General features: G+C 61.4%; 111 protein-coding genes, 2 pseudogenes and 2 riboswitches (1 of these 115 running past the window's edge). Of the genes and pseudogenes, 48 read left to right on the forward strand and 65 right to left on the reverse strand.

The features are described from left to right. The first annotated feature begins 125 nt into the window (after positions 1 to 125). The 7 genes from AC1DNK_RS21155 (at position 126) to AC1DNK_RS21185 (ending at position 5,755) form a co-directional block, all read left to right on the forward strand. Complete coding sequence (locus AC1DNK_RS21155; RefSeq protein ID WP_112389814.1) at positions 126 to 728, forward strand: superoxide dismutase; 603 nt, start codon at positions 126 to 128, stop codon at positions 726 to 728. Positions 729 to 927: 199 nt separating this feature from the next. Further along, positions 928 to 1,056: a hypothetical protein gene (locus AC1DNK_RS21160; RefSeq protein WP_310291523.1), complete on the forward strand. Its 129-nt coding sequence runs from the start codon at positions 928 to 930 to the stop codon at positions 1,054 to 1,056. A gap of 13 nt (positions 1,057 to 1,069) precedes the next feature. Continuing rightward, positions 1,070 to 1,327, forward strand: a complete 258-nt coding sequence (locus AC1DNK_RS21165) for a hypothetical protein (protein ID WP_477943189.1) — start codon at positions 1,070 to 1,072, stop codon at positions 1,325 to 1,327. 268 nt (positions 1,328 to 1,595) lie between these two features. Then, the gene (locus AC1DNK_RS21170) at positions 1,596 to 2,825 is read left to right on the forward strand and encodes a hypothetical protein (protein ID WP_477943190.1); all 1,230 of its coding nucleotides are present in this window, start codon (positions 1,596 to 1,598) and stop codon (positions 2,823 to 2,825) included. Continuing rightward, positions 2,749 to 3,732 carry an autotransporter domain-containing protein gene (locus AC1DNK_RS21175; protein WP_477943191.1) on the forward strand — a complete coding sequence of 328 codons (984 nt, stop codon included), beginning with the start codon at positions 2,749 to 2,751 and terminating at the stop codon, positions 3,730 to 3,732. Before AC1DNK_RS21170 ends, AC1DNK_RS21175 begins: the two co-directional genes overlap by 77 nt. Before the next feature lie 210 nt (positions 3,733 to 3,942). Further along, entirely contained in the window at positions 3,943 to 5,115 is a 1,173-nt protein-coding gene (locus AC1DNK_RS21180) for a GAF domain-containing sensor histidine kinase (RefSeq protein ID WP_477943192.1), read from the forward strand. A 148-nt stretch (positions 5,116 to 5,263) separates the two neighbouring features. Beyond that, positions 5,264 to 5,755, forward strand: a complete 492-nt coding sequence (locus AC1DNK_RS21185) for a histidine kinase (protein ID WP_112389816.1) — start codon at positions 5,264 to 5,266, stop codon at positions 5,753 to 5,755. Between the two features lie 50 nt (positions 5,756 to 5,805). Here the strand turns inward: AC1DNK_RS21185 and AC1DNK_RS21190 are convergent, their stop codons facing one another. Beyond that, entirely contained in the window at positions 5,806 to 6,714 is a 909-nt protein-coding gene (locus AC1DNK_RS21190) for an AraC family transcriptional regulator (protein WP_477943193.1), read from the reverse strand. A gap of 153 nt (positions 6,715 to 6,867) precedes the next feature. On the opposite strand from AC1DNK_RS21190, the gene AC1DNK_RS21195 reads away from it, so the two are divergent. Continuing rightward, complete coding sequence (locus tag AC1DNK_RS21195; RefSeq protein ID WP_477943194.1) at positions 6,868 to 7,647, forward strand: SDR family NAD(P)-dependent oxidoreductase; 780 nt, start codon at positions 6,868 to 6,870, stop codon at positions 7,645 to 7,647. A gap of 31 nt (positions 7,648 to 7,678) precedes the next feature. On the opposite strand, the gene AC1DNK_RS21200 is transcribed toward AC1DNK_RS21195, so the two are convergent. Then, positions 7,679 to 8,323: a ThuA domain-containing protein gene (locus AC1DNK_RS21200; RefSeq protein WP_477943195.1), complete on the reverse strand. Its 645-nt coding sequence runs from the start codon at positions 8,321 to 8,323 to the stop codon at positions 7,679 to 7,681. A 62-nt stretch (positions 8,324 to 8,385) separates the two neighbouring features. After that, positions 8,386 to 9,075, reverse strand: a complete 690-nt coding sequence (locus tag AC1DNK_RS21205; RefSeq protein WP_477943196.1) for a helix-turn-helix transcriptional regulator — start codon at positions 9,073 to 9,075, stop codon at positions 8,386 to 8,388. 130 nt (positions 9,076 to 9,205) lie between these two features. On the opposite strand from AC1DNK_RS21205, the gene AC1DNK_RS21210 reads away from it, so the two are divergent. Together AC1DNK_RS21210 and AC1DNK_RS21215 are read left to right on the forward strand one after the other, a co-directional pair. After that, the gene (locus AC1DNK_RS21210; RefSeq protein ID WP_112389821.1) at positions 9,206 to 9,865 is read left to right on the forward strand and encodes a LysE family translocator; all 660 of its coding nucleotides are present in this window, start codon (positions 9,206 to 9,208) and stop codon (positions 9,863 to 9,865) included. Positions 9,866 to 10,011: 146 nt separating this feature from the next. Then, positions 10,012 to 10,721: pseudogene (locus AC1DNK_RS21215) on the forward strand (DNA helicase). A gap of 193 nt (positions 10,722 to 10,914) precedes the next feature. Here the strand turns inward: AC1DNK_RS21215 and derI are convergent. From derI to AC1DNK_RS21250, 7 genes are all read right to left on the reverse strand, one after another. Then, the gene (gene derI / locus AC1DNK_RS21220; RefSeq protein ID WP_112388472.1) at positions 10,915 to 11,370 is read right to left on the reverse strand and encodes a D-erythrulose-4-phosphate isomerase; all 456 of its coding nucleotides are present in this window, start codon (positions 11,368 to 11,370) and stop codon (positions 10,915 to 10,917) included. A gap of 11 nt (positions 11,371 to 11,381) precedes the next feature. Beyond that, positions 11,382 to 12,152, reverse strand: coding sequence for a triose-phosphate isomerase (locus AC1DNK_RS21225; protein ID WP_477943197.1), 771 nt, complete (start codon positions 12,150 to 12,152; stop codon positions 11,382 to 11,384). Continuing rightward, positions 12,149 to 12,925, reverse strand: a complete 777-nt coding sequence (locus AC1DNK_RS21230) for a DeoR/GlpR family DNA-binding transcription regulator (protein ID WP_477943198.1) — start codon at positions 12,923 to 12,925, stop codon at positions 12,149 to 12,151. Before AC1DNK_RS21230 ends, AC1DNK_RS21225 begins: the two co-directional genes overlap by 4 nt. A 100-nt stretch (positions 12,926 to 13,025) precedes the next feature. Then, a complete protein-coding gene (locus AC1DNK_RS21235) occupies positions 13,026 to 13,961 on the reverse strand; it encodes a sugar-binding transcriptional regulator (RefSeq protein ID WP_477943199.1) in 936 nt (311 codons plus the stop codon). 72 nt (positions 13,962 to 14,033) lie between these two features. Continuing rightward, positions 14,034 to 14,966 carry a sugar phosphate isomerase/epimerase family protein gene (locus AC1DNK_RS21240; RefSeq protein ID WP_477943200.1) on the reverse strand — a complete coding sequence of 311 codons (933 nt, stop codon included), beginning with the start codon at positions 14,964 to 14,966 and terminating at the stop codon, positions 14,034 to 14,036. A gap of 11 nt (positions 14,967 to 14,977) precedes the next feature. Then, positions 14,978 to 16,489: a glycerol-3-phosphate dehydrogenase gene (locus AC1DNK_RS21245; protein WP_477943201.1), complete on the reverse strand. Its 1,512-nt coding sequence runs from the start codon at positions 16,487 to 16,489 to the stop codon at positions 14,978 to 14,980. Positions 16,490 to 16,526: 37 nt separating this feature from the next. Beyond that, entirely contained in the window at positions 16,527 to 18,098 is a 1,572-nt protein-coding gene (locus tag AC1DNK_RS21250) for an FGGY family carbohydrate kinase (RefSeq protein WP_477943202.1), read from the reverse strand. A 791-nt stretch (positions 18,099 to 18,889) separates the two neighbouring features. Here AC1DNK_RS21250 and AC1DNK_RS21255 point away from each other — a divergent pair. The 7 genes from AC1DNK_RS21255 (at position 18,890) to AC1DNK_RS21285 (ending at position 27,596) form a co-directional block, all read left to right on the forward strand. Further along, entirely contained in the window at positions 18,890 to 19,546 is a 657-nt protein-coding gene (locus AC1DNK_RS21255; protein WP_477943203.1) for a DUF2291 domain-containing protein, read from the forward strand. Then, entirely contained in the window at positions 19,543 to 21,087 is a 1,545-nt protein-coding gene (locus tag AC1DNK_RS21260; protein ID WP_477943204.1) for a sugar ABC transporter ATP-binding protein, read from the forward strand. Before AC1DNK_RS21255 ends, AC1DNK_RS21260 begins: the two co-directional genes overlap by 4 nt. A gap of 23 nt (positions 21,088 to 21,110) precedes the next feature. Next, positions 21,111 to 22,163 (forward strand): ABC transporter permease, encoded by a 1,053-nt coding sequence (locus AC1DNK_RS21265; RefSeq protein WP_112514762.1) that lies wholly within the window; start codon positions 21,111 to 21,113, stop codon positions 22,161 to 22,163. Positions 22,164 to 22,274: 111 nt separating this feature from the next. Beyond that, the gene (locus AC1DNK_RS21270; RefSeq protein ID WP_112388461.1) at positions 22,275 to 23,222 is read left to right on the forward strand and encodes a D-ribose ABC transporter substrate-binding protein; all 948 of its coding nucleotides are present in this window, start codon (positions 22,275 to 22,277) and stop codon (positions 23,220 to 23,222) included. A gap of 176 nt (positions 23,223 to 23,398) precedes the next feature. After that, entirely contained in the window at positions 23,399 to 24,241 is an 843-nt protein-coding gene (locus AC1DNK_RS21275; RefSeq protein WP_477943205.1) for a DeoR/GlpR family DNA-binding transcription regulator, read from the forward strand. Positions 24,242 to 24,275: 34 nt separating this feature from the next. Beyond that, positions 24,276 to 25,805, forward strand: a complete 1,530-nt coding sequence (locus tag AC1DNK_RS21280; RefSeq protein WP_477943206.1) for an FGGY-family carbohydrate kinase — start codon at positions 24,276 to 24,278, stop codon at positions 25,803 to 25,805. Positions 25,806 to 25,850: 45 nt separating this feature from the next. Beyond that, positions 25,851 to 27,596 carry a glycerol-3-phosphate dehydrogenase/oxidase gene (locus tag AC1DNK_RS21285; RefSeq protein WP_477943207.1) on the forward strand — a complete coding sequence of 582 codons (1,746 nt, stop codon included), beginning with the start codon at positions 25,851 to 25,853 and terminating at the stop codon, positions 27,594 to 27,596. A gap of 45 nt (positions 27,597 to 27,641) precedes the next feature. Here AC1DNK_RS21285 and AC1DNK_RS21290 read toward each other — a convergent pair whose 3' ends face one another. From AC1DNK_RS21290 to AC1DNK_RS21310, 5 genes are all read right to left on the reverse strand, one after another. Then, positions 27,642 to 28,118 carry a 6,7-dimethyl-8-ribityllumazine synthase gene (locus tag AC1DNK_RS21290; RefSeq protein ID WP_477943208.1) on the reverse strand — a complete coding sequence of 159 codons (477 nt, stop codon included), beginning with the start codon at positions 28,116 to 28,118 and terminating at the stop codon, positions 27,642 to 27,644. Positions 28,119 to 28,230: 112 nt separating this feature from the next. Further along, positions 28,231 to 28,374: riboswitch (FMN riboswitch) on the reverse strand. 62 nt (positions 28,375 to 28,436) lie between these two features. Beyond that, the gene (locus AC1DNK_RS21295) at positions 28,437 to 29,801 is read right to left on the reverse strand and encodes an FAD-containing oxidoreductase (protein ID WP_477943209.1); all 1,365 of its coding nucleotides are present in this window, start codon (positions 29,799 to 29,801) and stop codon (positions 28,437 to 28,439) included. Beyond that, on the reverse strand, positions 29,798 to 30,259 hold the full coding sequence (locus AC1DNK_RS21300) for a DUF4126 domain-containing protein (RefSeq protein WP_477943210.1): 462 nt from the start codon (positions 30,257 to 30,259) through the stop codon (positions 29,798 to 29,800). The genes AC1DNK_RS21295 and AC1DNK_RS21300 overlap by 4 nt, the downstream gene beginning before the upstream one ends. Positions 30,260 to 30,346: 87 nt before the next feature. After that, entirely contained in the window at positions 30,347 to 31,579 is a 1,233-nt protein-coding gene (locus AC1DNK_RS21305) for a flavin monoamine oxidase family protein (RefSeq protein WP_477943211.1), read from the reverse strand. Positions 31,580 to 31,690: 111 nt separating this feature from the next. After that, entirely contained in the window at positions 31,691 to 32,629 is a 939-nt protein-coding gene (locus AC1DNK_RS21310; RefSeq protein WP_477943212.1) for a LysR family transcriptional regulator, read from the reverse strand. Positions 32,630 to 32,880: 251 nt separating this feature from the next. Here AC1DNK_RS21310 and AC1DNK_RS21315 point away from each other — a divergent pair, with 251 nt between their 5' ends. The 7 genes from AC1DNK_RS21315 (at position 32,881) to mmsB (ending at position 40,179) form a co-directional block, all read left to right on the forward strand. After that, positions 32,881 to 34,092: an ABC transporter substrate-binding protein gene (locus AC1DNK_RS21315; protein WP_112388453.1), complete on the forward strand. Its 1,212-nt coding sequence runs from the start codon at positions 32,881 to 32,883 to the stop codon at positions 34,090 to 34,092. 3 nt (positions 34,093 to 34,095) lie between these two features. Next, positions 34,096 to 34,878 (forward strand): ABC transporter ATP-binding protein, encoded by a 783-nt coding sequence (locus AC1DNK_RS21320; protein WP_477943213.1) that lies wholly within the window; start codon positions 34,096 to 34,098, stop codon positions 34,876 to 34,878. Beyond that, on the forward strand, positions 34,878 to 35,579 hold the full coding sequence (locus AC1DNK_RS21325; protein WP_477943214.1) for an ABC transporter ATP-binding protein: 702 nt from the start codon (positions 34,878 to 34,880) through the stop codon (positions 35,577 to 35,579). Before AC1DNK_RS21320 ends, AC1DNK_RS21325 begins: the two co-directional genes overlap by 1 nt. Positions 35,580 to 35,797: 218 nt before the next feature. After that, positions 35,798 to 36,685 carry a branched-chain amino acid ABC transporter permease gene (locus tag AC1DNK_RS21330; RefSeq protein ID WP_477943215.1) on the forward strand — a complete coding sequence of 296 codons (888 nt, stop codon included), beginning with the start codon at positions 35,798 to 35,800 and terminating at the stop codon, positions 36,683 to 36,685. 1 nt (position 36,686) lies between these two features. Beyond that, the gene (locus AC1DNK_RS21335) at positions 36,687 to 37,676 is read left to right on the forward strand and encodes a branched-chain amino acid ABC transporter permease (protein WP_477943216.1); all 990 of its coding nucleotides are present in this window, start codon (positions 36,687 to 36,689) and stop codon (positions 37,674 to 37,676) included. Between the two features lie 16 nt (positions 37,677 to 37,692). Further along, on the forward strand, positions 37,693 to 39,288 hold the full coding sequence (locus AC1DNK_RS21340) for a GMC family oxidoreductase (RefSeq protein WP_477943356.1): 1,596 nt from the start codon (positions 37,693 to 37,695) through the stop codon (positions 39,286 to 39,288). A 9-nt stretch (positions 39,289 to 39,297) separates the two neighbouring features. Beyond that, a complete protein-coding gene (mmsB, locus tag AC1DNK_RS21345) occupies positions 39,298 to 40,179 on the forward strand; it encodes a 3-hydroxyisobutyrate dehydrogenase (RefSeq protein WP_477943217.1) in 882 nt (293 codons plus the stop codon). Here the strand turns inward: mmsB and AC1DNK_RS21350 are convergent, their stop codons facing one another. The 8 genes from AC1DNK_RS21350 to AC1DNK_RS21385 form a co-directional block, all read right to left on the reverse strand. Then, a complete protein-coding gene (locus AC1DNK_RS21350) occupies positions 40,180 to 40,938 on the reverse strand; it encodes a fumarylacetoacetate hydrolase family protein (RefSeq protein WP_477943218.1) in 759 nt (252 codons plus the stop codon). 79 nt (positions 40,939 to 41,017) lie between these two features. After that, positions 41,018 to 42,385 carry an FGGY-family carbohydrate kinase gene (locus tag AC1DNK_RS21355; RefSeq protein WP_477943219.1) on the reverse strand — a complete coding sequence of 456 codons (1,368 nt, stop codon included), beginning with the start codon at positions 42,383 to 42,385 and terminating at the stop codon, positions 41,018 to 41,020. Further along, complete coding sequence (gene rhaM, locus AC1DNK_RS21360; protein ID WP_477943220.1) at positions 42,382 to 42,702, reverse strand: L-rhamnose mutarotase; 321 nt, start codon at positions 42,700 to 42,702, stop codon at positions 42,382 to 42,384. Before rhaM ends, AC1DNK_RS21355 begins: the two co-directional genes overlap by 4 nt. Beyond that, complete coding sequence (locus tag AC1DNK_RS21365) at positions 42,699 to 43,709, reverse strand: ABC transporter permease (RefSeq protein WP_477943221.1); 1,011 nt, start codon at positions 43,707 to 43,709, stop codon at positions 42,699 to 42,701. Before AC1DNK_RS21365 ends, rhaM begins: the two co-directional genes overlap by 4 nt. Beyond that, the gene (locus AC1DNK_RS21370) at positions 43,706 to 44,707 is read right to left on the reverse strand and encodes an ABC transporter permease (protein WP_112388442.1); all 1,002 of its coding nucleotides are present in this window, start codon (positions 44,705 to 44,707) and stop codon (positions 43,706 to 43,708) included. The genes AC1DNK_RS21365 and AC1DNK_RS21370 overlap by 4 nt, the downstream gene beginning before the upstream one ends. Positions 44,708 to 44,716: 9 nt before the next feature. After that, positions 44,717 to 46,252, reverse strand: coding sequence for a sugar ABC transporter ATP-binding protein (locus tag AC1DNK_RS21375; protein ID WP_477943222.1), 1,536 nt, complete (start codon positions 46,250 to 46,252; stop codon positions 44,717 to 44,719). 69 nt (positions 46,253 to 46,321) lie between these two features. Continuing rightward, positions 46,322 to 47,317: a rhamnose ABC transporter substrate-binding protein gene (rhaS, locus tag AC1DNK_RS21380; RefSeq protein WP_112388441.1), complete on the reverse strand. Its 996-nt coding sequence runs from the start codon at positions 47,315 to 47,317 to the stop codon at positions 46,322 to 46,324. Between the two features lie 51 nt (positions 47,318 to 47,368). Beyond that, complete coding sequence (locus tag AC1DNK_RS21385) at positions 47,369 to 48,181, reverse strand: DeoR/GlpR family DNA-binding transcription regulator (protein WP_112388440.1); 813 nt, start codon at positions 48,179 to 48,181, stop codon at positions 47,369 to 47,371. Positions 48,182 to 48,375: 194 nt separating this feature from the next. On the opposite strand from AC1DNK_RS21385, the gene AC1DNK_RS21390 reads away from it, so the two are divergent. Further along, positions 48,376 to 50,472, forward strand: a complete 2,097-nt coding sequence (locus AC1DNK_RS21390; RefSeq protein WP_477943223.1) for a bifunctional rhamnulose-1-phosphate aldolase/short-chain dehydrogenase — start codon at positions 48,376 to 48,378, stop codon at positions 50,470 to 50,472. A gap of 195 nt (positions 50,473 to 50,667) precedes the next feature. Next, the gene (gene rhaI / locus AC1DNK_RS21395; RefSeq protein ID WP_477943224.1) at positions 50,668 to 51,960 is read left to right on the forward strand and encodes an L-rhamnose catabolism isomerase; all 1,293 of its coding nucleotides are present in this window, start codon (positions 50,668 to 50,670) and stop codon (positions 51,958 to 51,960) included. A gap of 50 nt (positions 51,961 to 52,010) precedes the next feature. Here the strand turns inward: rhaI and AC1DNK_RS21400 are convergent, their stop codons facing one another. Continuing rightward, on the reverse strand, positions 52,011 to 52,469 hold the full coding sequence (locus AC1DNK_RS21400) for a carboxymuconolactone decarboxylase family protein (protein ID WP_112596765.1): 459 nt from the start codon (positions 52,467 to 52,469) through the stop codon (positions 52,011 to 52,013). Positions 52,470 to 52,583: 114 nt separating this feature from the next. Here AC1DNK_RS21400 and AC1DNK_RS21405 point away from each other — a divergent pair, with 114 nt between their 5' ends. The 6 genes from AC1DNK_RS21405 to AC1DNK_RS21430 all read left to right on the forward strand — a co-directional run bounded on the left by AC1DNK_RS21405 (position 52,584) and on the right by AC1DNK_RS21430 (position 58,918). After that, positions 52,584 to 53,459 (forward strand): sigma-70 family RNA polymerase sigma factor, encoded by an 876-nt coding sequence (locus AC1DNK_RS21405; RefSeq protein ID WP_477943225.1) that lies wholly within the window; start codon positions 52,584 to 52,586, stop codon positions 53,457 to 53,459. 162 nt (positions 53,460 to 53,621) lie between these two features. Continuing rightward, positions 53,622 to 55,148 (forward strand): ABC transporter substrate-binding protein, encoded by a 1,527-nt coding sequence (locus AC1DNK_RS21410; protein ID WP_477943226.1) that lies wholly within the window; start codon positions 53,622 to 53,624, stop codon positions 55,146 to 55,148. A 218-nt stretch (positions 55,149 to 55,366) separates the two neighbouring features. Beyond that, positions 55,367 to 56,308 carry an ABC transporter permease gene (locus tag AC1DNK_RS21415; protein WP_162698694.1) on the forward strand — a complete coding sequence of 314 codons (942 nt, stop codon included), beginning with the start codon at positions 55,367 to 55,369 and terminating at the stop codon, positions 56,306 to 56,308. Then, positions 56,308 to 57,177: an ABC transporter permease gene (locus AC1DNK_RS21420; RefSeq protein ID WP_477943227.1), complete on the forward strand. Its 870-nt coding sequence runs from the start codon at positions 56,308 to 56,310 to the stop codon at positions 57,175 to 57,177. The genes AC1DNK_RS21415 and AC1DNK_RS21420 overlap by 1 nt, the downstream gene beginning before the upstream one ends. Continuing rightward, entirely contained in the window at positions 57,178 to 58,386 is a 1,209-nt protein-coding gene (locus AC1DNK_RS21425) for an amidohydrolase/deacetylase family metallohydrolase (RefSeq protein ID WP_477943228.1), read from the forward strand. A 19-nt stretch (positions 58,387 to 58,405) separates the two neighbouring features. Then, complete coding sequence (locus AC1DNK_RS21430) at positions 58,406 to 58,918, forward strand: RidA family protein (RefSeq protein WP_477943229.1); 513 nt, start codon at positions 58,406 to 58,408, stop codon at positions 58,916 to 58,918. A 9-nt stretch (positions 58,919 to 58,927) separates the two neighbouring features. Here AC1DNK_RS21430 and AC1DNK_RS21435 read toward each other — a convergent pair whose 3' ends face one another. After that, complete coding sequence (locus tag AC1DNK_RS21435; protein ID WP_112444098.1) at positions 58,928 to 59,770, reverse strand: IclR family transcriptional regulator; 843 nt, start codon at positions 59,768 to 59,770, stop codon at positions 58,928 to 58,930. A gap of 105 nt (positions 59,771 to 59,875) precedes the next feature. Here AC1DNK_RS21435 and AC1DNK_RS21440 point away from each other — a divergent pair, with 105 nt between their 5' ends. Continuing rightward, complete coding sequence (locus AC1DNK_RS21440; RefSeq protein ID WP_112388429.1) at positions 59,876 to 61,072, forward strand: aminotransferase class V-fold PLP-dependent enzyme; 1,197 nt, start codon at positions 59,876 to 59,878, stop codon at positions 61,070 to 61,072. Between the two features lie 36 nt (positions 61,073 to 61,108). Then, entirely contained in the window at positions 61,109 to 62,944 is a 1,836-nt protein-coding gene (locus tag AC1DNK_RS21445) for an ABC transporter ATP-binding protein (protein WP_477943230.1), read from the forward strand. On the opposite strand, the gene AC1DNK_RS21450 is transcribed toward AC1DNK_RS21445, so the two are convergent. The 3 genes from AC1DNK_RS21450 to AC1DNK_RS21460 form a co-directional block, all read right to left on the reverse strand. Continuing rightward, complete coding sequence (locus AC1DNK_RS21450; RefSeq protein ID WP_477943231.1) at positions 62,941 to 63,366, reverse strand: type II toxin-antitoxin system VapC family toxin; 426 nt, start codon at positions 63,364 to 63,366, stop codon at positions 62,941 to 62,943. The genes AC1DNK_RS21445 and AC1DNK_RS21450 overlap by 4 nt on opposite strands. After that, the gene (locus AC1DNK_RS21455; protein ID WP_477943232.1) at positions 63,367 to 63,609 is read right to left on the reverse strand and encodes a type II toxin-antitoxin system Phd/YefM family antitoxin; all 243 of its coding nucleotides are present in this window, start codon (positions 63,607 to 63,609) and stop codon (positions 63,367 to 63,369) included. Between the two features lie 133 nt (positions 63,610 to 63,742). Then, the gene (locus AC1DNK_RS21460) at positions 63,743 to 63,961 is read right to left on the reverse strand and encodes a hypothetical protein (RefSeq protein WP_477943233.1); all 219 of its coding nucleotides are present in this window, start codon (positions 63,959 to 63,961) and stop codon (positions 63,743 to 63,745) included. A 127-nt stretch (positions 63,962 to 64,088) separates the two neighbouring features. On the opposite strand from AC1DNK_RS21460, the gene AC1DNK_RS21465 reads away from it, so the two are divergent. Further along, positions 64,089 to 64,712: a TetR/AcrR family transcriptional regulator gene (locus tag AC1DNK_RS21465; RefSeq protein WP_112596743.1), complete on the forward strand. Its 624-nt coding sequence runs from the start codon at positions 64,089 to 64,091 to the stop codon at positions 64,710 to 64,712. A gap of 72 nt (positions 64,713 to 64,784) precedes the next feature. Continuing rightward, a pseudogene (locus AC1DNK_RS21470) lies at positions 64,785 to 64,974 on the forward strand (hypothetical protein). Here AC1DNK_RS21470 and AC1DNK_RS21475 read toward each other — a convergent pair. After that, on the reverse strand, positions 64,971 to 65,408 hold the full coding sequence (locus tag AC1DNK_RS21475; protein ID WP_477943234.1) for a DUF1810 domain-containing protein: 438 nt from the start codon (positions 65,406 to 65,408) through the stop codon (positions 64,971 to 64,973). The pseudogene AC1DNK_RS21470 and the gene AC1DNK_RS21475 sit on opposite strands and share 4 nt — an antisense overlap. Positions 65,409 to 65,468: 60 nt before the next feature. Continuing rightward, complete coding sequence (locus tag AC1DNK_RS21480) at positions 65,469 to 65,732, reverse strand: hypothetical protein (RefSeq protein WP_477943235.1); 264 nt, start codon at positions 65,730 to 65,732, stop codon at positions 65,469 to 65,471. Positions 65,733 to 65,966: 234 nt separating this feature from the next. Between AC1DNK_RS21480 and AC1DNK_RS21485 the strand changes: the two genes are divergently transcribed. The 3 genes from AC1DNK_RS21485 to AC1DNK_RS21495 are packed head-to-tail and all read left to right on the forward strand — an operon-like array spanning position 65,967 to position 69,046. Next, entirely contained in the window at positions 65,967 to 67,334 is a 1,368-nt protein-coding gene (locus AC1DNK_RS21485; protein ID WP_477943236.1) for an amidase, read from the forward strand. Positions 67,335 to 67,372: 38 nt separating this feature from the next. Continuing rightward, on the forward strand, positions 67,373 to 68,230 hold the full coding sequence (locus AC1DNK_RS21490) for a sugar phosphate isomerase/epimerase family protein (protein ID WP_477943237.1): 858 nt from the start codon (positions 67,373 to 67,375) through the stop codon (positions 68,228 to 68,230). 18 nt (positions 68,231 to 68,248) lie between these two features. Next, positions 68,249 to 69,046, forward strand: coding sequence for an HpcH/HpaI aldolase family protein (locus AC1DNK_RS21495; protein ID WP_477943238.1), 798 nt, complete (start codon positions 68,249 to 68,251; stop codon positions 69,044 to 69,046). Here the strand turns inward: AC1DNK_RS21495 and AC1DNK_RS21500 are convergent. From AC1DNK_RS21500 to AC1DNK_RS21550, 11 genes are all read right to left on the reverse strand, one after another. After that, positions 69,043 to 69,720 carry a spermidine synthase gene (locus tag AC1DNK_RS21500; protein WP_477943239.1) on the reverse strand — a complete coding sequence of 226 codons (678 nt, stop codon included), beginning with the start codon at positions 69,718 to 69,720 and terminating at the stop codon, positions 69,043 to 69,045. The two genes, AC1DNK_RS21495 and AC1DNK_RS21500, sit on opposite strands and share 4 nt — an antisense overlap. 51 nt (positions 69,721 to 69,771) lie before the next feature. Beyond that, positions 69,772 to 70,671 carry an ABC transporter ATP-binding protein gene (locus AC1DNK_RS21505; protein ID WP_477943240.1) on the reverse strand — a complete coding sequence of 300 codons (900 nt, stop codon included), beginning with the start codon at positions 70,669 to 70,671 and terminating at the stop codon, positions 69,772 to 69,774. Then, a complete protein-coding gene (locus AC1DNK_RS21510) occupies positions 70,668 to 71,471 on the reverse strand; it encodes an ABC transporter ATP-binding protein (RefSeq protein WP_477943241.1) in 804 nt (267 codons plus the stop codon). Before AC1DNK_RS21510 ends, AC1DNK_RS21505 begins: the two co-directional genes overlap by 4 nt. Continuing rightward, a complete protein-coding gene (locus tag AC1DNK_RS21515) occupies positions 71,468 to 72,346 on the reverse strand; it encodes an ABC transporter permease (protein ID WP_477943357.1) in 879 nt (292 codons plus the stop codon). Before AC1DNK_RS21515 ends, AC1DNK_RS21510 begins: the two co-directional genes overlap by 4 nt. Before the next feature lie 13 nt (positions 72,347 to 72,359). Continuing rightward, the gene (locus AC1DNK_RS21520; protein WP_477943242.1) at positions 72,360 to 73,337 is read right to left on the reverse strand and encodes an ABC transporter permease; all 978 of its coding nucleotides are present in this window, start codon (positions 73,335 to 73,337) and stop codon (positions 72,360 to 72,362) included. A gap of 55 nt (positions 73,338 to 73,392) precedes the next feature. Beyond that, positions 73,393 to 75,042 carry an ABC transporter substrate-binding protein gene (locus AC1DNK_RS21525; RefSeq protein WP_477943243.1) on the reverse strand — a complete coding sequence of 550 codons (1,650 nt, stop codon included), beginning with the start codon at positions 75,040 to 75,042 and terminating at the stop codon, positions 73,393 to 73,395. A gap of 39 nt (positions 75,043 to 75,081) precedes the next feature. Next, entirely contained in the window at positions 75,082 to 76,104 is a 1,023-nt protein-coding gene (locus tag AC1DNK_RS21530) for a glycoside hydrolase family 3 N-terminal domain-containing protein (protein WP_477943244.1), read from the reverse strand. A gap of 21 nt (positions 76,105 to 76,125) precedes the next feature. Continuing rightward, on the reverse strand, positions 76,126 to 76,608 hold the full coding sequence (locus tag AC1DNK_RS21535) for a GNAT family N-acetyltransferase (RefSeq protein ID WP_112514828.1): 483 nt from the start codon (positions 76,606 to 76,608) through the stop codon (positions 76,126 to 76,128). A gap of 184 nt (positions 76,609 to 76,792) precedes the next feature. Then, on the reverse strand, positions 76,793 to 77,434 hold the full coding sequence (locus AC1DNK_RS21540) for a ThuA domain-containing protein (RefSeq protein ID WP_477943245.1): 642 nt from the start codon (positions 77,432 to 77,434) through the stop codon (positions 76,793 to 76,795). 18 nt (positions 77,435 to 77,452) lie between these two features. Then, on the reverse strand, positions 77,453 to 78,553 hold the full coding sequence (locus tag AC1DNK_RS21545) for a Gfo/Idh/MocA family protein (RefSeq protein WP_477943246.1): 1,101 nt from the start codon (positions 78,551 to 78,553) through the stop codon (positions 77,453 to 77,455). A gap of 33 nt (positions 78,554 to 78,586) precedes the next feature. Next, positions 78,587 to 79,786, reverse strand: a complete 1,200-nt coding sequence (locus AC1DNK_RS21550; RefSeq protein WP_477943247.1) for an ROK family protein — start codon at positions 79,784 to 79,786, stop codon at positions 78,587 to 78,589. Positions 79,787 to 79,991: 205 nt separating this feature from the next. Between AC1DNK_RS21550 and AC1DNK_RS21555 the strand changes: the two genes are divergently transcribed. The 4 genes from AC1DNK_RS21555 (at position 79,992) to AC1DNK_RS21570 (ending at position 83,826) form a co-directional block, all read left to right on the forward strand. Beyond that, complete coding sequence (locus AC1DNK_RS21555) at positions 79,992 to 81,299, forward strand: ABC transporter substrate-binding protein (protein ID WP_477943248.1); 1,308 nt, start codon at positions 79,992 to 79,994, stop codon at positions 81,297 to 81,299. A gap of 72 nt (positions 81,300 to 81,371) precedes the next feature. After that, positions 81,372 to 82,310, forward strand: coding sequence for a carbohydrate ABC transporter permease (locus AC1DNK_RS21560; RefSeq protein WP_112388405.1), 939 nt, complete (start codon positions 81,372 to 81,374; stop codon positions 82,308 to 82,310). After that, complete coding sequence (locus AC1DNK_RS21565) at positions 82,303 to 83,151, forward strand: carbohydrate ABC transporter permease (protein ID WP_477943249.1); 849 nt, start codon at positions 82,303 to 82,305, stop codon at positions 83,149 to 83,151. The genes AC1DNK_RS21560 and AC1DNK_RS21565 overlap by 8 nt, the downstream gene beginning before the upstream one ends. A 66-nt stretch (positions 83,152 to 83,217) precedes the next feature. After that, positions 83,218 to 83,826, forward strand: a complete 609-nt coding sequence (locus AC1DNK_RS21570) for a YdeI/OmpD-associated family protein (RefSeq protein ID WP_477943250.1) — start codon at positions 83,218 to 83,220, stop codon at positions 83,824 to 83,826. A gap of 3 nt (positions 83,827 to 83,829) precedes the next feature. Here AC1DNK_RS21570 and thiD read toward each other — a convergent pair whose 3' ends face one another. The 9 genes from thiD to AC1DNK_RS21615 form a co-directional block, all read right to left on the reverse strand. After that, complete coding sequence (thiD, locus tag AC1DNK_RS21575; RefSeq protein WP_477943251.1) at positions 83,830 to 84,642, reverse strand: bifunctional hydroxymethylpyrimidine kinase/phosphomethylpyrimidine kinase; 813 nt, start codon at positions 84,640 to 84,642, stop codon at positions 83,830 to 83,832. Then, entirely contained in the window at positions 84,639 to 85,274 is a 636-nt protein-coding gene (gene thiE, locus AC1DNK_RS21580) for a thiamine phosphate synthase (protein ID WP_477943252.1), read from the reverse strand. Before thiE ends, thiD begins: the two co-directional genes overlap by 4 nt. Then, complete coding sequence (thiM, locus tag AC1DNK_RS21585) at positions 85,271 to 86,074, reverse strand: hydroxyethylthiazole kinase (protein WP_477943253.1); 804 nt, start codon at positions 86,072 to 86,074, stop codon at positions 85,271 to 85,273. Before thiM ends, thiE begins: the two co-directional genes overlap by 4 nt. A gap of 52 nt (positions 86,075 to 86,126) precedes the next feature. After that, positions 86,127 to 86,223: riboswitch (TPP riboswitch) on the reverse strand. A gap of 41 nt (positions 86,224 to 86,264) precedes the next feature. Beyond that, the gene (locus tag AC1DNK_RS21590; RefSeq protein ID WP_477943254.1) at positions 86,265 to 87,326 is read right to left on the reverse strand and encodes an ABC transporter ATP-binding protein; all 1,062 of its coding nucleotides are present in this window, start codon (positions 87,324 to 87,326) and stop codon (positions 86,265 to 86,267) included. 22 nt (positions 87,327 to 87,348) lie between these two features. Beyond that, positions 87,349 to 88,203 (reverse strand): sugar phosphate isomerase/epimerase family protein, encoded by an 855-nt coding sequence (locus tag AC1DNK_RS21595; protein WP_477943255.1) that lies wholly within the window; start codon positions 88,201 to 88,203, stop codon positions 87,349 to 87,351. 34 nt (positions 88,204 to 88,237) lie between these two features. Continuing rightward, on the reverse strand, positions 88,238 to 89,476 hold the full coding sequence (locus AC1DNK_RS21600; RefSeq protein ID WP_477943256.1) for an ROK family transcriptional regulator: 1,239 nt from the start codon (positions 89,474 to 89,476) through the stop codon (positions 88,238 to 88,240). A gap of 39 nt (positions 89,477 to 89,515) precedes the next feature. Next, entirely contained in the window at positions 89,516 to 90,358 is an 843-nt protein-coding gene (locus tag AC1DNK_RS21605; protein WP_112388397.1) for a carbohydrate ABC transporter permease, read from the reverse strand. Continuing rightward, the gene (locus AC1DNK_RS21610; protein ID WP_477943257.1) at positions 90,355 to 91,284 is read right to left on the reverse strand and encodes a carbohydrate ABC transporter permease; all 930 of its coding nucleotides are present in this window, start codon (positions 91,282 to 91,284) and stop codon (positions 90,355 to 90,357) included. Before AC1DNK_RS21610 ends, AC1DNK_RS21605 begins: the two co-directional genes overlap by 4 nt. A 69-nt stretch (positions 91,285 to 91,353) precedes the next feature. Further along, positions 91,354 to 92,652: an extracellular solute-binding protein gene (locus tag AC1DNK_RS21615; RefSeq protein WP_477943258.1), complete on the reverse strand. Its 1,299-nt coding sequence runs from the start codon at positions 92,650 to 92,652 to the stop codon at positions 91,354 to 91,356. Positions 92,653 to 92,928: 276 nt separating this feature from the next. On the opposite strand from AC1DNK_RS21615, the gene AC1DNK_RS21620 reads away from it, so the two are divergent. Continuing rightward, the gene (locus AC1DNK_RS21620; protein ID WP_477943259.1) at positions 92,929 to 93,975 is read left to right on the forward strand and encodes a Gfo/Idh/MocA family protein; all 1,047 of its coding nucleotides are present in this window, start codon (positions 92,929 to 92,931) and stop codon (positions 93,973 to 93,975) included. Between the two features lies 1 nt (position 93,976). Here the strand turns inward: AC1DNK_RS21620 and AC1DNK_RS21625 are convergent, their stop codons facing one another. The 13 genes from AC1DNK_RS21625 to AC1DNK_RS21685 all read right to left on the reverse strand — a co-directional run bounded on the left by AC1DNK_RS21625 (position 93,977) and on the right by AC1DNK_RS21685 (position 104,415). Further along, positions 93,977 to 95,110, reverse strand: coding sequence for an ROK family protein (locus AC1DNK_RS21625; RefSeq protein WP_477943260.1), 1,134 nt, complete (start codon positions 95,108 to 95,110; stop codon positions 93,977 to 93,979). Between the two features lie 209 nt (positions 95,111 to 95,319). Next, the gene (locus AC1DNK_RS21630; RefSeq protein WP_477943261.1) at positions 95,320 to 96,864 is read right to left on the reverse strand and encodes a TniQ family protein; all 1,545 of its coding nucleotides are present in this window, start codon (positions 96,862 to 96,864) and stop codon (positions 95,320 to 95,322) included. Further along, a complete protein-coding gene (locus AC1DNK_RS21635) occupies positions 96,861 to 98,036 on the reverse strand; it encodes an ATP-binding protein (protein ID WP_477943262.1) in 1,176 nt (391 codons plus the stop codon). The genes AC1DNK_RS21630 and AC1DNK_RS21635 overlap by 4 nt, the downstream gene beginning before the upstream one ends. 5 nt (positions 98,037 to 98,041) lie before the next feature. Further along, positions 98,042 to 100,363 carry a Mu transposase C-terminal domain-containing protein gene (locus AC1DNK_RS21640; RefSeq protein ID WP_477943263.1) on the reverse strand — a complete coding sequence of 774 codons (2,322 nt, stop codon included), beginning with the start codon at positions 100,361 to 100,363 and terminating at the stop codon, positions 98,042 to 98,044. An 11-nt stretch (positions 100,364 to 100,374) separates the two neighbouring features. Beyond that, the gene (locus tag AC1DNK_RS21645) at positions 100,375 to 101,226 is read right to left on the reverse strand and encodes a hypothetical protein (RefSeq protein ID WP_477943264.1); all 852 of its coding nucleotides are present in this window, start codon (positions 101,224 to 101,226) and stop codon (positions 100,375 to 100,377) included. Between the two features lie 91 nt (positions 101,227 to 101,317). Continuing rightward, a complete protein-coding gene (locus tag AC1DNK_RS21650) occupies positions 101,318 to 101,626 on the reverse strand; it encodes a hypothetical protein (protein WP_477943265.1) in 309 nt (102 codons plus the stop codon). Positions 101,627 to 101,681: 55 nt separating this feature from the next. Then, the gene (locus AC1DNK_RS21655; protein ID WP_477943266.1) at positions 101,682 to 101,885 is read right to left on the reverse strand and encodes a hypothetical protein; all 204 of its coding nucleotides are present in this window, start codon (positions 101,883 to 101,885) and stop codon (positions 101,682 to 101,684) included. Then, complete coding sequence (locus AC1DNK_RS21660; protein WP_477943267.1) at positions 101,878 to 102,183, reverse strand: hypothetical protein; 306 nt, start codon at positions 102,181 to 102,183, stop codon at positions 101,878 to 101,880. Before AC1DNK_RS21660 ends, AC1DNK_RS21655 begins: the two co-directional genes overlap by 8 nt. Before the next feature lie 678 nt (positions 102,184 to 102,861). Beyond that, entirely contained in the window at positions 102,862 to 103,173 is a 312-nt protein-coding gene (locus AC1DNK_RS21665) for a hypothetical protein (protein ID WP_477943268.1), read from the reverse strand. Positions 103,174 to 103,195: 22 nt separating this feature from the next. After that, positions 103,196 to 103,408 carry a hypothetical protein gene (locus AC1DNK_RS21670; RefSeq protein WP_477943269.1) on the reverse strand — a complete coding sequence of 71 codons (213 nt, stop codon included), beginning with the start codon at positions 103,406 to 103,408 and terminating at the stop codon, positions 103,196 to 103,198. Positions 103,409 to 103,439: 31 nt separating this feature from the next. Continuing rightward, complete coding sequence (locus tag AC1DNK_RS21675) at positions 103,440 to 103,760, reverse strand: hypothetical protein (RefSeq protein ID WP_477943270.1); 321 nt, start codon at positions 103,758 to 103,760, stop codon at positions 103,440 to 103,442. 25 nt (positions 103,761 to 103,785) lie between these two features. Further along, the gene (locus tag AC1DNK_RS21680) at positions 103,786 to 104,223 is read right to left on the reverse strand and encodes a hypothetical protein (RefSeq protein WP_477943271.1); all 438 of its coding nucleotides are present in this window, start codon (positions 104,221 to 104,223) and stop codon (positions 103,786 to 103,788) included. Between the two features lie 60 nt (positions 104,224 to 104,283). Next, positions 104,284 to 104,415: a hypothetical protein gene (locus AC1DNK_RS21685; RefSeq protein WP_477943272.1), complete on the reverse strand. Its 132-nt coding sequence runs from the start codon at positions 104,413 to 104,415 to the stop codon at positions 104,284 to 104,286. 461 nt (positions 104,416 to 104,876) lie between these two features. On the opposite strand from AC1DNK_RS21685, the gene AC1DNK_RS21690 reads away from it, so the two are divergent. Further along, positions 104,877 to 105,614 carry a hypothetical protein gene (locus AC1DNK_RS21690; protein ID WP_477943273.1) on the forward strand — a complete coding sequence of 246 codons (738 nt, stop codon included), beginning with the start codon at positions 104,877 to 104,879 and terminating at the stop codon, positions 105,612 to 105,614. A gap of 45 nt (positions 105,615 to 105,659) precedes the next feature. Here the strand turns inward: AC1DNK_RS21690 and AC1DNK_RS21695 are convergent, their stop codons facing one another. Both AC1DNK_RS21695 and AC1DNK_RS21700 read right to left on the reverse strand, forming a co-directional pair. Continuing rightward, complete coding sequence (locus AC1DNK_RS21695; protein ID WP_477943274.1) at positions 105,660 to 107,867, reverse strand: DNA cytosine methyltransferase; 2,208 nt, start codon at positions 107,865 to 107,867, stop codon at positions 105,660 to 105,662. A gap of 125 nt (positions 107,868 to 107,992) precedes the next feature. Next, positions 107,993 to 108,577 carry a type II toxin-antitoxin system VapC family toxin gene (locus tag AC1DNK_RS21700; RefSeq protein WP_477943275.1) on the reverse strand — a complete coding sequence of 195 codons (585 nt, stop codon included), beginning with the start codon at positions 108,575 to 108,577 and terminating at the stop codon, positions 107,993 to 107,995. Between the two features lie 127 nt (positions 108,578 to 108,704). Between AC1DNK_RS21700 and AC1DNK_RS21705 the strand changes: the two genes are divergently transcribed. The 3 genes from AC1DNK_RS21705 to AC1DNK_RS21715 form a co-directional block, all read left to right on the forward strand. Beyond that, positions 108,705 to 108,908, forward strand: a complete 204-nt coding sequence (locus tag AC1DNK_RS21705; protein WP_477943276.1) for a hypothetical protein — start codon at positions 108,705 to 108,707, stop codon at positions 108,906 to 108,908. 600 nt (positions 108,909 to 109,508) lie between these two features. Further along, the gene (locus AC1DNK_RS21710) at positions 109,509 to 109,889 is read left to right on the forward strand and encodes a hypothetical protein (RefSeq protein WP_477943277.1); all 381 of its coding nucleotides are present in this window, start codon (positions 109,509 to 109,511) and stop codon (positions 109,887 to 109,889) included. Positions 109,890 to 109,898: 9 nt separating this feature from the next. Then, positions 109,899 to 111,735, forward strand: the 5' portion of a protein-coding gene (locus AC1DNK_RS21715) for an AAA family ATPase (RefSeq protein WP_477943278.1). 92 nt of this gene lie beyond the right edge of the window; 1,837 of the gene's 1,929 nt are visible here — the first part of the coding sequence; its start codon is at positions 109,899 to 109,901; the stop codon falls past the right edge of the window.

The raw sequence follows: 111,735 nt of genomic DNA on the forward strand, positions 1-111,735 counted from the left end.
ATCAAGGCAATTTTTCCTCTGAGGCTGCCTTTTTTGATGTTTCCGCCGTTGCCACTGGCAGGTTCCGCTCCTATGTTCCGCCTCACCTGCCGATCACGCAACCCATTGCCAAGAGGAGACTTACCATGGCTTTTGAATTGCCCGCACTCCCGTACGACTACGAAGCGCTTTCGCCTTTCATGTCGAAGGAAACGCTGGAGTACCACCACGACAAGCACCACAAGGCTTATGTCGACAACGGCAACAAGCTCGCGGCTGAAGCAGGTCTGGCCGATCTCTCGCTCGAAGAAATCGTCAAGAAGTCGTTCGGCACCAATGCCGGCCTCTTCAACAATGCTGCCCAGCATTACAACCACGTCCATTTCTGGAAGTGGATGAAGAAGGGCGGCGGCGGCAACAAGCTGCCGGGCAAGCTCGAAGCGGCCTTCAACTCCGATCTCGGCGGCTACGACAAGTTCAAGGCTGATTTCGCCAATGCCGGCGCCACGCAGTTCGGCTCCGGCTGGGCCTGGGTTTCCGTCAAGAACGGCAAGCTCGAAATCTCCAAGACCCCGAACGGCGAAAACCCGCTCGTCCACGGCGCCACCCCGATCCTCGGCGTCGACGTCTGGGAACATTCCTATTACATCGACTACCGCAACGCCCGCCCGAAGTATCTCGAAGCCTTCGTCGACAGCCTGATCAACTGGGACTACGTCCTGGAGCGCTACGAAGAAGCCACGAAGTAATCGGTTCGCAGCGAACGGATTTGAAGACACCCGGTGCGAAAGCGCCGGGTGTTTTTGTTTGCGCAAGGTGCGCCCGCTGCGGAGCAATGTCAGCGCCCCGGACAGGATTTTCTGTTTCCGCGCCCGCGAACATGCTGGAGCCGCTTGCAATTTTCCGCGAATAGGCTGCTAGCTAGGGTTTCAACAGGAGGAGCAAATTATGGCCAAGGGTCAGGTTCGCAGCAACAAAGAGACACGCAAGCCGAAGAAGGACAAAGTGGCGGCCAAGGCCCCTCCCGCTCTCGGCTCGCAGGTGAAGTCGAGCGAAAGCGACGTCAAGAAGAAGTAATTGGCGCAGAGCGATGCCAATCATCATCGCTGCCGTCGCTGACGGCAGCGATGTTCGCGCGTGCAAAGCCCGCGCCCCGCAGAACATTGCGATCTCCACGGAAGACCCGGTATTTTCAACGGCACCAACGATGGAGCGGCGGGTGATTGTCACGCCCGGCCTGCGACTCACACGCAGCAATTCCTTTACATTTCGTCCTACCGGCATCACGGAGGGTCTCCCGGCGCTTTCCTGCTGCCCGGCATCCGGACCTTTTTTGGTATTTGGTTAAACGACCGCCCGGCGCGATGCGCCATTTCGAAGCTGATTAAAGTTTTTAATCATGTTCTGAATGAGGCTGCGCGGCCTCAGGTTGCAGGCGTTTCTAGCGCATAAATTGCGCTAAAAAAGCAACTTTTTGTAAAGTTCGCACTGAATTGCAACCATATTGACAGGTGCTTTCCGGCTTGCTCGAAAGCTGACCGGCCGCCCGTTTTGCGCGGCGGCATGCACAGTATTTCCTTTTTAAGCAATTGAAAAAGCAGGGTGAGCTTTTAACAATGATGACGAACATCACATGCCGGTCAAACGCCGGATCCACGGCGCGGCGCCTTCTGGAAACCTCGGCGCTGACGCTGGTCTTCTCTTCCGCATTGCTGGCAGCAGGAATGGGCGCGGCACGCGCGGATAGCGGCAATGACCCAATCCCGACCATCTATTTGAATGGTAGCATGTTTTCTAGCGCAGGCATCAGCGGCGATGGAAAAGTTGTCATCGGCACGCTGTCTATGACGACTCAATCCTATGCTTTTCGCTGGGACGGCGATGATGCGTTGAATATGCTAGACGCCCTTCCTGTTGCAGGGACAACGCCGGTGGTTCCCAACACAACGGCTCGTGCCGTCAATGACGACGGTTCGGTCATTGTTGGCAGTTCTACCGACAGTGTGGGGAACATGCATGCCGTGCGCTGGACCAACGGTGTCATTGAACCGCTTTATACCCCCGTTAGCAACCAATCCACCGCAACTGGTGTCAGTGGCAACGGCTCCATTGTCGTCGGCTATTTCAACTCTGGAGGCAACGGGCGCTGTATCCGTTGGGACGGGGGCGACAAGGTCTATCTTGAGGGGCAGGATCTCCTTGAAACGACCAGAGCCAATGGCATAAGCCGTGACGGAACGGTTATTGTCGGAGAAGCCGGCGACGGTTTCTCTTATAGATATGCCGTAAGATGGACGGACGGAGGCCGGGTAGCTAACGATCTTGGCGATTTCCCTGGGCTCGGGCTTTGGTCCACTGCATCCGCTGCCAGCAATGATGGCTCGGTCATCGTCGGCTCCTTCCAGCCCCTTCAGGACACCACCCACGCGTTCCGCTGGACTGAAGCCCAGGGCGTGGTGGATATCGACGGCTTTGACAGCCATTATTCCGTCGCCAATGCTGTCAGCGGCGACGGATCGGTGATCGTCGGTCAGGTCGACTTGGGGCAGGACGATTACCACGCATTCCGCTGGGCTGATGGCACATCGAAGACCGTTGTGCAGTGGCTGAGAGACAACGGTGTCAGTATCGGCAACGATCCCACGAGAACGGCGACCGGCGTTTCCGAAGATGGCAAGATCATCGTCGGCGATACGCAGAACGGCGGCACGTACATCGCCCGCGTGGTTACTCCGGACACTGGCGACGGCGACACCCCGAACACCGGCGATGGCGATACTCCGAACACAGGCGACACCGACACGCCCGGCCCCCACCTCCGGCATCATCGACGTGCAGCAGTATAGCACCACCCTGGTCGCCAAGCCCTCCGCACAGGTCGGTCTCGGTTATGCCAACACCGTTCTCCAGGGTGCACATGGCGAGCCGATGCGCGATCTGCTCGGTCTCGGCCAGCGTTCCGTCGCCTTCACCTCCGACATCGGCTATGACGACAGCCGCGTTTCGAACGGTGGCGTCGGCATCGGCGACGTGACCTTCGGTTATGGTCTTGCAGAAGGCGTCACCGCCCGCTTTGCCGGCGGTGGTCTCTACACCAAGCAGGATATCGAGACCGGCGGCGATTTCCATCAGGCAGCCTTCTACATGTCGCCCGAAGCCACCATCGCGCTCGGCAGCAGCAACGTCTATGCGACGATCGGCGGCTACTATTCGACCGGCCGCATGAACATCCACCGCGGCTATATGAATGGCGCGGCGATGGACTTCTCGCATGGCGAAACCGACGTCGATACCTACGGCGCCAAGATCCGCTTCGACTGGCTGAATGCGGCGACGATCGCCGGCACCAAGCTGACGCCCTATGCGAGCCTGACCTACGCTCACTCGCATATGGACGGCTATACGGAAGAGGGCGGCTCCTTCCCGTCGGCCTTCGATTCCGTCAACGACCACTCGACGGTTGCCCGCATCGGCGTCGATTTCATCCATGACGTGACGGACACAGTCCGCCTGACGGCCCGCGCTGAAGCCGACTACCGCTTCGAGAAGACCACGGCGGGCACCAGCGGCCAGATCGTCGGCCTTTCGGCCTTCGAATTCGACGGCGAAGACGTCAAGCAGCTCTGGCTGCGCGGCGCCATCGGCACCGAGTTCGACGTCGCAGGCGGCACCGCCTCCCTCGGCATCAACGTCACCACCGAAGGCGACGATCCGAACGTCTGGCTGCGCTCCGGCTGGAACGTCAAGTTCTGATTTGCGGCTCGATAGTCCTGAACAAGACACACCCGGCGTCATCGGCGCCGGGTGTTCTCGTTTGGACGCTGATGGGTGCGATATGCCGGGAAAGCCGTGAAATGCGCACTGCCGAAATGGCCGCGCCGCCGCTTTCTGTCGCATTCTGCGCGGGGATGACTTTTCGCGCAAAAGCTCTAGGTTTGCAGCTGATGTAAAACGAGAGCGGTCGTGTTCGATACTGTTGAATCCTCTGTAGAAGCCATCCAGTCCATTGACGCAGTTCCGAGCATTCTCGATGTCGTATGCATGACAACGGGGATGGGCTTTGCGGCGGTGGCCCGTGTCACCGAAGAGCGCTGGATAGCCTGCAGCGTGAAGGACAATGTTGCGTTCGGGCTGAAGCCCGGCGGCGAGCTCAAGCTCGAAACGACGATTTGCCACGAGATACGCCAGCACCGGCAAGCCGTCGTGATCGACAATGTCGCCGAAGACCCGCTCTATGCCAGCCACCACACGCCGGCGATGTATGGTCTGCAGAGCTATATCTCCATCCCCATCGTCTTGCCGGATGGCCGCTTTTTCGGGACACTCTGCGCGATCGATCCGAAGCCGAACAAGCTCAATACGCCTGCCGTCATCGGCATGTTCACATTGTTTGCACAGATGATTGCCTTTCACCTCGATGCGCTCGAGCGGCTTGAACGGTCTGCGTCGGAGCTCGCGGATCAGCAGCAGGATACGACGCTGAGGGAGCAGTTTATTGCGGTGCTCGGCCACGATCTGCGAAACCCGCTGGCATCGATCGATGCGGGCGTCAGAAGGCTCGGCAAGACCGCGACCGACGAGAGTTCCGCACATATCGTGGAGCTGGTGCAAGGCAGCATTCGCCGCATGTCGGCGCTGATCGACAATGTGCTCGATTTTGCCCGGGGCCGTCTGGGCGACGGCGTTCCTGTCCGGCCGATGGAAAAGGTAGCGTTGAAGCCCGTTCTGGCGCAGGTGCTCAACGAAATCGTCTCCACTTTTCCCGATCGCAAGATCGATGCGGTCCTCCCCGACGTCGTCACGAAATGCGATCCGGGCCGGATCGGGCAGCTTCTGTCCAATCTGCTCGCCAACGCCATCACTCACGGCGACGGCGATGGCTCCATCACCGTTCGTGGCGCGGTGACAGGCAATATGCTGGAACTCAGCGTGTACAATCCCGGCAACGAAATTCCCGAGGAGACGCGCGCGCATCTCTTCAAGCCCTTCGTCCGCGCTTCCGCGATGCCGAACCAGGAGGGGCTGGGCCTCGGCCTCTATATCGCATCCGAGATTGCCAAATCGCATGACGGCACGCTGACGGTCGATTCCTCGCCTGCCGAAACGCGCTTCACCTTCCGCATGCCACTGCGCTGAGCGTTGCCGCCGATCCGGATCGTTCCCGGCCGCCGGACCATTTTTGGGCACAAGCCTAAAAGCGGCGCCTTGGCGCTGGTCATTCCAAATTGCGTTAATGCTAAAGCGCTATGGCTTGTTGCCCCAATTTCCAAAGAGGACACTATCGATGAAAATCTTGCTTGCAGGCGTCGTTCTGGCCGCATTGCTGCCCGGCATCAGCCAGGCCAAGACGCTTGAATTTCCAAGCGACGCGCCGATCGCCGAAATTGCCATCCCCGACGCCTGGAACCCTGAAGAGACCGATACCGGCATCCAGGCGACCTCGGCAGACTCCGCAATCTATCTCTCGATCGACATTGCCGACGAGAAGACGACCGACAAGGTCATCGACGATGCCGTCGCCTTCCTTGAAAAGAACGGCGTCAAGATCGACGGTTCGACCCAGAAGAAGTCCGATGAGCAGATCAACGGCATGGACATGACCAATTTCGACTGGACCGGCAAGGACGACGACGGCGCCGTCAATGTCGGCCTGTCGCTGCTCTCGCCGAAAGCCGGAAAGCTCCTGGTCATCACCTATTGGGGCTCCCAGGGCACCCAGGAAGCGCATGCTTCCGAACTGCAGGGGATCATCAGCTCGCTGAAGGCGGCTGAATAAGTGCGACGGGCGGATGCTTCTTTCCCGGAGCATCCGCCCGTTAGATGAAATCAGGCAACCGCCTGGAACGGCATCGCCTTGATCTCTGTGACATCCCGCTTCGGCGGCGTGCCGAAGGTACGGGCATATTCGCGGCTGAACTGCGAGGCGCTTTCATAGCCCACTTCGTAGGCCGCCGTCGCGACGCTGGCGCCATCCGCCACCATCAGCCGGCGCGCTTCGAGCAGGCGCAGGTTCTTCTGGTATTGCAGCGGCGTCATTGCCGTCATCTCCTTGAAATGCTGGTGGAAGGAGGAGGGACTCATGCGGGCTGCCGCTGCCAGCTGCTCGATGCGCATGGGCGCTGTGAAATTGTCGCGCAAAAGGTTGATCGCATCGGTCATCCGCCTTGCGTGGCTGCCGGGCAGCGCCAGCTTGCAGACTTCGCGGCCGTTCGGCCCTGTCAGCAGCCAGTAGCAGATCTCGCGCATGATCGCCGGATAGAGCACCGGGATCGCCTTCGGCGTCTCCGTCAGCCGCACGAGGCGCAACACGCAATCGGCCAGCACACCGTCGAAATCCTGCACGAAGACACCGGCAGCGCCTTCGCCGGCCGGGCGCGGCGGCTCTTCCATCGCCTCCATCACCTCGCGCAGGATCGCCACATCGAAATCGATGTTGAGGCCGATATAGGGCGCCTCTTTGCTCGCCTCAGTGATCTGCCCCAGCGCCGGCACCTCGAAGGTCACCACCAGCGACTGCATCTCGTGGTAATCGAACACCCGGTCGCCGACCATGATCTGCTTGGCGCCCTGCACGACGACACAGATCGTCGGCCGGTAGATCATGTGGCGCGGCATGACAGGCTGGCTGACGCGCGAGACGGAAAGGGCAGGGACCGGCGTCTGGAAGCGCCCTTCGGCATCGCCCGCGAGCCGGTCGATATAATCGAGGATGGCATGTCTCAAGGGTGTCAGCATGGAAAGAAACTCCTTGCCTGAAGGTATGCGCCACAGAGGCGCCTCCCGCAACTAGCTTGGAGGAATAGGCAAGAAATTCGAGAGTTCCGGCATCAACAGGAAACCATTTCGAGCCTACCGTCAGAGCATCCCATCCAACAGAGGAATGCGAAGATGCCCAGCGAAACGCAAGTGAATTCAAAGCACAAGATCGCAATCGTCACCGGCGGCAGCCGCGGTCTCGGCCGCAATACCATCGTCAACCTGGCAAGGCGCGGCGTCGATGTGATCTTCACCTACCGTGCAAATCGGGCAGAAGCCGATGCTGCCGTTGCCGAGATCGAGGCGCTCGGCGCCAGGGCTTTCGCCTTCCAGCTCGATACCGGCCGCATAAGCGATTTCGATGCCTTCGTCGAACAGGTGAAGGAGGTGCTGCAGACGCTGGAAACCGATCGTTTCGACTATCTCGTCAACAATGCCGGCAACAGCTACCACGCGCCGATATTAGAGACGACGGAGGAGGCCTTCGACGAGCTCGTCAATATCCACTTCAAGGGCGTCTATTTCCTGACGCAGAAGCTGCTGCCACTGATGAATGACGGCGGCCGCATCATCAATATTTCCAGCGGCCTTGCCCGCTTCACGGTGCCCGGTATTTCCGCCTACGCTTCGGTGAAGGGCGCCATCGAGGTCTTCACCCGCTATCTCGCCAAGGAACTCGGCCCACGCCGCATCACCGCCAACACGGTTGCTCCCGGCGCCGTCCAGACCGATTTCAGCGGCGGCGTCGTCCGCGACAACCCGGCTTATAACAAGATGGTCTCTGACACGACGGCGCTCGGCCGCCCGGGCCTGCCCGACGATCTCGGGCCGATGATCGCCTCGCTGCTCTCTGACGACAACCGCTGGGTCAACGGCCAGCGCATCGAAGTCTCCGGCGGCGCCAATCTCTGAGGCATCAAGGCGCGTGGCTGCGGCCAACCACTCAGCCGCGCGCCGCCCACAGCAGCCCGCGCCGCAGTATCTCGCGCATATGAGCGTGCTCGTATTCGGCCGCGACATGGCCGAGGGCCGAATAGAAGACGCGGCCCTGTCCGAAATGCCGCTTGAAGACGACGGGCATCACCACATTGCGCGCCGCCTCGTCATATTCGCCGCTGAAGGTTGTCGTCGCCAGGACTTCGACGGTCGGGTCGTAGTGAAGGTAATATTGCTCAGAGCGATAGTCGAAGTCGGGAATGCCCTCTACGACGGGATCGTTCTGCCTGGTGATGTTGACGCGGAAGTCGATGATATTTCCGGGGTGCGAAACCCAGGTGACGCCGGAGACATAGCGGAAGGGCGCGCTTTCCTTGAAGGAGGTCGCCAGCGCGCCGTGCGGCCCGCCGAGCCCCAGCCCGCCGCGCACCGCCTCGACCAGCGCATCGGCATGCGCCTTTTCCAGCTTCTCGCCGGTGATGATGGGCACCAGCAAGTCGGCCTTGGCGATATCGGGTGAGCCGAAGATGCCGAGATCGCCGGTCACTTCAGTGGAAAAGCAGCTCTTCCGCAGGATGTCGCCGACGACGCTCGCGCATTCCTCCGGCTCGTGACCCTTCCATCCGCCCCAGACGACGATTGCCTTGCGCATTCCTCCACTCCCATGCTGATTCCTCAATCACGGGAGCAACATAGGGCGAAGATCGTCTGATGTCAGGCCGGAGGATTGGCCCAGCCGCGCATCCATTCCTCGCGCAGCCAGTCGCCATCGCCGCGGAAGAAGGCCGCAGCGCTCTCGCAATGCGCGACACGGTCGCTGCGGAAATTGCGGATTGCCTGTCGCAGTTCGCACCAGCCGACGATGTTTGCGTATTGAGAATAGTAGATCAGCGCGATCGGCTGGATGACGCGCTCGGTGGCGCGGCCCAGTTCGTCGCGATAGTCGAGCGACAGTTTCTCCTCGTCGCGGATCGCCCGCCTGACCATGCCGAGATCGAAACCGGCAGGCGGCTGCGCCACCGAGCCCCAGGCATAGAGCGCCTTGTTCTCCATCGCCTGCCGGAGCGGGCCGGGAACAGCGCCCGATATCTTCTGGTTCACCCGCCGCGCCGCCTGTTTCAGCTCGTTGTCGCCGGTGCGATCGAGCAGCGCGAGCGACAGCACGATCGCCTCCATCTCCTCGATCGAAAACATCAGCGGCGGCAGGTCGAAACCCGGCCGCATGATATAGCCGATGCCGCGCCCGCCCTCGATCGGCACGCGCATCGCCTGCAGTGCCGCGATGTCGCGGTAGATCGACCGGACCGTCACCTCCAGCTGGTCGGCCATCGCCTGCGCCGTCATCGGCTTCTTCGAAAGCCGGAGGATCTGGATGATCTCGAAAAGCCGCGATGCCTTGCGCATTTTACCCGCTCGTATGAAACGCTCCTGACAATACACTGTCAGTTGCCCTTGCGTATAGCCGTTGCTTATCGGGTTGAAATCAAAGGCGGAGAGCGAAATTCTGCCGCCAAACAGCAAACGGGCAACTGACATGACATACAGCGAAAACCTCTGGCTCTATTTCACGCTTCTCTTCGGCATCATCATCGTGCCCGGCATGGACATGCTCTTCGTGCTCGCCAACTCGCTGACCGGCGGCCGGGCACGGGGCATGGCGGCAACGGCGGGCATCATGGCGGGCGGCGCAGTGCATTCGCTCTACGGCGCAATCGGCGTCGGCATTCTTGCCAGCCTGCTGCCATCGCTCTTCGCGCCGCTGCTTTTCATCGGCGCCGCCTACATGGTCTGGATCGGTTTCACGCTGATCCGCAGCTCGATCACCGTCAACGAGGTCGGCGATGGCGCAGTGCGCACCGATTGGCGCGCCTTCCGCCAGGGCGCCATCACCTGCCTGATCAATCCCAAGGCCTATCTCTTCATGCTGGCCGTCTATCCGCAATTCCTGAAGCCGGTCTACGGGCCGATCTGGGTGCAGGGCGTGATCATGGGCCTGATGACGCTCGCCACCCAGTTCGCCATCTACGGCGCCGTCGCCTTCACCGCCGACCGCAGCCGCACCCTGCTGATCGCCAATCCCGGCGTCACCATCATGGTCGGCCGGGTGGCTGGTGCGCTGCTGATCATCGTCGCGGTCCTGACGGCGTGGCATGGCTGGGAGACGGAAGTCCAATTCTCCGGCGCCGGCAATTGAGCGATGATCTGATTCTGGCGCGGCCCGTGCCTCCCCCCTCCGAAGGGAAAGTATCGATAATGCAGGGCATCTGATCATCGAACCCACTGTCCGGGCACGACGCATAAGGAGGGAATGCAGCCATTGCCTGTATCAGGAGGTTTATGATGAAACTGTCTGCACCTGTCTATCGCCTGAAACGAAAGGCAAAGCTCCTCTCCCGCGAGGAGAACATCCCCTGCACGAAGCACTCGACCGGATCGCCGCTAGGGAAGGCTTTTCGGGCTGGAGCCTGTTATCCGCGCGATTGGCGGAGGCCATGCCGGCAAGCGAACTTTTCGCCCGCCTCAGCCCCGGTGATCTCGTTCTCCTCGGCGCGCGTCCCGGCCACGGCAAGACGCTGATAAGCCTGGAGCTTGCCGTCGAGGCGATGAAATCGGGCCACCGCAGTGCCTTCTTCACGCTGGAATATACGGAGAGGGACGTCCTCGACCGCTTCCGCATGATCGGCGCCGATTGGGAGCGCCACAAGGCGCTCTTCGAGTTCGATACGTCGGAGGCGATCAGCGCCGACTACATCGCCGGCCGCCTGTCATCCGCCGCGCGTGGCACGCTCGTGGTCATCGACTACCTGCAGATCCTCGACCAGCGGCGGGACAAGCCGGATCTGATGACGCAGGTGCGGACGCTGAAGGCTTTCGCGCAGGAACGAGGCGTCGTCATTGTCTTCATCTCGCAGATCGGCCGCTCCTACGATCCGGCGGCGAAGCCGTGCCCTGATATGACGGATATCCGGCTGCCGAACCCGCTGGATCTCGGCCTGTTCGATAAGGCGTGCTTCGTAAACAACGGGGCGATCGAGTTCCGGGCGGCTTAGCAGAAGCCTGCACCCGTAGCCCCCGCTGCGCTGGAGCTGCAATGTTGACTTCCCCTCTCCCATGGGGGAGAGGGCAGGGTGAGGGGGATCCGGGCACGGCAGAGCGTTTCAAATCCCGCATGGAACAGCCGCATCGATGATCGCGCGCCACTGACGCAACTGAGCGCGCTATAGAAGGCGTCTCACCCAAGAATCACCGAACGTTATACTTCGCGTCCAGCTCGTCCATCGCCTTTACATTCCCAGCCGAGCGGCCGTTCTCATCAAACGTCTGCGCCAGAAACGCATCGGCGATCGACTTCGCCAGTTCCGTGCCGATGACGCGGGCGCCCATGGTGATGATCTGGGCGTTGTTCGAAAGCGCTGCGCGTTCGGCCGAATAGGTGTCATGGGTCAGCGCGGCGCGGATGCCCGGGACCTTGTTGGCCGAAATGCAGACGCCGATGCCGGTCCCGCAGACGAGGATCGCCTTGTCGTAGGTGCCGTCGATGACGCCGGAGGCGACGCGGTCGGAGAGGTTGGCGTAGAACGGATCGGCGCCTTCGTTGGTGCGCGAGACTTCGTGCACCTCGAAACGATCCTTCAGATGATCGGCCAGAACCTTGGCGAGGCCTTCGCCGGCGCTGTCTCCTGCAATGGCAAGCTTCATTGTCGTTCTCCTCAGAGTTTGGCGGCACATTTGGTGAGAATGTCGAGATAGCCCTCGACGTTCCAGGCCGAACGGCCGATGAAGAGCCCGTCGATATGCGGGCTCGAGATCAGTTCTTCGCAGTTTCCAGGATTGACCGATCCGCCATAGAGGCAGGGGACCGTGCGGCCGAGCACGTCTTCGGCAACCGCAATGATTTCGGCCTGGCGGGCGTCCGCATAATCGGCGCTCGCCGGGATGCCGTTTTCGCCGATCGCCCAGACGGGCTCATAGGCGAGCAGGATCTCGGCCGATGACTGCGTTTGCGAGAGTTTCGAGAGAGCTCGGCGCACCTGCGTTGCCAGGATCTCGGCAGCCTTGCCGCTCTCGCGGTCGGCAAGTGTCTCGCCGATGCAGATAAGCGGGATCAGGTCGTGGCGGACGGCCGCTTCGGTCTTCAGACCCACGGTCTCGTCGGTCTCGCCGAAATGCTCGCGGCGCTCGGAATGGCCAAGTTCGACGATATCGAGATTGCAGTCCTTCAGCATCACCGGCGAGACCTCGCCGGTCCAAGCGCCCTGATCGGCCCAGTGCATGTTCTGCGCACCGACCTTGACGGATGTCTTGGCCAGCATCGCCTTGACTTCGCGCACGGCGGTGAAGGGCGGGATGACGAAGCGCTGGATACGCGGATCGCGCGCCGCATCGGCAGCTTCGAGGCCGCGGGCGAAAGCTTGCGCTTCGGCGAGCGTCTTGTTCATCTTCCAGCTGGTGCCGATCCAGAAGCGCGGCTTTTCGGTCATGTCGGATCCTGTTCTGATGCGATGGTGAGCATGATGCCCGCCTGTTCGAATTCGTCGAGGGCGGCCTTTTCGGGCGCCTTGTCGGTGATCACGGCGTCGAAGCCGGCAAGATCGGCCATCACGTGCAGGGCGGTGTGGCCGATGCGCTCGTGGTTGACCAGGAGGCAGCTCCGCGATGCCGAGGCAATCATCGCCCGCTTGGCGCGCACGGCGTTGTCGTCCATGTGATAGGCGAGCCTGCCGCTGACGGCAGGAGTCGAGATGAAGGCGATATCGGCCCTGAGCTTCGACAGCGCTTCCTCGGTGACGACGCCGAGATAGGCGTTGAACTTGGCAGAGTAGATGCCACCGAGCGCGATCAGCGTGATGCCGTTTTCGCTCTTCAGCCGCTCCATGATCGCCGCGTTGTTGGTGATCACGGTCAGTGGCCGCTTCTGCAGCAGCATTTCGCCGAGCACCGCCGCCATCGATCCGTCATTGACCATCACGGTCATCCCGGGCTCGACCAGCTCCAATGCCTTCTGCGCCATGGCGATCTTGGCTTCGCCGCCCTGGCGTTCGCGGATGCGGAAATCGCTTTCGAACTGCGTGCCGGCGTCGATCGTCGCGCCGCCGCGGACCTTGCGCAGCACGCCAGCCTGTTCGAGGTCGTCGAGATCGCGGTGAACAGTCATCTTCGACACGGTGAAGCGATCGGCAAGGTCGTCGAGATCGACGGTCTTGTTTTCGACGAGCAGATTGACAATCAGCTGCTGCCGTTCTTCCCGCTTCATTCCGGTCTCCACCCAAGTCTACGGTGTTAAGATAACGGATATTTCGTGATAAGCAACATTCATGATGTGATTTTGCGATCACATCATGTTGCTTTTGCCGCTATTTCAACAGCGTCTGTGCGGTCTTCTCATCGGTAATGAGACCGAAAAGGCGGCGGCTGTTGAGGATGGCGCGGATCGCCGCAACCTTCGACTGGCCGCCGGCGAGCGCCACGAGACGTTCGGTCTTCGACCTCGGGAAGGAGGCCGAAAGCGTGCGGGCGGTCAGCGCCGTGTCCAGCACCTGGCCATCGGCATCGAAGAAATGGCCGAGAATTTCGCCGACGCCACCGGCCGCGGCGATATCCTGTATTTCGCTGGGCTCGACCATGCCCGAGAGTACCAGCTGCGCTTCGGCATCGACGGTTCCGAGGCCGACGAGCTTGAGATCCGCATTGTTGGCGAGGTCGAAGACTTCCTTCACGGCGCGCTGCGCCTTCAGCACCTTACGGTCCTCACCGGTATTGGCGAAGAAGGGGACGGGCATCACATAGGCATGCGTCCCGGTCTTTTCGGCGATCCGGTGCATCACGTCGTAAGGATTGGCGCCGTAGTTCCGCGTCAAACCGCCAAGCAGCGAGACGAAACGCAGGTCCTTGGCATTGATGCGCGGCATGTACTGGACGGCCGCCGACAGTGTGCGCCCATGACCGAGGCCGATCACCTTGTTGTCGCCCCGCTCGATCTCGCGCTTCAGATATCCGGCGCCGGCATGGCCGAGCGCGCGCAGCGGCAGGCCTTCCTCGCCGAGATCGGGTGCCACTTCGCAATATTGCAGCCCGAAACGCTCCGAAAGGCGGGATTCGAGCTCGACGCATTCGACGATATCGCCGTCGATCGTGACTTTCACCACGCCATCGGCGACGGCGCGCGCGATCAGCCGGTGCGCCTTGACCGAGGGCACACCGAGGCGCCGGGCAACCTCCGACTGGGTCAATCCACCGGCGTAATGCAGCCATGCGGCACGTACGGCAAGCGTATYATCGGCATCCGTCACAGCCGCTTCCTTTCGAATGTCCCGCGTGGCGATTCCGCCGCGTCGTGGTGCTGCCTTTTAAAGTTCTCCATCTCAGATGTTCAAGTCGTCGATGCCGGTGTCGATATACGGCGACCAGAACGCGATGCTTTCGGCAATCTGCGGGATGACCTCGCGATCGTTCGGCTCACGCTCCTTGAAGGAGAGTTCGAGGCAGATCTCGTTGTTGACGGCACCGCCATCGGCAAAGGCCTTAAGCAGCGGCGCCGGCTGAATGCGGCCCCTGGCGTTGAAATCAGCTGTGAAGGGACGGTGGCCGCCCTTGTCCATCAGGCTCTGCTTGATGTGGATGATCGGCGAGACCGGCGGCACGGCGCGGGCCCAGGCATAGGGATCGAAATCGTCGGGGTTGGCGGAGGTGACGTCGCCATGGTCGATATCGGCCATCATCCACATCGGGATCGCCATTTTCGCCGATGTCAGCCGTTCCTGCAGCGACAGGCAGGCGGCGATCGTCTCGCCGAACTCGCGGCCGACGCTCATCGGCTCCCAGAAAACATAGGAAAGGCCGGCGGCGCGGCCATGTTCCGCGACTTCGGCCCAGCTGTCGATGGCGATCTTGATCAGCTCCTCGCGGCGAACGGGGTCGTCGAAATCCCTGTAGGTGAAGATCGCAAACTGTGTGCCGACGGAATCGCCGCCGAGATCGGCGGTGATATCGACAAAGGTCTTGAACCAGTCGATATAGTAACGCCTGACCTCGGCATCAGGGTGGCCGAAATGGTTGAGGCGGCCGTAGGGGCCGGTCATCCCGGAGGTGACGCGAACGCCGGTGCGCCGCAGCGCCGTGTTCATGCACCGCGTCAGGCGGCGGATCACCGGCGCCTGCCAGCTCGGATTGATGAATTCGTGGGTCAGCTGCAGGTCGCGGATCTTCAGGTCGCGCGCCACCGTGTCGATCAGATCGTCGGGCTCCGCGAAGCGGTTGACCAGCGGATTGGTATTCAACGAAAGCGTCAGCGTCATCGAAACCTCCTTCAGGCGGCGGCGAGGCGGGAGGAGGCGAACCAGTCGGCAAAGGCAGCGCGCTCGGCCTCGCTCATGTGCAGATAGTGCTTGGTGCGGCGGTATAGGATGTCCTCTGCCGTTTCCGCCCATTCGGTGGCGACTAGGTAGCGGGCCTCCGCCTCGTAGAACTGCCCGCCGAAATGGCGGCCGAGCGCCTCGATGCTGGTTGCTCCTGAAACGACGGTCTTGGTGCGGGCGCCATAGAGGCGGCCATAGTGATGCACGAGCTTGCGTGGCATCCAGGGATAGGTGTCGCGCAGACTGTTGGCGAAGGTCTCATAGTCGGCATTGGGGATTTCGCCGCCGGGCAGGGGTGCCGTCTGGGTCCAGTCACCGCCCATGCCGGGGAAGATGTGCTTGAGGCGGTGCAGGCCGCGCTCGGCGAGCTCGCGGAAGGTGGTGATCTTGCCGCCGAAGACATTGAGCAGCGGCGCGCCGCCGGTTTCGTCGAGATCGAAGACATAGTCGCGGGTCACGGCGGACGGATTGCCCTTGCCGTCGTCGAAGAGCGGACGCACGCCGGAGAAGCTGTGCAGCACGTCCTGGCGGCGGAGCTTTTCCTTGAAGTAGCGGTTCACCGCCTTCAGCAGGTAATCGATCTCGCTCTCGTCGGCAGAGACATCCTCGGCGCGGCCTTCATAGGCGATGTCGGTGGTGCCGATCAGCGCCTTGTCGCCCTCATAGGGGTTGATGAAGATGACGCGCTTGTCGTGGTTCTGGACGAGATAGGCATTCGAGCCCGCCCAGAATTTCGGGACGATGATGTGGCTGCCCTTGACCAGGCGCACATTGCGGGCCGAGTTCGATCCGGCGACGCGGTTGATGATGTCGGTCACCCAGGGGCCGGCGCAATTCACCAGACATTTGGCTTTGAAAGTGCGGGTCTCGCCTGTCGTGCTGTTCTTGGTGACGACGGTCCATGCGCCATTTTCGCGCCGGGCGGAGACGGCAGGCGAACGGGTCAGCACGATCGCACCTTTTTCGGCGGCGCTGACGGCGTTCAGCACGACGAGGCGGGCGTCATCGACCCAGCAATCGGAATATTCGAAGCCGCGCTTGTATTGATCGAGGATCGGCGTGCCCTCGGGATCGCGCAGCAGGTTGAGCGTGCGGGTGCCCGGCAGCTTCTTCCGGCCGCCGAGGTGGTCGTAGAGGAAGAGGCCGAGGCGAACCAGCCAGGCCGGGCGGTCCTCAGGGCTGTGCGGCAGCACGAAGCGCATCGGCCAGATAATGTGCGGGGCGGCATTGAGCAGCACTTCGCGTTCGATCAGCGCTTCGCGCACCAGGCGGAATTCGTAATATTCGAGATAACGCAGCCCGCCATGCACCAGTTTGCCCGACCGCGACGAGGTTCCCTGCGCCAGATCATCCTTTTCGCACAGCGCCACCTTGAGCCCACGGCCAGCGGCATCGCGTGCGATACCGGCGCCGTTGATGCCGCCGCCGATGACGAAGAGGTCCAGGGTTTCGGGTTCGGTCATGTCATGCTCCTTAGATGCCAGCGCATCAGAACTTGAGTTATGCGCCTGGTGTCGCCGTCGCGGTCGAGGCGAGCTTGTCCCAGGCGGGCGCCATTGCCTGGCGGATGTCGGTATAGGCTGCGAAAAGCGTTTCGAACCGCGCCGCCTCGGCGGCATCGGGAACCTCGGGTTCGCCAAGCAGCGGCGAGACCCAGTCGGCAATGCAATCATCCATCGTCGGATACACGCCGACCGCAACCGCGGCCATCATCGCGGCACCAGCAGCCCCGGTCTCGTCGCGTTGCGACTGGCGGATCGGTGCGTTGACGGCTGATGACAGCGAGCGGCGCAGGCTCTGCGAACGCGTGGCGCCGCCAGTGATGCGCAGTTCTTCCGGCATCGCCCCCATTGCCGCATAGCAATCGCGGGTCGCGAGCCCAAGACCCTCGACCACGCCTCTCACGAGATCGGGGAAACGGTGGCGGGTGGACAGCCCGGCAAAGCCGGCACGCGCGTTGGCGTTGACGAAGGGGCCGCGCTCGCCGGCTTCGGAAATATAGGGGTGATAGAGCACGGAGCCCGGCTTGCTATCGGCAAACCAGCCATCGATGCGCGCGATCAGCTCCGCATGCGAAACCGTCTTGCCGGCATCTGCCATCAGGGAGGCGGCGATATCGAGGATCCAGTCGATATTGATCGTCGATCCCATATTCGTCTGGACCTGGGTGACGATGCCGGGGATCGGCAGGGCGATCACATAGCCGGTGCCCTCACTGTTGAGGTGGACATCGCCGACGGCCTTGGCGCGAAGGTGGACGCCGGTCGAGCCGATCGTCGAGCATGCGGCGTTGCGCCCACCGCTGCGGACGCCGGCGCCGAGCGCGGTCATCACCATATCCACATAGCCGAGGCAGACGGGCGTTCCGGCCAGCAGCCCGCAGGCCTTGGCGGCATCCGTGGTCAGCGGATGGCTGATTTCGGTGCCGTCGATGATCTCAGGCAGCAGCTTGCGCCGGTGTTCGAGGCCAAGCGCATCGATGACGGCGTCGTCATATTGCCGGGTGCGGAAATTGCCGAAGGTGAAACTCGCCTCCGACGGATCGGTGGCGCGGATGCCGGTGAGATTGAGATAGAGCCAATCCTTGCAGTGCAGCGCCGTTTCGGCGCGATCAAGGAGATCGGTCGCGAAACGGTCCATATGCGCGAGCTGGGTGCCCTGCTGGCAGGTGTTGAGGCCGGTGCCGGTCGCCTCGAAGCGGGCGCGGTTGTTCGGCCCGGCCGCAAGCGAGACCACCGTCGATGCGGCGCGCGCATCGAGCCACAGCCAGGCATCGCCGACCGGTGCACTCTCGCGACCGACGAGCCACGTGCCGTCACCTTGTCCGGTGACGGAAACGGCGGCGGTGCGCGCCGCAAGACCGGGCACTTTTTCGCCAAGGCCGCGCAGCGCACTGGCGCAATCCGCCCATGTCTGCGCAAGCGGCTGCGTCGCCGAGCCGTCGTCGCCGGTTGCGTATCTGTTGCGTACGGATGCGGTGGCGATCTGGCGTCCAGAAAGATCGAAGGCAACCGCCTTGATCACGGATGTGCCGGCGTCGATGCCGATGATGATATTCTGTGTCGCTGTCATCGCAGGGTTATCCCGCCAATGCCGGGAACGCTGCGGCGGGCAATACGCGCGTCCAATTCATCATGCAGTCCTCCCGATCGGCCGAATTCCATCGCTCTGCTTCGGCCGCGTGATCGATTCCATGGTGACGGGCCGCAAGCGTGCGTCTGCCGCCGGTAATGAATCGAATATCTGCCGAAACCTCCCATAGGCCTCACCGATAAACATAACACAAAGATATCACAAGGCCAGCAAGATTTTTCTAGTCATGAAAATTTTTTCAGCTAAAATAATGGGCATCGGCTTGATGCGCGGCGGCCGCCTCCGTTTGCGCAAGACTGCAGCCGCCGCTTTTGCTGCGAATATCGCGCATCTGTAATTTATATTAAATATCAATGTTATGTATGAGTTTTCCAAATTTTTTGACAGGTATTTATTTGTGCATTTGCTGCCTTCTTATGTTGCGCCGCAACGCGATAAACAAGCCGTGAAGCGCCGCATTGAAACGCAGGCCCTGATAAAAGTGCCGTTGACAGCCTTATGATTTTATAACATTGTTTCCGGCATAAGTAACACAGTTCTATCACGGAAGCCTGCTTCCGGATGGGTGATTGCAGGATCAGGCGGTCGGAGGAGACTGGCGCCGCGTCCTGAAGAGGAGGCTTCCAATGCGGATTTTCGTCCAGACTTGCGCTTTCGCGGGCTGCCTGCCGGGTTCTGATCCGGCGCGATGCCATGCCGTGGCGCGTCTGCGATCGTAGTTGCAGCCAGCCCCTTCGCTTTATCGTCTCCAAGTCAAAGGCCGTCTCGACATGAGCACACAAACCGATTACGCAGCACCGAAGCCGAGCAGCAGCAATCTGAAGCTTATCGTGGGCGTGGCATTCGTTGTTGCCGTTGTCGGCGCGATCGCTGTCGACACGACGGTGGTCAAGATCGGTTCCGAAAACGACGTCAGGCAGCAGGTCTTCTCACCGGAAACCTTTGGCGCCGAGCAGTTCCCGAAGATATTGGCCAATGTGCAGGAGCGCGCCGTACCGGCTGCCGATCTTGCCGCCGCCATCGCCGCCGACAAGAAGGCCGCCGCCGAGAAATACGGCACCGCGACGAGCACCGGACCCGTCATCCCTGTCACGCTGACAGGCACGTTCGGCGCCCGCAAATCGAACACCAATGAACTGAAAGTCGATGGATTGCCTCCCGAGACGGTGGTCCGTGTCCAGACCGGCCCTGCGGTCAACGGCACGGACCTCCGCGATGCCACCGGCACCATCGAGTTCGGTCAGTTCACCAACCAGATCCAGTATCAGGATGCGGGATCGGCCATCAACAACGAGATGAAGAAGTCGGTCTTTACCGGCCTCGATCCGGAAACGCTGGATGGGAAATCCGCGACCGTGGTCGGCGTGTTCAAGCTGATCAATCCGAAAAACTGGCTGGTCACGCCCGTCAAGGTCGAAGTCAAATGAGCCAGCCGCTACGCAGTAACGGAGTGCAGGGCGAAGTCGTTCTCGCCGCCCGCAACATCGCCAAGTCCTACGGCAATGTGCATGCCCTGAAGGGCGTGAATTTCGACATCCATCGCGGTCAGGTGACCACGCTGTTCGGAGAGAATGGTGCCGGCAAATCGACCTTGATGAAGATCCTTTCCGGTGTCGTGCAGCCAAGCTCGGGTGAGATCATCCTCGATGGCTCGCCGATCAGCTTCACCTCGTCGACCCATGCGCGTGAACACGGCATCTCGATCATTCACCAGGAACTCAGCCTGGCGCCCAATCTCAGCGTCCGCGACAACATCTTCATGGGCCGCGAGATCATCACCGGCGGCATGGTCGATTTCGCCGAGGAAGAGCGCCAGACGCGTGCGCTGCTGGAAGAGCTCGAGGAAGACATCGATCCGCTGACGCGCGTCGAGGATCTCCGCCTCGGCCAGCAGCAGATCGTCGAGATCGCCCGCGCGCTCTCGGTCAATTCGCGCATTCTGATCATGGACGAACCGACCTCGGCGCTGAGCGCCACCGAGGTCGAAGTTCTCTTCAAGGTCATCCACGACCTGACGAGCCGCGGCGTTTCCATCGTCTATATCTCGCATCATCTCGAAGAGGCGCTGCAGATCACCAATCACGCCGTCGTCCTGCGCGACGGCACCATGACTGCCTATGCCGAGCGCAAGGACATCGATCTCGAATGGATCGTCCGCAACATGGTCGGCGACAATTTCGATCTCGGCAGTCCGCCCGAGGGTCATCAGTTCGGCCAGGTGGCGCTGTCGATCGAGAATCTCAGCGTGCCCGGTCCGTCGGGCGCTGCCTATAACGCCGTTGACCGGCTGTCGCTGAAGGTGCGCGCCGGGGAAGTGGTCTGCATCTACGGCCTGATGGGCGCCGGGCGTACCGAGCTTCTGGAATGCGTTGCCGGGCGTCTGCGCTCGAGCGGTGGCCAGGTCCTGCTTGAGGGCCGGGATGTCGGCGGCTTCAGCATTGCCGAGCGTATCGAGAGCGGTCTGGTTCTCGTTCCCGAAGATCGCCAGCGCGATGGCCTGGTGCAGACGATGACTGTTGGCACCAATCTGTCGCTCGCCAGCATCGGCGCCTTCACCAAGGGGCTCTTCACTTCAGGCCGGCGCGAACGGGAGTTAGTCAACGATGCGATCCGCCGCGTTCACGTGAAGACAGATGGCGGCGAGGCGTCGATCGGCTCGCTCTCCGGCGGCAACCAGCAGAAGGTCGTCATCGGCAAGATGCTGGCCACGCAGCCGAAGGTCATCCTGCTCGACGAACCGAGCCGCGGCATCGATATCGGCGCAAAGGCCGAGGTCTTCAAGCTGCTTGCCGAGCGCGCCAAGCAGGGGCTCGCGGTCGTCTATTCGACCTCCGAAGTCAACGAATGCCTGAGCATCGCGCATCGCATCATCGTCATGCATCGCGGCCGGATCTCGGCCGAGTTTAGCTCTGACGTCACCAAGGAAAAGATCATGGCCGCCTCCGGCGAAGCCGTGGTCGCGCACTAGCCCGGAATTATGGAGCACTGATTATGTCAGTCACAGATATCACCCAGAAGAAGACAGTTCCGAACGGGCAGAAGCGCAACACCAATATCGTGCGTCTCATCCTCGAGGGCAGGGCGTTCTTCGCGCTGATCGTCATCATCGCGGTCTTCTCGTTCCTGTCGCCCTATTATTTCAGCCTCAACAACTTCCTGATCATGGCCTCGCACGTCGCCATCTTTGGCATTCTGGCGATCGGCATGCTGCTGGTCATCCTGAATGGCGGCATCGACCTCTCGGTCGGCTCGACGCTCGGGCTCGCGGGCTGCATCGCCGGTTTCCTGATGCAGGGCGTGACGCTCAGCTATTTCGGCGTCATCCTCTATCCGCCGGTCTGGGCGGTCGTAGTGCTGACCTGTGCGCTCGGCGCCCTGGTCGGTGCGGTTAACGGCGTGCTGGTCGCCTATCTCAAGGTGCCTGCCTTCGTTGCCTCGCTCGGCGTGCTCTATGTAGCTCGCGGTATCGCGCTGCTGATGACCAACGGTCTGACCTACAACAATCTCGGTGGCCGCCCGGAGCTTGGGAATACCGGCTTCGACTGGCTCGGCTTCAACCGCCTCGGCGGCGTGCCGATCGGCGTCATCGTGCTTGCCGTTCTTGCCATCGTCTGCGGCATCGTTCTCAGCCGCACGGCCTTTGGCCGCTGGCTTTATGCATCGGGCGGCAACGAGCGCGCGGCCGATCTTTCGGGCGTTCCGGTCAAGCGCGTCAAGATCATCGTCTATGTGCTCTCAGGCGTTTGCGCCGCGATCGCCGGCCTGGTGCTCTCGTCGCAGCTGACGTCGGCGGGCCCGACCGCCGGTACGACCTACGAACTGACGGCGATTGCAGCCGTCGTCATCGGCGGCGCGGCGCTGACGGGTGGCCGCGGCACGGTGCGCGGCACCATGCTTGGCGCCTTCGTCATCGGCTTCCTGTCGGATGGTCTCGTGATCATCGGCGTCTCCGCCTATTGGCAGACCGTCTTTACCGGCGCTGTGATCGTTCTCGCCGTCCTGATGAACAGCATCCAATACGGCCGCCGGGTCAAATCGTCCTGACGGCTGCGACTGAAACTTATCCACGACGGCAGGCTGGGGTTCCAAGAAGGCCGATTGGGGAAAGCAACGCCGGTTTCCGGCACAACTGAGCTCACTAATGGGAGAGAGACTATGTTTAAAAAAGGCATGCGCATTCTTCTCGCCGCCGCGGCTGTCGCACCGCTCCTCGCAACCTCCGCCTGGGCAGCCGGTGCCATGACGATCATCGTCAACGATCCGTCGAACCCCTACTGGCTGACGGAAGGCAATGTTGCCAAGGCCACTGCCGAAAAGCTCGGCTACACGGCTTCGGTCAGCGCCCACAAGGGTGACACCAACACCGAGAGCAACCTGATCGACACGGCAATCACCAACAAGTCGGTCGCGATCATTCTCGACCCGGCCAATGCCGACGGTTCGGTCGGTGCGGTGAAGAAGGCTGTTGCCGCCGGTATCCCGGTCATCCTCGTCAACGCTGAAATCAACCAGGAAGGCCTGGCGAAGGCGCAGCTCGTTTCCAACAACGCCCAGGGTGCTGCGCTTGGTGCGCAGCAGTGGGTCGAAGCTGTCGGCGACAAGGGCAACTATGCCGAACTCTTCGGCGCTCCTTCCGATAACAACGCGGCAACCCGCTCCAACGGCTACGAAACCGTGCTGTCGCAGTACCCGGACCTGAAGAAGGTTGCCAAGGAAGTTGCCGATTGGGACCGCACCAAGGGTCACAACAAGATGCAGTCCATGCTGCAGGCAAATCCCGACATCGTCGGCGTGATCTCTGGCAACGATGAAATGGCTCTCGGCGCGATCGCAGCGCTCAAGGAAGCCGGCAAGCTCGCCAACATCAAGGTCGGCGGCTTCGACGGTTCTCCGGATGCTGTTGCGGCGATCAAGGCCGGCGAACTGCAGTACACCGTCCTCCAGCCGGTTGCCGTCTTCTCTGAAGAAGCCGTCAAGCAGGCCGACAATGTCATCAAGAATGGCAGCACCGGCGCCAAGAGCGAAAAGCAGCTCTTCGATTGCCTGCTGATCACCAAGGACAATGTCGACAAGTATACCGGGCCGTTCGTCCTGTCGCAGTAAACATCGAAGGCGCGCCCGGCAGGGCGCTCTTTCAGAGCCGGGCGGCATCCACCCGCCCGGCTTCCGCAATGCCTGAAATGGTGCCCGCAACCGCCCGTTCCGTTTCATCTTTTTGCCTTGGCGTGGCAATCACTGTACGAAGCTGGGATCCGGAATTCAGCGACAAGGGTGACCCCGTGACACAGAAGACGAGCCAGGGCGAAGATCTGTTGGAAGAGCTGACAAGCGACAGCCGGCAGACGCGCCAGATCGCGCGCCGCCGCATGATCGCGGAGGCCGTGATGAATGAAGGCTCGATGCGGATCGAAGACCTGACGGATCGCTTCGGGATCAGCCTGATGACGGCCCATCGCGATGTCGATGAACTCGTCAGCCGCGGGCTTTTCCGCAAGACGCGCGGCATCGTCACCGCCGCGGCGACGAACTTGATCGAATCAAGCGACGTCTATCGCTCGAACCGGCAGGCAACGGAGAAGAAGCTGATTGCCGAGGCAGCGATGCAATTCGTCGAGCCCGGGCAGGCGATCTTCTTCGACGATTCGACGACGGTTCTGCAGATGGCGGCGCACTTGCCGTCGAAGGTGCCTGTCACCGCGATCACCAATTCGCTGACGCTGATGAACGCGCTGACGGGCATGCATGACGTGACGCTGCTGGCACTCGGCGGCCAGTATTACAACTGGTGCAACGCCTTCATGGGCCGGATGACGATCAGCGAGATCAAGGGGCTGCGGGCGGATATCGCCTTCATCTCCATGTCGGCGATCAGCGACGGCACGGTGCTGCATCAGTCGCCGGAGACCGTCGATACCAAGCGCGCCATGTTTGACTGTTCCGTCAAACGCATCCTGCTTGCCGATCACACCAAGTTCGAACGGCGGGCACTCCATAGTTTCGCAGCACTGGACGAGTTCGACGTCGTCATCGTCGACGATAAGACCGACGCCGTGCACATCGACCGCATGCGGTCCAAGGATATCAACGTGGTGGTCGCCAAGAGCGCCGGAGGGCGCTCGTAACCCGGCCACCGGTTGCTGATAGTGAGGAAGGCGAATGCCGAGTCTGCTCGGGATCGATAGTGGCCTGACGGTCACCAAGGCCGTCATTTTCGACATTGACGGCACGCCGCTCGCAGTCAGCAGGCGCCGCGTCACCCAGTTCATTCCCAAGGCTCGCCATATCGAGCGCGACATGGGCGAACTCTGGACGGCAACGGCCGATGCGATCCGCGAGGCGATCGCGCTCAGCAAGCGCCCCGCAAGCGATATCCAGGGTATAGCCGCCACCGCGCATGGCGACGGCATCTATCTGCTCGACGAGGATCAGCAGCCGCTTGGCCGCGCCATCCTGTCGCTTGACAGCCGGGCAGGGCCGATCGTCAACGAATGGACGGACAGTGATGTCGCCGAGAGCGCCATCGAACTGACGGGCCAGATCCCGCACGTCTCCGCACCGTCGGCGCTGCTCGCCTGGATCCGCGAGATGGAGCCCGAGCGCTACAAGCGCATCGGCCATTTCATCAGCTGCAAGGACTGGCTGCGCTTCTGCCTGACGGGGATCATCGGCACGGATCGCACCGAGGCCAGCACCTCCTTCACCGACGTGAAGACACAGGATTACAGCCAGGATGCGCTGCGGCTCTTCGGCCTGCAGAAGCTCGTTCACGCCTTGCCGCCAGCTTCGCGCTCCGACCAGATCGTCGGCCGGGTGACGCGCGAGGCCGCAAATCTGACCGGCCTCGCCGAAGGCACGCCCGTCATGGCGGGTCTGCATGATGTCACCGCCTCGGCGCTCGGCGCCGGGGGATACGGCAAGGGCGTCGTCGCCATCATCGCCGGCACCTACTCGATCAACGAAACACTATCGTCGGAACCGCGCGTCGACAGGCGCTGGTTCTGCCGCAACGGCATTGCGCCCGGCATCTGGAACAGCATGTCGATCTCGCCGGCCTCGACGGCCAATTACGACTGGTTTCTCGACAAGCTCTGCGCCGCCGAGCGGGCCGAGGGCGAGACGAACGGCCGCTCCGTTCATGCCTTGCTTGGGCCGGAGATCGATGCGGCCTTCCAGCGGCCTTCGACGGCGCTGTTCCATCCCTATCTCTTCGGTTCGCCTTATGGCGCTGAGGCGAGCGCCGGGTTCTTCGGGCTCGGCGGCTGGCACGACCGTGGCGACATGCTGCGGGCCGTACTTGAGGGTATTGCCTTCAACCACCGCATCCATGTCGATGCTCTGCGCGACGGGTTCTCGTTCGACCGCGCTCGTCTGGCGGGCGGCATCTCGCGCAATCCTGCCGTCGTGCAGATGTTTGCCGATATCCTCGGCATGCCGGTCACCGTGACCGAAACCGACGAAGCAGCGGCCTGGGGCGCGGCGCTCTGCGCCGGATCGGGCGCTGGAATCTATGACGATCCGCAAAGCGATCCGCGCGATACCGCAAGCATCGAGAAAACCTGCCAGCCGGACCCGGCGCGCAGCGCCGACTACGAGAAGCGTTACCAGGTATTTCGCGAGATCGCCGATGCCATGACGCCGCTCTGGCCGAAGATTGCGGCGCTGGCGCCCGATCAGGCTGCAAACTGAAATGAATGATGCCTGCCGCGGCGGGCGATTTAGGACGATGACATCATGACAGCCGATCTGCAGCAGCGCTTCTCCGATCTCGGCGAGGGCGACATCGACGTCCTCATCATCGGCGCGGGCATCAACGGCGCCGGGCTGTTTCGCGATCTCTCTGTGCAGGGCGTCAATTGCCTGATCGTCGACAAGGCCGATTTCGGTTCAGGCACCAGCGCTGCGCCCTCGAGGCTCATCCACGGCGGGCTGAAATATCTCGAGACCGGCGAATTCGGCCTCGTCGCGCAATCGACGCTGGAGCGCAACCTCTTGCTCAAGAACGCGCCGCATTGCGTCGAGCCGCTGCCGACCTTTATCCCGGTCTTTTCCTGGACGCGTGGCATATGGGCGGCGATCCGCACACTCTTCGGCTCCAAGACGGCGCCGCGCAGCCGCGGTGCGGTGCTGATCAAGATTGGCCTGCGGCTCTACGACTTTTTCGGTTCGCGCGATCAGGTGATGCCGAAGCACCGGCTGATCCTGAGGAAGCAGGCCCGCAAGGAAATGCCGCATGTGACCCCAGCGATCGTCGCCGGCGGCATCTATTATGACGCAAAGATCAGCCGGCCTGAGCGGCTGGTCTATGAACTCGTGCGCGATGGCCTCGATGCCAATCCGAAAAGTCTGGCTGCCAATTTCACCACGATGGAAACGGTCTCAGGCGGGTCGCTGACATTCCGGCAGGCCGATGGCCGCGAGTTCGCGGTAAAGCCGAAGCTGGTCGTCAACGCTGCTGGTCCCTGGATCGATCATGTCAACGCGGCCCTCGGCGCGCCCTCGAAGATGATCGGCGGCACCAAGGGCTCACATATCCTGCTCGACCATGCCGAACTGGTGCGCAGCCTCAACGGCCATATGATCTATTTCGAGGCCGACGACGGCCGCATCTGCCTTGTTTATAGCTATCTCGGCCTGGCGCTGGTCGGCTCGACCGATATCCCGGCCGATAATCCCGATGACGTTCGCTGCGAGGAACCGGAGACCGACTATTTCCTCGAGAGCGTTCGTTCCCTGCTGCCGACGCTACGCTTCGACCGCGATCAGATCGTCTACAGCTATAGCGGCATCCGTCCGCTCCCGGCATCGGATGCGACGGCACCGGGCCTCATCAGCCGCGACCATTCCGCGCCGGTTAAGGAACCCGAAGGCAGCCGCCCGTTCGCGATCGTCTCGCTGATTGGCGGCAAGTGGACGACGTTCCGTGGCTTCGCCGAAGAGGTTGCCGATACCGTTCTCGCGCGTCTGCAGCGGAGCCGCAGCGAATCGACCCGCTATCTTGCGATCGGCGGCGGCAAGGGCTTTCCCGCCGATGGCGAGAAGCGAGGCCACTGGATCAAGGATCTGGCAGCGAAAGGGAGCGTGACGATCGAGCGCGCCGACGAATTGCTGGGCCGGTACGGTACGACGGCCACGGCGATCCTCACATTCGCTTCGGTTCATTCCGACGATACCAGGCTGACCGGCGCGTCACAGCACAGCTTCAAGGAAATCGACTGGATCACCCGCAACGAACTCGTCGTCCATCTGGCCGATATCGTGCTTCGCCGCACGACGCTGGCGATCGAGGGGCGCCTGACGATCGAGGGATTGCGGGAAATCGCCGGCATCGCAGCCGCAGCTTTGGGCTGGGACGAGGCGCGTGTCGAAAGCGAAATCGCCGACGTCACCGGTCAGCTGAGCCGTTTTCACGGCCAGGTGCTGACGAGCACTGCACCGGCCACGGAGCGCGGCAAGGCGCCCCGCTTTAGCGCGAATTGATCAATGCGCCGGATGATTTTCCGGCGCATTATTCTGCTCTACCGATCAGAGTGCGGCGACCGCGAGATTGCTGCGGGCCTCAAGGATCGCCCGGCAGGCATTGGCCGCTTCCTGGCCCTTGATGACGAAGTGGTTCATGAAGAACTCGATATGCGCTTCGCTTTCCTGGAAGTGGTGCGGCGTCAGCACCGCCGACAGTACCGGCACATTGGTATCGAGCTGGACGCGCATCAGGCCGTCGAGAACGGTTCCGGCAACGAAGTCGTGCCGATAGATGCCGCCGTCGACGACGAAGGCGCAGCCGAGGATCGCCGCATACTTGCCGGTCCGGGCCAGCGTCTGCGCATGGAGCGGGATTTCAAGCGCGCCAGGCACGTCGAAGATGTCGACCTCTGCCGCGTTGGTGCTCTGTGCCTTCCATGTCGAGATGAAGGAATTCACGCATTGATCGACGATACCGGCGTGCCAGCGGGCACGCACGATGGCGATCCGGTGACCCTGCGGTTTGGTTGCTATTGTCATGTCTCTGCCTTTCAAGGGTGCCATCTCTGGCTGTTGCTTCGAGCCGCCGCGGCGGCCCAATTCTCCCTTGGGCGAACAGCATCAGTCACCTCTCCCTGGAGAGGTTCTGCCTGCATGCTCTCTTCCATCCGGACTATACCGTCGGCTCCGGCATCTCACCGGATCTGCTGACCTTCCATTGCTGGAAGCGCTCGCGGGCTCCGGGGGTAAACCCGATACCGCCGGTGGGGAATTGCACCCCGCCCTGAGAACGGGGCGAGGTAAATCCAAAACCGCCAAGAATGCAAGCCCGAAAACGGCGTCAGATGGCCTGCCTGATCACACCGGCTTGAGATCGCCGATGATCGTTGGAATGAGCTCCGAGACCGTCGGATGGATCGGCACCGACCATTGCAGCACCGGATAGCGGGTTCCCGCATTCATCGCATCGATGATGCCATGGATCGCCTCGTCGCCCTCGATGCCCAGGAAGGCGGCGCCGAGGATTTCCTTGGTCTCCGCATCGGCGACGATCTTCATGAAACCCTTGGTCTCGCCGCGTTCGTTGGCGCGGCCGACTCGGCTCATCGGCCGTTTCGAGACCAGCACCTTGCGGCCTGAGGCGCGTGCCTGTTTCTCGGTAATTCCCGCGCGGCCGAGCGGCGGGTCGATATAGAGCGCATAGGCTGGAATGCGGCTGGAGACCCTGCGGTCGCCGCCATCCAGCAGGTTGGCGGCGGCGATCTCGAAATCGTTATAGGATGTATGCGTGAAGGCGCCATGGCCGTTGCAGTCGCCGAGCGCATAGATGCCGTCGACATTGGTCATTAGCCGGTCATCGACGGTGATGAAGCCGCGCTTGTTGGTCGCGACGCCAGCCGCTTCGAGGCCGAGATCGCCGGTATTCGGCGTGCGGCCGGTGGCGACGAGGACATGGCTTGCCTGGATGTCCGGCTTGCCAGCCAGTGACACTGTCACGTCATCTCCGTTCTTGGCGAAAGCGATGTTCTCCGCGCCGGTGTGAACCGTGATGCCGTCGGAAACGACGATCTCCTCGATCGCATCCGAAACATCCTCGTCCTCGCGGGAGGCGAGCTTCGGACCGCGTTCGATAACCGTCACCTCGGCGCCAAAGCGGCGGTACATCTGCGCGAATTCCAGGCCGATATAGCTGCCGCCGATCACCACGAGATGGCGGGGCAGGGTATCGAGCTGGATGATCGAGGTGCTGGTAAGATAGTCGATATCGGCAAGGCCTGGAAAATCCGGGATTGTCGGGCGGGCGCCGACATTCAGGAAGATCAGCGGCGCGGTCAGCGTCTCGCCGTTCACCTCGACGGTCTTGGCGCCAGTGAATGTCGCATGGCCGTAGATGACCTCCATGGTCTTCATGCCCGAGAACCAGCCGATCAGGCCGTTGCGGGCATTCATGGTCACCGTCTCGGCGCGCTTGCGCACCGTCTTCATGTCGATCTCAATGGCGCCGGAAATCCTGACGCCGTAGTCGCCGCCGGTCCGGGCCACATGCGCGGCGCGGGCACTGGCGACCAGCGTTTTTGTTGGCATGCAGCCGGCATTGACGCAGGTGCCGCCGAGATATTTGCGCTCGATCAGCGCCACCTTCATGCCCTTCTCGGCCATGCGGGCAGCGAGAAAGGGGCCGGCCTGACCGGCCCCGATGAAGATGGCGTCAAGGGTCTTCATGCGACGGCCGATACGATCAGGAGCGCGCCGACGATGGCGATCGCGTCCTCGATGAGGGCTGCCGGCGTATCCTTGCCGAAGGCGGCAGCAAGCTTGCCGCGGACGGCAGCCCCGCCGAGCGTCCCAACGATGGCGCCGATAACGCCGGCGATCAGGCCACCCACCAGCGAGCCGCCGGATGCGCCGATCGTGGCGCCGGTCAGCGCGCCCATGATGATGCGGGCGCCGAACTGCATCGGCACCTTGCGGCTGGGCGTGGTCGGCAGCTGGTCAGTGATCAGCTCAACGGCGGCCAGCACCGTGAATATCCACGGCGTCCATTTGTAACCCATGAAGGCAAGCGGCGTCTGCGAGACATCGAACCAGCCGAGGGCTGCGCCCCATGCGACGGCGGCCGGTGCGGTCATGGCCCGAAGGCCGGCAATGATCCCGATCAAAAATGCAAGCAATAGAAGCATGCGAGGGGTCCCCTTCCTCTGCGAATGCCGAAACGGCACGGTCAGCGTGGCATAAAGCTCTACCGGTTGCAATTGGGGGATACGGCTCTACCGGCCGAGCGCCTGCAGCGCTTCTTCGGCGACCCGAAGCCCGCTTTCATAGGCGCCGTGCGCGGTCGAGAAATCCGTGCGGTTGGTTGCTTCGCCGGCGAAGAAGATGCGGTTGTCGAACGGCCGTGCCAGGGCCTGCCGTGCCGCTGCATGGCCGGGCAGAGCATGGCTGTAGCCGCCGCGGATCGAGGAGGTGTTGGTCCACTCGGACGCGGCAAGCGGGCGAAGTTCCCTGTGAATGCCGGAGCCGAACAGCGCCGAAAGCTCCTCCATCGCCCGCGGAAAAGCCGCTTCCGGGTTTTCAGCCACGGCCCGGGCACCGCTTCCGCCGAGGAAGACCTCGATGACGGGCTTGCCGAAGGGGCGGATATAGTAGCTCGCCGTCCTGGGATCGCGCGGATTGCCGATCACATGGCTTTCGTCGTCGAAACTGTGACCGCCGGTGATTTCGAAATAGAGCTTTTCGTTGTTGCCGAGCGGCAGCTGCAATGCGGCCTCGCGCCATGGGTCGAGCGAGGAGGGCATGGCGATGGCATCGCTGGCGAGCACATTGGTGGAAACGGTGATGACCAGTGCTCGCGGCCTGATGGTCCCGCGCTCCGTCCGCAGCGTCAAACGGCTGCCGTCGAGGGAGATCGACTGGATCGGCGTTGCCAGATGAAGCTCGACCGAAACCGGCATCGTGGCGGCGACAAGCGCGCCATAGCCGGTCTCCAGACGCCAGTTGTTCTCCGTCGAGGCCTCGTCATAGGCGGCATAATCCTCTGCCGATATGCGCTCCAGCTCGTCGCCGCTGATATAGCCGCTCAGCGCCTGCATATAGGCAAGCCAGGGCTCGCCGGGCTCCACAGCGTCGATGGCACAGTCGCTTGGCGGAGGTGCCTCGGCAACTCGCTCGGCCCAGCGGCCAAAGGCAGCGCGGGCGGCATCCCGCTCGGCGCGCGGAAAACCGAAATCGCGATCCTGCCGGTGCCAGGCGCTTGGTCTGCTATCGACCTTAATGCCGGCCTCTTCGGCAATCCGCGTCCAGGGATTGCGGTCGGCCGAATGCAGCCAGCCGCAGCCGAGATCGATCGCGGCAACAGGCGTGTTCAATGTCCAGGCGCGGCCGCCGATCCGGGGCAGGGCTTCGAAGACCGAAACGGAAAGGCCGCTCTTTGCAAGCCTTCCTGCTGCGCCGACGCCTGCGGCGCCCGCTCCGATGATGGCAATATCCGGTTCTGAATTCATGGGGCAAATGGACTCGAAAAGATGGCGCATCATGGACCCTGCCTCAGGCCACACGCAAGCCGCTTCGCGCCCCCGCCGGTACGCCAGGTTTTCGCGGGACTGCCGGGATGATCAGCCGCCCCTGCGGGCGGCCGGTGTCGCGAAGGGCGGAATGAAGCGTGCATCCGGCCAGGTGACGGCCTCGCGCAGAAAGTCGATGACGGCGCGCACCCTCGGTGCCTGCTTCTGGTCCTGGTGGCAGGTGATCCAGTAGCTGCGGCTCAAATCCACTTCATCAGGCAGCACGCACTCGAGCTCGGGATAGCGACTGGCGAAGAAATAGGGGAGCACGCAGAGCCCAAGCCCGTTTCGCGTCGCGGTCAGCTGCGCGAAGATGCTGGAGCTCTGGAATTGCGGCTTGATGCGCGGATGAACGTCACCGAGGTAATCGAGCCCCGGCGCGAAGATCATCTCTTCGATATAACTGATGAAGGGATGCAACAGCAGATCCTCGCGGCTGACGACCGGGGCGTTGGCGGCCAGATAGTCTCGCGAGCCATAGACCTGCAGATGATAGTCGGTGAGTTTCTCGGCGTAATAGGGACCGCCCTTCGGCTCGTCGAGGACGACGGTGATGTCGGCTTCCTTGCGCGACAGCGACATGATCTGCTGGATCGTCACCAGCTCCAACGACAGATGGGGATGACGCTCGGCAAATTGCGGCAGCACCGTCGCAAAGAAGAAATTCGCAAACCCTTCCGGGGCACTCAGCCGCACCACGCCGCGCTGCGCCATCGCGCCGGTGGTAAGATCAGCCCGCAGCCGCTCTGTCTCCAGCTCCATCTTCTCGGCCGTCTCGACGAAGCGGTTGCCCATCGCCGTCAGCACATAGCCGCGCGGATTGCGCTCGAAGAGCTTGACCTTCAGCGCGAATTCCAGCCGGTCGATCCGCCGTGATACGGTGGCATGACTGCTCCGGAGCTGTCGCGCCGCAGTCGACAGCTGCCCGGTTCTGGCCACGGCTAGAAAAAACTGCAGATCGTCCCAAGTAAACTGCGAGGAGTTGGTCATCGAAGGTCCGTGCTGGCCTTAGTCTTTGGTCTAATGCGGCTTCGCCTGATGCTCTGCAGAGAGGCCGGTTTCAGCACTTTCGGTACGGTTCTGTGCAAAAATGAACAGATACTGTTTGGAATTATTTGTAAACGCTTGGTTGCCTCATCGCGGAAATTCCGTGATCGTGGGCGTTGAGTGGCTGCCTTGAGGAGGGTGGCTCATCAAATTTGAACAGATCGCGATCTGCCAATCTCTGGGAGGAGAGACTTATGCGAAAGAGCTTCATTGCGTCACTTGCATTTCTTCTGGCAAGCAGCACGGCCGTTTTCGCCCAAAGCGGGGCGGTGTCCGACGGCAAGGTCAAGATCGGCATTCTGAACGATCAGTCCGGCGTCTATGCCGATTTCGGCGGCAAGTCTTCGGTCGAGGCCGCCAAGATGGCGGTCGAGGATTTCGGTGGCAAGGTGCTCGATATGCCCATCGAGATTGTCGATGCCGACCACCAGAACAAGCCCGATGTCGCCTCCAACATTGCTCGCCAGTGGTATGACACCGAGCAGGTAGACGCGATCATGGAGCTGACGACCTCCTCGGTGGCGCTCGCCGTCCAGGCGGTTGCCAAGGAAAAGAAGAAGATCGATATCGTCACCGGTGCGGCGACCACCGATCTGACCGGCAAGGCCTGCAGCCCCTACGGCTTCCATTGGGCCTATGACACCCATGCACTGGCGGTCGGCACGGGCGGCGCCCTCGTCAAGCAGGGCGGCGACAGCTGGTTCTTCCTGACGGCCGATTATGCCTTCGGCTATTCGCTTGAGCAGCAGACCGGCGACTTCGTCAAGGCCAATGGCGGCACGATCGTCGGCTCCGTGCGTCATCCGCTGTCCAGTCAGGACTTCTCGTCCTTCCTGCTGCAGGCGCAGTCCTCAGGCGCCAAGGTCATCGGCCTGGCGAACGCCGGCCTCGACACAGCGAATGCCATCAAGCAGGCGGCCGAATTCGGCATCGTCCAGGGCGGCCAGCGGCTTGCCGCATTGCTCTTCACGCTCGCCGAAGTGCACGGCCTCGGCCTCGAAGCGGCCCAGGGCCTGACGCTGACAGAAGGCTTCTATTGGAACCGCGACGATGAAAGCCGTGCGTTCGGCAAGAAGTTTTTCGACCGCACCGGCAAGATGCCGAACATGATTCACACAGGCACCTATTCCGCCGTTCTCCAGTATCTGAAAGCCGTCCAGAAGGCCGGCACGGATGAGACGGAAGCGGTGGCCAAGCAACTGCATGAAATGCCGGTCGACGACGTCTTCGGCCGCGGCGGCACTGTTGGCGCCAACGGCCGGATGATCCATGACATGTACCTGCTGCAGGTGAAGAAGCCCGATGAAAGCAAGGAGCCGTGGGACTACTTCAACGTGCTCGCCACCATCCCGGGCAAAGAAGCCTATATCGACCCCGCCAAGAGCGGCTGCGATCTGGTGAAGTGATCGATGGCGGTTTCCGCACCAGTCAATAATGCGAAGCCGCGGGTGGTGCTTTCCGCCCGCGGCCTTCGCCGGGATTTCGGCGGCTTCACGGCCGTGAAAAATGTCGATCTCGATGTCCATGATGCCAGCGTCCATGCGCTGATCGGCCCGAACGGGGCGGGCAAGACCACGGTCTTCAACCTGCTCACGAAGTTCCTGCAGCCGACGGCGGGCACCATCATGCTGATGGGCACCGACATCACCAGGACGCCGCCCGACCGGGTGGCGCGCATGGGCCTCGTCCGCTCCTTCCAGATTTCGGCGGTCTTTCCGCATCTGACCGTGCTCGACAACGTCCGTGTCGCCTTGCAGCGGCCGAACAATCTGTCGACACAGTTCTGGCGGCCGCTTTCGGCGCTCGACCAGCTGACGGGCAGAGCCGAGCAGCTGCTGGCCAGTGTCGGCCTATCCAAGGAGCGCGATGCGCTGGCCGCCGATCTTTCCTACGGCCGCAAGCGCGTGCTGGAGATCGCCACCACGCTGGCGCTCGATCCCAAGGTATTGCTGCTCGACGAGCCGATGGCCGGCATGGGGCAGGAGGATGTCAGCGTCGTCTCCGCCATCATCCGCGACGTCGCCCGCGATCGCGCGGTGCTGATGGTTGAACACAATCTCTCCGTCGTCGCCAATATCTGCCAGCAGGTGACCGTGCTCCAGCGCGGCGAAATCCTGGCCGAGGGCGATTACGCCACCGTCAGCCAGGACCCGCGCGTGCGCCAGGCCTATATGGGCTCGGAGGAGGGCTGATGGCGGCGCTGCTCGAAATCCAGGGCCTCAATGCCTGGTACGGCGAAAGCCATATCCTGCACGGCATCGACATGACCGTCGGCGAGGGCGAGACGATCACCATCCTCGGCCGCAACGGCGTCGGCAAGACGACGACACTGCGCACCATCACCGGCATCGTGCGGGCGCGGAAGGGCAGGATCAGCTTTGCCGGAACCGACATGATGCAGGTGCCGCTGCACAAGACGGCGCATAAGGGCATCGGCTTCGTGCCCGAAGAGCGCGGCATCTTCTCGACGCTGACAGTTTCGGAAAACCTGCTGCTGCCGCCAGTCGTGGCGCCGGGCGGCATGACCGTCGATGAAATCTACGAGCTCTTTCCGAACCTTTACGAGCGGCGCGCCAGCTCCGGCACAAAGCTTTCCGGCGGCGAGCAGCAGATGCTGGCGATCGCCCGGGTGCTGCGCACCGGCGTGAAGATGCTGCTGCTCGATGAGCCGACGGAAGGGCTTGCTCCCGTCATCGTCCAGCGCATCGGCGAAGTGCTGAAGACGCTGAAGCAGCGTGGCATGACGATCCTGCTCGTGGAGCAGAACTTCCGCTTCGCCAGCCGCATTGCCGATCGGTTTTACCTGATGGATCACGGGCAAATCGTGTCGGAATTCCCGGTTGGGGAACTGCCGCAGCGGATGGATACGCTGCACAAGGTTTTGGGGGTTTAGGGTATGGTTGTGAACCTGAATGAGACCTCCATATCCGCCACCAATACCTCCCTGATCCCTGTGCTTGTCACAGGGATCCAGCAGCGCTGCGTCTGCGGCGCGGAGGACTCTTTTCACGCGAAAGACTTCGCGTGGCTGGATTCCTGTGACAAGCACAGGAATGAGGGATGCGGAGAGGGTGCCGTGACGCCTTTCGCCTACCTCGAGGGGGCGAGCCCATGACCATGATCTTCGGCATCCCCGTCCAGGCGCTTCTCGGCCAGCTCTTGATCGGCCTGATCAACGGCTCCTTCTACGCGCTGCTGAGCCTTGGCCTCGCCATCATCTTCGGCCTGCTGCGCGTCATCAACTTCGCCCACGGCGCGCAATACATGCTCGGCGCCTTCGTCGCCTATCTGATGCTCGCCTATGGCGGCATCGGCTATTGGCCGGCGCTAATCCTGGCGCCTGTGGTCGTCGGTCTGTTCGGCGCGGTGGTTGAGCGGCTGTTTCTCCGGCGGCTCTATGATCTCGATCCGCTCTATGGCCTGCTCTTCACCTTCGGCATGGCGCTGGCGATCGAGGGGACGTTTCGCTATCTTTACGGCTCCTCCGGCCAGCCCTATGCGACGCCCGCAGCACTTGCCGGCGGCACCAATCTGGGCTTCATGTTCCTGCCGATCTATCGCGGCTGGGTGGTTATCGTCTCGCTGATCGTCTGCATCGGCACATGGCTGCTGATCGAGAAGACCAAGCTCGGCGCCTATCTGCGCGCCGCGACCGAGAACACCACGCTGGTGCAGGTTTTCGGCGTCAACGTTCCGCTGCTGCTGACGCTGACTTATGCATTGGGAGCCGGTCTTGCCGCTTTCGCCGGGGTGCTGGCCGCGCCGATCTATCAGGTCTCGCCACTGATGGGCTCGAACATTATCATCGTCGTCTTCGCCGTCGTGGTCGTCGGCGGCATGGGCTCGATCATGGGTGCCATCATCACCGGCTATGTGCTCGGTATCGCCGAAGGCCTGACGAAGGTTTTCTATCCTGAGGCGTCGAACATCGTGATTTTCGTGATCATGGCGATCGTGCTTCTCATCAGGCCCGCGGGCCTCTTCGGCCGGGATGCGTGACATGACAGACATCACCGAAACCATCCGCACGGAAAAAAGCCGCACTGCCCTTTCGGTGCAGGCAGCCTTTCTCGTCATCGGCCTGCTGCTGCTCGTGGTCGCGCCGTTCTTCTTCTACCCGATCTTCCTGATGAAGCTGCTCTGCTTCGCGCTCTTTGCCTGCGCCTTCAACCTGCTGCTCGGCTATACCGGACTGCTCTCCTTCGGCCATGCGACCTTCTTCGGTGGCGCGGCCTATTTCACGGCCTATACCGTGAAATCCTGGGGTTTCCCGCCCGAACTCGGCATCCTGACCGGCGTCGCCGGCGCGGCGCTTCTCGGGCTGGTGATGGGCTATCTGGCGATCCGGCGGCAGGGGATCTATTTCGCGATGGTGACGCTGGCGCTATCGCAGATGTTCTTCTTCTTCTGCCTGCAGGCGAAGTTCACCGAGGGGGAGGACGGCATCCAGTCCGTTCCGCGCGGCCATCTCTTCGGCCTCATCGATCTGAACGATTCCACCAACATGTATTTTTTCGTGCTGGCGGTGTTCCTGATCGGCATGCTGCTGATATGGCGCTTCATCAACTCCCCCTTCGGCATGATCCTGAAGTCGATCCGCGAAAACGAGCAGCGGGCGATCTCGCTCGGCTATTCCGTCGCCCGCTACAAGCTTGGCGCCTTCGTCATGTCGGCAGCGCTTGCCGGGCTCGCGGGCGCCGTCAAATCGCTGGTCTTCCAGTTCGCGACGCTGACCGATGTCGCCTGGCAGATGTCGGGCGAGGTGATCCTGATGACGCTGCTCGGCGGTATCGGTACGCTGATCGGGCCAATCTTCGGCGCCGGGCTTGTCGTCACCCTGCAGAACTATCTGGCGACCTCGGAATTTCCGGTGACAATCATCACCGGCATCGTTTTCATGGTCTGCGTCCTGATCTTCCGCCGTGGTATCGTCGGCGAGTTCTATGCGTCGCGGATCGGCCGCATGCTGGGCTTTGTCTATCGCCGCTGAGCGGCCGGTGCTGAAGATGGATCGCTACGACTATATCATCATCGGCGCAGGCAGCGCGGGCTGCGTGCTGGCCAACAGGCTGTCCGAAGACCGCAACAACCGGGTGCTTCTGCTGGAAGCCGGTGGCAGTGACAACTACCACTGGATCCACATTCCTGTCGGTTATCTCTATTGCATCAACAACCCGCGCACCGACTGGTGCTTCACCACGGCGCCGGAGGATGGCCTGAACGGCCGCGCGTTGAATTACCCCCGCGGAAAAGTGCTCGGCGGCTGCTCGTCGATCAACGGCATGATCTATATGCGCGGCCAGGCCCGCGACTACGATCTCTGGCGGCAGATGGGCTGCACCGGCTGGAGCTGGGACGATATTCTACCGTTCTTCCGCAAGTCCGAGGATCACTATCGCGGCAAGGACCAGATGCACGGCGCCGGTGGCGAATGGCGGGTGGAGAAGGCGCGCGTCAAATGGGCAGTGCTCGATGCCTTCCAGCAGGCGGCCAAGGAAGCCGGTATCCCCGTGACCGACGACTTCAACCGCGGCACCAACGAGGGCTCCGGGTATTTTGACGTAAACCAGCGCTCCGGTATTCGCTGGAACGCCACCAAGGCTTTTCTCCGCCCGGCGATGAAGCGCGGCAATCTCAAGGTTCTGACCAAGGCGCAGGTGCGGCGGCTGCTGATCGAGGAGGGCGCTGTTACAGGCGTCGAGTTCCAGCATGGCGGCGTTGCCAAGCGTGCCTATGCGTCGAAGGAAACAGTCCTTTCGGCGGGGGCGATCGGCTCGCCGCATATTCTGGAGCTCTCGGGCATCGGCCGCGGGGACGTGCTGCAAGATGCCGGGATCGATGTCGTCAGCGAGGTTAGGGGCGTCGGCGAGAACCTGCAGGATCATCTGCAGCTGCGCCTCGCCTACAAGGTGACGGGCGTTCCGACGCTGAACGAGAAGGCGACGAAGCTGATGGGCAAGGCGGCGATCGGGCTCGAATATCTGCTGCGCCGGTCGGGGCCGATGGCGATGGCGCCGAGCCAGCTTGGCATCTTCACCCGCTCGGGGCCGGACAAGGAAACGCCCGATCTGCAATATCACGTCCAGCCGGTATCGCTCGACAAGTTCGGCGACCCCGTGCATGCCTTTCCGGCGATCACGGCCAGCGTCTGCAATCTGAGGCCCGAGAGCCGTGGCTCGGTGCATGTCTCGAGCCCGGATTTTGCCGCGCAGCCCATCATCGCGCCGCGATACCTCTCGACGGAACGCGATCGCGACATAGCTGTCAGATCGATAAAGCTGACACGGCGGATCGTCGCCCAGCGGTCCTTCGCCCGTTTCAATCCCGAGGAGTTCAAGCCCGGTCCTGCCTATCGAAATGATGAGGAGCTCGCGCAGGCCGCAGGCGATATCGGCACGACGATCTTCCATCCCGTCGGCACCTGCCGGATGGGCGGTGACCGCGACAGTGTCGTCGATCCGCGGCTGCGATTCAGGGCGCTCGCCAGGCTCCGGATCGCCGATGCCTCGGTCATGCCGTCGATCACCTCGGGCAACACCAATTCGCCTGTCATCATGATTGCCGAGAAGGCAGCCAGCATGATCCTCGAAGACAACAGATAGGAGACGTCAATGGCACGGATCGCGTTTATCGGCCTCGGCAACATGGGTGGTCCGATGGCCGCCAATCTGGTGAAGGCGGGTCATGAGGTGAGCGGCTTCGATCTCGCTTCGACGGTGTTGAAGGCCGCGGAGGAGGGTGGCATAAAACCTGCCAGCCACGCGAGCCAAGCGGTCAAGGGTGCCGAGATCATCCTCACCATGCTGCCGCAGGGCAAGCATGTGCTGACGGCCTGGGCGGATATCCTGCAATCGGCCGAAAAGGGCTCGCTCGTCATCGACTGCTCGACCATCGATGTAGAGAGTTCGCGCAAGGCGCATGAGCTGGCGCATGGCGCCGGTTGCCTGTCACTCGACGCACCAGTCTCTGGCGGGACGGGCGGGGCGACGGCAGGAACGCTGACCTTCATGGCCGGTGGATCGGACGAGAGCTTTGCCAAGGCAAAGCCCATCCTCGAGGCGATGGGCAAGAAGATCGTCCATTGCGGCGAGGCGGGCGCCGGGCAGGCGGCGAAGATCTGCAACAACATGATCCTGGGCATTTCGATGATCGGTGTCTGCGAGGCCTTCGTGCTTGCGGAGAAGCTTGGTCTCGAACATCAAGCACTGTTCGACGTCGCCTCGACATCGTCGGGCCAATGCTGGTCGATCAACAGCTATTGCCCGGTTCCGGGGCCGGTTCCCGCGTCGCCCGCCAACAACGACTACAAGCCAGGCTTTGCGGCGGCATTGATGCTGAAAGATCTGCGGCTGTCGCAGGAGGCGGCGCTTGCCAGCGGCGCCTCGACACCGCTGGGTGCCGAAGCTGCACAGCTCTACGCTCTGTTCGAAAAGCTCGGCAATGGCGGAAAGGACTTTTCCGCCATCATCGAGATGTTTCGCAACAGGGAGTGATTACCGCACCAGCGCCAGCTGCATCCTCGCATCGCCGAGCGTCACATCGAGTTCGCCGGCTGTTGCGACCTCGATCGCACCGCAGAGCGAGCCTGTCGTGATCACTGCGCCTGCGCGCAGCGAGCTGTCCGGACGGAACGTGTCATTGGCATAATCGACCAGCCAGGTGAGAACGTCGACCTTCACATGCTTGGCGGCCGCATCGTAGATCGGCTGGCCGTTCAACATCACCTTCAAGGGCGTACCGGTGCAGGTATCAAGGATCGATCGCGGCATCACCGGGCCGAGCACGTAGCCGAGATTGGCAAGGCGGTCGGCGAGGAACAGCAGCGGGGAGATCTTGCTGCCTTCGGCAACGGCCGTCCAGGACATCTCGACGCCGAGATAGGCGTCAGCAATGGCGTCGGCGACTTCCGAGCGCGTGTACTTGCCGCTTGTGCGGATCGGCAGATCCTTGCCGAGGCGAACGGCGATCTCCGCTTCGAACTTCGTGCCGGCGACCCAGGGCAGCTTCGCGCCGGAGACGGCTTCGAAATAGGGATGCAGCGGGGCAGTGACCGGCTGATTGTCCATCGGCATCGAGACCTTCCAGGCGTTGCTGCGAATGCCTTCTTCAGCCGAGAGGAAGTTCTGCGCGTCCATGGCCTGGCGGTGGTCGCCGGGCAGCGGGAATTCCGCGGTGGAAGCCTGCTTGCCCGCGTGGCGAAGGCCTGCAAGCTTGGCCGCGAGGGCGCGCGGATCGAAGGTCGAATCTGTCATGGTTTATCCTCCACCTGATGTGTGCGCGCAAACTAGCCGCTCGGGTTAGATGGGGTAAAGGGCGAGCTTGGAAAGACTGTTATTCCGTCAGCGCATACCAGGCGGCGCGATAGGCCTCCAAACCGTCAACAGCAAAGGGCTCGAAGCGTGTTTCCTGTGTTGCAGCCGGCTTGACGCCAGTGAGAAGCGAGGCGCCCTGGCTGGTGCCGGTCGAGCCGGGAAGGGCGATCACTTTCCGCTGCGTCAGCGCTGCGAGAAGGATAAGATAGGTGCTGTTTGCGGCAAACGGTCCTTCGACGATCACTGGCCCCTTGGCGCCGATCAGGCCGAGGCACGCCTCGTTCATCAGCGCCAGATAGAGGCAGGCAGCAGTGTAGCGTTCGGCCGTGCTGGCATCGCCGGCGTTCAGCCATTGCTTTTCGCGTCCGGGGAAGGGGCCGGAGCCCGGCGCGACGTTCGGCAGTAGCATGATCTTGCGGGCGATCACGGCAGGCAGCGCTGCAAGCGCCTCGTTCGCAGGCACGGTGCCGATCTCGGCGGAGAGGGTTTCGAATTCCCGGCCGCCCATGAAGCGCGAGGAGGGGACGGCGCGGCCATAGGCATCGACATTGGCGAGCGCATCGCGCCGGGGGTCGAGATGTTCGAGATCGCCGCCGACGCCGAAATTGATCACCCAGGTGCCGGTCGAGACGACGGCGAAGGGGGCTTCCCGCGAAACCAGATGCGGCAACAGGGATGCATTGGAATCGTGAATGCCACAATAGACGGGGACGGAGGCGCCAATCTCCGCGGCTATCTCCCGCCGGACCGGGCCGAGTGCGTCGAAGGCGGAGCGGATCGGCGCCATGAGGCTGCGGATACCGAGCGTATCGACCAGAGAGGAGTATTCACCGTTCTCAGGGTTCCAGAGGTCGGTGTGGCAGCCGAGCGATGTCGCCTCGTTGGCGGCAACACCGGTCAGCCGCGCGGCCCAATATTGCGGATAGGTGACGATCGCAGCGGCCTTGGCGAACTCGTCAGGGAAGGCTGTCTGCTGGTAATGCAGCTGGGCACCGATATTCAGTCCCATGGTCTGGCGCGGCGAGTAGGTCTCGCTGAAGGGCGGGCGGAGCGCCGTGTAGGCGTCGCGGATCGGCTGCGGGTACTCGTGCTCGTAATCCAGCACAGGCATGGCCAGCGTGCCGTTGGCGTCGAGCAGAGCAGCAGAAGCGCCGTGCGTGGTGATCGAGATCGCGTCGAACCCTGGCGCCTTGGCGAAGCGCTGGAAGGCATCGAGCATAAAGGACCAGAGCGCCTCGATGTCATAATGCGGATAGAGGCCGTCCTTCAGGACCGTATTCGCCATCCTGGCGACGGCGATTTCCTCGCCGGTCGCCGCGTCGAGAACCACGACCTTGGCGTTGGTCTTGCCGATATCGAGAACGGCGATGCGGCTGTAGTCGGTCATGGCATATGGAAGACGGTGACGAGGTCACTCTGGACGGGGGAATTGTCAGGATTGGTTTCCATGATATCGCCCATATGCGCCCACCACTTTTTCATGACGGGATGTTCGGGAAGGCTCGCCATGGTGTGATCGGTTGGCCGCGTCAGCACTCCGAACAGCATGTTCGTCTCGCGGTCGAGATGGATCGAGTAGTCGCTGGCACCGGATTTGCGCAGGAGATCAACGAGTTCCGGCCAGATCTCGTCGTGACGCTTGCGGTATTCGGCTTCCATGCCCGGATTGAGCTTCATCTTGAAGGCGTGCTTTTCGAGAGTCATTTCGAGCTCATGGCTTTGATACGGCGGGCGACGATCGGGATGGCGATGGTGATGATCAGCAGCAGGCCGATGAAAATCGACATGACGATGCCGGGCACGTTGAGAAGGCCGAGTCCGAAGGTCACGAGACCCATGACGAAGGCGGCGATGACGACACCGCCGATCGTGCCGGAGCCACCGAGGATCGACACGCCGCCGAGCACCACCATGGTCACCACTTCGAGCTCCCAGCCCTGCGCGATCGAGGGACGCGTGGATCCCAAGCGCGAAGTCAGGCAGACGGCGGCAATGCCGCTCATCACGCCGGTCAGCATGAAGAGGATGAATTTGACGCGCTCGACCGGAATGCCGGAGAAGCGGGCGGCGAAATCGTTGTTACCGATCGTATAGACCTGACGGCCGAAATTCGTGGCGTGCAGCAGGATAGCAAAGAGGATCGCCAGCACGATGAACAGCACGAATTCGAAGGAGAAGACCCAGAAGACATAGCCCTGGCCGAAATAGGCGAAATCGGCCGGGTATTTTCCATAGGCCTGGTCGCCAAGCACGATATAGGAAATGCCCCGGAAAAGGCTCATCGTGCCGATCGTGACGACGATCGACGGCAGTTTCAGCGCCGAGACGAGGAAGCCGTTGAAGAGGCCGCAGGCGAGGCCCGTACCTATGCCGATGGCAACTAGACCGGGTGTTCCGACGCCGGCCTGGGCTGCTGCGCCCATCGCCGTCGAGGCAAGGGCGATGATGGCCGCCACCGACAGATCGATCTCACCGGCGATGACCAGCAGCGCCATGGCGAAGGCGATCATCGCCTTTTCGGTGAAGTTGAAGGTCGCGTCCGAGAGGTTCCAGGCATCGAGGAAATAGGGCGAGGCCACGGAATTGAAGATGAAGATCAGGACAGCGACGCCGAACAGCAGCACTTCCCAGCTCGACATGATGCGGCGGAATGGCGTGCCCAGACGATCGGGAATGACGCGTTTTTCAGGTGTGGCGGAAACGGTGCTCATGCTGCCACCTCGATTGGCGTTTCGGCTGCGGCCTTGTCACGCAGGATGATACGGCCGCGGTTGCGCTCGCGTCTGGCGTTGAAGACGACGGCGAGAATGATGACGGTTCCTGAAATCGCCATCTGCGTGAAGGGCGAGATGCCGATGACCGGCAGGGCGTTCTTGATGACACCGAGGAAAAGCGCGCCAAGCACCGTGCCGACAACCGAGCCGACGCCGCCGGCAATCGAGATGCCGCCGATGACGCAGGCCGCGACGCTGTCGAGCTCGAAGCCGTTGGCAATATCGACATAGGCGACCGCATAGCGCGACACCCAGAGATAGCTCGCAAGACCGGCCAGCGCGCCAGACAGCACGAAAGCCAGGAATTTCGTCCAGCCGGTGTCGATACCGGCATAGACGGCCGCCGTCGGATTGCCGCCGGTCGCATAGGCGGATCGGCCGAACTGAGTATATTTCAACACCACATACATGATCAGCACGATGACGATCCCGACCCAGCCGAGAACCGGAAGACCGAGGATCGGCGTGCGCGGAACGGAGAGGAAGGTCGGCGTCATCTGGTGGGCGTTGACCCAGGCACCGCCCGAGAGCACGAAAGCCATGCCGCGATAGATGGTGAGCGTGCCCAAGGTCACGACGATCGGCGGTATCTCCAGCGCCCAGACCAGGAAACCGTTGATGGCGCCAAGGCAGGCGCCGATGGCGATGGCGGCAATGATCAGCACGGCCAGCGGCAGATCGGGATAGGCGGCATTCATCATCGCAATCGCCATGCCGGTGAAGGCCAGATTGGCGGCGACCGACAGGTCGATCGACTTCGTCAGGATCACCGTCATCTGCGCCAGCGCCAGGATGATGAGGATCGAGGTGTCGTTGAAGATACCGGCGAGATTGTCGGGCGTTGCGAAATCGGCGGCGCGCGTCGAGAAGACGCCGATCATCACGACGATGATAAGGAAGAGCAGGGTTTCCCGTTTTCTGATCAGTCTTGCCATGCTTTTCCCTCACGCATTTCCGGTCGCCGCGCGCACCAGCGCCTCGGGCGAAAGCTTGTCGCGGTCGTAGAGGCCGGCCGAAAGGCCTTCCTTCATGACCAGCACGCGGTCTGACATGCCGATGATTTCAGGCAGTTCGGACGAGATCATGATGATCGACAGGCCCTCGGCGGCGAGCTCGCTGATGAAGCCGTGGACGGCGGCCTTGGAGCCGATGTCGATGCCCTTGGTCGGCTCGTCGAGGATGATGACCTTCGGCATGGTGGCGAGCCACTTGCCGATGACAACCTTCTGCTGGTTGCCGCCCGACAGCGTGCCGACGGGAACGGAGAGCGCCGCGGCGCGCAGATCCAGCCGCTCGGCATATTTGCGGGCGAGCGCGAATTCATTGGCGGCCTTCAAGAAGCCCTTGCGCGAGGTGCGCGTCAGCGATGGCAGCGTCATGTTCTGGTAGATCGGCATCGGCAGGGCCAGGCCATGGCGGCCGCGCTCCTCCGGCACGTAGACGATACCGGCGCGGATCGCATCGAGCGGCGAGCCGATCGAAATCTCCTGTCCCTCCAGCGTCAACGTGCCTGACAGAGGCTTGGTGATGCCGAAAAGCGACTGGCAGAGTTCGGAGCGCCCGGCGCCGATCAGGCCGTAGATGCCAAGGATTTCGCCCTTGCGGAGCGTGAAGGTGATATCGCGGAATTCCGTGCGATGACAGTATCTCTCGACGCTGAGAACCGGAGCGCCGATCGCCACGTCGATCTTCGGAAAGGCGTTCTCGACATCGCGGCCGACCATCAGCTTGATGATCGCATCCTGCGGCGTTTCCTTCAGGCGCCCGGCGCCGACGGCCTTGCCGTCGCGGAAGACCACGAAATTGTCGGCGATCTCATAGACCTCGTCGAACTTGTGGCTGATGAAGAGGATCGCCTTGCCCTTGGCCTTCAATCCCTGCACGATGCGGAAGAGATCGTCGATTTCCTTGCGGGAAAGCGCGGCCGTCGGTTCGTCCATGATGACGATGCGGGCCTCGATCGACAATGCGCGGGCGATCGCCACGAGATGGCGCTGCGCGATCGAGAGGTCCTTCAGGCGGATCGTCGGGTCGATATTGCTTTCCAGCGAGATCAGCAGCTCGCGCGAGCGCTCGTTCATCGCCTTCCAGTCGATGGTGCGGAAGCGGGTCTTCGGCGCATGGCCGAGGAAGATGTTTTCGGCGACCGTCAGCTCGTCGAAGAGCACAGTCTCCTGATGGATGGCGGTGACGCCAGCGTCGATCGCAGCCTGCGCGCTCGTGAAGCTGACGGCCTGCCCATCGACGATGATTTCGCCCTCGTTGGGGCGGTAGATGCCGGTGAGGATCTTGACCAGCGTCGACTTGCCGGCGCCGTTTTCGCCGATCAGGGCTGTGACCTTGCCGGGATAGAGCGCGATGCTGACATTATCGAGCGCTTTGACACCCGGAAAGATCTGCGAGATGCCGCGCATTTCCAGAATGGCGGGCGCGTCAGCGGGCACAGCGGCCTGTACGGATTCTTGAAGGGCAGCGGTCATCGGCAAAACCATGAAGAAAGAGAAGCCCGGCGGCACGAAGCCGCCGGGTGTTCATGCGGGTTTCGAAGATCAGAAGACCTTGGAGAACTGGTCGATGTTCGAAGCGTTGTAGACGAACGGATCGGACATGGCGGCTTCGCCCTTGTCGTCGATCTTGATCTTGCCCATGCGGCCGGCTTCAATTTCCGTGCCCGGCTTGCCATCGGCATCACCCTTGACGAGGTGATAGGCGATCTGCGTTGCCGAGTAACCGAGGTCGATCGGGTTCCAGATGGCGAATTCCTTCGTCGCGCCGGACTTGATCGCGCCCGCCATTTCGGACGGCAGGCCGAGGCCGGTTACGTAGACCTTGCCGACGAGACCCTTGTCTTCGACAACCTTGGAAGCGGCCAGTACGCCGACCGTCGTCGGAGCGACGATGACCTTGACGTTCGGGTTGGACTTCAGCAGGCCTTCGGCTTCGCGGTAGGACTTGTCCGAGAGGTCGTCGCCGTAAACGGTGGTGACGAGGTTCAGGCCGGCGAAGTCCTTGAGCTGCTTCTTCATCTGGTCGATCCAGATGTTCTGGTTCGTCGAGGTCGTCGTTGCCGACAGGATGGCGAAGTCGCCCTTGCCGCCTTCGAGGTGATCCTTGACGAGCGTCAGGCACATCTTGCCGATCAGCTCGTTGGAAGACGGGTTGAGCTGCAGGATACGGCCTTCAGGCGCAACACCCGAATCCCAGGAGATGACCTTGATGCCGCGCTGAGCAGCCTTCTTGAGTGCCGGAACGACGGCATCCGGATCGTTCGCCGAAATCGCGATGGCATCGACGCCCTGTGCGATCAGCGAGTTGATGACTTCGATCTGGCCTTCGGCCGTCGTCGAGGTCGGGCCGGTATAGATGACTTCTACGCCGCCGAGTTCCTTGGCTGCTTCCTGCGCGCCCTTGTTGGCAGCATCGAAGAAGCCGTTGCCCAGCGACTTCACGACGAGACCGATCTTGATGTCCTTGGCGCTGGCCGAGCCGGCCATCATGGCGACGGCAAATGCCACGCCGATTGCCAGTTTCTTTGCGAGTTTCATGCTTTCATCCTCCCACGTTGATTAAGTCTAACGACATCCGGCCGGCGCCCCTCAGGCGACCGACGAGGAATCCTCCCTTGCGGCCTGCGCCGCGGCGCTCGCAATCACGAGCTTGATACCTGCATCCTCGATCATTCGGACGGATTCCTCCGGAATTCCATCGTCGGTAATGATCGTCGAAACGCGCTCGAGCGGGCACAGAATGAGGCTCGAGCGGCGGCGGAACTTGCTGGAGTCGACCATGACGACAAGCTCGTCGGCCTGGTGCATCAGCTTCTGTTCGCTCTGAATGATCTGCGCATCGGCTTCCATGATGCCGTGCGGGCCGACGCCCTGGGCGCCGAAGAAGAAGCGGCGCGCATAGAAATGGCGGATCGCGTCGTTGTCGAACGGCGAAAGAATGAGGCTCTGCTCGCGATAGATGACGCCGCCGGGCACGGTGACGGTGTTCTTCGAATGCTTCACCAGATGCTCGGCAATCGCGAAGGAATTGGTCATCACCTGCATCCGATGGCCGGACATGAAGTGGACCATCTGGAATGTCGTGGTGCCGCCATTGATGATGATGGCATCGCCGGGATCGCAGAGATCAACGGCGGCGCGGGCGATTGCGCGCTTCTTATCGATATTGACTGATTCTGAAACCCGGAACGGGCGGCCCGCCAGATTTCCGAGCTGCGGCGGATGAACGGCTTCGGCGCCACCGCGAACGCGGCGGATCTTGCCCTGTACGTGAAGAGCCGCAATGTCACGACGGATCGTGGCCTCGGAAGCCTCGGTCAGTTCAGCGATATCCTGTATCGTGACGACCGACTTTTCCTGTACCGCGCTCATGATGATGCGATGGCGTTCGCGTTCGTGCATTGGTTCCTCCGTGTCACATTTATTTCGTATCGGTTAAAAGCTGTCAATCAAAAACGATCAAGAATTTTCATATTGCGCTGCACAATAATTGTTTTTGATCGTTTTCGATTGACAACGCGCATTTTCTTGAGCGATACCCGTCACGACAAGAGCGTGGATTGCTCCGCGCAAAAGAACTCATATGGGAGGATGACATGGCGGCCAACGTCCGGCTTCTTGATAACCGTTGGGATGACAGCTACGCGGCAAAGCTCGATGAGCCCGGCAAGCTGCTCTACCGCTCCAACCTCCTCGGCGCCGACAAGCGCATCACCAATTACGGCGGTGGCAACACCTCAGCGAAGGTGATGGAAACCGACCCGCTGAACGGCGAGAAGGTCAAGGTTCTCTGGGTCAAGGGCTCCGGCGGCGACGTCGGCACCATCAAGCTCGATGGCTTCGCGACCCTCTATCAGGACAAGCTGGACTCGCTGAAGAGCATCTACAAGGGCACCGCGGACGAAGACCGCATGGTTGGCTTCCTGCCGCATTGCACCTTCAACCTGAACTCGCGCGCCGCCTCGATCGATACGCCGCTGCATGGCTTCGTGCCGTTCACGCATGTCGATCACATGCATCCGGACGCGATTATCGCCATTGCCGCTTCCAAGAATTCCAAGGAATTGACGCAGCTGATCTTCGGCGCCGATATCGGCTGGCTGCCCTGGCGCCGCCCGGGCTTCCAGCTCGGCCTCGATCTCGAAGCCTTCGTCAAGGCCAACCCGAATGCCAAGGGTGTCGTGCTCGAAAGCCACGGTCTCTTTACCTGGGCGAACGACGCCAAGGCCTGCTACGAACTGACCCTCGATATCATCAACAAGGCGATCGTCTGGTTTGCCGAAAAGACCGAGGGAAAGACGATCTTCGGCGGCGCTGCGGCGCAGAGCCTGCCGGTCGCCGAACGCCGCGCGATTGCAGCGCGCCTGATGCCGGAAATTCGCGGCCGTATCGGTAAGCAGGAGCGCAAGCTCGGCCATTTCGACGATCAGGATGCCGTGCTCGAGTTTGTCAATTCGAAGAGCCTTCGCCCGCTCGGCGCGCTGGGCACCAGCTGCCCGGATCATTTCCTGCGCACCAAAATCCGCCCGCTGATCGTCGATTTCGATCCGGCAAAGCCCGATGTCGATGCGATCATTGCTGGCCTGGACGCAGCGCTGGAAGCATACCGCGCCGATTACGCCCGCTATTACAATGACTGCAAGCATGACAATTCGCCCGCCATGCGCGATGCGAACCCGGTGATCTTCCTGGTACCCGGCGTCGGCATGCTGTCCTTTGCTCGCGACAAGGCAACCGCCCGTATCGCCAGCGAGTTCTACGTCAACGCCATCAACGTCATGCGTGGCGCCTCGACGGTCTCGGAATATCAGGGGCTTCCGGAACAGGAAGCCTTCGACATCGAATACTGGCTGCTCGAGGAAGCCAAGCTGCAGCGCATGCCGAAGCCGAAGAGCCTGGCCGGCAAGGTCGCTTTCGTCACCGGCGGCGCCGGCGGTATCGGCCGCGCGACGGCGGCACGTCTGGTGGGCGAGGGCGCCTGCGTAGTGCTTGCCGATATCGATCAGGCCGCGCTCGAAGCGACGGAAGCCGATTTCAAGGCGAAGTTTGGTGCCGACGCCGTTCGCAGCGTCAAGCTCGATGTGACCAAGGAAGACGCCGTCATCTCGACCTTCGCCGAATCCTGCGTCGAGTTCGGCGGTGTCGATATCCTGGTTTCGAATGCCGGTATCGCCTCGTCGGCGCCGATCGAAAGCACCGAGCTGTCGATGTGGAACAAGAATATCGACATTCTGGCGACCGGCTATTTCCTGGTGTCACGCGAAGCCTTCCGGCTGTTCCGCAAGCAGAATCTCGGTGGCAACGTCGTCTTCGTCGCTTCGAAGAACGGCCTCGCCTCGTCGCCGAACGCGGCTGCCTATTGCACCGCCAAGGCTGCCGAAATCCATCTGGCCCGCTGCCTGGCGCTAGAAGGGGCAGAAGCCGGCATCCGCGTCAACACGGTCAATCCGGACGCGGTGCTGCGCGGCTCGAAGATCTGGAACGGCGAATGGCGCGAACAGCGTGCGGCCTCCTCGAAGATCGAGGTGGATGATCTCGAGGAGCATTACCGCAAGCGTTCGATGCTGAAGCTCAATGTCTTCCCTGAAGATATTGCCGAGGCAATCTACTTCCTGGCGTCGGATCTCTCGGCGAAGTCTACCGGCAACATCATCAATGTCGATGCCGGCAACGCCCAGAGCTTCCCGCGCTAAGCGCGAGGTTCCCTTCTCCCCAGCGGGGAGAAGATGCCCGTCAGGGCAGATGAGGGGGACGCCGAGTAAAGCGAGGCGTGCCTTAAGCGAATAGCGAAAGGCCAGGAGTGCCGGTGCGGGTAGCCCCCTCATCCGGCCCTTTGGGCCACCTTCTCCCCGAGGGGAGAAGGGAGGAACCAAGATCGGGAGGAAATCATGGCCGAGTTCAAGATCGCGCAGGATGTGATCGCGCAGGAAAACGACAAGCGTGCAGCGGCGCTCAAGGAAGACTATGACGCGCTGGGCGCGACGCTGTCCCGCCGCGGCATCGACATCGAAACCGTTACGCGCCGTGTTTCGGAATTCTTCGTCGCCGTTCCCTCTTGGGGCGTCGGCACCGGCGGCACGCGCTTTGCCCGCTTCCCGGGCACCGGCGAGCCGCGCGGCATCTTCGACAAACTCGAAGATTGCTCTGTGATCAACGAGCTGACGCGGGCGACGCCCAATGTTTCTCTGCATATTCCGTGGGACAAGATGGATGCCAGGGAGTTGAAGGCGAAGGGCGATTCGCTCGGTCTCGGCTTCGATGCGATGAATTCCAACACCTTTTCCGATGCGCCCGGCCAGAAGCATTCCTACAAGTATGGCTCGCTGAGCCACACCGATGCGGCAACGCGGGCGCAGGCCGTCGAGCACAATCTCGAATGTATCGAGATCGGCAAGGCGATCGGCTCGAAGGCGCTGACCGTCTGGATCGGCGACGGTTCGAACTTCCCCGGCCAGAGCAACTTTACCCGGGCCTTCGAGCGCTATCTCGCCTCCATGGCTGACATCTACAAGGCCCTGCCCGACGATTGGAAGCTGTTCTCCGAGCACAAGATGTACGAGCCGGCCTTCTATTCGACCATCGTGCAGGACTGGGGCACCAACTACCTGATCGCCCAGACGCTCGGTCCCAAGGCACAGTGCCTCGTTGATCTCGGCCACCACGCGCCGAACACCAATATCGAGATGATCGTCGCCCGCCTGGTGCAGTTCGGAAAGCTCGGCGGCTTCCATTTCAACGACTCGAAATATGGCGACGACGACCTCGACGCCGGTTCGATCGAGCCCTACCGCCTGTTCCTCGTGTTCAACGAACTCGTCGATGCCGAGCAGCGCGGCGTCAACGACTTCAACCCGGCACACATGATCGATCAGTCGCATAACGTGACGGATCCGATCGAAAGCCTGATCAACAGCGCCAACGAAATCCGCCGCGCCTACGCGCAGGCGCTGCTCGTCGATCGCAAGGCGCTGGCCGGTTATCAGGATGGAAACGATGCGCTGATGGCGACGGAAACGTTGAAGCGCGCCTACCGCGCCGATGTCGAACCGATCCTCGCCGAGGCCCGCCGCCGCGCCGGCGGCGCCATCGATCCGGTCGCGACCTATCGCGCCAGCGGCTACCGCAACAAGGTCTCGGCCGAGCGTCCGGCTTCGGCTGCCGGTGGCGGCGGGATAATTTAAGCTTTGCAAGGCTTCGGGCCGCCATTGGTCTCAACGGCGGCCCTTTGCGTTCAGGGCTTCCATTCACCGGCGATCTGCCGGGTGGCGACGTTCAGCCGGTTCCAGACATTGATATTGGCAATGGCGATGACGAGGGCCGCAACGCTCTTGCCGTCGAAATGACGGGTGGCCTCGTCCCAGATTTCGTCCGGCACCGGGTCTGCCCGGTCGCTGAGCCGTGTGACGGCTTCGGTGAGTGCCAGAGCTGCGCGCTCCTGATCGGAGAAATACGGCGCTTCGCGCCATGCCGCGACGGCGAAGAGCCTCTCCTCCGTTTCTCCGAGCTTCCGGGCGATGCGGGGATGGCCGTCTACGCAGACGCCGCAACCGTTGATCTGGCTGGCGCGCAGATTGACCAGTTCCAGCAGCTTCGGCGACAGCCCGACTTTTTGCGGGACGCTGCTCAGCGCCATCAGCGCCTGCATGGCTTCAGGAAGAACAACGGCCGGATTTCCCATTCTTGATTGCATGTTATGTCTCCTTGTCGGTTTCGTGGTTTGAGCGATGACGCTGCCATCCGTTGTCACATCGGCCGGCAGCCGTTCGTCATGGTGTTGACGGAACACGCGAGGAGGATGTGACCGATGGACGAGAAAAAATTTCTGGCAGATCAGTTCGAGACCAACCGGACGCATCTGAAGGCAGTAGCCTACCGTATGCTCGGCTCGCGCACCGAGGCGGATGACGCCGTTCAGGAGGCGTGGCTGAGGCTTTCCCGCTCGGATGCCGGGGAGGTGGCGAATATCGGCGGCTGGCTTCGCACCGTGGTTGCCCGCATCTGCCTGGACATGCTGCGCTCGAAGAAGACGCGGCGTGAAGAGCCGCTCGATCTTCCGGTCCACGAAACGATAGCAGACACCAAGGTATCCGCGAATCCGGAGCGCGAGGCGCTGGTTGCCGATTCGGTCGGCGTTGCCATGCTGGTTGTTCTCGATCAGCTCGGCCCGGCGGAACGCGTTGCTTTCGTGCTGCACGATATGTTCGACATTCCCTTCGACGATATCGCGGCAATCATCGGCCGGACATCCGAGGCGGCGCGGCAGCTTGCGAGCCGGGCGCGGCGGCGGATTCAGGGGAAGCCGGAGATACCCGCTGCGGATATCGAGCGGCGAAAGACGCTGGTGACGGCATTCTTGGCGGCGTCACGCAACGGTGACTTCCAGGCGCTGCTGTCGCTTCTGCATCCTGACGTCGCCTTCGTGCCGGATGCTGCGGCCTTGCGGCTCGGCGATACGGGTGAGCTACACGGCGCGCATGCCGTGGCAACCACCTTCAACGGGCGCGCGCGCGGCGCCCAGGGTGCCTTCATCGACGATGGGTTTGGCTTCATCGTTCATATCCAGGGCGAGCTGCGCATTGCGGCACTCATCGCCTTCGATGGAGACCGGATCTCGCGCATCGAGGCCATTGCCGATGCAAATCATCTTCAGCGCCTCGAATACACGCCGTTCCATCATTAGGCATATGGTCTTCCGCAGGCGATGGCGTGCGCAGTCTCTGCGCACGCCTTTTCATTTCTGCTCATAGAGCCACTTTACCGGTTGACAGGACCACTTCCGCCGATATTCTATTATTAAGCCTGATATAACATAATAGTGGAACAATTCACCGGGAGCATGCAAATGAAGACTCTAGTCGCATTCCTTCTTGGCACCGCGCTGGTCGCAATGCCGACGACATTGATGGCTCAGGAAAAGGGTGGTGTCATCAACGTCGCCACGATCGGCGAACCGCCGACGCTTGATCCGATGTCCTCCACCGCCGATCTCGTCGGCATCGTCACGCAGCACATTTTCGAAACGCTCTACACGTTCGATAAAAAGTGGAACGTCACGCCGCTTCTGGCCGAAAGCCTGCCGGAGATCAGCGCCGACGGTAAGACCTATACGATCAAGCTGCGCACCGGCATCAAGTTCCACGACAATACCGACATGACGTCCGAGGATGTGGTCGCCTCGCTCACTCGCTGGACGAAGATCGCTTCGCGCGGAAAGCAGGTCGTCGGCTTCATCGATTCGATCACCGCTGTCGATCCGGCGACCGTGAAGATCGTTCTGAAGCAGCCCTATGCGCCGCTGACCTCCCTGCTCGCCTTCAACAACTCGGCGGCGATCATCATTCCGTCCGAAAAGCAGGACGAGCCGATGAAGGAATTCATCGGCACCGGCCCCTATATGCTCAAGGAGCGCAAGGCCGACCAGTATATCCAGCTCGTGCGCTTCGACGGCTACAAGTCGCGCGATGGCGAGAGCGACGGTTATGGTGGTGCGCGCCACCAGTATCTCGACGAAATCCGCTTCGTGCCGGTCCCTGATGCCAATACCCGCGTCGAGGCTGCGGTCTCCGGCCAGTATGACTATGTCGATTCCATTCCGGTCGAATCCTTCGACAAGCTGAAGGCATCGAGCGCTTCTCAGCCGGTCATCCTGAAGCCCTTCGGCTACCCGGTCTTCGTCTTCAATACGAAGGAAGGTGTCGCCAAGAATGTCGAGGTCCGCAAGGCGATCCGTCAGGCGCTCAGCATGGAAGACATGCTGGCGGCCGCTTTCGGCAGCACGGATTTCTACACGCTCGACGGCGATATCTACCCGAAGCCGTTCGCCTGGAATACTGATGCCGGCGTCGAGGGCAACTATAACGTGGCGGATCCCGAAGGGGCCGCAACGGCTGCGAAAAAGGCCGGCTACAATGGTGAGCCGATTCGCATCCTCACCAGCCGCCAATACGAATTTCACTACAAGATGGCGCAGGTCGCCGCCGAGTATCTGAAGCTTGCCGGCTTTACCGTCGACCTGCAGGTCGTCGACTGGGCCACGCTGACGCAGCGCCGCACGGACTCCAAGCTCTGGGACATCTACATCACCCATAGCCCCTTCCTGCCGGAACCGGCGCTGATCGGTTCGCTGTCGCCGAGCTCGCCCGGCTGGTGGGATACGCCAGCGCGCAAGGCAACCGTCGATGCCTTCACCTCGGAAGTCGATCCGCAGAAGCGCATCGCGCTCTGGGCTGATGTCCAGAAGGCGATGTATGACGAGCTTCCCTACATGAAGATCGGCGACTTCAACGCCGTCTCGGCAAAATCGACCAAACTCGAAGGCGTCGATCCGGCTCCGTGGCCATACTTCTGGAACGCGTCTGTCAAGAAGTAAGTCGTAGGGCCTCTGATGATGGCGGTGGCAACCAATCTCTCGTCATTCCTGTACTTGTCACAGGAATCCAGCAGCGCCATGTCCATGGCGCGGAAGACTCCTCTCACGGCGCAGACGCGCCGTGGCTGGATCCCTGTGACAAGCACAGGGATGAGGGAGGGTGGGGCCGCAGCCTCGCTTCATCGAGATAAACCAACTGAGTACGGGATCTCGCTCCCATGATACGCTACATCCTCCAGCGCCTTGCGGGCATGATCGTCGTGATGTTTCTCGTCGTCACGATCGTCTTCGTCATCGTGCGCGTCACGCCGGGTGATCCGGCGGCCGTGATGCTCGGCCCCGATGCGACGCCGCAGGACATTGCCGATCTGCGCGCCAGCCTCGGCCTCGACCGGTCTCTCGTGGTGCAATACATCTATTATATCGGCCAGCTGCTGAAGGGTGATCTCGGCCAGTCGATCTTCCTCAACATGCCGGTCACATCGGCGCTGCTCGACCGTGCCGAACCGACTTTCTTCCTGACGATCTTCTCGCTCGCCATCGCCAGCCTGATCGCCCTGCCGATCGGCATCTACGCCGCCTACCGGCGCGGCTCGTTCGTCGACCAGGCGGCAACGACGCTGGCGATGTTCGCCGCCAGCATTCCGAGCTTCTGGCTGGGCCTCATCCTGATGCAGGTCTTCGCTGTCCGCTTCGGGATGTTCCCGGTATCGGGCTACGGCGGGCCCGGCTCGACATTTCTCGACCGCATGTATCACCTGACCCTGCCCGCCTTCGCGCTCGGCATCGTCTCGTCGGCGCTGATCCTTCGCTTCACCCGTGCTTCGATGCTCGACGTGCTGGGCGACGACTATATCCGCACGGCCCGTGCCAAGGGGCTGGTCGAGCGCAAGGTGATCCTCAAGCATGCGCTGAAGAATGCGCTGATCCCGATCCTGACGGTTCTCGGCCTGACCGCGGCAGTGCTGATCTCTGGCGCTGTCGTCACCGAAACCGTGTTCGGTCTTCCGGGTGTCGGCAATCTGGTGGTTTCGGCCGTTCTCCGGCGTGACTACCCGGTCATCCAGGGTGCGCTGCTGGTGATCGCGGCACTCTACGTCCTGATCAATTTTGCGATCGACATGCTCTATCTGCTCGTCGATCCGAGGGTGCGCTACTGATGACGGATATCGCAATCAAGCCCGCGGAAAGCGAAAACCGCAAGTTCATCCGCCATCTGCTGAGACGCAAGACGGTTGCCTTCGGCCTCGTCATCCTCGTCATCTTCGTGCTGCTGGCAGTCCTGGCCCCCTGGGTCGCGCCTTACTCGCCGTCGAAGCTGTCGATCGTCAACCGCCTGAAGCCGCCGAGCGGTACCTACTTCTTCGGCACCGACGAGTTCGGCCGCGATGTGCTGTCGCGCACGATCTATGCCGGCAGGCTGTCGCTGCTGGTCGGTGTGGCGGTCGTGGCGCTGTCATCGGTGATCGGCGTGACGCTCGGCCTGCTTGCCGGCTTCTTCAAGAAGCTCGATACGCCGATTGCCCGTCTGATCGATGCGATGATGGCCTTTCCGGATATCCTGCTGGCGATCGCGCTCGTCGCCGCGCTCGGCCCGTCGCTGACAACCGTGATCATCGCATTGTCGATCGTCTATGCGCCGCGTCTTGCCCGCATCGTTCGCGCCTCGACGCTGGTCATCCGCGAGCTGCCTTATGTCGAGGCCGCGCAGGCGCTCGGCATTTCGACCTTCCACATCATGACCCGCCATGTGCTGCGAAACCTGCTGTCGCCGATCATGGTGCAGGCCACCTTCCTGTTTGCCAGCGCCATGCTGGCCGAAGCCGGGCTCTCCTTCCTCGGCCTCGGCGTCAGCCCTGAAATTCCGACCTGGGGCACCATGATCGCCGCTGGCCGCCAGTATATCGGCCAGGCCGACTGGATGACGCTGTTTCCGGGTGTCGCCATCATTCTCTCCGTGCTTTCGCTCCAGATGGTCGGTGACGGCCTGCGCGACATGCTTGATCCAAAACTTCGAAAGGACCTGTAAATGACCGGTGAAAAAGCGGGCAAGCCGCTCCTCCTCACCAATGTGAAGCCGATGGCCTTCGGTGCCGGAACGCCTGCAGGCGCCGTCGATATCCTCGTCGATGCCGACGGCAAGATTGCCAAGATCGGCCCTCAGCTCGCTGTCTCCGAAGAGGTGACGCGCGTCGATGGCAAGGGCGCCTGGATCTCTCCCGGCTGGGTGGACCTGCACGTCCATATCTGGCACGGCGGCACCGATATCTCGATCCGCCCATCCGAATGCGGCGCCGAGCGTGGCGTCACGACGCTTGTCGATGCAGGATCCGCCGGTGAAGCCAACTTCCACGGCTTCCGTGAATATATCATCGAGCCGTCGAAAGAGCGGATCAAGGCCTTCCTGAATCTCGGCTCGATCGGTCTCGTCGCCTGTAACCGCGTTGCGGAGCTGCGTGACATCAGGGATATCGATCTCGACCGCATTCTCGAATGCTATGCCGAAAACAGCGAACACATCGTCGGCCTTAAGGTGCGTGCCAGCCACGTCATCACCGGCTCCTGGGGTGTGACCCCGGTCAAGCTCGGCAAGAAGATCTCCAAAATCCTGAAGATCCCGATGATGGTTCATGTCGGCGAGCCGCCGGCACTCTATGACGAAGTGCTAGAAATCCTCGGTCCTGGCGACGTCGTCACCCACTGCTTCAACGGCAAGGCGGGCTCCAGCATCATGGAAGACGAGGATCTCTTCAATCTCGCGGAACGTTGCGCAGGCGAGGGCATCCGCCTCGACATCGGCCATGGCGGCGCTTCCTTCTCCTTCAAGGTGGCGGAAGCGGCGATCAATCGCGGGCTGCTGCCGTTTTCGATCTCGACCGACCTGCATGGCCATTCGATGAACTTCCCGGTCTGGGATCTGGCGACGACGATGTCGAAGCTGCTGTCGGTCGGCATGCCGTTCGACAAGGTCGTCGAAGCCGTCACCCACGCGCCGGCTTCGGTCATCAAGCTGTCGATGGAAGATCGCTTGGCCGTCGGCCAGCGCGCCGACTTCACCATCTTCGACCTGATCGATTCCGATATCGAAGCGACCGATTCCAACGGCGACGTGTCGGTGCTCAACAAACTTTTCGAGCCTCGCTACGCCGTCATCGGCAGCGAGGCGATCACGGCGAGCCGCTATATCCCGCGTGCCCGCAAGCTCGTGCGTCACAGCCACGGCTATTCCTACCGGTAAGAAAGAAGATAGAAATCGCATGACAGGAGCCTACGTGAACACGTCTCCAACCACCGCCAAACTATCCGGCTCGCCTCAGGAGAGGCTGGCGGCGCTTGGCATCACCCTGCCGCCGGCACCGCCGCCGATCGCCAATTTCGTGACGCATGTCATCGAAGGCAACATTCTCTACCTGTCCGGCCAGGGACCGCGGGAGGCCGACGGCTTCCTGCATTCCGGCAAGGTCGGCGCCTCCGTCAGCGTCGAGGATGCCTACAAGCATGCGCGGCTGACCGGCATCAACCTGCTGTCCGTCATGCAGGATGCACTCGGCGATCTGTCGCGCGTCAAGCGCGTTGTCAAGCTGCTCGGTATGGTCAATGCGGTGCCTGATTTCCTCGATCACCCGAGTGTCATCAACGGCTGCTCCGATCTCTTCATCGATGTTTTCGGCGAAGAGTGTGGACAGCACGCCCGCTCGGCGGTGGGTTTCGGCTCGCTGCCGGGAAACATCACCGTCGAGATCGAAGCGATCGTCGCCTTGCGCGACTAGAGGAGAATGTCAGTGGTTGCGCCAGCCCATGATCTTTTCGATGCGTTCCGCCGACGCGCGCACATGCGCCGTGTAGCGGTTCTCGTCCGAAAAGGCCTTCTGCTCGGGAAGGACGATGGAGATGGTGGCAACGCACTGGCCGTCGCGATCGCAGATCGGCGAAGCGATGCAGGCGACCGCATAGTCGGATTCGCCAGCCTGGATCGAAAGGCGCGACTGGAAAGCCGCGCCTGCCGAACTCGACAGCACCTCGGCGTCCATTTCCGCCCGGCCGGTCGGCGAGGTCTTGGCGCAGCGCTTGAACAGATCGACGCGTTCCGGCTCCGGCAGGTGCCCGACAAGCAGGCGGCCGGAGGCCGTCCAGTTCAATGGCACGCGGGTGCCGACGCGGGACGCGACCTGGAAGTGGCTCGGACCATCGGCCATGGCGAGCACCAGCATATAGTCGCCGTCGCGGCCGCAGACCTGAACGGTCTCGTCCGCCTCGCGGCAGAGGTCGTGCATTTCGTGGGTGGCAACACTCATGAAATCCAGCGAGCGGGCATAGGCGAGACCATAGTGGTACAGCCGGGAACCGAGCCAGACCGAGCCGTCCGTATTGCGAGACAGCATGTTCTTTTCGACCAGATCGTCGACGATCACATAGACGGTCGAAAGCGGAGCCTTGACGGCCTTCGCGATCGCGTAGACGCCGGCTGGAGAGCCGGTTTCGTAAAGATAATCAATGACCTGCAGAGCACGGTCGATACCGCTCACGCGCGAACGGCGCGCAGTCTTGCCGCCGTCCGCCTCTTCCACAGAGACGCCGTCTTCGGAGTAAACTGCCGATGATGTCTTGCCGTCCAATTGCACGCTCCTCGTCTGAATATGCGAGTTTATTACATTACTATGGCATAGCCGTCGCTGAGGCAAATCGCAACACCCCTCACGCAGCGGCCACCGAAATTGGAGATACAAATGTCTGATGACATCCGCACGTCGATCGGCCTTCGCCCGGTCATCAATGTTTCCGGCACCATGACCAGCCTCGGCGCGTCGATCGTCGTTCCCGAGGCAATTGCCGCCATGTCGGCGATCCTGCCGCAGTTCGTCGAGGTCAACGACCTGCAGCGCAAGGCAAGCGCCGTCATCGCCCGGCTGACGGGCGGCGAGGCGGGTTTCGTCACCGCATCCTGCTCGGCAGGTATCTCGCTGGCCGTCGCAGGCACCATTACCGGCAACAATCTGCTGGCGATCGAGAAGCTGCCTGAGGTGACGACGGAAAAGAACGAAGTGCTCGTGCAGATGGGCCACGTCGTCAGCTATGGCGCGCCGGTCGATCAGGCGATCCGTCTTGCCGGCGGCAAGGTCGTGTTCGTGGGACAGGCGACCTCGACGCATCGCTTCCATATGGAAAATGCGATCACCGAGAAGACGGCCGCCGCCGTCTATGTCGTATCGCACCACGTCGTCGACTACGGTCTGCTGAACCTCAAGGAATTCGTCGAGATCGCCCACGCCAAGGGCGTGCCCGTCATCGTCGATGCGGCTTCGGAATATGATCTGAAGATCTTCCTGGAGCAGGGTGCCGATATCGCGCTCTATTCCGGCCACAAGTTCCTGGGCGGCCCGACCTCGGGCATCGTCGCCGGCAAGAAGGAGCTGGTCCGCAACGCCTTCCTGCAGAACATGGGTATCGGCCGCGGCATGAAGGTCGGCAAGGAAAGCATCTTCGGCGTCATGGCGGCGCTGGAAGCCTGGGAAAAGCGCGACCATGCCGGCATTCGCGAGCGTGAGACGAGCTATCTCAATCTCTGGAAGGAGAAGCTGGAGGGACGTCCGGGCGTGACCGCGCTGATCGAGCCTGACCCGACCAACAATCCGCTCGACCGCATGCGCGTGATCGTCAAAGCCGACGAGGCGCATATCACCGCCTGGGATCTGGCCGACGCGCTCGCCCGCGGCACGCCGCCGATCATCGTCCGCGACCATGAGGTCGAGCATCACTATTTCTATCTCGACCCGTGCAACCTGCATCCGGGCCAGGAGAAGATCGTCGCCAGCCGTCTTGGCGAAGAACTCGACAAGGCACGCGGCTCCAACGAGATCATCGCGACGCCGATTGAAAACCGCAGCAAGCACCGCTTCGACGGCGCGCTTCGCTGGCCGGATTGATCCGCGCGGTTCAGTAGCAATTTGAAGGAAGTGATCATGGCAGGCATCCAGGCACAGACCATCGCAGCGGCGGAACCGGTCCTCTCCGTCCGCAACCTGACGACATCGTTTCTGGTCGATGGCGCCTGGAAGCCTGTGGTTCGCGACGTTTCCTTCGATGTTGCGCCCGGCGAGACGGTGGCGATCGTTGGCGAAAGCGGTTCCGGCAAGAGCGTTACCTCGCTGTCGATCATGCGGTTGCTGCAGGCGGATTCGAGCCGCATCGAAGGCAAGATCATGCTCGGCGGGCGTGATCTCCTTGCTCTTCCTGAAGAGGAGATGCGCAAGGTTCGCGGCAATGACGTGGCGATGATCTTCCAGGAACCGATGACGAGCCTAAACCCGCTCTTCACCATCGGCGACCAGATTTCCGAGGCGCTGCTCTGCCACAGGCCGATGTCGAAGGCGGATGCCCGCGCCGAGACGATCCGTCTTCTGGAGAAAGTGCGCATTCCCTCCGCGGCCTCGCGTTTCGACGAATATCCGCACCGCTTCTCGGGCGGCATGCGCCAGCGCGTGATGATCGCCATGGCGCTCGCCTCGCGTCCGAAGCTTTTGATTGCTGACGAGCCGACGACGGCACTCGATGTGACGATCCAGGGCCAGATCCTCGATCTCATCAAGATGCTGCAGGAAGAGCAGGGGACGTCGGTCCTCTTCATCACCCACGACATGGGCGTCGTCGCCGAAATCGCCGACCGGACCGTCGTCATGTATCGGGGCGAGCAGGTGGAAACCGGCGAGACCGCCGATATTTTCCACCGCGGCAAGCATCCCTATACGCGGGCGCTGCTATCGGCCGTGCCGGTGCTTGGCTCGATGCAGAACTACGAGCGGCCGCTGCGCTTTCCCGTCGTCAACACGGCGACCGGCGAGTCCGATATCCCGGTTCAGACATCAGATACGGTCGCAGCCACGGCGCGCCCGGTGCTGGAGGTCAAGAACCTCACCAAGCGCTTCGACATTCATTCCGGTCTTTTCGGCAAGCTGACTGGCCGTGTCCACGCCGTCGAAAACGTCTCCTTCGATCTTCATGCCGGCGAGACGCTGTCGCTGGTCGGCGAATCCGGTTGCGGAAAATCGACCACTGGCCGCGCGATCATGCGGTTGATAGAGGCGCAGAGCGGTTCCGTCATCGCCGACGGCAAGGATGTGCTGGCGCTCGACAAGTCGGGCATGCGCGAGATGCGCAAGATCGTTCAGATGATCTTCCAGGACCCCTTCGCCAGCCTCAACCCGCGCATCCGTGTCGGCGATGCGATTGCCGAGCCATATCTCGAACACAAGATGGGAACGGCAAAGCAGGCAAAGGAACGCGTCGCCGATCTCCTGACCAAGGTCGGCCTCACGCCAGATATGGCCTCGCGTTTCCCGCATGAATTCTCTGGCGGCCAGCGTCAGCGCATCTGCATTGCCCGGGCGCTTGCGCTGGAGCCGAAGGTGATCGTTGCCGACGAAAGCGTCTCGGCCCTCGACGTCTCGATCAAGGCGCAGGTCATTAACCTGATGCTCGATCTGCAGCAGAGCCTGAACCTCGCCTTCCTGTTCATCTCCCACGACATGGCCGTCGTCGAGCGCGTCAGCCATCGCGTCGCGGTCATGTATCTCGGTGAAATTGTCGAGATCGGCCCGCGCGCGGCGGTCTTCGGAAATCCGCAGCACGACTACACGAGAAAGCTGACGGCGGCAGTCCCCGTGCCCGATCCCGACCGCAGGAGCGAGAAGCGTGCGGTGGCAAACGACGAGATCAAGAGCCCGATCCGGCCCGTCGATTACGCGATCAAGCCGCTGGAATACCGGGAAGTGTCAGCGGGGCATCTGGTGGCGGTCTAGATCAGCCGCGCAGGGATTTCGAGTGCGGCGCCTGCATCCGCCAGGCGGCGGTCGAGCGTTACGAGTTGCGCGCGCGTCTCCTCGGCCAAAGCCAGGTGGAGCGCATCACCGGCCCCCAGGTCGACGTTTCGCTGGGCGGCAAGTTTCGCCGCAAGGGCAAAGTGGCGTCTTTCGACGGCAACCAGCTCGAAGGTTTCGTGGACCAAACCCTCGAAAACCTGCTGGATCTCGGCCTGATATTGGCTGTTCAGCTGCCCGGCGCGAATTTTCAGCGCGATCGCCGACGAAAACTCGGTCAGCGTCCAATCGCTGACAACCACGCGGCTCGTGTTCACCGCGCCCCACAGAAAGGCGCTGGCCCGTTCGCTTGAATCGTCGTTGACCAGCGCGGCAATAATGACGGACGTATCGAGATAGAACATTCAGTACCGTTCGCTGTTACGCATGCTGCGGATGAAAGTGCCGGAATCGACGCTCTGTTTCGGCTGCGCCTGGCGCAATGCCCGCAACGCTTCGAGGTCGATCGGTGTTTTGGTTTTCCTGATCGGCACGATTTCGGCCACCGGCTTGCCGTGTTTCAGAATTTGCACGGTCTCGCCTGCCTCGGCGCGCTCGACAAGTTCGCTGAAATGCGCCTTCACGTCTTCAAGATTAACCTGCGTCATCGCCGCACCTTCATGACTCTCGAGAGGGTCATATTACCGGAGTAAGGTGACGGGCAAGCGCATAAAACAGCAAAAGCCGCCGCGTGGGGGATAGCGGCGGCTTTTGCACGGGGGCAGGGAAGGTCCCCGGATGTCAACCGAAGCAGCAAACCGAAGACGGATTTGCGGACGCCCGGTTGGCGATGGCGTTGATGAAATTGCCGACCTTGGAGGTGTTCGGCTCGCGTTTGCGAGCGGCCGTCTCCAGGAGTTGCTTGAAGTCTTCAAGCTTCACGCCGTCGGCGCGCATCACCATGGCGATCAGCGGGTCGCGAAGAGCTTCGGAAATGGTCAAATCTTTGGCCTTTGTCATGGTAGTCCTCCTTTCGTGGGCGGTCGCCCGTGTTCCGCTGCCGCAGTCTGCCCTCTCGGCATTGACTTTCGCGATCGGCGGTGTTACCGGTAAGTAACAATGCATTTGTTACCGATCGGTCACATCGATGTCAAGGACTTCGTCCTCAAAAAAATCAGAAACTTCGAATGAAATCTCCCAAGGCATGACGGACGAAAAGATCCCCCCGCGGGAGCGTATCGTCTCGACAGCCTCTGAGCTTTTCCGCGAGCATGGCATCCGCGGCATCGGCGTCGATGCCATTGCGGATGCGGCTCTTACCAACAAGATGACGCTCTACAGGCATTTCGGCTCCAAGGACGAGCTGATCTGCGAAACGCTGCGGCGCGCCTCTGAAAAGGCGGAGCAGATCTGGCGTGATCTCGAAGCCGCTCACCCGGGTAATCCGCGTGCCCAGCTCGATGCCTGGGTCGAAGGACGGGCGCACTGTCTGAACGGCGAGCCGGCGGGCTGCGATCTTGCCAATGCGGCGATCGAGCTGAAGGGCGAGGGCCATCCGGCCTATGGCGTCATCGAGCGGCACAAGGCCGATCAGCGTCAGCGCCTCGTTGCGCTTTGCGCCGCAGCCGGCGCCAGCGAGCCGCAGCTTCTGGCCGATACGCTCACTCTGCTTCTCGAAGGTGCGCGCGTGACGCGCCAGTCGATGGGCAGCGATGGTTGCTGCAGCCATTTCGCCAAAGCGGCAAGTGCTGCCGTCGCCTCCTATTGCTGAAGCACACCGCCGTGGAACCTCCGCGGCGGCGAGGCGTTACCTTCTTGGTCAGGAAGAACCCGTGGCAGTGATATGAACTACACCTATCTCCATCGTCTCTATGCCAAGCGCGCCGAGCTGGAAGCCAAGCTCGAGCTTGCATGAGGCGCGCGACTGCTTCGGCGACGAGGAGATAGAAGACGGTACCGAAGCGGATCTGCGGCAGCGCCTCAGCGAAGTCACCCAGGAAATCGACAATCTGGAGCATTCGCCGGGCGGCTAACTTGAAGCGTCCAGAAGCTCGACAGTCCGCTTGTCGAACTCGCCCTCGTAATATTTGTCGATCGCCCGGTGAAAGGCCGAGCCGTGGTCGCTGATCGCGGCAAACAGGGTGAGCGACGAGCGGAACTTCAGATCATCCGGCGACCCGAGAATGTCATGAGCGCTCCGGCCATCCGCCGCCAGCATCGCATCGACGCAGCGAAGCAACCTGGTTCCAAGGATCGGATCGGCGAGATAGGCGGCAGCTTCCGCGGCAGAGCGGATGGCGTATTTCTCCGCCATCGATGAAGTTCCAAGTCCTGCGATCTGCGGAAAGATGAACCACATCCAGTGCGATCGCTTGCGGCCCGCCTTCAGCTCGGACAGAGCCTGGCCATAAATGCCGTTTTGTGCGTCGATGAAACGATCGAGATCGTAATTCAGGTCACTGGACATGGGGCGCCTCCCTTTGCGGGGAACATATGGGAGACGGCGTGGATTTCCATCGTGCTGCCGTCAGCAGCCTCTTTCGGCGTAGGGGCTATATTCGCGGCACGCATCCAGATGGTGGTGGGAGTGCGGAACAGCGGCAATTGCCGAGGTCGTCACCGGATCGGTTATGACAGGCGTGGCGAAGTGGCCGGTGAGGCCGACGATCGCAAGAAGCGCGATCGCTGATACTACGACGAGCCGCTCGATGCCTGAAAGCCTCTGGGCCTTCACATGTTCGGCATAATCCTGCTCGCCGTCGCCGGCGCTAAAACTGTCAAAATTGGTCATGGCATGAAACTCCGAGTATCGCCGCGAGACCTGCCATGAGCTAACCGCTCACAGCGGGTGGGAGCCCGCGTGCGCCACACATTTATGTAGCCGCCTCATCGAATTTAAGCCGTCGCTCAGCAAACGCTGTGTTCAGAAAATGGTATCAATAGACGTTATTGCCCAATCCGGTACTGGCGATGAGCGGCGATCCGCGATAGTTCTTTGACCCAGCAGAGATTGCGGATTTTTTCCATGACCAAATCATATGGCGCAATGTCCATTGCGCAGCTTTCTGTCCTTATTCAAAGCGGTGAAGCGGATCCTGTCGCAGTGACGGAATCGATCCTCGACGGTATCAAATCCTATCCGGATCAGACGATTTTCCTCGAACTGACCGAGGATCGCGCCCTTTCGGAAGCCAAGGCATCGGCCGAGCGCCTGAGGCAGGGCCGGTCGCTCGGCGTGCTCGATGGCATACCGATTGCCTGGAAGGATCTCTTCGATATCGAGGGCATCCCGACGACGGCGGGCTCGACCGTTCTGTCCGATGCGCCGGCGGCAAAGAGTGATGCGGCTATCGTCACGGCGCTGAAGCAGGCCGGGATGATCGCCGTCGGCCGCACCAATATGAGCGAATTCGCTTTCTCTGGCCTCGGCATCAATCCGCACTACGGCACGCCGCACAACCCGCACGGCAAGGACCAGCCGCGCATTCCGGGCGGCTCGTCTTCGGGTGCGGGCGCTGCCGTCGCCGCGGGCCTCGTGCCGGTTGCCATGGGCACCGATACCGGTGGATCGGTGCGTATTCCGGCGGCGTTGAACGGCATCACCGGCTACAAGGCAACCCACGGCCGTCACGCCATGGGCGGGGTCTTCCCATTGTCCGGAAATCTGGATTCGCTTGGTCCGCTCTGTCGCACAGTGCAGGATGCCGTGTGGGTGGACGCGGCAATGCGCGGCCGGACTTCGTCCGAGATCACCCGGCGCCCGATCGAAGGTCTTGAAGTCGTCATTCCCGAGAATGTTGTATTCGACGGTGCCGAGCCCGGTGTTGTCGCCACCTTCGAAGCCACAGTCGAGCGGCTGAGCCGCAAGGGCGTCCGCTTTACGCGCATCAAGATGCCAGTCTTCGACGAGATTTTCGCGTTGATGGCAAGATACGGTGCGCTTGTCACCGCAGAAGCCTTTGCCCTGCACCGCGAGCGTCTGGCGGGGCCGGAAGCGGCGCGGATGGACCATCGCGTCGTCATGCGCACCCGGCTCGGCGAGCGCACGACCACTGCCGATTATATCGCCATTCTGGCTGAACGCCGCCGGATGATCGCCGAGAGCGAGGCGCTGATCGCTGGCCGGTTGCTCGCCTTCCCGGCAGTCGCCCATGTCGCGCCGCCGATCGCGCCGCTGGAAGCCGATGACGAGCTCTTCATTGCCGTCAACGGCAAGACCCTGCGCAACACGCTCATCGGCAATTTCCTCGACTGGTGCGGCGTCTCGATGCCCTGCGGTCGCGGCGATGCGGATATGCCGGTCGGCTTCCTGCTGTCGGCGCCTGCCAATTGCGACGAAGCGCTGCTTTCGGCGGCGCTCGCGATCGAGCCGGCGGTGCAGGAGGGGTTCTGACCGGCCCGAAAATTATCTGAAATCGGAGGAATAAGATAATGACGTCATTGCCGAACGGCCGCTTTGCGGTCTCCACCTGGTCGCTGCACCGCCTGTTGGGGCCGACCTATCCCTACAGCCCAGATCCGGCAAAGAGCGCTGCGCGCCAGGAGCCGTACGGGGCAGGTGGGGCATCGCTGATAGAACTGCCGAAGCAGCTTGCCGAGCGCGGCATCCATCGCCTCGAAGTCTGCTCCTTCCATCTGCCGAGCCTCGATCCGGCCTACCTCGCCGAGTTTCGCGCCGCGATGAAGGCGTCGGGTATCCTGTTCCAGACGCTGCTCGTCGAAGACGGCGATCCGAGCCATCCTGAAAACGGCGAGCGCGATATCCGCTGGATGGCCGGCTGGATAGAGATCGCCAAGGCGCTCGGCGCCGAGAACATGCGGGTGATCGCAGGCAAGCAGAAACCGTCGGAGGACAACCTGCAGCGGGCGCTGACGAACCTGAAATGGCTGGCCGCGCAGGCCGAGGGAAGCGGTGTCCGCGTCGTCGTCGAGAACTGGTTCGACCTGCTGCCGGCACCCAAGGAGATGAACTGGCTGCTCGACGGTCTCGACGGCAAGATCGGCCTCAATGGCGATCTCGGCAACTGGGCGGCGCCGGCGAAATATGCCGGTCTCGCCGATATCATGGGCCGCGCCGAGCTCTGCCACGCCAAGGCTGACTACAGCGCCTCCGGCCTCGGCTCGGACGACTACGGCAAATGCCTGGAGACCAGCCGATCGGCGGGTTATGCCGGACCATTCACGCTGATCTACGACTCGCCCTTCTTCGCGGACGAGTGGGACGGCATCCTGTTGCAGAAGGCCTTCGTCGAGGACTTCTTGGACACGCGCCAACGCGCAATCGCTTGAAATGCAAGGAGACATGACATGAGCGCCCCATCGGCTATCGACGGCTTCGCAGCAAGGATCAAAAAGGGCGGCCACGGCGGTCTGGTTTCCGCCTGGATCGGCATTCCCTCGCCGCTGATGGTCAATCATCTGGCGCAGGAGGATTTCGATACGCTCGTCCTCGACATGCAGCATGGCATGTGGGACCTCGGCACAGCGGCGGCGACCGTCTCGCAGATCAGGGCGGCGGGGAAGCCGGCGCTGGCGCGCATTCCGGTCGGTGATTTTGCGGCTGCCTCGCGCCTGCTCGATGCCGGTTTTTCCGGGATCATCGCGCCGATGGTCAATTCCAAGGCAGATGCCGAAGCACTGGTCAGCTTCACCAAATATCCGCCGCTCGGTGAGCGCAGCTGGGGACCGACTCTGGCCCTGAACCACACGGGCATTTCGGCCAGCGATTATCTGAAGACCGCAAACGATCTGACCGTGACGATCGCCATGGTCGAGACCCGCGCCGCACTCGCTGCCGTTGATGACATTCTTGGCGTTGAGGGTATCGACGGCATTTTCGTTGGCCCTTCGGATCTCTCGATCGCGCTGTCCAACGGCGCCAAGGTTGCCCCTGATACGCCGGAGATCGACAAGGAGCTGTCGCATGTGATCGCCCGCTGCCGGGCGCACAAGAAGTTCGTTTGTGCCTTCGGCAGTGATGGGGCGCGGGCCGGCGAAATGCTGACGCTCGGCTGCGATCTGGTGATCGCGGCTGGCGATTCCACGCAGTTGCGCAATGGCGCGGCCCGCGAGATCGCCAGCGCCCGCAAAGGCTTCAAGGCTTAACGGTTTGGCTTCACGGCCAGCCAGATAACATGACGCGCGCCGCGGCCCTTGCCGGCGCGCGTACTGACCGCTTCGGTGGAAAAGCCGCCATCCTTGAGACGGCGCGTAAAGCTGGTGTCCGGCCCTGACGACCAGACAGCCAGAACGCCGCCGCCGCGCAAAGCCGCCTTGGCCGCACTGATGCCGCCGAAATCGTAGAGCCTGTCGTTGGACTTGCGGGTCAGCCCGTCCGGGCCATTATCGACGTCGAGCAGGATCGCATCGAAACCGGCCTTCGCGGCGCGTATCGCCTCACCGACATCGCCTTCGAAGATCGTCACCCTGGGATCGTCGAGGCATCCCTTGAACACCTCGGCCATCGGCCCGCGCGCCCAGGTGACGACGGCCGGAACCAGCTCGGCGACGACAACCTCGGCGTCACCGGGGACGACGGCGAGCGCCGCCCGCAGCGTGAAACCCATGCCGAGGCCGCCGATCAGCACCTTCGGCCGCTTGCAGGTCTTGATGCGCTCGTAGGAGAGGGTGGCGAGGGCTTCTTCGGAGCCGCTGAGGCGGCTGTTCATCAGCTCGTTGGCGCCGAGCATGATGGAAAATTCCGAACCGCGCTGCTTGAGCCGCAGGTCGCCGCCGTCGCCGGGGATGGTTGCCTTGTCGAGTTCGATCCAGGGGAGCATGCCGTTTCGCCTTCCGTTCGGCCGCTCCCCTAGCACAAGCGATAAATGAAGTCACAGGCTGCGGGCAAAATGTCCCGGTGATGCTTCGATGATGGTGTCCTGGGTGGCGGCAGCTGCCTTGCGGATGCCATCGACCTCTTCCGGCTTCAGCCGCGTCTTCGGATCGTCGAAGCGGACATCCGGATCCGGTACCGCCGACAGCAGCAGCCGCGTATAGGGATGGATCGGATTGTCGATCACCTCTGAAGTCGGTCCCCATTCGACGATCTGGCCGGAATACATGACAGCGATATCCTCGGCGACATAGCGCGCCGTGGCAATATCATGAGTGATGTAGAGAAGGCCGAGATTCATCTGCTGCTTCATCTCGTTCAGCAGATTGAGGACGCCGAGGCGCACCGAGACGTCGAGCATCGAGGTCGGCTCGTCCGCCACGATGATTTCGGGCTTTGCAGCAAGCGCACGCGCGATGTTGACGCGCTGGCGCTGGCCGCCGGAGAGCTCGTGCGGATATTTCGGGGCGACGAGATCGGGGTCAAGGCGCACGCGCTCGAGCAGCTCGCGCACCGTTGCCTCGAGCGCCGACGCCTTGATGTCGGGGCGGTGCAGCTTGAGCGGCCGTGTCAGGTGATAGGCGATCGTATGCGCCGGGTTCAGCGAGGCGAACGGATCCTGAAAGATCATCTGTACCGAACGCCGGTAGTCGGCGAGTTCGGCACGGCCTGCGGCCTCGACAGGCTTGCCCTTGTAGAGGATTTGGCCCGAGGTCGGCGCATATTCGCGCATGGCCATGCGGGCGCATGTCGTCTTGCCGCTGCCGGATTCGCCGACCAGGGCCAGGGCGCGGCCGGGGTGGAGTGCGAAGGAGATCGACCGTGCGGCATGCACCGTCGAGCTGCCGTGTCCGAACGTCTTATCGACCTTGTCGAGAGAGAGGATCGCTTCGCTCATGCGAGCACGCCTCCATGCAATGAGGGGAAGGAGGCCCAGAGCTTTTTCGTATAGTCGTGCTGCGGGTTCTTGTAGATGTCTTCGGCACTGTTCTGCTCGACGAGCTTGCCCGCCAGCATGATGCCGATGCGGTCGCAGAACTGCACCATCAGTCCGAGATCATGGGTGATGAACAGCACCGAGAAGCCAAACTGGCGGCGCAGCTCGTTGATGCGCTGCAGGATCTCGCGCTGGACGACGACGTCGAGCGCTGTCGTCGGCTCGTCCATGACGACGAGCTTCGGATCGAGCGCCATGCAGATGGCAATGACGATGCGCTGGCGCATGCCGCCGGAAAACTGATGCGGATAGTTGCGCATCCGGTCCGGGGCGATATCGACGAGCTTCAGCATCTCGGCGGCCCGTTCGCGGGCCTCAGCCCTGGTCATTCCCTTGTGCTTCTTCAGAACGTCATAGAACTGGTCCTCGATGCGCAGAACCGGGTTGAGCGAATTCATGGCACTCTGGAAGACCATGGCGACTTCGCGCCAGCGGAAGGCTGCCAGTGCCTGCGGGTCGAGGTCGAGGACCTCGCGGCCGGCAAGCAGGATTTCGCTGCCCTTGCGGATCAGCGCCGGTGGCTTGTGCAGGCGGCTGATGGCAAAGGCGATCGTGCTCTTGCCGCAGCCGGATTCGCCGGCAAGGCCGAAGACTTCGCCGGGGGCGACGTGGAAGCTCACGTTGTCGACGGCGCGGAAATCCTTTTCCTCGCCGATATAATCGATGGTCAGGTTCTTGACCGACAGCAGGGGCTGGCTCACAGGCGGCCCTCCCCGGTGCGGATCAATGTCTTCCAGCGGCCGAGCTGACCACCGGTGCGAAGCCGCGGATTGGCGACCTCGTCGACGGCGAAATTCAGCAGCGACATGCCGATGCCGAGCAGCGCCAGTGCGAAGCAGGGCGTCAGGATGTCCCACCAGGCGCCGACCGAGAGAGCGGATGCCTTTTGTGCGTTATAGAGCATGGCTCCCCATGAAACGGCTCGGGGATCGCCGAGACCGAGGAATTCCAGCGTCGCTTCGGTGATGATCGCGAAGATGACGCTGCCGATGAAATTGATGCCGACGATCGAGATGACGTTCGGGAAGATCTCGAACAGCATGATGCGCCATTGCGGCTCGCCCATCGTTTCTGCCGATTTGACGAAATCCTTCTGCTTGACCGACAGCGTCTCGGCGCGGGTGACGCGTGCGCCCCAAGCCCAGGAGGTTCCGCCAAGGATGAGCGCGATGACGAGCGGGCTTGCTTGGCCGATGAAGGCGGCAAGCACGAGCAGCAGCGGCAGGTTCGGAACGACGAGCACCATGTTGGTGAAGAAGCTGATGACCTCGTCGGTCTTGCCGCCGCGGTAGCCTGAGATGATCCCCAGCGCCGTGCCGACGATGGTGATCAGCAGACCGGCTCCGAAGCCGACGGCAAGCGAGGTTCGGGCGCCGTAGATCAGCCGCGAAAACACGTCCTGGCCGATGCGCGTCGTGCCGAGAAGATGATCGAGCGACGGCGCCTGATGCGGACGGCCAGTGCGCGCCGTCGGATCATATTGCGTGATCAAAGGCGCGGCGATCGCCACGATGATTATGAAGAGAATGATGGCGACGCCAATAAGTGCCTTGCGGTTGCGCAGCAGGCCGGAAATGAGGGTCTTCATGTCACGCTCCCTTCAATCGCGGATCAAGCAGCACGTAGCTGACATCGACGATGAAATTGGCGACCAGCATGGTGGTGGTCATGATCAGGAGCTGTCCCTGGATAACGGGGTAATCGCGGGCCAGGATTGCCTGGTAGAGAATGTTGCCGAGGCCGGGATAATTATAGACCACCTCCGTGACCAACGATCCGCCGAGGATGGTGCCGATGGCGATGGCGAGCGACGAGACGGTCGGCAGCAGCGCGTTGCGCGCGGCATACCAGATCATCACGTGCCGGTCCGAGAGCCCCTTGGCGCGCGCCATGACGATATAGTCCTCGCCGAGCAGGTTGATCATGTTGTTGCGCATGGTGACGGCAAAGCCGCCGGTCATGACGGCGCAGAGCGTGATCATCGGCAAGACGGCGTGGTAGAGTACGCTGCCAATATATTGCAGCGTGAAGGCCGGATCGAGCGACGGATCGGCGGCATAGCCGTTCGGAAACCAGCCGAGCGTGAAACCGAAGATGAAGACGACGATCAGCGAGGTGACGACGGCCGGAACCGAAGTGGCGAAGATTGCGACGACCGAGACGATGACGTCGAAAGCGCTGCCACGGCGCCAGGCGGCGAGGATGCCGAGGAAGCTGCCGGTGGTGAAGCTGATGACCGTTGCGGTGCCCATCAGGCCGACGGTCCAGACGAGGGCATGACCGAGAACCGAGGTGACCGGCAACGGGAAATACTTGACCGAGCGGCCGAGATCACCGGTGAAGATACTGCCGAGATACGTCAGATATTGCTGCCACAGCGGCCCGTCCACGAAACCGAAGGTCAGCTTCAATGCCTGCAGGCTCTCCGGCGGCAGTTCGGCGCCGGCGCTCGAGAACATGATCTGCACCGGGTCACCCGGCATCAGGCGCGGCAGGAAGAAATTGATCGTTGCCGCCGCGATGAAGGCTGCCAAGTAGAAAGCCAGGCGGCGTAGCAGGAAAGCCATGGAAACTCCGTGAAACCGGGAGCGGCTGAGGGGAGCCGCTCCCGAGGGTCCGTGCTTACTTTACCGGCTCGAGAGCGAGCAGGTTCAGAAGGCGAGCGGGGTTGGTGCGCGAGATGGACGGATTGACGAAGGGGTTCTCCTTGGTCGACCAGCCGGTGAAGCGCTTGGTGTTGTACTGATACCAGTTCGGGTTGTTGAAGACCGGGATCATCGGCAGATTTTCAGCAACGATACGCTGAGCCTTGTTCATCGCTTCCTTCTGCTTGCCGAGATCGGCGGTCTGCGTGAACTGGGTGACGAGAGCCTCTACTTCAGGATTGAACCAGCGCTGCGCCGTGAAGCGTGTCTTGCCCTTGTCCGAAGCGCTGAAGGCGCGCTTGTAGGGATAGTAGGGCGACGACGAGGCTGGCAGGCTGTTGATCGCGGCGTCGAACTTGCCTTCGATCAGATCCGAGGTCCAGACGGCTTCTTCCGGGGTCTCGATCTTGGCGTCGATGCCGACGGCCTGCATGCCTTCGATGGCGATGTTGACGGTGTCGATCCAGTCGGTCCAGGAGTTCGGAACGATGATCGTGAAGGAAATCTTCGAACCGTCAGGATTGTCGCGGAAACCGTCGCCATCCTTGTCTTTGTAGCCGGCTTCGTCGAGAAGCGCCTTGGCGGCATCGGCGTCATAGGCTGCCGACTTGCCGAAATCGGCCTTCACGGACGGGTCCGCCCAGCTCTTGTAGAGCTCGCCCATCAGGCCGGGATCTTCGTTCAGCGTCGGATAGCCGTAGCCTGCGACGTCGATCATCGTCTTGCGGTCCAGCGACATGGAGACCGCGCGGCGGAACTTGACGTCGTTGAAGGCCTTCTTGTTGCTCTCGTTGGCGGTTTCCTGGTTGAACAGGAAGGCCACCATGCTGCTCGGCGAGTACCAGTAGTGATAGTGATCAGGGTCCTTCGAGACATAGACATTGTCGATATCGGGAATGAAGGAGACGCCCCAATCGAGCGTGCCGTCGGCGGTCGCCGTCAGGATCTGGTTGTTGTCGGCGAGCTGCGGGAAGCGCATGCAATCGACCTTCAGGTGCTCGGCATCCCAATAGTTCGGGTTGCGGCACTGGTCATAGGTCTGGCCGGTGAAGCGCGGAACTTCGGTCAGCGGGCCGCTGCCGACAGGGGTTTCGTTGGCGAAGGTGACCGGATCGGCAACGTCCTTCCAGACGTGCTCGGGAACGATCGGCAGCTGCGACAGCTGTTCGGCGGCGAGCGAGCTCGGGTCCTTCAGCGTGAAGCGGACGGTCTGGCCATCGACGGCTTCGACGCCGGCGATGAAGCTCCAGATGCTGACGAAGTCGAGAGCCGGGAACTTCTTGAGATATTCGTAGGTGAACTTGACGTCGGCAGCCGTCAGCGGCTTGCCGTCCGACCACTTGAGGCCCGAGCGCAGCTTGAACTCGATCGTCTTCAGATCGTCGGACTGCTTGAAGCTTTCGGCCAGGCGGAAGACCGGCTTGTTGCTGTCGAAGCGGTTGAAGATCACCAGCGGCTCATAGATGAAGTCGAGCGTGGACTGGCGCGATGACGTCTGGTTGAACGGGTTGAAGTTGCGAACCCAGGTCGTCGCCGGTTCGATGTTGGCGGTCAAAACGGTTTGCGCCATTGCGGTGCCGGACAGCAGTGACAGAGCTGTTGCGGCGGCGAATATGTATTTTTTCACTTTATTCCCCTTGGTTGGTTGCTTCGCGAACCGGGCTGGTCAGGCGGCCAGCACGGTCTTGAACATGTCCTCGACTTCCGCATGTGCAGCGCGGACGTCGATCTTGAGATTGCCGAGGCGGGCTTTGCCGGCCTCGATACGGGCAAGTGCTGCAGCTGTGAGCGGGCGGGCGGCCTTGGCGGCTGCTTCGCTTTCCGGAATGTCACCGTGGCTGTGAAGCGCGATGTCGAAACCGGCGTCGAGCACCTGCTTGACGCGTTCCGGCATGGTGCCCTGCAGCGATTCCATGAAGATGCAGTCCGAGATCAGCACGCCCTCGTAGCCCACGTCCTTGCGGATCACGTCATGCATGACCGGCGAGATGGAGGCGGGCAGTTCCTTGTCGTAGGCGGTATAGACGACGTGGGCGACCATGGCCCAAGGCGTGTCCTTCAGCGCCACGAAGGGCTTGAAATCGGTGGCTTCGAGTGTCTCGCGCGATGCATCGACGACTGGGCGCTCCTTGTGGGAATCGAGCGTTGCGCGGCCGTGGCCCGGAATGTGCTTCATGACAGGCATGTTGCCGGTTTCGAGCAGGCCATCGACGACCTCGCGGCCGAGGGCGGCGATGATGTCGGGATCGGCACCGAACGAGCGGGCGCCGATGACGGCGCTCGTGGTCGGGAAGACCAGGTCGAGAACCGGCGAGCAGCCGCTCGTGAGACCGAGCTCGGTCATCATCGCGCCCATGGCCTGGGAGGAAAGACGAAGAGCACGCTTGGCGAGTTCGAGATCACGCTGAGCGAGCTCGGCAAAGGCGCCGAAGCTGCGGAAGAGCGGCCATGGACCGGCATCCAGATGCTGGACGCGTCCGCCTTCCTGGTCGGTGAAAACCGGCGCATCCTCACGGCCAACAGCCTCGCGGAAGCGTTCGATCAGCACCTTGACCTCGCTCGGGGTCTTCAGGTTGCGGCGGCCGACGAAGAGACCAAGCGGATTGGTTTCGCGAAACAGCGCGAACTCATCGTCCGACAGGGTCGGGTTGGGCATGCCGACGAAAAGGGCGAGGGGGGTCTTGGACACTCTTTATGCTCCGGTATCAGTTCAGGTCTTCGGCTTGCTTCTGAGCATGCCTTCGTAGATGCCCTTGTCGGGCGCGGGGATGGGTACGGCGCCAGCGGTCTTGGCGTAGAAATCGACCGGGCCCGCATCGCCGATGAAGGCATAGGCGTGGCCAAGCGTCTTCATCGTCTGAAGGCAGGCGGAAAAGAGGGCGAGGCCGATGCCCTTGCCGCGGGCTTCAGGTGCCACGCCGGTCGGGCCGAAGAAGCCGCGTGCCGTGGTGTCGTAGCAAGCAAAGCCGAGAAGCTTGCCGCCATCGACGGCGATCAGGCACGCATTGGGCTGGCGGGAAAACGCCACGGTGACTTCGCTTGCCCAGTTCTCGCTGAAATGCTCGCGAACCCAGGCGGTAACGACATGCATTTCCGGCGGCAGGGCCGGACGGATGGTGACACCGGTTTCATCGGCCTTTAATCTCAGTCCGTCGAGCGTCTTCGAATATAGGTTTACCAGCAGGTCGGGCACCTGTCGTCCTCCAATATTCCGTTATTACGGAATGTATACCCTTTTAATGACATAGACTTCGTCGTTTCGATCCTGGATGTCAACAGGGAATCTGGTGGAGGACAGAACGCCGCGCAGGGGGCGGCAAAACGCAAATAGCCCGGCGCTGCGCCGGGCTATCCAAGGCTCTTGCAAGATCAGTGATTTAGCGCGCTGCCCAATTGGCTCCGCGGCTGAAAATGGTCTTCATTTCAGGTACACTGAATTCCTTGGCCTGATGGCCGAGCGAGGAATAGAAGACGCGGCCCTTGCCATATTTGCGCTTCCAGACCACGGGCATCACAACGCCGTCGATCCAATAGGCATGGTCGCCGGTGAAAGTGGTGGTAGCCAGCACTTCGTTCGACGGATCGACATGCATGTAATATTGCTCCGACGTGTAGGGGAAATCGACGATCCCCTCCATGACAGGGTCATCGGGCCTGGTGATGTTGACCTTATAGTCGATGATATTGCCGGGGTGGGCCACCCACTGGCCGCCGATCATGAACTGGTATTCGACGCACTCGCGAAAGCTGTCGCCGGCGCCGCCGTGGTAACCGGCAATGCCGACGCCGTTTTCCACAGCCGCGGCCAGGTTCTTGATCTCTTCCTTTTCGATCTTCGACATGGTGACGATCGGCACGACGAGGCTGAGATCGTGCACGGAAGGGTCGGCGAAGGCTTCGGTACTATGCTCGACATAGACCTTGAAGCCGTCCTCCTCCAGCATGTCCTTGATGATGACGGCGCATTCCTGCGGCTCGTGGCCGCTCCATCCGCCCCAGACGATCAGTGCTTCACGCATGCATATTCCTCCTGAAAATTACTTGGCGAGCCGCCCGTCAACGAGCGATTCCGAGAGCGGCGCGGGCCGCTCCGTGGCCGTGGTGATGGTGACCGTGCGGCCGCTTTCCGAGGCCGTGTGGAAGGCTTCCATGACCTCGAGCACATGCAGCGCCAGGCTGCCATTGGCGCGATGCGGTCGGTTCGAGCGGATGGCATGGGCAAGATCGGCTACGCCGATCGAGCGGTAGTTGCCATCGGCATAGGGTAAGGTCAGTTCCTGCGGCTCGAAGCTGCCGCCCTTCTTGAGAAACTGCACTTCTCCGCCGAAATGGTTCGGATCGGGGACGATCAATGTGCCCTCGGTACCGTAGAGTTCCAGCGGCACATGCTTGTGGCCCGCAACATCGAAGCTCATGCCGATCTGCACGACCGCGCCATTGGCAAACGCCATGACACCGGCCACATGCGTCGGCACGTGAACCGGGATCTTCTCGCCGTTGCGCGGTTCGCTGGTGATGACGCGCTCCTTGCGCGGTGCCACGGCAAAACCGGCAACCTGCGCGACCGGGCCGAAGAGATTGACGAGATCGGTGATATAATAAGGCCCCATATCGAGCATCGGTCCGCCGCCGACTTCATAATAGAAGGCCGGATTCGGGTGCCAGCGCTCATGGCCCGGGCACATGAAGGTCGCGGTGCCGCCAACCGGCTGGCCGATGACGCCGTTATCGACGAGAGTCCGCGCCGTCTGATGGCCGCCACCGAGGAATGTATCGGGCGCTGCGCCAATGCGAAGATTCTTCGCCTTGGCGGCTTCCGCCAATTTTTTCCCTTCCGCGAAATTAATGCCGAGCGGCTTTTCGGAATAGGTGTGCTTGCCTGCGTCCAGCGCCTGCAGGCCAACGGCGACATGGGCCTTCGGCACCGTCAGGTTGACGATGATCTCGATCTTGGGATCGGCGAAAAGCTCGTCGATATTCTTTGCCGGGACGTTGAATTCCGCGGCTTTCGCATCCGCCAGATCGCGGTTCAGGTCGGCCACGCCCCGGATGTCGAGGATCGGGAAGGAAGCCATCGCCTTCAGGTAGGCGCCCGAAATATTGCCGCATCCGATGATGCCGATACCGACTTTTTCCATAAATTCCTCCCAGGATATGTATCTGTCTCAGCGCTACAGCGCCGGCCCCGTGGTGCTCCAGGGCGATTCATAGAGTTCGTAAAGCGCGACGGCGGCAGCACCCTGCGCCCAGAAATCGTCGCTGGAATCGTCGAAGATGAGTTCGGTCACGCCCTTCAGCGACGGCGGGATCGCCACCGCATAGGCATCGCGAAGGCTGTTCAGGAACGGCTCGCCGAGCGCCAAGCTGGAGCCGACGAGGATGACGCGGGGCGGCGCGAACAGGGTCACAATATTGGCGATCGTCAGCCCAACGGCCTCACCGGCGCGAATGGCCGAGGCGATCAGCGTATTGTCTTCAGCCTTGATCAGCGCCTGGGCATGGGTCATGCCGCGGCCAAGGCGGATCGCCTCGGCGAAACGGCCGTCGGCCTGCTGATCGCCGAGGATGGCGCTTTCGCCCGCCTGAGTGCAGAGGCGTACCGTGCCCTGCGGCCCCATGCCGAGCACGAGGTCGCCGAGATTGTGGCTGAGGCCGCCCGCGCCGCGGAACAGCTGGTTGCCGTGCAGCACCCCGAGCCCCAGCGTTTGTTCGAGCGAAATCAGCACCATGTCTTCCAGGTCGCGCGCCTTGCCGAACCAGTGATGGGCAAGCGTGATGGCGTGGGCGTCGCTCTCGACGATCGTTGATGTGCCGAGCCGCGCCGTCATCTCGGCGGCGAAATCGACATTCACTTCGCGGAAGATCGGACTGCTGCGCACATGGCCGGTGCGATGCTCGATGACACCGGGAAGGCCTAGGCAGACGGTATCGACATCCTCGAGCGAGAGCCCGGCATCGACCACGCAGCGGCGCACGCCGTCTTCCACGAGATCGGCGATGACGGCAATCGGCTGCCGATCGATCCGGATCGGAAGCGTCAGCTTCGACAGTACGTCGCCGCGAAAATCGGTGACGACGAAAATCATGCGGTTGGCGGCGATCTTGGCGCCGACGACGCGGGCGGCATCCGGGTTCAGCTCCAGCATCACCCGCGGTCTGCCGCGCGCCGCCTCGTTGCGGATGTCGCCTTCGTGCCGCGGCAGGATGAGGCCGTCGTCAAGCAGCGAAGCGGTGATCGCGGAAACAGTCGTCGTCGACAGCTGGGTGCGTTCGCTGATCTCCACACGCGAGATCGGCCCGTGGCGGCGGATCGTATCCAGCACGTTCAAGCGATTGATCGCGCGCATCAATTCGGGATCTGCGGTCTTCATGAAATCTAGCCGGGCAATCGCTTGAATGGGGCCGTGACCCAAATATTTTCGACGGGTTACGAATTAAATAACAGGCAGTAACAGGCCTCTGTCAAGCCGGAACGGCAAAAAATTGGGCGGTTGGGTTGACATTGTGCCAAAGCTCCGTTGAATTAATCCGCATAGGGGAAAAATTGTGAGGATGGAGCCCCTGGGAGGAAAAATCATGACGTATATGCACAAGGGCCTAGCCCTTCGCGGCAAGCGTATTGCATTTCTGGCAGCCGCTGCAGGGGTTTCGCTGATACTCGGCGCTGGTGCGGCTTCGGCGAAGACTGTCGTTAAATGGCTGCATCTGGAGCTTGATCCGAAATTCGTGGCGAAATGGGAAGAGATCGTCAAGAAATACGAAGAGCTGCATCCCGATGTCGATATCCAGATGCAGTTCCTGGAAAACGAGGCCTTCAAGGCCAAGCTGCCGACGCTTCTGCAATCCGACGACGTGCCCGATTTCTTCTACAGCTGGGGCGGCGGCGTCCTGAAGCAGCAGTCCGAAACCGGCGCGCTGCAGGAAGTCACGGCCGCGCTCGACGCTGATGGCGGCAAGCTGCGCAAGCAGTTCACGCCCGCTTCCGTGAACGGCATGTCCTTCGACGGCAAGGTCTGGGCCGTGCCTTACAAGGTCGGCCTCGTCAGCTTCTTCTACAACAAGGAGCTGTTTGCCAAGGCCGGCGTGAAGGCTGAAGACATCAAGAGCTGGGCCAATTTCCTCGATGCCGTGAAGAAGCTCAAGGACGGCGGCGTCGTGCCGATCGCTGGTGGCGGCGGTGAGAAGTGGCCGATCCATTTCTACTGGAGCTACCTCGTGATGCGCGAAGGCGGCCAGAAGGTGTTCGATGCCGCTAAGAAGGGTGAGGGCGAAGGCTTCCTCGATCCGGCGATCATCAAGGCCGGTGACGATCTCGCCGCGCTCGGCAAGCTTGAACCCTTCCAGCCTGGCTACCTTGGCGTGACCTGGCCGCAGGCGCTCGGTGTCTTCGGCGACGGCAAGGCGGCGATGATCCTCGGCTTCGAGAACACCGAAGCCAACCAGCGCAAGAATGCCGGTGACGGCAAGGGTCTGGCGCCCGAGAATATCGGCCGCTTTGCCTTCCCGGCGGTCGATGGCGGCGCGGGTAAAGCTACTGATACGCTCGGCGGTCTGAACGGCTGGGTGGTCACCAAGAAGGCGTCCAAGGAGGCGATCGACTTCCTCGCCTATCTGACGAATGCCGATAACGAGCGGGAAATGGCGAAGAACGCCATGCTGCTGCCGGTCGCCGTCGGCGCCGATGACGGGGTCGTCAACCCGCTGCTCGCCGAATCCGCCAAGCAGCTCGCCGGATCCACATGGCATCAGAACTTCTTCGACCAGGATCTCGGCGCCGCCGTCGGCCGCGTCGTCAATGATGTCTCGGTGGAAATCGTCTCGGGCCAGATGAGTTCGAAGGATGGCGCCCAGCAGATCCAGGACGCGTTCGAACTGGAGCAGTGATCCACTCCGCATTCTCTTCCCGGCGCCCGCAAGGCGCCGGGACCTGATCAGGCGCATGCGAAAGCAGGACACATGGCTGACATTTCCGTTTCAACTGGCATCGGCGCGAAAGGCCTTTCCAAGAGTGCGCGAAAGAACCGCAGTTCGATCGCGCATGACCGCTGGGCCATCCTGCTGCTCTTCCTGCCGCCGGCGCTGATCCTCTTCACGCTCTTCGTCATCATGCCGATGGGCGAGGCGGCCTGGTACAGTTTCTACAAGTGGAACGGCTACGGCACGCCAACCGAATTCATCGCCTTCAAGAACTTCCAGGTGCTGTTCCGCAATGCCGCCTTCAGCCAGGCGCTCATCAACAACGGCCTGATCATCATCATCTCGATCGCCATCCAAGTGCCGCTGGCAATCTGGCTTTCGACCATGCTGGCGCACCGCATTCCAGGTGTCGTCACTTACAGGCTGATCTTCTTCCTGCCCTACGTCCTGGCAGATGTCGCGGCCGGTCTCATCTGGCGCTTCGTCTATGACGGCGACTATGGCCTGTTTGCCGCGACGGCCAATTTCTTCGGCTTTGCCAATCCCTATGTGCTGGCCGACAAAGACGTGGCGATCTACGCCGTGCTCGGCGTCGTCGTCTGGAAGTACTTCGGCTTCCACATGATGCTGTTCATCGCCGGCCTTCAATCCGTGGACAAGAACGTGCTCGAAGCAGCCGATATCGACGGCGCTTCCGGCTGGCAGAAATTCCGCTACATCACCTTGCCATTGCTCGGCTCGACGCTCCGCCTGTCTATCTTCTTTGCGGTCATCGGCTCCCTACAGCTCTTCGACATGATCATGCCGCTCACCGGCGGCGGACCATCGAACTCGACGCAGACGATGGTCACCTTCCTCTACACCTACGGCGTCATGCGCATGCAGGTCGGCCTTGGCAGCGCCGTCGGCGTCGTGCTGTTCATCATCTGCGTGACGCTCGCCTTCGGCTACAAAAGGATTTTCATGCGCAATGACTGAAACGACTGACACCATTCGCATGCAAACGGGGACGAAAGTCTATCTCTACGTCTCGCTGACACTGATCGCCGCCCTCGTGCTGATCCCGCTGCTGACAACGGCGCTTGGCGGCTTCAAGACGCTGGGCGATCTCCGCGTCAATCCGTTCGGCCTGCCGGCCGAATGGCAATGGTCGAACTATACCGATATCCTCTTCGGCGAGCGTTACTGGCTGCAGATCTTCAATTCGCTGGTCATTGCGGTGCTGACCGTGTCGCTGACACTGATCGTYTCGTCGATGGCGGCCTTCACCTTCGCGCATGTGCGCTTCTTCGGCTCGTCGTTCCTGCTGAATTATTTCCTGCTCGGGCTGATGTTTCCGGCTGCCACCGCCATCCTGCCGCTCTTCATCCGCATCCGCGATCTCGGATTGCTGGATACCTATTGGGGCGTGGTGCTGCCGCAGGTGGCCTTTGGCCTTGGTATGAGCATTCTCTTGTTCAGGAACTATTTTCGCAACCTTCCGGAAGAATTGTTCCAGGCCGCCTTCGTCGATGGCTGCGGCTATCTGCGCTTCTTCTGGTACATCTCGCTGCCGCTATCTCGGCCGATCATCGCCACGGTCAGCATCATCTCCTTCGTCGGCAGCTGGAACAGCTATATCCTGCCGCTGATCATGCTGAATTCGGAATCGAAATATCCCTGGCCGCTCGGCATCATGGTCTATCGCGGCGAATTCGGCACCGAATGGCAGCTGGTGCTGGCCTTCATCACGCTGACGATCATGCCGACCATCATCGTCTTCTTCCTTGCCCAGAAGCACATCATTGCCGGTTTGACGGCGGGTGCGGTCAAGTCCTGAGCGAGTTGAAGTTTGCGCCGCGGCCGCTACCATGGCCGGGCGCAGGCTTCACGGGGGATAAAGCGAATGGCTCCGATCGTCGTCGATCCGGACAGGGTGCATGAATTCAGCAATGCCGGGGAATTCTACGACTGGCTTTCGAAGCATCACGATCAAGAAAGCGAAGTCTGGATCCGCATCTTCAAGGTGGCCTCGGGCCTGCCATCGATCACGCCCGTCGAGGCGATCGATGCCGTGCTCTGCTGGGGCTGGATCGATGCGGTGCGCAAAAGCCTCGATGAGAAGAGCTATTTGCAGCGCTACACCCGGCGTACGAAGAACGGCACATGGAGCCAGATCAACGTCGACAATGTCGCACGACTGATCAGTGAAGGCCGGATGACCGGTCACGGTCTGCGCGAGGTCGAGGCCGCCAAGGCCGACGGCCGCTGGGACCGTGCCTATGGCAGCGGCAAGAACATGAAGATCCCCGACGATCTGCAGGCGGCGATCGATGCCGAGCCGAAGGCAAGCGAGATGCTTGCTGTCCTTAGCGAGCAGAACCGTTTCGCGCTCGCCTTCCGCATACACAATATGAAGACGCCTGCGGGCCGGGAGCGAAAGATCGCCGCTTTCGTCGAGATGCTGGCGAAAGGCGAAACGATCTATCCGCAGAACATGAAGCCTAAGGGCTGAGTCTCAGAACTTGGCCCCGTCCCAGAGCGCATGAAAGTGCTGCACAGGGCCGTGGCCGGAACCGACGGTCAGTTCACCGGCTGCCGCGACCGCATCAGCGAGGTATCGTTTGGCAATGCCGACCGCAGCCTCGGGCGACTCGCCTTTGGCGAGCTCTGCGGCAAGTGCGCTCGACAGCGTGCAGCCTGTGCCATGGGTATTCCTCGTCGCAATCCGCGGCGCCTCGAACCAGGTGATGTGGTCAGCGCTCGCCAGGACATCGGGGCTGTCGGCGCCACCGAGATGCCCGCCCTTGAGCAGCACCATCTTGGCACCCAGCGCCAGCAGTCTGCGCGCCTGATCCTGCATCTCATTCCGGGTTTCCGCATGTTGCTCGCCCAGCAGCGCGGCCGCCTCCGGTAAGTTCGGGGTCAGCATCGTTGCGAGCGGCAGGAGACGCGTGGTTAGCGCGCCGATCGCAGCAATGTCGAGGAGGGTGGCGCCGCCCTTGGCGATCATGACGGGATCGAGCACGATGGGGATGCCGCGATGCGGCTTCAGGGCATCGGCGACCGCCTCGGCAATCGCGGCATTGGCGATCATGCCGATCTTCACCGCATCGACGCGCACATCGGCGAAAACCATGCGGATCTGCTCGGCGACAAAGTCCGGAGAGACCGTCTGCACGGCGGAAACGCCGGTCGTGTTCTGCGCCGTCAGCGCCGTCAGGACGGCCATGCCGTAGGTTCCGCGTGCAGAGAAAGCTTTAAGGTCGGCCTGGATACCGGCGCCGCCCGAAGGGTCGGACCCGGCAATCGAGAGGACGTTACGGATCATGAGCGTGCCTTTCTGATGCTGGCTGCGATGGCTGCGGTCGCCGCCTTCGGATCGGGCTGGCCGCAGATCGCCGAGACGATCGCAAGGCCCTCGGCGCCGGTGGCAAGCACCGGACCGACATGCTCGGCCTTCAGGCCGCCGATCGCTACGGAGCGAACCGGGCAGGCGCGAACGAGATCGGCCAGACCTGCAAGGCCGATCGGTTGCTTATGGTCAGGCTTCGTCGCGGTGGCAAAGACCGGGCCGATTCCGGCATAATCGACGATGGCGGGATCCACCGCGGCGGCAAGCGCCGCCGTCTCGACCGACAAGCCGAGGATCATGCCCGGCCCGATCTTCCGGCGAGCTTCAATCGCGCCGAGATCATCTTGGCCGATATGCAATCCGTCGGCACCGAGCGCGATCGCCGCCTCGACATCGTCGTTGACAATGAGCAGCGCGTTGCTGCCCGTGAGCACATGCTGCAAAGCCCGGCCGGTTTCGATCATTTGCCGGGTGTCCGCCGTCTTGTCGCGCAGTTGCACGATGGTCGCCCCGCCGGCAACGGCGGCACGCGCGGTTTCGACAAGCCCGTATCCGGCACAGAGATCCGGATCGAGGACGAGATAGAGGGAGAGGTCGAAGGTCTTCACGCCACGCTGATCCTTGCCGCCTGATCGAGGCCCGGACCGTCGATTGCCGCGAGCGCATCAAGGAAACGCCAGGAGAAGGAGCCGGGGCCTTTCGCTTCCAGCGCCGCCTGTTCGCCGGCGACGGCAAACATTGCCAGCGCTGCGACCGTCGCATCGAAAGTCTCCTCGGGCGCAATCGCGGCAAAGGCGCCGGTCAGGCAGGTCAGCGAGCAGCCGAGCGCGGTGATCTGCGGCATGAGGGCCGAGCCGCCGGCGATCCTGACAGCACGCGTCCCATCGGTAACGAAATCGACCGAACCGGTGACCGCAACGACTGCGCCATACTGCGCGGCAATGCTGCGCGCCGCACCTTCGGCCTGCTCGACGGGGTCGCGGCTGTCGACGCCCTGGCCACGGCTTTCGCTGCCGGCAAGCGCGATGATCTCCGAAGCGTTGCCGCGGATGATCGTTGGGTTGAGGTCCAGGAGTGCGGCCGTCGTTTCGCGGCGGAAACCAGTGGCGTAGTGGGCGACCGGATCAAGAACCCAGGGCTTGCCGTTGCGGGCAGCCGCCTTCGCTGCCTGCTTCATGCCACTGACCCAGGCGGGCGACAGCGTGCCGATGTTGATCGTCAGCGCCCCTGATATCGCCGCGAACTCACCGGCTTCCTCCTCTGCATGCACCATGGCAGGCGAGGCGCCCGCCGCCAGCACGACATTGGCAGCAATGTTCATCGCGACGTAGTTGGTGATGCAGTGGACGAGTGGCGGCGCGGCGCGCAGCGCGGTCAGCAATTGTCCGGGTGATCTCGAAGTCGTCATCTTGCGTCCCTTTTGGAGCGGGGCAAGACGCGGGAGGCCGGGCAATCGCTGCGGAGGGCCTCGAGCGACTCCCTCCGCCAGCATTATCTGGTTCAGGTTCGAAGGGTACTTCTCAGCCCGCCTTTCGGCGAACGCCCCTGTCTCTCAACACAGCCGTCTTCGCAAATTATCGTCGGCTTGTCACTCCCTATCAGTTGAGCCGGGCCTCGCCGCTGACGATACGCTGCTCGCCTTCATCGAAAAGATGAACGGCATCATGAATGGGCGCAACCTTCAAGATGTCGCCGGGCGCCGCCCTGATCCGCTCGCGGAAGACGCAGCTGATCGTCTGTGTACCCAGTCTGGCGATGACGAGCGTTTCCGATCCCGTCGGCTCAACGACGACAGTGGTGATCTCGATGCCACCGGGGTCGAGCCGGAGATGTTCGGGGCGGATGCCGTAGGTTACCGCATCGCCCGGACGGCGGTCGCTTGGGAGGATGATGCCGTCTTCGGTGCGGAAACCCACATCCGTCATGCTGCCCTTGATGAAGTTCATGGCGGGCGAGCCGATGAAGCCCGCGACGAACAGATTATTGGGCCGGTCGTAGAGATCGAGCGGAGAACCGGACTGCTCGATCCGGCCGTCCTTCATGACGACGATCTTGTCGGCCATCGTCATGGCCTCGATCTGGTCGTGGGTGACGTAGATCGTCGTCGTCTGCAGCCGCTGGTGCAGCTCCTTGATCTCCGAGCGCATCTGGACGCGCAGCTTGGCGTCGAGATTGGAGAGCGGTTCGTCGAACAGGAAGACGGCCGGGTCGCGGACGATTGCCCGGCCCATGGCAACGCGCTGGCGCTGGCCGCCGGAGAGCTGTTTCGGGTAGCGCTCCAGCAGGCTCTCCAGCCCGAGGATCTTGGCGGCATTGCCGACACGCTTGTCGATCTCTTCGCGCGGCATGCGCTTCAGCCGCAGCGAGAAGCCCATGTTTTTGGCGACGGTCATATGTGGATAAAGCGCATAGTTCTGGAACACCATGGCGATGTCCCGGTCCTTTGGTGCAAGCTCGTTGACGATGTGCTTGCCGATCTGGATTTCACCCCCGGTGATGCCTTCGAGCCCGGCGATCATCCTGAGCAGCGTCGACTTCCCGCAGCCGGACGGGCCGACGAGGACGACGAATTCGCCGTCGCGGATATCGACGGAGACGCCCTTGATGGCCTTGAACGCGCCGTAGTCCTTGCGTGCATTATTGACTGAAACATGAGCCATTATCGTCCTCCCCAGGCTGCGATCAGAGCTTGTTCAAGGTGTTTCTGAGATAGCTGAGCCCAACGCGCTCGCCCTCCTTGCGGGCCTCCAGGTCCTTGCCCGGCCAGCCGTAGGCGGCATCCTCATGCTCGATCGAGATCGTGCCGTCGAAACCGTAGCTCACGGCCTGGCGCAGGAATTTCGTCCAGTCGAGAAGGCCGAGGCCGGGCAGCTTGTATTGCCACCAGCCCTTGCCGTGATAGCCGACGGCCTGCTGTACGGCGGGATCGATCGCGGTGTCCTTGGCATGGAGGATGGCAATGCGGTCCTTGACGTCCTCGAGCGCCTGATAGGGATCTACGCCGATGCGCAGGAAGTGCGAGGGGTCGAATTCCAGCCCGAAGCGGCGGTCTGGAATGCGCTTGAACAGCTCCTCGTAGCCCTTCGGCGTCGTGCCGACGAAATTGTCCTTCGGTCCCGGCCAGTTTTCGATCGCAAAGATGAGTCCGCTTGCCGCCGTCTCGGCGATCAGGCCGTTGGTATAGGCTGCGAAGTCGTCGTAATTGGCCTCGTCGCTGGCTTCATCGTTTCGTCCCGGGAAGATCACAAAGATCGGTACGCCCACCTCGCCGATCGCCTGGGCGAACTCCGAGGTGCGCGAGCGCAGATCCTTGCGCTTGGCATTGTCGGCGTCGAGCTGGTTGCCGAAATAGGTGATGGAGGAGACGAAGAGGCCGCGCTCGCGGGCCAGCACCACGGCAGAGCGGACCTTGTCGGGCGTCTTTATATGCCCGCCGACATCGATCTCGATGGCATCGAAACCGGCGGAGGCCGCGAAATCGACCACTTCTTCCAGCGGCCGGTCGTTGAACGTCGACGTATAGAAACCGATCTTCATCAAAATCCTCCCAGGCGCCGCCGCGGCGGCTGTTCTAGTTGTTCAGGCGATCCATGTATTTCAGGGGTGAACGGGTGCGTTGAACCTCATCTGACGACGCCAGCATCAGCGCTGCCGCCATTGGCATGGCCGCAGCACCGATCGCCGAAGCATCGTCGCCGAGCGAGGCGCGGTGAAGCGACGGCAGGGCGGCGTCGGCCGCATCGAGATGCTCGTGCACATAGCGCAGCAGCTCGTCGATCATGCGGATCGGCAGCCGCCCGCCGACCAGGATGGCGTCGGGATCGATGATCATGCCGATATGCCGGACAGCGACGGCCAAATGGGCGCTCATCTCCCGCAGCCATTGCGAGACCAGCCGCTTGCCGCGCGTATCGAGCGTCAGCAGATCCTGCGGTACGCTGACCTTGATGCCGTGTTCCGCGAGGAACTCGTAGAGGCAGAACAGCGAAAAGATCTCGCCGAGCAGTCGCACCTTCTGCGCCCGCTCGTCCTTGCCGTCGGCAATCGGCAGCCAGCCGATTTCGCCGCTGAGGCCCATGGCGCCGCGGTGGCCATTGCCATCCAGCACCAGGCCGCCGCCGGGGCAGGCATTGATGGCGATGTAGAGGAAGCTGCGGCTTTCAGCGCCGAGCCCATAGTCGAGTTCGGCCAGTGCCGCGGCATTGGTTTCGTTCTCGATGAAGACGGGGTGCTGCGTCAGCCCTTCGATCGCCGCGCGCACGTCGAATTCCAGCCATTCCGAATAGTCGGCCGGCTTGCCTGGAAACGAAATCTCACCGAGCCAATCGGGCATGGCGAGCCCGATACCGGCGAGATGAGCGTCGTCGATCAGGCGGCTGCGCTGAAAATGCGAGATGGCGTCGGCCGACAGCTGCATGAATTCGGCGGGCAGGATGTAGCGCTTTTCGTGATGCACGCGGGCACGCACATTGCCAACCGCGTCGACGGCAAGGATGGTGAGATGATCGCGGTCGATATTGATGCCGATGGCGAAGAACGCGTCCGGATTGATCTCGAGCTCGATGGCGGGCTGTCCGCGCAAACCGTGGCGGCGCCGCGCCTCGATGATCAGTCCTTCATCGAGAAGCCGGTCGACGATGCGGGCGATGGCCGGCTTGGTGAAGCCGGTCTGCCTGGCGATCTCGGCGCGGGAAATCGGCGCCTGCCGGTGGATGCAGCGCAGCACGACGGCGCGGTTATGCTCGCCTGCATCTTCGACATTGGCCCCGCTGAGATCGGGGGAGAGCTTGACGCCCGCGGTCTGGTTCATGGTCGCGATCCTTCATCTTCCATCGGCATCAGACCGGCCTCATCCCTTGACTGCGCCGCTGGTCATCGCGCCGAGGATCAGTCTCTGGAGCGACAGGAAGGCCACGATCGCCGGTACGACGGAAATCAGGCAGGCGGCGGCAAGTAGCTGGATCGACGAGTCGGTCTGCATGCCGCGGAAGTTAAAGATACCGACGCCGATCGGCATCAGATTGTTTTGGGTCAGGAGCAGAAAAGGCACCAGGAATTGCGACCATCCGGCAATGACGGTGATAATGAAGACCGAGGCGATGCCCGGCGCCGAGAGCGGTAGGACGATCCGCCAGAACACCGAGAAGCGATTGCAGCCGTCGATCATCGCGGCCTCGTCGAGACTGCGCGGGATGCTATCGACTGTGCTCTTCAACAGCCAGGTCGCCAGCGGCACCCCGAGGGCGATATAGACCATGACGACGGCAAAATGCGTGTCGAGCAGGCCGAGCTTGTTCATGTAGCGATAGAGCGGCACCATGATCACAAGCGGCGAGATCATCTGGAAGAGCAGCAGTCCCATCATCGACAGGCCCTTGCCGCGAAAGTGGAAGCGCGAGAAGGCATAGGCCGCGGGCAGCGCCACGATCAGCACCCCGAGGCCGCTGAGGGCCGCCAGCTTCAGCCCGTTCCACAGATAAAGCGGGAAATAGCTGTTGTTGAGAACGGCGACGAAGTTTTCCATCGTCGGATTGTGCGGGATGTAGCGGGCGACGCCGCGATAGATCTCGCGCCGGTCGCGCATCGCCATCGACAGCAGATAGGAGAGGGGGCCGGCGAAGAAAACGAACATCGCCAGCATGAACAGATAGCTCAGAAAATCGCCGAACCGCGTGCCGGTGCGCCCGCTCATTGCTCTTCCTCCTTGGGCAGGAACGACGCATAGACGAAGGCGAGCCCGAGACTGATGATCAGCATCAGCACGGAGAGAACGCTGCCGCCCGACAGGTCGTAATTTCTGAAGACGATGTTGAAGACGTAAAGCGAGATCACTTCCGTCGCACGGCCGGGACCGCCACCTGTCAGCGTGATGATCGCGTCGAAGGTGTTCAGCGTCATGATGGTGATCAGGATCATGTTGACCAGGATCGCGGCGCGCAGCTGGGGAATGGTGACGAAGAAAAACTGCTGCGATCCCGTTGCGCCATCCACTTCCGCCGCCTCGTAGAGCGAGGGGTCGATTGCCTTCAGTGCCGCGTACATGACGACCATCGAGAAAGCCGCACCGCGCCAGATGTTGGATATCAGCGCCGACCAGGGCGCGATCGACGGATCCGAGAGCCAGGCGACGGCGGGCAGGTGCATCATTCTGAGGATGCTGTTCAGCGCGCCATAAGGCGCTTCGGAAAACAGCATCTGCCAGATGATGCCGCCGGCGATACCCGGGACCACCCAGGCGACAAGCGCCGTGGTGTGCAGGATCGTCGTGCCGAACAGGCCGCGCTTCTCGCCTCGAACGACGACGACCGCGACGGCAAGTCCGAGGATCTGCTGGCCGATAACGCTGCCGCCGACGAAGATCAGCGTTGCCCACAGGATATCAGGCAGCTGCGGCGAGCTCAGCGCATTGGAGATCGAGCCGAGCGTATAATCCTGATTGTCGCCGATCAGCGTCGCATTGGTGAACGACAGGCGGAATACGTCGATAACGGGGTAGAGATAGAAGATGCCGATGACGATGATCACGGGCATGATCCAGGGCAAGGGTGCCCCGGCGAAACGGCGCATGAACGATCTGCTGTGAGGCGGGCTGACGGCCTCGATGGCGATAGGGCTCATTGGGCTTCTCTGTCCGGGTTTGGGAATGCCGGCGGCGCCCATTTCCGGGCGCCGCCACGATCACAATCTCTAGAGACGCTTGTAAGCCTCCATCGTCGCATTGAACGCGCCGTCCAGTGCTTCTTCCGGCTTCTTGGTGCCGGAGAGGACGTCACCCATCATGATCTGGATCTGGTTGGAGATCTCAGGATAGATCGGTGCACCGGGCCGCGCCTGACCGTTCACCAGGGCGTCGGCGAAGGTCTTGTTGGCTTCGGTCGAGAAGACGTCATACTTCGTGAACAGCGACTTGCGCGTAGGAAGCTGCTGCTGCAGAGCGTTTGCCGGCCCCATATAGACCTCGCGGGCAAGGTTGGCGCACATCTCGACCTTGTCCTTGTCCTTGGCGAAGGAGGCGATCGTCCAGCCACCGGTGCCGGTCGAGCGCTGGTCGGCGGTCGGGCCGGGGATCGGCGAGAAGGTCCAGTTCTTGAACTCGTCGTCGTCGAGCGTGGCCTTCAGCTGCGCGTATTGCCAGTTGCCGCCGATGAAGAGGGCGGTGGTTCCGGCCGCAGCCGCGGCGTTCAGGTCGTCATAGTTACCGATCGTCGTCACGCGCTTCGGTGCGGCACCTGAATCGACGAGGTCCTTGTAATAGTTGAGCGCCTTGAGGAACTTCTCCTTGTTTTCACCTTCGCCGAAGATCGGCTTGCCTGAATCGTCGACCAGCTTGCCGCCGAGTGCCCAGTAGTTGGCGAGCCAGTCGAAGGTCGAGCCCTCATAACGGCCGGCGTTGAAGAGGATGCCTTCCATTCCTTCGCCAACCGATGCGATCCCGGCCTTCTTCAGGTCGTCCCATGTCTGGGGCGCGTCGGCGACGATCGACTTGTTGCGATAGAGCACGCGCAAGTCGGTATCCCACCACCAGGCGCGGACGCTCTTGTCCTTGTCGGTGATGCCCTCGCGGATGAAGGGGAAGAGGTCGTCCACTTCTTCCTTCGAGAAGTATGGCGTGAAGTCGGCCAGCACATGGTTGACCATGAATTGCGAGAGCACGAAGGAATCGACCGCGGCGCAATCCGGCGCGTTTCCGGCCTTGGCCTGCTCGAGCATCTTGGCCTGTTCGGTGCCGATATCGGCCGACATGAACTGCATCTGCAGCTTCCAGTCGGGATGCTTCTTGATGAAATCGACGAAGAGCTTCTGGTAGCCTTCGGCGATCTTTGCGTCGGCATTGTTGGGACTGTCGTTTGTCAGGCGAACGACGAGGGACTTCGGTGCATCGGCAAGGCCGATCCTGTCCTTCGTCGCCAGTTCTTCGGCAAATGCGGCAGGCACTGAAAATAACATTGTGCTCAGCGCCAATGCGCCGACGAACGCTCTCTTCATGATGGGTCTCCTCCCCATTTTCAACGGATACAGCCTGGTGGTCAGTTGACCTCTCCTCAATTCCATGCTGCATTAATTAGATTAAGTTACTTTGATTTGATGTCAAGCCGCACTTGGGAGGAATGAGATGCTGGCGACATTCAACACAAGCTAGGCGGGTTAAAACCGCTATTTCCATGAGATCAAGCGGGCGTCTTGCGGCATCGCAACACGCAAAGGATGTGTTTTGCCCGGCTGCCGCTGCGGTGGCCGAACCTGAAATCTATGGAGGATACGATGCGATTACTCATTCTCGGCACTGGCGGAATGGCGAACCAGCACGCTGCGCGGTTCAAGGAGATCGAAGGGGTCAGCGTTGTCGGCGGCGTCGATGTCGTTCCCGAGCGGCTGGCGGCTTTTTGCGCCGAACACGGCATCGCCAAGCAGTTCAGCACGCTTGAGGAGGCGCTGGCTTGGGGCGAATTCGATGCTGTCGCCAATGTCACCCCTGACCGGATCCATCATCCGACGACGCTGCAGGCGATCGCAGCCGGCAAGCATGTGTTCTGCGAAAAGCCGCTGGCAACGGATGCCACCAAGGCGATGGAAATGACCGAAGCGATCGAGAAATCGGGCAAGGTCGGTATGGTGAATTTCACCTACCGCAATTCTCCGGCCCTCCAGAAGGGAAGGCAGATGGTGCTGGCTGGCGAGATCGGCGCTGTCAGGCATGTTGAGGCCTCGCATCTGCAGAGCTGGCTGGTCGGCCGCCACTGGGGCGACTGGAAGAGCGAGAGCAAATGGCTGTGGCGGCTTAGCAAGAAGCACGGCTCGAACGGCGCGCTCGGCGATATCGGCATCCACATCGTCGATTTCGCCTCTTACGGTTCGGGGCTCGACGTCGCCCATGTCTTCGCCAGGCTGAAGACCTTCAACAAGGCGCCGGGTGACAAGATCGGCGAATATGATCTCGACGCCAATGACAGCTTCACGATGAATGTCGATTTCACCTCAGGGGCGATCGGCACCATCCAGGCGACGCGAACGGCGGCGGGGCAGATGGACCAGCTTCGTCTGCGGGTTTATGGCGAGACCGGTTCGATTGAGATGGTCTATGACACCGGAAAATCGACGCTGCGCGCCTGCCTTGGCGAGGACGTGCACACCGCGACCTGGCGCGATATCGGTTTCGATCCCGTCGAGACCAACTACCAGCGCTTCGTGCAGGCGGTGCGTGCCGGGAAGACGCAGGAGCCGTCGTTCCGGCGAGCGGCCAGTATCCAGAAGGTTCTGGACAAGGCGCTCGCTTCCGATCTCAGCCATACGGACGAGGCGCTGGCATAGATCAGGCCGAAACCGGCGGCAGCAGGGTGTTGAGGAACGGCAGCAATGCCGCTCCGAGCGCAATGCCGCCGCCGCTGAAGCTGGCCGGTTTCATCGGCGAGATCCACGGCGTTAGAAACGGGCGCTTCGAGGTATCGCGGCGCTCCACCGACAATTGGTGGATCAGCGCCTCGATGGTAGCGCGCGGCAGATCGCTGCCGATCATGATGACGCTCGGGGCGACGAATCCGGCGATCGCGATGATCGGGTCGAGCAGATGGCTTGCGGCATCGCGGATCCACTGAGCGAGTTCGGGCGGGGAGGTCTCGCCATCCTCAAGAACGCGTGCAAATGTCTCGCTGCCAACAGCGGCGCGCAGTGCGCCGAACCCGGCCACGCTGTTCAGCCTGACATTGTCGGGACCGGTCAGCATTTCGCCAATGCCGCCCGCCCTGCCATGAACGCCGGAATAGGGCGCGCCGCGGACGAGGAAGCCGGCCTGGACGTCCTCATCGAGAATGATCATCGCGAGGCCGCCCACGGTTGCCGGGCTACCGATCGTGCGCTCGGCCAGCAGGCTGGCGGTGCATTCGTTTTCGACTTCGGGTTTCGGAAGGCCGGAAAGCGCGGCAAGCTGCTCGTTTTGCTCGTCCGTCCAGATATTCGAGCCGATGCCTGCACCGATGATCGGCAAAGCCGCGTGGCGGTCCATCATTTCCTTGATGGCGCTATGGACGGACGTCACCATGGCAGCCGGATCAGGCTGGAAATAGGCGCGGTCATGCACCTGGCCGCTGAGATCGATCAGCACCGCTTCGCAGCGGCGTTCACGGATCCTGATGCCGATCGAGAAGGCGCCTCCGGGGCGCAATGCGAATTCGGCAGCGGCCGCCCCGCCGCCCGCGCCATTGCGCCGGTTCGAGGTCACGAGGCCCTCCTCGCCGAGGCGGCGAAGGATGTTGGTGATCCCCGGGCCGGTCAGTCCGGAGTGCTGGCCAAGCTCCATCCGCGTTAGCGGCCCATGTCGGCGGATCGCCTCCAGGATGACGCGGATATTCCGGTCGGCGATTTCTCCGGATCGCAAACCAACCGTTTTGCCGCGCGCAACGCCCGGTTCCTGGGTCTGACGCCGCGGCCCTGATCGAAGATACCGCATGACCGTCTTTCTTGAGCACTGTCTTGCTTGTGTATCTGAGAAAAGCACGGAAGTCCTGTCCTAAACACCCGTAACCTATTGATTTTAGCCTATGGAATTCGCAAAACGCAATCACCATTGGCCTGTTTCCAAGCCAAAAGTGGCCATAGATATCCAGCAAAAGAAAAGCCGGGTCGTAAACCCGGCTGTTCGAGAGAAAGATTGGGACCTCAGCCCTTGGATTTGGCGGCAGGAGATAGGCATTCACTGACTTCCCTTGGCCGGAGCCTTACTGCTGCAAGTCCGATTTCATCAGCTGCTAAAGCGACAGTCTTCAGCGATCCCGCCAAGAGTACCTCTACAATGTTTCCGAGTGTTTCGCCTGTGAGCCGGGCGCATTCCGAGAAACATTCAAGGCCAGGTTCATCATCGGCGGTAACCACATTTTTGATGCGGTCCATGAAGGCGTCCAGGTTATGCTGACGATGCCTGCGATCGGTTGACGGCTGATCCGGATCCCTTGCGATAAATCCATAGCGCACGAGGACTAGGAACTGGTAAGGCTCGGCGCCCACGTACGTCGCGGCCTTGTCCCCGCTAAAGCCCGTGAGGGACTTTTTTGTCGCGGGCGCTTTCTCTGTTTTCGTGATCCCGAGAGCTTGAAGGACGGAAGGAGCGATCAGTGTCTTCCTCAGCGTCGTCTCCATTGAACCTGGCCGAATGAGTCCGGCGGAGATAAGCTTCCGCCGCAACCTGGTTCCGTTGATGCCGAGCTCTTGGGAAGCAGTCTCAATTGAATGGAAACGACGTTCGGTCACAGGCCCGAGGAGATCGTCGCCCGGGCCTACTGGGATCAGATTCAGCGCAACCTCTCTGATGACATTTCGGATGGGAACGTAGGCCTCATCGAAAGTACGAGGCGCCAGCTTCGTGTCGAGGAAGTCGAACACTGCCCGACCCTGTGTATTCCTTTTCTCGACGAGGGTCCTGTCGAAGATTTCAATCAGAAACGCTCGCAAGCCGCTCTCGCCGCCGAGCAGGATCTCGTACCCGGCATCGGTGCAAGACGACCACTCGCGGTCATCGAACCCCTTGCTGTTGTACCCCGTTCCGTGCCGCTCGCACGCGCCGATCACTTCGCAGGCCTTGATCGCCATGTAAACTGGCATGGTGTCCAGCCAAGGCGACCCGGTCGTCTGGCCCGTAAGACGCGCGCCAATATATCGCTGCAATCGGTCCGGCAGTGCTTTCTCTGCATCAGCCATTTTCCTGTCGAGGAGGCTGATTTCCCTGCGGAGGTTTGCAGCGAAGTCTCTATAAAACTTGTGGTTCTCAACTGGAGCTCCAGTGATGAGCCTGACATCATGCCGCGGACATGCTCTGAAAGGCAGGATCTGCCAGGCCATGCGCCCGAAGGACCGAAACCCTCTACGACCCCCGGCCTCGTGCTCATCCTCTCGAACGCAGAACGGGCAGAAGCGGATCCGGGACTGTTCCATCTGTGTATACCAGAGCCTGTTACCTCCCGGCAGTTCGACCACTGTCCCATCTCGCGAAATACCGCCTGGAGAGAGCGATTTCAGCGAGACGTCCAAAAGATCAGAGTATACCGCCAGATCATCAGGGTTGCCGTTCGCCAGTCCCTGGAAGGTGAAGCGGTGATCCGTCGCGAACGACCTTGCTTCCGAGTATCCGCATGCGGCGGCGAGGCGGGAGGAATGGCTGGCGAGAGACTCGCCAGCGTTGAATGGTAGAAGTTCTGCAAGACGGTTCACTGAGGGCGGACTCCGAACTTGGTGCCGCGCTTGCCTTTGGAATTGAGACGTTCGGCTTCCCACGCCCTGTCTTCATCTCTGAACAGAGCCGTCACCGGATCGAGCTCCTCCCAGTTGGCGGCCTTGAACACATTCTTCGAAGGGCGGCAACCGGAGAAGGATGCATAGGTTTTCACGAAGTCTTCTTCGGTGACGAAATCACGTCCCGCCTGGATAGCAACTTCCACTGCCGCGCGGATCATCTGAACGACAGATCCAAACTCTCCCTCGCAGGCATGCACGAGGCGGGCGATGAAGCGCTTCTTCTTATTCGTCGCGACAGGGGTTTCGTCGTCCTCGTCCGTAGCATCGTCGTCGGTTTCGCTTGTCGCCGATGCGTTCGGATCCAATTCGAGGTCGACGCGAAGCTCCATCTTGGCGTGCTTCTCGACGATGATCCTCAGCACGTCGACGGTCACCATCTCGTTTCCTTCCGCATCGAGAGTATCGAACGGGATCACGGTACGTCGATTATAGAGCTGCCGGCGAGCGAGAAAGCTAGCGAGGGGAGGGACACCCGCCAGGATCAGCCTCACTGGCCAGTCAGGCATCTGGGTCAGCGACTTGAAGGCGTCTCCGATCACCGTGGCCTCACGTACCGATGCGGTCTCGATCGCATTCTGGGCTTCGTCAATGAACACCCACATGACTTTGTGGACCTTCAGCAGTCTGCGGAAGAGAAGCCAAGCCTCGTTTTCACGGATGGTTTCACGCGGCGGGTGGCCGAGTGCTTCAAGCCCTGCGATCGCCAGAAGACGGGGCGTGCAGGGCGACGGTGCCTCCATGCAGATAACGGGGTGGATCATCACGCCGTCGTCGTCGAGGTAGGAGCGCATCGCCTTCGTGTTAGCGATATGCTTCATGATCGCAGTGGTCTTACCGGCGCCGGAGCGCCCCGTCACGGCCACGATGCGCCGCTTGTCCGGCTTGCCCGTGATGGGGGTCGTCACGCTTGCCACCGAGGCCATGAACGCTTCTCGCAGGAGAGGGTCGCGGTCGAGCGTGATGTACTCGTCATAAAGTACTGCAACACGGTCTGCGATTGCGAGGCGCTTTTCTGCCACCTGTCGGCGGACGCGTTCGATGGCTGCCTGGCTGCGCTTGGCGTCGATATCTTTTTCAAGCTGGGTCATGTTGCTTATTCCTCGTTGAAGATGTCATTGGAGATGCGGCTGACGACGGTCAGTTCATCGTTGTTGGTCACTTCGGCCGCCGGCGTGGGGGCCGGCTGCTGCGTCGGCATGGTGCCGATCTGCGGACGGCCGCCGGCCTCGGCTTCCTCCTGCATTTCCTTCACGGACTTCTTGGTCTTCGCGTAGACGACGGGCTGAATGCCAAGAGCGGTGAACAGCTGGTCGGAGGGGTGCCATTCGCCTTCCGGACGGAGCTCTCCCTCGAGCGGCTTGTCGACGATGTCGAAAAGGTGATCCATGCTCTTTTCAAACCGGACATAGTCTTCGTCGGTCAGGATCGGGCTCACCAAGCCTGACTCGAGCCATGCCATTTCCGCCTGCTGCTTGAGCCAGACGAATGTTGCCATCATGGTCTCGCGAGACACCTTGGCGTTCTCGGTGTTGAAGAGACGAAGGCGTTCGACTGTCGCAAGCCACTGCCAGATGGTCACGCCGTCGAGCTCCTTGTGCATGCAAGGGACCTCGATCCAGCCGCCATCGGTCCAAACGGATGCCGCACCCAGGTTGTGGTTGTTGACCCGGCCCACGACTGGTGTCGACTTGAGCTTGCGTCGGATCTTCTGCAGTTCTTTGCTCTGGTAGTACAAGCCCGCGATGCGGATGCCCTTCTTTGAGATCGTGCGTTTGATGTAGGTCCCGAACAGATGCGTTCGAAGCGCACCTGTCGGACCCGGCATTACGCCGTAGTCGCGGCTAAGCTCCAGCCAGCGATCGCACGGCGTGGCTTCGTTGAGCTCGGTGTGCGGAGCGTTGTGGTAAGCATCGACAGCCCAGCGAATGCTGCATTCCGCCACCTGGTCGGCGACTGCAGCAGCGAATGCCTCGGCGTCGTAATCGCCCTTTTCTTCCGGCGAACTCCATGTCCGCCCGCTGTAGTAGTTGAACATCTGATGCGAGTAGGTCCCGAAAAGACGTTCTACGAACCCGCGCCAGTTGGCTTCGCCGGCAGGTGGCAGAAAAAGGTCGGTGCCCATATCGTTGACTGCGACCCGGAACTGCCTGTTGGTGAAATACGTCGCGCTGTCGACGGCGACGGTTTCGATCGTGCAGTTCTGCTCCCATCTCGACTTGCAGCCAAGGCGACGAGCAATGTCGGACTTGTCACGGGTCGCCATTTCAAGGACCGTCATCGCCGACTTGATCGAAGGAGGCTGCGAACTAACGTGAAGTGCAAGCAGGCTCCGCGAAGCAACGTCGATTGCTGCCGAAATCCATAGGCGGACACGTTTCACCTTGGCCCGCTCCGACTTCGACATCATTTTCCAGACACCGATCTTAGCGAGGAGCGTCTGGAGGTCGGTTTCGTGGTCGTCGATCTCGACGCGCTCACCAGCACGTACAACGTCAATGCCCCCGAACTCCGGCTGCCACTTGCGCTTCGCGGTGTTCTTCCCGTCACGCGCCAGATCGCGCTTCATTTCGGGAAGGTCGCTGTAGCGAGCTCGAAGAGTATTCTCGCACGGGATGCGGAGCTGCTCGTCGGCGTTGCGCATGGTGTTCTCAGCTTCCATGGCCTTGACCATCACCCGATGAATGTCGGCAAGATCGGGGTCCGTCTGCGAGCAGGCGCTCGCGACCGCAGTGTTCAAATGAATGAGTTCGTCCGGCGTGAAGTGCTCCGGCCGCTCGCCGCGATACTTGTTTCGCAGGGAAAGCGCGTTGAATTCGTGCTCTTCCATGGTCCGGATCCACCGCTTGAGAGTGGAGGGACTCGGCTCTTCGAGCCGCACGGCGCGGGTCATCCGGTAGGTGGCCTTGGAGTTGCCGACCTGCAGGTCCCTCCACCGTCTCGCAATGACCGGGATGATCCGGAGAAGTGATTCCCGCGTTTTGCTCACGGCCAGCGGCAGCGGCATGCCATCGATCCGCGCGAGCCTGCATTGCTCCCTGTACTCGGCCTTCATTCGGAAGAAGTCGCGCACGAAGAATTCCTTCATGATGACGTCTTCCTGCTCGCGCGGATTCAAGGCGCTGAGAGTGTCGGCTCCCGCGATACGCGACTTCGCCCTGGTCTCGTCGTAGTAGCCCTTCTCGACGGTCATCGGGTTGTCGGGACGATTGAGGGCTTCGGCGATGTCGACCTGACTGTAGGTGACAGTGGCGTCGGTCTCGTCCATGCGATGCAGTGCGGCGCCGTTGCGATCGCAATGGTGGACGCAGTAGTCGATGCCACGGTCGCGGACCCGGGCCTTCACCGGCAGACGATGATAGGGAGTCTGGATGGAGCCGTGCTGCATGGCGAGAATGGAGGCAAGGTTGGTCTGCATGGTATTTCCTTTCACTTGTTGTGGTTGAAGCGTACGAAGGGGGCGTCCACGAGCTTGAGGTCTGGACGGGCAGGCAAGAGGATCTCGTCGTGGATCAGGCACCAGACGGCATTCCATGCCGCTGCAGTGCAGTCGAAGACGGTCATCAGCGTCCGGATCGGTACGGTGCCGTGAAACTTCGATGCGTAGTCGGCGAGCCGAGCGTTATCGTCGGCTGCCGACCCTTTGAGCCCGTGGAGCACACTTTTGGCGTTCCAGCCGCGTTCGCCGGTGATCTCGCGTTCGGTCAAGATGATCGCTTCGTCGGCGAAGCCGGAGAGCGCCCCTGCATTGATCCGCTCGATCGTGTGGCGGAGGTCATCCTTGTCGAGCTGCCAGGAGGGTCTGACGCCAATTACGATGCGGTAGCCGCTCGCCAGCGTGGCCCGGAAGTCGACCGTGTGCTTCTTGTCACCGTCGTTGCGGGGAACGATGATGGCTTCCGGCTGGTCTTCGACCTTGGTGACATGCCTCGATGCGCAAAGCATGTACGCGAGATTCATCTCGTAGGTACTTGCGTAGGTAATTGCCGAGCGCGTCTTCGGGTTCGTGATGGTGCCGCGAGAATGTCCCTTCGTTCTCGCCGGGTACCAGCGGCTGGGGGTGGCTTCCTCGGTCGGCTTCCAGACCCATGGCACCGTGGCGAGTTCTGAATATTGCTCATCCTCATCGTGAGCATTGGCGGGGAAGGGTTCTGTTTTACCTGACAAAAGCTGGTTGTCGGGTTTCAGGAAAACCGTCTCGCGCGGGAGAGGTACCGTGGTCCGGTCAAAACCGGATTCCAATTCCTTCAAGTATCGGACGAGCTGTCGGATGCGTGTCATGCTTGTCTCCGGTTTGCGCAGTTCTCCCTTCCCGATCCACGTGTGGAGCAGGCTGGGCATCGGCGGGGTTGGTGTTGGCTTTGCTGGTTGGCTAGCGGCGGCGCCGCTTTGCCGGATTGGATGTCGCCCCGGATTCACCAAAACCGTGAGGTGGCTGGGGGCGCCGTTTCTTTTCGGATCCGGGGTTCGACGGCGCGTCCCAGATGCCGCTCCTGACAAGCAGGCTCTGCAGGTCGGTCATGTATTCGTCGACCTCGATGCGTCCGGCTTCGCCGTCGGCGAGGTCAGCCCTGATGACCGAATTCTTCAGCACGGCCTTGGAAAGATGGAGGATGGCCGACTGCTCGGGGTCCCGTCGCATCTTCTGCATGTATTTTTTGAACAGAGAGGTTTCAGTCATGAGAACTCCATCGGGTGTTGGGGCGGCGTGTGTCAGAGAAGGGACCGGTCAAGGCTTACTTGCCGAGGCGGGGAAGATCGCGACGAACCTGATGCCACTTCTTTTCCTTCGCGCTCTCCCTTTTGCGGAACGCTCTCAATTCGGCCGCGCTCTCGAAATGGTGGATAGTCCCCGTCGCACGATCGATCGATGCGAACGTCGATGCGTTTCGGAAGCGGGCAGGAACGTTGAATTGGAGCTGCGGGGTCGTTTCACGCATTGGCGGCCTCCGATCGTGCGATGGCATAGGCGAGCCGATTGAACGTGGCAAAAGGAATGAGCCGAAGCTCAGGCTCGCCCTTGTAACGGAACTGCGAATTGAGTTCCTTATAGTGGACAGCCATCGTGCCCCAGATCGTCCAAGCTCGATGGGGAAGTTTGCTCGCTGATGCCAATGCCGTAGTGACTGTCTCGGCTTCGAACATGACGTAATTTTCCGGCCTGGTATCCGGCTTCGTTACGGAAAGGATCTCGCCGACGATGTCGGCAATGACGTTCGGGGGGCATGCACGGTTCATGGAAAACTCCTTCAAACAAGAAACTGAACAGTGGGAGGGGTCTGAAACCGGGGGACCTCGAACGAGGCGCCAATCCCGGCTTAAACAAGGTTCGAGAGCGCAAACGTTCGATTGGTGAACCTGGGTCGGTCCGCGCTGGGGATGCGGTGCATCCGACATATAATTCTCCTTCGCTAAATTGGCCGAGGTGGATTTCGCTGTCATTGCAGCAGGTCGGTCCAACTCCGTCGCGGGTTCCGGAAATGCGTGAGCGCGTCGTGCTCATGGGAAAGGTCGATAGCGTTGGTCGCGTACTCGTGTGCCGGCGTCCAATCTCGCGAGAGAACTGGCTGTCCGCGAAAACTGGAGTTTCGGGATCGGACGAGCCTCCGGAATTCGTCGGATGAGCATGGGCGGCAACCCTCGCTCTGACACCGGGCCCTCATTGCCATGTATGCCGACGCCAGTTCGTCGTAGCCGTTTCGACCGCACTGCAGGGCATATTCGCGGTGTACTTCGACTTCGCTTCTTGAGTACTTTTCCAGGTGCCTTCCGATGCCGAATGCGAGAGTCATTGCCTTCTCCTCAGTCTGAGGACGCGCGTCGGCGATCCCCGGTGAGACCGAGGCGACGCTGCGCCGATTGTGATGGGGTTGGGTTGCCGCCGCGCCGGATTCGAGTTCCGGTGGCTGGCGCTACTTACTGGCGGTTACGTTCTGCTTCCTCGATCTTCCGAAGGAACCCATCGAAAGATATGAGGCGAAACTCATGGGCGCCGTCTCTGCGCTGGATGGCGTTGAACTTGATGATCTCATCAGCCATCACCTTCCAGACATTCCACTTGCTGTTGGGGAAATCCAAGGCGTCGCCGATGAAGATCTTGAGAGCGTCGCGCTCGAATTCAGCATAACCCGGCGGGCGGTCGTCCGGTGCATCGAACGGGATCGCGCTGGCAAGAAGCAGATCGCGAACTTCGTTCAGCGCGGCGGTGAGTTTTTCACGGTCCATCATTTTAGTTTCCTTTCTGACAGATTCAGTTGGCAAAGTGTCGACGCAGGTTGTCGAAGGCAGAAGGGCGGTTTCCCCAGGGCCTATAGGTCATGATCACCGTCTTGCGCATGAGCTCCCCGATCTCCGAGGGAGTCACAATCGTTGCTTTCAGATCCCAACCGTGTCTGGGTGCGGAGATCTCGGCCAATGCCGCATCGAATGCGCGGCTAAGTTCGTCGTTACGAAAAACACTCATCGGAGTTCCTTTCCAAGTTTGATTTCGCCATTCAGGCGTCGAAGGCGTGGGCGCGGCCATGCTGAGGTTTGACCCAGGTTTTGAAGGCCTCGTAGGTGACGAAGTTCAGGAGCGGTGCTTCCAATGCAGCGAGGTGATCGTTGAGCTCGCAGACGATGGAGAAGATTGCGCTCCAGATTTCGTAGGCGCGGTCCGGATACTCTTCCACTGATGAGACCGCATCGCTCAGAAGCGCGAGTTCGCAGCGCGCATATTCTCCCGGTCGCGATACCGCCGGATCGTGGTCGGTCGCGTTGGCGGCGGTCGCGAAAGCAGCGCGTGCCAGTGAGAATGCAAGATCTTCGATGTCCATTTTCATGCTCCTTATGTTGATGTGATCAGGCTGCAAGTTTGTCGCCGACGGCGGTCTGGCGGGACCGGCGGATACGCGCTGTTTCCTTTCCGACCATCTCTCGGAAGGCGCGGTGGGATACGAGTTTCCACTCGGCCAAGCCGAGTGCGCGAAGGCGCGCGTTCACCGTTTCAGCCGCCTGCCGGAGTTGGCGCCAGGCTTCGAACTCGAACTCGCCGTCGTATTCGAACGTGAACGATGTTCCCGTCATCAGTACGCGAGGTGTCGCTCCGTTGACCCAGATGCGACGTTCCTGAGCGGAACGCATCGCTACGCCGAACAGTGAGGCCATGAGTGTGTCGGCCTGCTTGATCTTCATTCGGAACAGATTCGAGTTCACCGGACCGAATTTCAGCTGGTGGGCTTCGTTGAGCAGGCGATCAAATTCATTGGCGAGCAGGCGTGCGTGTTCGTGGCGCGGCATTGCGCAATTCCTTTTCTTTGTTTCGTCGAACTTGGAGTGAGGGGAGTTGGGGCTTGCCGACTAGCTGGCGTGCCCAACCCGAGGCGACATTTCCTGATGGCTGACAGAAGCTGCGGCGCGATAGTCCGCCGCTGCCGCCTGGTGCTCCAGGTGGGTGTCGTTCGCGTGCTTGGCTTCGTTCTTGCTCGTCATTCGTTCAGCTCCGTTTGGCTGAAACTCCACTAGCAATTCGGGTGAGCCCCCGCAGCACTTTGCGGGAATCTATCTGGCGGGATGTTTTTTGCAGAAGCCGTTCTACCGGCAAGGCGCGATGCGATGGCATGTATCGATCTCCGACCAAATGGCGTACCAGCGGAGATCGGAAGCGGGGTGCCGCTACTCCGATGCTCCACGATGGAGGTCTGTCGGTATTATGGTCATGCGCATGATCGATCTCCGTGAGAGATGACGCTCGGCTCTGCACCTAGAGAAGCCGGTCGGTGAAAAAATGTCCACGAATTTATTTTCACCGCGTTCCGTTGACGTTGGTCGAGGCGGTGTCGTCCAATCGCGCGTATACGCGCGCATGTACCGGCGCGCGGCTTGAGGACGGTTCAACATTGTTCCTTGCGTGGTCGCGGCCGAGCCTCTTCTCCAGAAGCTGGAGGAGCAGAATGCCCAACGAAATCCCGAAATACATGCGCAACAGATTTGATGAGATACGCGAAGGACTCGATCCCGTGTTGAAAGACCTCGGGCTGACGGATGTTTTCGTCGGGCGGTCGATCAGGCACACCGGCTACGAGGTGTTTTTCGAGACAAAGCGGCCGCACCGTCCCGATGATGCCTTTTCCTTCTCGCCGCTCACGATCATATTCGACGGCGAGAGAGAGACCCGCAAGTCCGAGGCCGACTGGAGCACGAGTGTGCTCGGTGTCGAGGACTGGCGCACGAAACCGCTTGGCAAGACGGGGTGGCGTCACCGGCGGAAGTGGGACGACAGCGTCGAGAAGATCGAAGGTGAAGGAGATGCGCGCTTTGCCTGGCTGCGGAAAAAGATCCGAGCAAGGGGCGCTATCGAGATCAATCCTCTTTCACCAGACGTCGTATATTCCGAGATGCTCGCGGATGTCTTCTGGCAGATTGGCCGAAAGATTCCTGATCTCGCTGTAGTGCGATACCCAAATCAATTTGATGAGCCGATGGAGTCGCTCACCTTCCTTGGTCATGACGGTGCAAGGATTCACCTGCAGTTCGCCCTAGGTCATTCGATTGGCGGCTCTCTTTATAAAGATGGTGAGGAAATCAGCCGCTTCCACATTCATTCCGCTTCACAGGTCGCGCAGCTAGCTTTAATCCTGAGTACCGGTGGTGATGGGATACAGAGACATCTGTACCAGCGCAGAGGATAGGAATTAGCTATGGCGGGCCGGACATTCCGGCCCGCCATAGCCAGCTTATTCTGGATCGTCATAGCCAGCTTCGTCTTCTCTTTGACGACTGACCAAGGACTCGACGAATTGCCGAAGAACAGCAACCTCGCGAGCAGTCACACGATCCGTCGGCTTCGACTTCAGCTGGTCCTTGAGAATTGCGATTTCGCTCTCTTCCGAGTCCGGATGATGAATTATCTGTTGAACTGCGCTATTGATGCTGGATTGGAGAGATCCCACTCGCTGGTAAGTCCCCATCTTTCTACGCAACGCGGGCGGCAGTGCGGGCGAGTTCAACGACAAAGGCCAGCGACCAATCCGGTAAGTTTCGACAAGGGGAGCGGCAAGCGCACGATCGAGGTCTACAGGATTCCCGGTAAGGACCGAGTAGAGCCTCAGCCCGAGGGCTTTGGCGAGGATCGGCGGAAATGCTTCCGCAATCATGTCCATGTTCCCACCACTGATCGCCTGATAGGTCCACTCGTCAGGGAATCCCTGAGCGCGCGCAGCCATCGCCACCGTCAGCTTCGGTTTGTAGTGCTTGTCCTCTTTGATATCGTCGACTCCGGGCGCTGCGTCGCCAATTTCAGAAGAATCGAATCCTTCCCGGTCGAGACCCCACCTTTCCCCGCGGACTTCGGTAGAAACAGGAATGGTCGGAAGAAACTTGTCGGCATAGGCGGCGCGCCAGTAAATGGCCCATGTGTCGTACCAATACTGCGGGCTCTTGTGCGCGACTGAATCCTTCAGGTTGGCAGGGGTCTCGTGCAGGATCACGAGATCACCCAGGGCCTGCGGTATGTCCCGCGCTACCGGCGCCGCGAGGGCAGGCGGCACGAAAGCGTCGCGCTGGTCCTTCCGAACACCCACGATCGCTATGCGTTCTCCGGATTGCGGCAGGCCGAAGTGCTTCAGTTCAAGACGCACCACCTCTATCGTGTAGTCGAAGCAGGAGAGCTCTTCCACCAAGGCGGCTATGCTCCGGAGATGCGGCTTATAGACGGCACTGGCGGGAAAACCGAACAGAAAGGCGCGCGGTCGCGCATTGCCGACTGCAAGGCGCAGTTGTTGCAAGAGCAGCTTCATCTTAGCCTGACTTGCTTCGTTCTCTTTGCGAGGGAATGCCTCGCGCGGCAATGTTCCGGCAAAAAGATCGATATTTCCGCGCGAGAAGCGCTCCGCTACTTCAGACAACTCCTTCTTGACGACGTTCCATTCGGGCCAGTTTGCGCGGAGAGTCTTCACTCTCTTGCCAACGTCCTCATAGAGGACCCGGTGGTCGAACCCGGCAGACATCAAGCCCAGTGCCATACCGCCGCAACCCGCACCGAATTCCACAACGTTCGGTTTTTTCTTCTTCGATGTTTCATGCGCCTCGACGTTTGTTTCTTCGAAATACGTCGGGCATATATAGCCAAGCGCTTCGTACAGATCGAAAGCGAACAGGTCGCTATTGCTTTCGTCCAAGGCGAAGCCGAAGGGGTGGCCGAAGCGACCACTTGCAAACCGGTCCAACGCGGCGCGTGCGTTCTCGAGCCGCAGCTGGTGAGAGTCTAATGGTTGATCACTGGATGAATCGATCTCGCCCATAATCCGATCGAAATTCAGAAGAACTGACTGAGCGACATTTACAATATCAGCATGGGCTTCCAGATAACCCGGACGAGCCGCCATGTCCGCCCTTTCATCTGGTTCTTCCGGCACGAAGTAGCGAATGAAGTTCCAAACGCCGTCGAGCAAATCTTCAGCGGCAGCTTCCAACTTTTCGATTTCGGACAATGAGACGCGAACAGCGTGTGCTTGCAGATGGTCACGACGCGCCTGTGCTTCGATTGCGGAGACGTCGAGCGGGCTGTGAAGCCGATCAAGTCGCTCGGAGCCAGATTTGCCAACGACGTGACCGGCAGTTTGCAGGCGTATAAGTTCGTCGCGTCTCTCGGAATTCGACAATGCAATCGCGCGTAGCCCCTCTGGCGAAGCGAAACAGGCGACCTTATTGTAAGTGTCTCTCGGAAGACTCGATGCGGCCTCCAAGATTCTGATATCGTCAGGTCCAAGGCCGCAGTGTATCGACAAGAGTGAACTGACGCTCTGAAGGTCATTGTTCGACAGCATGCCCCTTATAAGGTCGCCGGCTGCAGCCATATGGTTCATGGCGTTCGAGACCTTGGTCTTCACAACCGAAACTTCAGCAACAAGGTCGTGCTCAGGATTTTGATTTCCAATTGTCATAATATGGTGCCCTCTATTCAGAGGCACCGGTACCAGTGAAATACTGATGTCCCGGAAAGGGGTTGAGTTCAATTTTATGCAACCGCTCGTCACGGCGGTTTTTCTAATGCAACGCATGCCAGGAGTTACATTGACGGCGGCATTGGGGCGTGAAGTTCAGGTCGCCGGACCAACCTTGGCAGCGTGACAACATCCTGCTCGGCGGCTCCCGGATCGAATGTCGGCAAGGCGACCTTAAACGGGGGCTCGATGAACCACCGTGCCTTGAGAGGATGGTAAAGACCAGGGAGAGGGAACATCTGGTGAATTGCCAGGTAGTCTTCGACATTTCCGCTCATAATCGGGAGCCGATGAACGATCGCTACCGCGGCTATAGACAGGTCGTGCCCGAGCCTGTTGCTTTTCTGATTGCTGTGAACTGTCCACATATGCCGAAGTTCCGGCACAGCGGTCATTTCCGCGTATTTCATGGCAACCGCCATGTTCATTTCAGGAAAGTGGAAGGGCGTTGCGATCAATGCCTTCGTCCAGTCGGCGATCGCCAGCGCCTTCCCGGGATTATCCCTGAGCTTGAGGTTCGCTCCCCGCATAAGCTCCGCTACTACGGGGTAACAAAGAGCGAGCTGGTGGACGCCTACCTTAAGCAGCCACGGTCGCAGGCCGGGCGGAGCCTTAGGATTCCCCATGAAGCTGACAATGTCTGTGTCCATCAAGAGCATCGACGAGTCTTTCGCGAGATTCCTGTGCGGTCGGGCGGCGGATCTTTAAAAACAGTAGGCCAATTCCATTTCAGTGTTACAGTGAACAAACTCTAGTCGCCAACGGAGAGGCTGACCGATGTCGTCACAAAGTTCTGACTGGCAGAGAGATGATGCCGAAGCACGCATCCGCGAAGTGCTCGACGCTGCGAAGGCGCTAGGCGCTCAAAGAGTTGCCGACACTGACGGCCGATTTCTCATCACCTTCGAACCTGTGAAGCAAACGCTGGAGGAGCTGTTCGCCAAACCGGGTCCGTTTGCCGACGGCGACCTCGATCCCTGATCATTTCTCTGCACTTTCGATAGCGGAGCGTAACCGGCGATCGCATTCGCAACAAGAACACCCGGAAAGGTTTCGATCGACATCGATCTAGCCTTTTGTTTCTGCAGCCGAATTTCGTAACGGCGCTACCGAATTGAACCGTTACAGGACACTTTTTTAAGGTCTGGTGCGCCTCTGGCCTTTCCCGGGAGGCGTGCAATCGGTAAATCGTGGTAAATTTTCGGTTGACTATGCCCGGCGCGTTCTCTATCTGTTCCCTCATGAGCGCCGAGCACCTCTCCACCCGCCGAATACGTTGACCGATCACGGGACGGGTCCCGTTGCCACCGATATCGTATTCAGATGGAGTTGAAGGGCATGACGACCTTGCGTGCTCATTCTGCGAGCCGTGACGCTTGCGATCTGCCGATCTACCAACCATACTTTCCGACACATACTCTCAAGTGCCGGGGCCAACCGCTTTTCCGATCGCGGGCGGCACGGGATTACGCGTGCCTCCTCGATCTCGAAGCAGACGTCGTCTCATGGCGCTGCGTCACCGAGCCAATCATCGGGGGAGTTGGGCCGGAGGACCCGCATCAGCACAACGTTGATTTCGAGGTGTGCCTGGACAACGCCACCGTGCTTGTCGATGTCGGGGCAGTCCCGGAAACTCCGACTTGGATCCACGACGCCGCCCGGCGGCTCGGCTGCCGATACCAGTTCGTCTCGACGTCGGAGTTCGCTTCACTACCAAGATTGCAGAATGCACGCGACCTGCTTCGCTACGCGGGATGGGAGGCGGCGCTGGGCGACAGGATCCGTATCCAGATGGCGTTGGAAGAATACGGTTCGCTGACGCTCGCCGAAAGCCTGTCGGCTATCCGGGACGGCAAGCCGATGCAGTCTATCGCTGCGATGATCCTTAAGGGCTTCATCATAGTCGATCTCGATGAGGCCCCGCTTGGGCCAGACACGATCGTCCGCCGCGCCACCGTCTGAGGTTTTCCCATGAGAAGCATTTCCCTGGCCGAGCGTGCCTCGACGCTCGAAGTCCATACCTATGCCTGCGCTATCCGAACCGCGCTGCGTCGCGGCAAGCTGTTCCTGTCGGTTGATCGCCTTCTCGGACTGCGGCTTCCGCCCGCCGCGCGGATCGATGCTTACAAGGATGCGACTGAGACAATCCTGCAGTCCGTCGGACGGAACCGATATGCTATTTCCATTCTTGCAGCCGCTTCGAAGCCAGGGGACATCGACGCGTCCGATGCGATCTACAATACCCGGCATAAGCCCGCCGTCGTCGTGCTCATTGAGGACGGGGCCGAGATCCCGATCGAACTCACTGTCGGTCTGGATGAAATCGTTGATGTCGCACCGATCAATCCACGGCACCTCGTTGCGGCCGCAAAGTCTTCGGTTGCGATGCAGATGCCGCTGGAAACAGCTCGGCAGCTTGCGACCTATGCGCCAAACACGCTCTTCCTGGCACTTCGGCCGGGACGATCTCTGGACGTCGTGTTGGAGAAGCTGTCGATGACAAAGGAGCCCACTCGGTTTTCAAAGCCGAAACCCTGGGAGCCACGGATCGAGGACCTCGAGGGTTACGGCGACGCAAAGCAGTGGGCGCTCGATCTCATCGTCGATCTGAAAGACTGGCGCAAAGACCGAATTTCATGGGATGACGTGTCCTCCGGCCTGCTGCTCAGTGGGCCGCCCGGTACCGGGAAGACCATGTTTGCCGCGGCACTGGCCCGCTCGTGCGGTGCGAACTTCATCGCCACTTCGTCAGCTCAATGGCAGAGTAAGGGACATCTTGGAGACATGCTGCGAGCGATGCGGAGATCGTTTCACGAAGCCGAGTTAGACGGCCCGACCATTCTGCTTATCGACGAGATCGACTCGATTGGGGACAGAGGGGCGTTCGTCGGCCAGAACGTGGATTACAACATCGAAGTCGTGAACGCTCTGCTCGAGCTGCTCGATGGGTCCGGCGGTCGACCCGGCGTGGTCGTTGTCGGCGCCACGAACTACCCCGACAAGGTCGACCCCGCGCTCCGTAGGCCGGGCCGCCTGGATCGGCACTTCGCGTTGCAGCTTCCCGATCTCGAAACGAGAGCGCAGATTGTCGAACTTCATCTCGGCAACGCGACAATTGGGCCTGACGATCTCCGGACCGTCGCAACTGCGACCGTCGGGCGTTCCGGCGCCGACCTCAAACAGTATGTTGCGGATGCGAAGCGGCAGGCCAGGCGCCAGAAGCGGCCCGTCGGGGCAGCGGACATCCTGGGTCTCGTGCCGCCATTGAAGGCGCTTGAGGGCGAGGAGCGACGGATCGCCAGTGTTCATGAATCAGGTCATGCGGCGGTCGGCCTCGCGCTCTCGGTTGCTGAAGTCAGATTCCTTGTCGTAGTCAGGCAGAAAGTGACCGGGCAACCGGGGCAGGGATATGTTGAATGGGAAGTTCCGCCTGCTTCCTTCCGAGGTCGGCAGTCGTACCTGAATAAGATCGCCATGCTCCTGGGTGGCATCGCTGCCGAAAAGGTCTTCTACGGTGATCATTTCGATGGAGCCGGAGGCTTCGTGGGATCGGACCTGCAGCTCGCAACCGATCTGGCCACCCTCATGATCGCCGTGTTCGGTATGGGGGAGACGATGGTCTACACGCACGCACCGACACCCGATCTACTTCAGAGATTGCGCGAGAACGATGTCGATGTCCGGCGGCAGGTGGAGCACGTGCTCTCTGAGCAGCTCGCCAGAGCTTGCGAGATCGTCACGCAGAACCGGGACGGGATCGAACGGCTCGTCGCCGAACTGGAGCGTCGCGACGTAATTCTCGGCAGTG

Source organism: Rhizobium sp. 01N424 (genome assembly GCF_056399485.1).

Coding starts and splice junctions, on each gene's coding strand:
- AC1DNK_RS21155 (WP_112389814.1), top strand. CDS start 126: ATGGCTTTTGAATTGCCCGCACTCCCGTACGACTACGAAGCGCTTTCG.
- AC1DNK_RS21160 (WP_310291523.1), top strand. CDS start 928: ATGGCCAAGGGTCAGGTTCGCAGCAACAAAGAGACACGCAAGCCGAAG.
- AC1DNK_RS21165 (WP_477943189.1), top strand. CDS start 1,070: ATGCCAATCATCATCGCTGCCGTCGCTGACGGCAGCGATGTTCGCGCG.
- AC1DNK_RS21170 (WP_477943190.1), top strand. CDS start 1,596: ATGATGACGAACATCACATGCCGGTCAAACGCCGGATCCACGGCGCGG.
- AC1DNK_RS21175 (WP_477943191.1), top strand. CDS start 2,749: ATGGCGATACTCCGAACACAGGCGACACCGACACGCCCGGCCCCCACC.
- AC1DNK_RS21185 (WP_112389816.1), top strand. CDS start 5,264: ATGAAAATCTTGCTTGCAGGCGTCGTTCTGGCCGCATTGCTGCCCGGC.
- AC1DNK_RS21190 (WP_477943193.1), bottom strand. CDS start 6,714: ATGCTGACACCCTTGAGACATGCCATCCTCGATTATATCGACCGGCTC.
- AC1DNK_RS21195 (WP_477943194.1), top strand. CDS start 6,868: ATGCCCAGCGAAACGCAAGTGAATTCAAAGCACAAGATCGCAATCGTC.
- AC1DNK_RS21200 (WP_477943195.1), bottom strand. CDS start 8,323: ATGCGCAAGGCAATCGTCGTCTGGGGCGGATGGAAGGGTCACGAGCCG.
- AC1DNK_RS21205 (WP_477943196.1), bottom strand. CDS start 9,075: ATGCGCAAGGCATCGCGGCTTTTCGAGATCATCCAGATCCTCCGGCTT.
- AC1DNK_RS21210 (WP_112389821.1), top strand. CDS start 9,206: ATGACATACAGCGAAAACCTCTGGCTCTATTTCACGCTTCTCTTCGGC.
- derI (WP_112388472.1), bottom strand. CDS start 11,370: ATGAAGCTTGCCATTGCAGGAGACAGCGCCGGCGAAGGCCTCGCCAAG.
- AC1DNK_RS21225 (WP_477943197.1), bottom strand. CDS start 12,152: ATGACCGAAAAGCCGCGCTTCTGGATCGGCACCAGCTGGAAGATGAAC.
- AC1DNK_RS21230 (WP_477943198.1), bottom strand. CDS start 12,925: ATGAAGCGGGAAGAACGGCAGCAGCTGATTGTCAATCTGCTCGTCGAA.
- AC1DNK_RS21240 (WP_477943200.1), bottom strand. CDS start 14,966: ATGACGCTGACGCTTTCGTTGAATACCAATCCGCTGGTCAACCGCTTC.
- AC1DNK_RS21245 (WP_477943201.1), bottom strand. CDS start 16,489: ATGACCGAACCCGAAACCCTGGACCTCTTCGTCATCGGCGGCGGCATC.
- AC1DNK_RS21250 (WP_477943202.1), bottom strand. CDS start 18,098: ATGACAGCGACACAGAATATCATCATCGGCATCGACGCCGGCACATCC.
- AC1DNK_RS21255 (WP_477943203.1), top strand. CDS start 18,890: ATGAGCACACAAACCGATTACGCAGCACCGAAGCCGAGCAGCAGCAAT.
- AC1DNK_RS21260 (WP_477943204.1), top strand. CDS start 19,543: ATGAGCCAGCCGCTACGCAGTAACGGAGTGCAGGGCGAAGTCGTTCTC.
- AC1DNK_RS21265 (WP_112514762.1), top strand. CDS start 21,111: ATGTCAGTCACAGATATCACCCAGAAGAAGACAGTTCCGAACGGGCAG.
- AC1DNK_RS21270 (WP_112388461.1), top strand. CDS start 22,275: ATGTTTAAAAAAGGCATGCGCATTCTTCTCGCCGCCGCGGCTGTCGCA.
- AC1DNK_RS21280 (WP_477943206.1), top strand. CDS start 24,276: ATGCCGAGTCTGCTCGGGATCGATAGTGGCCTGACGGTCACCAAGGCC.
- AC1DNK_RS21285 (WP_477943207.1), top strand. CDS start 25,851: ATGACAGCCGATCTGCAGCAGCGCTTCTCCGATCTCGGCGAGGGCGAC.
- AC1DNK_RS21290 (WP_477943208.1), bottom strand. CDS start 28,118: ATGACAATAGCAACCAAACCGCAGGGTCACCGGATCGCCATCGTGCGT.
- AC1DNK_RS21295 (WP_477943209.1), bottom strand. CDS start 29,801: ATGAAGACCCTTGACGCCATCTTCATCGGGGCCGGTCAGGCCGGCCCC.
- AC1DNK_RS21300 (WP_477943210.1), bottom strand. CDS start 30,259: ATGCTTCTATTGCTTGCATTTTTGATCGGGATCATTGCCGGCCTTCGG.
- AC1DNK_RS21305 (WP_477943211.1), bottom strand. CDS start 31,579: ATGAATTCAGAACCGGATATTGCCATCATCGGAGCGGGCGCCGCAGGC.
- AC1DNK_RS21310 (WP_477943212.1), bottom strand. CDS start 32,629: ATGACCAACTCCTCGCAGTTTACTTGGGACGATCTGCAGTTTTTTCTA.
- AC1DNK_RS21315 (WP_112388453.1), top strand. CDS start 32,881: ATGCGAAAGAGCTTCATTGCGTCACTTGCATTTCTTCTGGCAAGCAGC.
- AC1DNK_RS21320 (WP_477943213.1), top strand. CDS start 34,096: ATGGCGGTTTCCGCACCAGTCAATAATGCGAAGCCGCGGGTGGTGCTT.
- AC1DNK_RS21325 (WP_477943214.1), top strand. CDS start 34,878: ATGGCGGCGCTGCTCGAAATCCAGGGCCTCAATGCCTGGTACGGCGAA.
- AC1DNK_RS21330 (WP_477943215.1), top strand. CDS start 35,798: ATGACCATGATCTTCGGCATCCCCGTCCAGGCGCTTCTCGGCCAGCTC.
- AC1DNK_RS21335 (WP_477943216.1), top strand. CDS start 36,687: ATGACAGACATCACCGAAACCATCCGCACGGAAAAAAGCCGCACTGCC.
- AC1DNK_RS21340 (WP_477943356.1), top strand. CDS start 37,693: ATGGATCGCTACGACTATATCATCATCGGCGCAGGCAGCGCGGGCTGC.
- mmsB (WP_477943217.1), top strand. CDS start 39,298: ATGGCACGGATCGCGTTTATCGGCCTCGGCAACATGGGTGGTCCGATG.
- AC1DNK_RS21350 (WP_477943218.1), bottom strand. CDS start 40,938: ATGACAGATTCGACCTTCGATCCGCGCGCCCTCGCGGCCAAGCTTGCA.
- AC1DNK_RS21355 (WP_477943219.1), bottom strand. CDS start 42,385: ATGACCGACTACAGCCGCATCGCCGTTCTCGATATCGGCAAGACCAAC.
- rhaM (WP_477943220.1), bottom strand. CDS start 42,702: ATGACTCTCGAAAAGCACGCCTTCAAGATGAAGCTCAATCCGGGCATG.
- AC1DNK_RS21365 (WP_477943221.1), bottom strand. CDS start 43,709: ATGAGCACCGTTTCCGCCACACCTGAAAAACGCGTCATTCCCGATCGT.
- AC1DNK_RS21370 (WP_112388442.1), bottom strand. CDS start 44,707: ATGGCAAGACTGATCAGAAAACGGGAAACCCTGCTCTTCCTTATCATC.
- AC1DNK_RS21375 (WP_477943222.1), bottom strand. CDS start 46,252: ATGACCGCTGCCCTTCAAGAATCCGTACAGGCCGCTGTGCCCGCTGAC.
- rhaS (WP_112388441.1), bottom strand. CDS start 47,317: ATGAAACTCGCAAAGAAACTGGCAATCGGCGTGGCATTTGCCGTCGCC.
- AC1DNK_RS21385 (WP_112388440.1), bottom strand. CDS start 48,181: ATGCACGAACGCGAACGCCATCGCATCATCATGAGCGCGGTACAGGAA.
- AC1DNK_RS21390 (WP_477943223.1), top strand. CDS start 48,376: ATGGCGGCCAACGTCCGGCTTCTTGATAACCGTTGGGATGACAGCTAC.
- rhaI (WP_477943224.1), top strand. CDS start 50,668: ATGGCCGAGTTCAAGATCGCGCAGGATGTGATCGCGCAGGAAAACGAC.
- AC1DNK_RS21400 (WP_112596765.1), bottom strand. CDS start 52,469: ATGCAATCAAGAATGGGAAATCCGGCCGTTGTTCTTCCTGAAGCCATG.
- AC1DNK_RS21405 (WP_477943225.1), top strand. CDS start 52,584: ATGGACGAGAAAAAATTTCTGGCAGATCAGTTCGAGACCAACCGGACG.
- AC1DNK_RS21410 (WP_477943226.1), top strand. CDS start 53,622: ATGAAGACTCTAGTCGCATTCCTTCTTGGCACCGCGCTGGTCGCAATG.
- AC1DNK_RS21415 (WP_162698694.1), top strand. CDS start 55,367: ATGATACGCTACATCCTCCAGCGCCTTGCGGGCATGATCGTCGTGATG.
- AC1DNK_RS21420 (WP_477943227.1), top strand. CDS start 56,308: ATGACGGATATCGCAATCAAGCCCGCGGAAAGCGAAAACCGCAAGTTC.
- AC1DNK_RS21425 (WP_477943228.1), top strand. CDS start 57,178: ATGACCGGTGAAAAAGCGGGCAAGCCGCTCCTCCTCACCAATGTGAAG.
- AC1DNK_RS21430 (WP_477943229.1), top strand. CDS start 58,406: ATGACAGGAGCCTACGTGAACACGTCTCCAACCACCGCCAAACTATCC.
- AC1DNK_RS21440 (WP_112388429.1), top strand. CDS start 59,876: ATGTCTGATGACATCCGCACGTCGATCGGCCTTCGCCCGGTCATCAAT.
- AC1DNK_RS21445 (WP_477943230.1), top strand. CDS start 61,109: ATGGCAGGCATCCAGGCACAGACCATCGCAGCGGCGGAACCGGTCCTC.
- AC1DNK_RS21450 (WP_477943231.1), bottom strand. CDS start 63,366: ATGTTCTATCTCGATACGTCCGTCATTATTGCCGCGCTGGTCAACGAC.
- AC1DNK_RS21455 (WP_477943232.1), bottom strand. CDS start 63,609: ATGACGCAGGTTAATCTTGAAGACGTGAAGGCGCATTTCAGCGAACTT.
- AC1DNK_RS21460 (WP_477943233.1), bottom strand. CDS start 63,961: ATGACAAAGGCCAAAGATTTGACCATTTCCGAAGCTCTTCGCGACCCG.
- AC1DNK_RS21465 (WP_112596743.1), top strand. CDS start 64,089: ATGTCAAGGACTTCGTCCTCAAAAAAATCAGAAACTTCGAATGAAATC.
- AC1DNK_RS21475 (WP_477943234.1), bottom strand. CDS start 65,408: ATGTCCAGTGACCTGAATTACGATCTCGATCGTTTCATCGACGCACAA.
- AC1DNK_RS21480 (WP_477943235.1), bottom strand. CDS start 65,732: ATGACCAATTTTGACAGTTTTAGCGCCGGCGACGGCGAGCAGGATTAT.
- AC1DNK_RS21485 (WP_477943236.1), top strand. CDS start 65,967: ATGACCAAATCATATGGCGCAATGTCCATTGCGCAGCTTTCTGTCCTT.
- AC1DNK_RS21490 (WP_477943237.1), top strand. CDS start 67,373: ATGACGTCATTGCCGAACGGCCGCTTTGCGGTCTCCACCTGGTCGCTG.
- AC1DNK_RS21495 (WP_477943238.1), top strand. CDS start 68,249: ATGAGCGCCCCATCGGCTATCGACGGCTTCGCAGCAAGGATCAAAAAG.
- AC1DNK_RS21500 (WP_477943239.1), bottom strand. CDS start 69,720: ATGCTCCCCTGGATCGAACTCGACAAGGCAACCATCCCCGGCGACGGC.
- AC1DNK_RS21505 (WP_477943240.1), bottom strand. CDS start 70,671: ATGAGCGAAGCGATCCTCTCTCTCGACAAGGTCGATAAGACGTTCGGA.
- AC1DNK_RS21520 (WP_477943242.1), bottom strand. CDS start 73,337: ATGGCTTTCCTGCTACGCCGCCTGGCTTTCTACTTGGCAGCCTTCATC.
- AC1DNK_RS21540 (WP_477943245.1), bottom strand. CDS start 77,434: ATGCGTGAAGCACTGATCGTCTGGGGCGGATGGAGCGGCCACGAGCCG.
- AC1DNK_RS21545 (WP_477943246.1), bottom strand. CDS start 78,553: ATGGAAAAAGTCGGTATCGGCATCATCGGATGCGGCAATATTTCGGGC.
- AC1DNK_RS21550 (WP_477943247.1), bottom strand. CDS start 79,786: ATGAAGACCGCAGATCCCGAATTGATGCGCGCGATCAATCGCTTGAAC.
- AC1DNK_RS21555 (WP_477943248.1), top strand. CDS start 79,992: ATGACGTATATGCACAAGGGCCTAGCCCTTCGCGGCAAGCGTATTGCA.
- AC1DNK_RS21560 (WP_112388405.1), top strand. CDS start 81,372: ATGGCTGACATTTCCGTTTCAACTGGCATCGGCGCGAAAGGCCTTTCC.
- AC1DNK_RS21570 (WP_477943250.1), top strand. CDS start 83,218: ATGGCTCCGATCGTCGTCGATCCGGACAGGGTGCATGAATTCAGCAAT.
- thiD (WP_477943251.1), bottom strand. CDS start 84,642: ATGATCCGTAACGTCCTCTCGATTGCCGGGTCCGACCCTTCGGGCGGC.
- thiM (WP_477943253.1), bottom strand. CDS start 86,074: ATGACGACTTCGAGATCACCCGGACAATTGCTGACCGCGCTGCGCGCC.
- AC1DNK_RS21590 (WP_477943254.1), bottom strand. CDS start 87,326: ATGGCTCATGTTTCAGTCAATAATGCACGCAAGGACTACGGCGCGTTC.
- AC1DNK_RS21595 (WP_477943255.1), bottom strand. CDS start 88,203: ATGAAGATCGGTTTCTATACGTCGACGTTCAACGACCGGCCGCTGGAA.
- AC1DNK_RS21600 (WP_477943256.1), bottom strand. CDS start 89,476: ATGAACCAGACCGCGGGCGTCAAGCTCTCCCCCGATCTCAGCGGGGCC.
- AC1DNK_RS21605 (WP_112388397.1), bottom strand. CDS start 90,358: ATGAGCGGGCGCACCGGCACGCGGTTCGGCGATTTTCTGAGCTATCTG.
- AC1DNK_RS21610 (WP_477943257.1), bottom strand. CDS start 91,284: ATGAGCCCTATCGCCATCGAGGCCGTCAGCCCGCCTCACAGCAGATCG.
- AC1DNK_RS21615 (WP_477943258.1), bottom strand. CDS start 92,652: ATGAAGAGAGCGTTCGTCGGCGCATTGGCGCTGAGCACAATGTTATTT.
- AC1DNK_RS21620 (WP_477943259.1), top strand. CDS start 92,929: ATGCGATTACTCATTCTCGGCACTGGCGGAATGGCGAACCAGCACGCT.
- AC1DNK_RS21625 (WP_477943260.1), bottom strand. CDS start 95,110: ATGCGGTATCTTCGATCAGGGCCGCGGCGTCAGACCCAGGAACCGGGC.
- AC1DNK_RS21635 (WP_477943262.1), bottom strand. CDS start 98,036: ATGACCCAGCTTGAAAAAGATATCGACGCCAAGCGCAGCCAGGCAGCC.
- AC1DNK_RS21640 (WP_477943263.1), bottom strand. CDS start 100,363: ATGCAGACCAACCTTGCCTCCATTCTCGCCATGCAGCACGGCTCCATC.
- AC1DNK_RS21645 (WP_477943264.1), bottom strand. CDS start 101,226: ATGACACGCATCCGACAGCTCGTCCGATACTTGAAGGAATTGGAATCC.
- AC1DNK_RS21650 (WP_477943265.1), bottom strand. CDS start 101,626: ATGACTGAAACCTCTCTGTTCAAAAAATACATGCAGAAGATGCGACGG.
- AC1DNK_RS21655 (WP_477943266.1), bottom strand. CDS start 101,885: ATGCGTGAAACGACCCCGCAGCTCCAATTCAACGTTCCTGCCCGCTTC.
- AC1DNK_RS21660 (WP_477943267.1), bottom strand. CDS start 102,183: ATGAACCGTGCATGCCCCCCGAACGTCATTGCCGACATCGTCGGCGAG.
- AC1DNK_RS21665 (WP_477943268.1), bottom strand. CDS start 103,173: ATGATGGACCGTGAAAAACTCACCGCCGCGCTGAACGAAGTTCGCGAT.
- AC1DNK_RS21670 (WP_477943269.1), bottom strand. CDS start 103,408: ATGAGTGTTTTTCGTAACGACGAACTTAGCCGCGCATTCGATGCGGCA.
- AC1DNK_RS21675 (WP_477943270.1), bottom strand. CDS start 103,760: ATGGACATCGAAGATCTTGCATTCTCACTGGCACGCGCTGCTTTCGCG.
- AC1DNK_RS21680 (WP_477943271.1), bottom strand. CDS start 104,223: ATGCCGCGCCACGAACACGCACGCCTGCTCGCCAATGAATTTGATCGC.
- AC1DNK_RS21685 (WP_477943272.1), bottom strand. CDS start 104,415: ATGACGAGCAAGAACGAAGCCAAGCACGCGAACGACACCCACCTGGAG.
- AC1DNK_RS21690 (WP_477943273.1), top strand. CDS start 104,877: ATGCCCAACGAAATCCCGAAATACATGCGCAACAGATTTGATGAGATA.
- AC1DNK_RS21695 (WP_477943274.1), bottom strand. CDS start 107,867: ATGACAATTGGAAATCAAAATCCTGAGCACGACCTTGTTGCTGAAGTT.
- AC1DNK_RS21700 (WP_477943275.1), bottom strand. CDS start 108,577: ATGGACACAGACATTGTCAGCTTCATGGGGAATCCTAAGGCTCCGCCC.
- AC1DNK_RS21705 (WP_477943276.1), top strand. CDS start 108,705: ATGTCGTCACAAAGTTCTGACTGGCAGAGAGATGATGCCGAAGCACGC.